The sequence below is a fragment of the bacterium genome, assembly GCA_030018315.1.
Lineage (GTDB): Bacteria > Hydrothermota > UBA3073 > JACQXS01 > JAGMCI01 > JASEGA01.
The window spans coordinates 1-115343 of sequence record JASEGA010000002.1; the positions used below are offsets into that span (position 1 = coordinate 1).

A 115343-nucleotide genomic window follows, 5' to 3' on the forward strand; every position below is an offset into this window, starting at 1 on the left:
TAGAGGACATTTTACCTGAAAAATAAAAGAGGACATTTTTGCTGAAAAGTAACAGAAAAATGTATTGACAAATTCTATAGATTATAATAAAATAAAATTAAAATTATGCAGTTTATAAAAGCACACTGTGGGGGCAACGATTTTGTGATTTTTGATTCAAGATTAAATTCAGTTCCTACTAATTTAACTCCTTTTGTTAAGCATCTCGCTGACAGGCATACAGGTATAGGGGCTGATGGTATTATCTTTATTGAACCTACAAATGGAGCTGATTTTGGTTTACGTTACTTCAATCCTGACGGCTCTGAATACGGCATCTGTGGTAATGGGACTCTCTGTGTATTACTTTACACTGGCAAATCTGAAGCCAGTTTTAAGACAGCCTCTGGAATTCTTAAAGGGTGTGTAATAGATAACAAAGTAAGAGTAAAAATTCCACCTCCCAAAAATGTAATACTTTCTCTACCACTCACTATTAAAAAGAGTAAACTTAATTTCAGTTTTGTTGACATTGGAGTTCCCCACACTATCCTTTTTGTAAAGGATGTAACTTCAATTGATGTATCAAGTTTTGCTCATTCAATAAGATTTCATCCTCACTTTGGTGCAGATGGCACAAATGTAAACTTTGTCCAAATTTTAGGTAAGAATAAAATATCTATAAGAACTTATGAGCGTGGAATAGAAGGCGAGACTCTTTCTTGTGGTTCAGGCACCTGTGCAAGTGCTATAGTTGGCTGGCTAAAAGGTGACTTATTATCACCAATAGAAGTCAATACTCAAGGTGGCACTTTATGGGTTTATATAGCTGGATTAGAAGAAATCTGGCTTCAAGGAATTCCGGAGCTTGTCTATAAAGGTGAACTATTACTTTATAAAGGGGGTATAAGTGAAAGCATATGAGCCAAAAGATATAAGGAATGTAGTTTTAATGTCTCCTTTAGGAGCAGGTAAGACTACTCTTGCCGAAGCCATACTTTTCAATTCAGGTGCAACTTCTCGTCTCGGCCGTGTAGTGGATGGCACCTCTATCTTTGATTATGCACCTGACGAAATTGAGCAAAAGATGTCAATAAATTTAAGTATAGCTTGTTTTGAACTTTCCGGCATTCTTGTAAACCTAATTGATACACCAGGCTGTAGCGATTTTTTTGGTGATGTAATTTCAGGTGTAACTGTAGCTGATTCTGCAATTATAGTAGTTAATGCAAGCACTGGAATCCAGCCCTGGACAGATATGATAAAATTTTTAGCAGATGAGCATAGAATTCCAGTTATTATTTTTGTGAATCAACTGAGTAAAGAAAACGCTAACTTTACCCAAACCTTCAAAGAGATTCAAAACCTATTTGGTAAGAATGCTCACCTTAGCTCAGCGAGGCAGGTTATCCCACTGACCATACCTGATGGTATAGGTGCCCAATTTAACAAAGTCTTAAGTGTTTTTGAAGTAGATAATCCTTATAAGGCATTAGTGTTGGAGTCTATAGCCGAGATGGACGACCAATTGACAGAGAAATATCTAAGCGATGAGCCTTTTACTCCTGACGATATAGCGCGGGGACTCAAAGTTGGTGTAAATAGCAGAAAACTTATTCCTCTATATTGTGGTGATGCTTATAATAATATAGGGGTAAAAGAGCTACTCACCTGTTTACCTTTTTTACCATCTTCACTTGAAAATAAGTTATCAGCTTCTCCAAATTTATCCTGTCTTGCTTTTAAGACAACTGTAGACCCAAAAATAGGTGAACTCACCAACATCCGAGTCTTTTCCGGCACTCTATCCCCTGGGACATATGTATTTAATTCAACAAAAAATATTGAAGAAAAAGTAAATCAGGTATATGTTCTCAAAGGCAAAGACCGTATAGAAGTATCTTCACTTGTTACAGGTAGTATTGGTGCTTTAGTCAAGTTAAAATCAACCCAAACTGGTGATACATTGACAGATAAGACAAATCCTGTAACACTGCCTCCACTCAAATTTCCAGAGCCCCAAGTAAAGGTAGCTATTGTACCAAAATCCAAAAAGGATGAGGAGAAGGTATCAACTGCTCTATCCAAGCTTCATGAAGAAGACCCTACTTTTGCATTTTTTTATGATACAGAGACTAAACAGATGATTGTTTCAGGTTTAGGTGAGTTACATCTTGATATAACCTTAAAGCGGCTAAAGCAAAAATTTGGTGTAGAAGTGGGGACAGAGAGACCCAGAATCCACTACAGGGAGACAGTGACTCGTGTTTCTGAGTGTCAAGGCAAATACAAACGCCAGACCGGTGGGCATGGTCAATATGGTGACTGCTGGATAAGGTTTGAGCCACTTGAAAGGAGTAAGGGATTTGAATTTGTAGATGCCATAGTAGGTGGCAGGATACCTAAGCGCTTTATTCCTTCTGTAGAGAAAGGCCTCTTAGATGCAATTAATAAGGGTGTTCTTGCTGGCTATCCGACTACTGACTTAAGGGCAACTCTCTATGACGGCTCATATCATGAGGTTGACAGTTCTGACATTGCATTTAAGATAGCTGCCTCAATGGCATTTAGGAATGGCATCCCTAAAGCTTCACCCACTTTACTTGAGCCAATTATGCGAATAGAAGTCACTGTTCCTCAAGAATTTATGGGTGATGTCATGGGTGAGCTCTCTTCCAGGCGTGGCAAGATTGAGTCAACTGAGCCATTTGGTAAGTATCAAAAGATATGTGCTCTTGTTCCCGATGCTGAGCTTTACAAATTTTCAAGCACCCTGAGGTCACAAACTCAAGGTATGGGGTCATTTTTGCTAAAATTTTCGCACTATGAAGAGGTGCCAAAAGAAATTCAAAAGCGTATAATTGAAGAGCATAAGAAAGAGGAGAAATAAAAAAATGGATACCAATGAGGTTACAAAATACTGGATTCTTTCAGCCAATGATGACTGGAAAGTAGCTAATCATCTCTTTGATAAAAAAGATTATCATTATGCTCTTTTTTGTGCACCTTTATAAAGTTTCCTGAGAATGAAATAAAGAAAATAAAGGAGTTTGGACTATGGTTAAAGAAGATGTTGTGAGAAAAATAAAGGTTTTTATAAAGATATTAGAGAAAGAAGGAGTCAAGGTAAAAAACTTATCTTTATGGCTCCTATGCACGAGGCAACACTATGTCTCACAGTGACTTTGATATTGCTATTGTCTCAAGCAATTTTACAGGCGACCCAGTGAAAGATGTAAGAACTGCTCTGCCGGCTCTTAAAAAATCCGATTCCCGAATAGAACCAGTTTATTTTCATCCAAAAGACTTTAGGGACGAAAATCCATTGGTCTGGGAGATAAAGAAGAAAGGAATAAGGATACGATAAGATGTAATATCGGGATGCCGTCTACTTTTACAAATGTGTTTTTAATAAGGTTATAATCTGCAGCAAAAGATTTTAGAGAACTCAACTACATATGAGATTATTAGTAGTATCAAATAGGTTACCTATCACTGTAGTAGAAAAAGAAGGTAAGTTAAGAGTTAAAGGGAGTATCGGTGGTCTTGTTTCTGGCCTAAGTGCATATTTAGATTTATTAAAAGGCACCTCTTTTACTAAATCCGAGCATATATGGGTTGGTTGGCCCGGTATAGCAGTAGATGACAAATCTAAAGAGGAGTTAAGGTTAAAATTACTGAACGAATTTCATGCGTATCCTGTTTTTCTCTCAGAAAATGTGATGGAAAAGTTTTACTATGGATTCTGTAATAAAATAATCTGGCCGCTCTTTCACTATTTTCCATCCTATGCTATCTACGACGAAGATTATTGGTTACATTACAAACATGTAAATGAAACTTTTTGTGCTGCGCTTATGGAAATTATGAAAGTAGACGATGTAGTATGGATACATGACTATCATCTTATGCTTCTTCCTAAACTTTTAAGGGATAAGATACCAAGTATTCCGATAGGATTTTTTCTTCACATTCCTTTTCCATCTTTTGAAATATTTCGTCTTCTTCCAAGAAAATGGGGTAGTGAAATATTAAAAGGTCTTTTATGTGCTGATTTAATTGGATTTCATACTCACGATTATACACAGTATTTCTTGAGGTGTGTCCTTCGCATGTTAGGTTACGACCACAACATTGGTAAACTCAGTGTAGACGGTCGTCTTGTGCAAGCAGACACATTTCCAATGGGTATAGATTTTCATAGATTTTATAATGCTATGATAAACTCTGATGTAAAAAAAGAGAAAAATAAACTAGAGAAGACACTATCCGATTTTAAGTTAGTTCTCTCAATTGACCGCTTAGATTATACAAAGGGTATCGTTAACCGCTTGCAAGGTTATGAAATTTTCCTTAACAGGAATCCACATTGGCACAGAAAGGTAATTCTTATCCTAATAGTTGTCCCTTCTCGTGTAGGTGTAGAATATTATCAACAAATGAAGAATAAGATAGACGAACTTGTCGGCAGAATTAATGGTAAATTTGGCAACATTTACTGGACTCCAATCCTATATCAATATAGATTTTTACCATTCCACCAGTTAGCTGCTCTGTATAATATTAGTGATGTTGCTTTAATAACTCCATTAAGAGATGGTATGAACCTCACTGCAAAAGAATACATAGCGACCAGAACCGACAAAACCGGTGTTGTAATCCTAAGTGAAATGGCGGGTGCCTCAAAAGAACTTGGAGAGTCAATTATAATAAATCCAAACAATACAGAAGAAATAGCAGATGCATTGAAGGAAGCATTAGAAATGCCTCAATCTGATCAAATAAGGCGCAACTCCATTATGCAGACTCGTCTACAGCGTTACGATGTAGTACGTTGGGCAGATGATTTCATCCAGAAATTGTTATTTATCAAAGAGGAGCAAAAGCAATTTGATGCTAAATTATTGAGCACTCATAAACAAGCTCAATTAGTAAAAGATTTTAAAAAATCCATTCATAGGCTTATATTTTTAGATTACGATGGCACACTTGTTCCATTTGTTGGGCATCCTCAAATGGCAAAACCGAGTGCTGAGCTTTTAAATATTCTTAATCATCTTTCAAAGGATAAACGGAACGATATTGTTTTAATAAGTGGACGTGATAAAGATACGCTTCAAAGCTGGTTTGGTGCGCTTAACATAGGATTGGTAGCAGAACATGGGGTATGGATTAAGGAGAAGGGCAAAACTTGGAAAATAATAAAACCGTTAACTAACAAGTGGAAGTCTCAAATTCTACCCATACTTGAGATGTATGTAGATCGGCTTCCTGGTTCATTTGTTGAGGACAAAGAATTCTCTATTGTATGGCATTACAGGATGGCTGACCCTGAGCAGAGTTCTATACGCGCAAAAGAACTTATAGATGACATGGTAAATTTAACTGCTAATATAGATGTCCAAGTATTACAAGGAAGTAAGGTAGTAGAAGTAAGAACTGCGGGTGTAGATAAAGGCACTTCTGCTCTGCATTGGATTTCTAAAAATGCCTTTGATTTTATAATGGCAATAGGAGACGATTGCACGGATGAAGATTTGTTCAGAATTCTTCCTGAAACAGCTTACTCAATCCGAGTAGGAATGATTCCATCTTATGCTAAATTCAACTTGCATAATTATATGGAAGTTCGGAAATTTATTGAAGAAATGGTTGAATGAATTGTTGTGAGGTGGTTGGGAAAAGTTGAGAGATAAATTATAGAAGTGATACAAGAAATTAGAAAGAAAGTGGAAAAATTAAGAAAAGAGATAAATTATCATAATTACAGATACTATGTTCTAAATGACCCTGTTATCTCTGATTATGAGTATGATATGTTGGTTAAGGAACTTGAAGAACTTGAATCCCGGTATCCAGAGCTTATAACTCCTGACTCTCCGACTCAGCGTGTAGGTGGCGAGCTCACTGGTGGCTTCGCTCAGGTAGAACACAAAATTCCAATGCTTAGTCTTGAGAACACATATTCTCGTGAGGAGGTGCTTGAATTTGACCGTCGTATGTGTAAAGAGTTAGGCGTCAAGCCTGAGTATGTAGTAGAATTGAAAATAGATGGTGTAGCTGTCTCTTTAGTGTACAGGGATGGCATACTTGTCCGTGGTGCAACACGTGGTGACGGCTTTACTGGGGATGATGTCACTCATAACATAAGAACTATAAAATCTATTCCTTTAAAACTGCTAACCGATAACAAGAATTTAATGAATATTGAGGTAAGGGGTGAAGTTCTGATGCCAAAGTCAAGTTTTGAGCAATCCAATCGTGAGCGTGAATCTTCTGGTGAGCCTTTATTTGCAAACCCAAGGAATGCGGCGGCTGGCACTTTAAAGCACCTTGACCCAAAAGTAGCATCAGCCCGTAGGCTTGACATATTTATTCATACAGTTCCCACTCCTCCAAAGGGCTATGCGAGCCATTACGATATTTTAATGACTTTAAGTGAGATTGGCTTAAAAGTGAATCCAAATATAAAGCTCTGTAAATCTATAGAATCTGTGATTGATTATTGCAATTTCTGGGAGCCGCAGCGTGGTGGACTTCCTTATGAAGTTGATGGTATGGTGATAAAAGTTAACTCCTTTGAACATCAACTAAAGTTAGGGTCAACAACTAAGAATCCTCGTTACGCAATTGCTTACAAATTTCCTGCCCTCCAGGTGACAACAAAGCTTGAGAATATAATCTTACAAGTAGGTAGGACTGGCACTGTCACTCCTGTGGCAGTTCTAACACCTGTCCGTTTAGCTGGTTCCACAATTTCAAGGGCTACCCTTCATAATGCAGATGAGATTGCCCGTAAAGATATAAGAGTAGGTGATACAGTATTTATAAAAAAAGGTGGCGAAGTTATCCCTGAAGTAGTAAAGCCAGTCGTAGAGAAGCGGACTGGTAGAGAGAAGATATTTAAGATGCCTAAAACCTGTCCTGTGTGTGGTAATGAACTTGTGAGATATGAAGGCGAGGTTGCTTGGCTTTGCGAAAATTTACGCTGTTCTGCCCAAGTACAGCGTAGAATAGAGCACTTTGTTCATCGCAATGCTATGGATATAGAAGGATTAGGTGAGAAAGTGATAAAACAACTTATAGATGCTAAACTTATCAGTGATTTTACTGACCTTTATTTTCTTAAAAGGGATGCTTTATTACAACTTGAGCGTATGGCGGATAAGTCTGTAGATAATCTACTCAATGCAATTGAGGGTTCGAAGGGGCGTGAATTCTTTAGAGTCCTCTTTGCTATAGGGATAAGGTATGTTGGGATTTATGCAGCTAAGTTACTAACTGAAAAATTTCATTCAATAGACCAGTTAAAGGAGGCTACATTTGACGAAATTAACTCAATCCCTGGTATAGGGCCTGTAATTGCACAGTCAATAGTAGACTTTTTTAAAGATTCTAATAATTTAAAAGTCATAGAAAGATTAAGAAAAGCAGGGGTGTGTTTAGAATCAAAGGTAAAAAAAGGCGCCCCTAAGCCTTTGGCTGGTAAGATATTTGTCTTAACTGGCACACTTTCAAGTTTTACAAGAGAAGAGGCAACTGAGCTTATAGAGTCATTGGGTGGTAGGGTAAGTTCATCTGTCTCTAAGAATACTGACTATGTAGTAGCTGGCGACTCCCCTGGCTCCAAATATACTAAAGCCAAAGAGTTAGGTGTCAAGATTATTGATGAGGAAAAGTTTAAGGCGCTCGTGCAGCGATAGCCTCTTTTCCCTTGTAATTACCACAATTATAACATCGAGTGTGGGGCAGTATTAAAGTTTTACAGTTAGGGCATGGAATTAGTTGAGGCGGCACAAACTTCCAGTGAGTCCTGCCTTTTCTACTTCTTGACCTTGATACTCTACGTCTCGGTGAACCCATAGGTTAAGTGCTAAATGCTAAATTATGAATGCTAAATTGTAATCCATAATTCAGACTTTAGAATTCGTAATGTTATCTATCGGACAAGCTCCTAACACCAAATTTCGTTTCACTAAAGTCTATTTTTTAATTCCTTTATAAGCTCTCTTGCGTTCCGGCCCTCTGCCTCTATAAGTTCACGGGTATTCTGGCTCTCTGTTTTTATGAGATTACCAATCTCCCTAATAGCTTCCTTAATAGTCCCTATTATCTCCTTTTTGCTCTCAATTATAGCCCTTCCATTCTGTCTAAGCAATCTTGATAAGACTATTGAGAGATAAGCACTTATAAAGGCAAAATATAAACCGAGTAAAATCTGAAATGTATTCATTTTTTCTCCTTTTTAGTATGATGCCTTGTTTGAGAATTCTTTCTAAACTTTTTAATGTAATAGTTAAATTTTTCTAAAATCAAATATAATTGAAATTTTCAAAAAGTCAATTTTTTTATTATAAGAATTATAAACCAATACTGCGACTCTGGAAGAACAAAAATCTTCAAATCCTCTATGAAACTCTAAATAATGACAGGAAATGAGCTTCTCTCCATTATTATGCTTTAAATTATGAATGCTAAATTATTGATTGATAATTCAGCACTCAGAACTTGCAATTTTTAATGTTATATTGTCTATAAGTCTTGCTTTACCAAACCACACTGCAACAGCAATTAGGCATTCACCGTCCAATGTTTCCAAGGGCTTAAGGTTATCCTTTTTAACTATGTCTATGTAATCAATCTTAGCAGTGAGCTTAGTAGATATCATGGCTTCTATCTCTTTTTTTATCTTCTTAGCCTCTCTTTGCCCATTGGTTATTAACTCTTTAGCTCTCATTAGGGCTTGATAAACCACACTTGCATCCTTTCTCTCTTTTGGTGTCAAATACACATTCCTTGAACTCATAGCAAGCCCGTCTGGTTCCCTAACCGTTGGTCCTGTTAAGATTTTAACTCCAAGATTAAGGTCTTCAACCATTTTCTTAATTATGATAACCTGTTGTGCATCTTTTTCACCAAATACTGCAACATCCGGGTTCACAATATTAAATAACTTACATACAACCGTACATACTCCTTTGAAGTGGGTGGGTCTTGTCTTTCCACAAAGTACACTTGATAATCCTGGCACTTCTATATAAGTATCATATCCATCATGATACATCTCTTTAAGTTCTGGTGCGAATAAAATATCTACTCCCCTCTTCTCAAGTAGTTCAGCATCTCTTTTTATGTCCCTTGGATATGCTTTAAAATCTTCTTTTGGTCCAAACTGTAACGGGTTAACAAATATACTTGTAACAATGTGGTCTGTTTTAATTTTAGCTATGTCAACAAGTGACAGTGGCCCTTCATGTAAAGCTCCCATTGTAGGTACAAAACCTATCTTTTTACCCTTATTTCTGACTTCTAAAGAAATAGCTTTCATTTCTTTTATTTTTTTAATAATTTTCATTTTAATAAATATACTCCCAAAATTTCACTTTGTCAACCAAAAGGAACCATCAAAAAGTGGGAGTATACGGTCTCTCTACATTGTAACCATCCTTATCAAGAAAAATTGGACTTGCAAAGTTACTAAACAATTCAAAATCTTTTATATTTAAGCAAGGCTAAAGCCTTACTCTACAATCTTTAGCGTGAGCTGAACTCCCATACTACACTTCTTCACACTTAAGTCCTTGTTTATGATATTTGCGAGCACACTTGTAACAACTAGTACCTCCATTTTTGAACTCAATCTTTTCACCGCATTCACACATCCATCCTATAAGACGTGCAGGAACACCCGCAACTATTGCGTAATCAGGCACATCTTTAGTCACAACAGCTCCTGCTCCTATAAATGCCCATTTCCCTATGTTAATACCACAAATAATTGTAGCATTAGCTCCAATTGATACTCCTTTACATACGTGTGTAGGAATCCATTTTCCACCCTTCGGATACGGAGCTCTGGGGTTGAGGTCATTTGTAAAAACTGCAGATGGTCCAACAAATACATAATCTTCGAGTGTCACAAATGTATACACAGATACATTATTTTCAAGTTTTACTCCATTTCCTAAGACTGCACCTCTGGCTATGAAGCAATTTTGTCCAATAACACAATTCTTACCTATCTTAGCCCCCCCCATTATGTGTGAGAAGTGCCATATCTTTGTCCCCTCCCCTATCTCTGCTCCTTCATCTACAATAGCAGTGGGATGAACGAAATATTTATTCATATCAACCTCCCCATAAGTAAAATCAAAAAATCGTCTGATGACCTCACATGGTATCCATCCTCTATAAAATTGTCAATAAAATTATCTGAAATAATTGTAGGTAAATTGAAAACTTGAGCGGAGACACTACTTCCAGTTTCCTCTCCGATAGGAGTCCAATGGCTCCATCGGAGTCTTCGGACAAGTATTTCTATTGGAGTTTTTCGCCTCCTGTATCTATTTTTTAATAGCTCGCAAAGATTGCGGCGTTAGTCCCATCTTTGGTCTCCCCATAAGTATGCCACTCGCCCCGGTTCTCACATCTCTTGCAGTAAATTCATATCGGGGAAGGCGTAATCTTTTCATTTGGGGCCAATATTTCTCTATATCTCAGAGATCTTTTGTATCTATCTCTATAATTTGAAAAAGATAATTTTAAGGCAGTCCTCGATACCATTTTTAGTATTTTGGGGTCACTTGGGTTTCATACTCGCATAATTTTAACCTCAAATTTCCATCTAAAGCCTCTAAACCTCATAAGAGCTTAAAAAGTCTATACCTCTCCTCTAAATTCAGAAAACTCTATCCCCTTAAAATTAGCTTATGTACAAAATTTAAGCATCTTCAATCTGTTTTCGGCTTCCCAATATTCCCATTGCCATGGATAATCAGTCGACAACCTCAATATCCATCCTCTGCTCCTTTTGACAAGTCTACCTGCAATAAAAAGAAACCTTTGCCTTACCCATTTTGCCATTTTCTTCACTTTCATTAGATTGTACGCCAGCATAACCAAGAAGAAATGAGCAGTATTTGCTCCCCAACAATGTGAAGATGTGACATCTAGCCCATAACCTATTATCCCTTCTTTTATCAAATTTTCTACATTGGCTCTACCATTGTAAAATCTCCATACTTTTTCAGATATCATATCTTCTATGTTAGTTGCTATTACTTGATAATTGTATCGCTTGTATTCAAATAGCAAAATTACCTCCTTCTCCTCACCCATTCTTGTAATCGCACAGCGATAGCATACTTTATCCCTTTCTTATCCATATATCTAAAAAATTCGTGATTGTAAAAACTTGAATCACTCCTGACAAAGATGTGTCTTGTTGTTACTGGAAGTCTCTTTAGACACTCTCGCAAGAACTCCTTTGCACCTTTTCCACTATACACATCACCAGAACGGAACTTACCCTATAGAAAATCTCTTGTTTCCTCTATGAAGCAAAGGATTTGGATGGTAGCTCTTTCTACCCTTTTTCTTCGGGTTAAAACCTTTACTTGCCCTTCGTTGGCTTCCATAAACCGTCCGAACATGCGAATCCAGATCTAAGGTAATTTTGTCCTTGTAGCTCTTACGAACTTCTTTCAGCAACCCTACGTTTACTTCACCTATCTTAAGAGCTTGAGGAACTGTAAATTTTCTTAAGAAGCGGCTTATTGTCGTATCGTAGGGATATTCCTTGAAGCCTAATATCTTCAAAAACACCTTATCCAGGGGGAACAGGATAGTATCTGATAGTCTTGTAAGGTCTAATACCAATGCGTAAATAATAGAAATTAACATTTTCCCAATACTATATTTGCTCTTTCGTCTTTGAATTTCTATGCTTTCATCCAGTTTTCTTTTTAACCATAGATTCACAACAAAGTCATTAAAGAGTTTCATCCCACCAAATGGAGTTATATTTTTCTCTCCGAACTCTACCTTAATTTTTTTCGTTGACTTTTTCTTCTTTTTGTAGTATATGTTCCATGATACCTCCTTTTCTGTTTTGCACTTTTTTAGTGCAAATTTTCGTAGTGCAATTATAACAGGGAGGAGGCATCTTTGCAAGAAATATATTTAGTTTATACAACTTAAGCTAATTTTGAATAAAATATTCACGCATTATTTGGGTTAAATATTACTAAAAAAATTTTGTCTAATTTCTTTATTTTTCCCTCTGGATAATGCATGTAGCTCTACGATATTGTTGAAATTACGACTTTCATAAGTGATAGAAAGATGCATATTTATCAACGTCTCGAAGAATTATTATCTAAAAATTTGCACTTTATTCGATTTCCCTTTACGCTCTGGCTCGTAACCAATTCGCATTTAGCATCTTCGTGGTGACATGACCCCCTTTTATTTCAATATCACTACCCTATTTGTAGCCACTAAGTTGCTTACCTGTTCATACTCTCCTGAGAATGGATAGAACTCAAGTCTCAAGAAATACAGGCCACTTGAAAACCCTTTAGGTGTCCATGCTAATGTATGAGTTCCACAATGGTTTGCATCGTCTACCAGTACTTCAATTAATCGACCAGCTAAATCGTAAACCTTCAGTGAAACACGACCGCTTGATGACACTTGATACCTAATACTTGTAAACTGACTGAATGGATTAGGATAGTTCTGTAATTTCAGTTTATTTAGGTGAGAGTAAACTTTTTCCTCAATTCTTGGCTCCTGCAGATAAAAGTAGCCATCTACTGACTCACATGAGTCAACTACAGCCTCTAAGTCCAATATTGAACTACCATACCCTATAACCTGCCATGTAACATAAGCCATAGTCCCATTGCCACTCACCCCTGGAACACTCCCTTCCAAAGTACAGGATACATGAATAGAGCTATCACTTATATCATACATAAAAAGAGTAATACCTCCCTGACTTAGAAATGGACCTTCATCAACACAAATAGCATGCAGCACAGCAGGGTTGAAGTTGAGCTCAAATTGCCAACAATAGAGACTACAAGCATCAGCAATACAGATTGAATCTGTAAAAGTATCACCAATGTCTGGTGGCGGTCCTATGATAGTATCCGGTTCAACTGAAACTATTACCTTTGGTAGGTCAGGTGTATATTCTTCGTTAGCTTTAAGATAACCAGCCCCATACGGGTCCCAGCCTCCAACAGCATATATCTTGTTATTCACTGTAGCAGCTGTCAAATACCACCGTTTACTTGGCATACTTCCCTTAGTAGCCCAAGTATCAGTTACTGGGTCGTATTCCTCATTAGTAGCAACGCATACACCACCACCAGTACCTCCTCCAATTGCATATATTTTTCCGTATGCTGTAGCAGCTGCAAGTCCATCTCTCCTTGTAGGCATACTTGCTTTGGTAGACCAAGTATCAGTTATCGGGTCGTATTCCTCATTAGTAGCAAGGTGCACACCACCACCAGCAGACCCCCCAACAGCGTATATCTTGTTACCTACTACAGTAACTGCCAAAGCCGACCTCGCTGTCGGCATACTTGTCTTATTAGTCCAGGTATCAGTTGATGGGTCATATTCCTCATTAGTAGCAAGTGGCTCTCTTCCCATTCCCATTCCTCCAATCGCATATATTTTACCATTTACTGCAACAACCCCTAAGTAACCGCGTCTGGTCGGCATAGGAGCTTTGGTAGTCCAAGTATCAGTTGACGGCTCATACTCCTCATTTTTAGTAATATTAACCCCTCCTCCAATAGCGTATATTTTACCGCTCACTGCATCAGCACCTAAGGCAAACCGATTAGTTGGCATACTTGCCTTGGTGGCCCAACTGTTAGTTAACGGGTCATATTCCTCATTAGTAGCAAATACCGTACCACTTGCATGTCCCCCAATAGCATATATCTTACTATCAACTACAGCGGCTGCTAAGTCCTCACGTGCTGTTGGCATACTGGCTTTGGGAGTCCAACTATCAGCAGACACAGAACTTTGTAGCATAAGCTTACTTATCAAAACGAGTATCAAGATAGATAATGACTTTCCTTTCATATTCACCTCCAAAATATTTTAACTCTCAATCATTTAAAATAACTTGCTTTTACACAATGTCAAGGATAAAATGAAAAATGGAGAAGTGAACTATAATATCCTTTTAGGCGAGCACTGTAAAATAATTTTCTAGTATATACAACATGTTCACTATGTTGGGTTATCAAATGGTATCTTTTAAAAATGTGAGAGGGAAGGTACATGGTATACAGGGGATTAGAGGATTAAAGTTTCCGCAGGATCCGTATGGATATGAAAGAAGATTTAGTAAACGAGTTACGCAAAATTGCAAATAAAAAGCTTGAGAAATCTCCAAAATTAACTTATATTCAGGAGGGTGTTTAGAAATAAGCAGTTTTTCTGGTAAAAGTTCTTTGAGGTAAAATTTTAAATCCCGATTCATCGGGATAAAAACTTCGCTCTTTGAAATTTAAATATGTGAAAGAACTACACAGCACATAAATTATGTGCCGGATTGAGTAAAAGTACGTACTCCTATCTGAACCAAACTTCCGTAATTGTCGTTCACTTTACTTAAGCCATTGAGAGCCCTATTCGTAATTTACTTTTGAAAATGAAGTCCTTGGTTCGTTTGATAATTACTGCCATTATGCTTAAAATGTATGAATTGGCGATTCTTCCTTTTTGACTCTCTACCATCTTTCCTAAGAGGGCCATAAGTAGCTGGACAGATGAATCTATCTCCTATTGTGATCAGAGAAGAACCTACCTTGGGAATACTCAGTTCCGTAAAAAGATTAATGTCTTTGCTTTTAGGTTTCTTCCAGCGATTGTTTAAGTCAATGATTGGAATTATGCCGTAGTCCTTGCAAATTTGATAGTTCTCATGTGAATCGGACGCTGCATCCATAGTTGCCAATTTTGGTGAGACAAGCCCTTTTGTCTTCTTAATCAATGGGTTAGCATAAGGGCTATCTGCGGAATTGCCGGGTGTGACTATAACATCTATAGGTAGTTGTGATTTTGTATTGACAACGAGATGGATTTTATATCCAAAGAAGAAATAATCTTCGCCTCTGTCAATGGAGTCAAATATAATCTTGAGAGGGTCACTGGATTTAATCTTTTGAATAATAGGGAGGAGTGCAAAGGAAAGTTGTTTTTTGGTTTTAAATTTCATGTTGACCTCCTTTTGTAACAAATTATATTATACAATAAATAGAGAGGAGGTCAAATGGAAACAGGAGGTGATAGCATTTTTATCGGTGCTTATACCCTGAATCAAGTTCAGGGTTGATAGATGAGCATCTATGGAATGCTAAATAGCCTCGTATTAGTGAGGAGGTGATGGCGGATATAGAAATTGGGATGATAGTCCTGGGTTAATCCACCCCGGCAGAGATAAGGTCGTAAGAAAAAGGAAGGTTATGTTGAATCCTGACCTGTTGTCAGGATAGGTTTACACAAAACTACTGACATAACCTTTTTTGTAAATGTAAGTTCACTGGGAATTAGCATTATCATGCTAATTCTACCTCTGAACCTTAACCGAGGAGGTCAAAGGCAGATTCTTGCTATCAGGCAGCCCTTAATAATGACCCTAATAATCCGACTGCCAACTTTGGTGCAGCTATGTGTAGGATTGTTAAGCTCTATAAAGACCCTGATATTAAAAAAATATTGGAGCTTTTAAAAGGTGATAGTGGAAGATATATTGGGAAAGGTAAGTTCCTTTATAGGTATCCTGTATTTTCACAAACACCCCAACTGTTGTATTCATTCATTACATTTATTACTGATAGCATTCCCACTGTGAGTGAGATTCAGCAAATTATTGAAGTAAAGGTTATTCCTGCTATTGACTACATACTGGCAAGGTTTAGTATAATTGAGAACAATCCCAGTTTCATATTTTATCTCACTCCCGGCATGGGACATGGAGTAGATGCAGAGATGCCAGATACTATTGAAATAGATGTAGGTGATGTTTATATAGGTGATGCTGCTTTAAGGACTGTAGAATCTCCACTTAGGGTTCTCACTGCCTATTATTTTGATGTAGTTTATGATAGTTTGAATGACTCTCTTTACATTCGTAAATTGATAGACACTCCTAATCCATTTGCTACATTAAAACCTGATGGTAGCACAAAAATGAGTACTGCAAGATATGACCTGCTTAACGGGGTTATTAAAGCAAAAAGGGGAATAACTTCTATTTTCAATGAGACCGATGACCAAAGTGATGACTTACTTCCTAATACAGATATGACTCAGGCAGATGTAGATTCAGCTATGGCAACTTTGGATAATATTACCAATGCTCTTAATAATCCTATTCAAATTCAAGTAGAGGATACATCAGGCATGATAGTAGAAATTACACTTGATGCAAAACAGTTCTTTATTAACCCTATCCAGGATTGGAAACAAAAGCTACCTGAGCATCACTGGGAAGGAACTGATTTTATTCCTGATTTTCCAATCACTTTTCCAGACCCCACATTTAACAATATCTTCCCAGGTATGACTAATGAGGATTGGCGTAGGATAATAGGACCTTAAATTTTATGTGCCTTTTTCTCATTTTTTTGTGTAGTTCAATTCCTGAGTTTGAGCTACACTCTATTTATAGGGACTTATTTCGGAATGAAAAGGGAGAGGAAATTTGGAATTATAGTGCTAATTTTAAACTAAAGTTTCAGTTTGGAAATCAAAATGTATTTGAAGTTACAGGTGGATATGCAAAAACAATTTTCGACTTTTTCCTTTTATCTGACGAGTTTAAAATACTTTCTTCTTGGGATATTAAAAAGTTATGTCTCCAATACAAAATGGCTTCATACCCCAATATAACAGGCTCACTTGGCACTACTAATAACACAGGACTACCCGATTATTCATTGGGTGTAGGCTTTCCTCTCCCTTTAAATTCTATTTTGGAAGTAGGACTTGCTCAGGTAATTATTCAAGGGGGAATCAATCTTGAGTCAGAGCTTTCACTCCAATATGAGTTCACCTAATCTAAATCCAAATATTATAAAGTTAGAAGGTCATTTTAAAGAAGCTAAATTTAGTTTCAATTGCGACCGCTGGGTTAATCCTTCTATTTTAGTAATATTTCAAAATAGTAACCCATATATTACTCTGTATAAGAAGTCAACAAAATTCTCCAAATCATCATTTAATTTTTCTCATATCCTATCTACTTTATCAGTAGAAATACCTATAACTAATGAAATAAAAGTCTATCCAACACTGAGTATTCGCAAATTTTTTGCTGAAGCTCACGGCTGGCTATCATTTTGGCCCTTTGCCGAAGATTTAATCTCCACTTTGGGCTCGAAGTGCTATTTTACTGGTGACTGTAACTTTTATGAATACAGCTCCTATTTTAAATTGAACTATAGAGCAATAAAAGCCAATGTAGGTTATAGTAGTATAAAAGGCCGTGGTGAAGTTACATCTTGGAAGCCTCTGTTTATGGGTATAGGTGTAGATGACTTAAGAATGGATTCATTGCCTAAATGTGTTGACTTTTTCAGTTTAGGTTTTTCTTTTTCTCATAATTTAGGAAAACTTGGTATAGGATATGAGATTGCACAAATTATTCCTATACACGTGAATGGTAACAACGCAAATGGAATCAAAGTATCTTCTAAATCTTTGGACCAAACACGAGGAAGGACCTATAGTATTTCATTAAATTATCAACTTAAATAAGCTCTTCCATTTTTAACAAAGAAATTGTTTCTCTGTCCAATCACTTTAATTACTTGACCATTTTAGTTTTATAGATTATATTTTATTCTAATATGAGATTATACGAATATGAAGGTAAGCTTTTGTTTAAGAAATATAAAATACCTATCCCTCAAAGTGCATTAATTGATGATTTATCTGAGCTTGATAAAGTAACCTATCCAGTAGTTTTAAAAGCTCAAGTCTTTATAGGGGGGCGTGGTAAAAAGGGGGTGATTAAAATAGCGAATACTCGTAAGGAAGCTGAGTCGATAATAAAAAATATGCTTGGCAAGAAAGTTGATGGCTATGAAGTCAAGAAAGTATTGGCTGAAGAGAAAGTAGATATTGAGCATGAGTTCTATACAAGTGCAGCTATTGACCGCATTCTTCACCAGCCACTCATTATAGCAGCTAAGGAGGGTGGTATAGAGATAGAAGAAATATCGCGTAAGCACCCTTCATCAATATCAAAGCATTACTTAGAAGTAGGTGAGCGTCCTGCTGATTGGGTTGGCAGGTCAGTGGCACAAAGTATGGGTCTTACTGGTGAGCTACTTGTTCAGGCAGGTAGTATTATAAATAATGTATATAATTTGTTCCTTGACTTTGACTGTAAATTAGTAGAAATCAATCCACTTGTCTTGACTAAAACTGGCACTCTTGTAGCTATTGACTCAAAATTGGATTTGGATGAGGATGCAATGTATCGGCATCCTGCTCTTAAAGAATTAGGTATAGAAGCAAGACATGAGGTCGGCGAGTTAACTTCTCGTGAGCGCCTTGCAAAAGTTGCCGGTATTCCTTATGTAGAGCTTGATGGTGACATTGGTGTATTTCCAGGGGGTGCTGGTTTTGGTATTGCTTCAATTGACTTAATTCATCACTTTGGTGGTAAGGCAGCAAATTTTATGGACTCTGGTGGTGCACCTACTCAGGAGAATCTGAGATTAATGTTAGGTCTATTAATGGATAACCCAAATGTCAAGGTAATTTTTGGTGCCCGTTTTGGTGGTATCTCAAGATGTGACGACTGGGCTAATGCAGTAGTGCAGTATGTTATTGAGAACAAGCCAAAGAAGCCTATGATTATGCGTATGGCTGGCAATATGGAGGAGGAGGGTAGGAAAATATTTGATAAAGCAAATAAGGATTACCCGGCGCTATTTAAAAATATAAAAGTATATAAATTTGATACCCCAATTGAGGAAGTAATTAAAGAAGCAGTAAAGACAGCCAAAAAGGTAGTTAGTAGTTAGCATTTTGTATTAAGTGTGGCGATAATTATTGACGAGAATACCGAGACTATAGTGCAGGGCATAACTGGCAAGAATGCTGAACTACATACCATGTTTATGCTTGAGTATGGGACAAGAGTTGTTGGAGGTGTGACTCCTGGGAAGGGTGGTTATAGTGTTCATGGTGTGCCAGTGTATGATACAGTTAAAGAGTGTCTTTTTGCACATCCTAATGCAACTGTCTCGTCAGTCTGGGTACCTGCAAGATTTGCGAAAGATGCTATACTTGAAGCAATTTATGCTGGTATTAAGACAGTGATAGTCATAACTGAACGGATTCCAATCCATGATATGCTAATAGTAAGGAAAGCTGCAAAAGAAAATAATACACTGGTTATAGGTGGCAATACACCAGGTGTGATATCGCCTGGCAAATCATTAGTAGGTATGTTACCTAAGATTGCATTCTCTCCTGGCAGAATTGGGACTGTAGCCCGTAGCGGTGCTATTACTTACTATATTGCAAATTCACTTAATCTTACAGGCTTAGGTGAGTCCACCTCAGTTGGCTTAGGGGGCGACCCAATTCTTGGGTGTAATTTTGAAGATATACTTAAGATGTTTGATGCAGATACTGAAACTACTGCTGTAGTGCTTGCAGGTGAAATAGGTGGAGTATACGAAGAAATAGCTGCCCCGTTTATAAAGAAAATGAGTAAGCCTTTAGTTGCATTTATAGCAGGTAAGGCAGCTCCTCAAGGGAAGCGGCTTGGTCATGCAGGTGCAATTATAGAGGGCGAGCTTGGGACAGCTGATAGCAAAATTAAGGCTTTAAAAGAGGCGGGGGCATTGATTGCGAATACATTATCAGAAATACCGAAATTGGTTAAAAAGGTAGTAGACATTAGCACTTCCTACATATGAGGAAATCTGAATGACGAATAAAAAATAAGGAGGTAATTATGTGGAAGACAGGTATAACAAAGGTAGAACCTAACCATATCGTGACAAGAGGTTATAGGCAGGAAGACTTGATTGGCAACATTCCGTTTTCCCATATAGTATTTCTTCTATTAAAGGGTAAATTACCAGATGAGCGTGAAGGTAAAATGATAGATGCTATCTTTGTCTCATCAATTGACCATGGGGTGACACCACCTACTACTTTATCTGCTCGAATGGTAGCGTCTGCAGGTGTCCCTTTGCCGACAGCAGTGGCCGCTGGTATACTTGCTGTTGGGGATGTCCATGGAGGTGCAATTGAGAGCTGTGCTAAGATACTACAGAAATGGTCAAATACAGGTGCACCTGAAGCTGTAGCCCCTAAGGTACTTACAGAGTTATCTGAGGTAGGGGAAAGGATGCCAGGAATTGGGCATAGAATACATACAGAGGACCCGCGTACTAAAAGGTTGTTTGAGCTTGCTGATGAGCTGAAGATTGCAGGTCCTAATGTAGCACTGATGAAGACGATAGAGGTAGAAATAAACAAGGATGCAAAGCGTAAGCTACCTATAAATGTAGATGGTGCAATAGGGGCAATAATATCGGATATGGGGTTTGACTGGCGGTTAGGTAAAGCATTCTTTTTATTGGGGAGGGTAGCTGGTTTAGTAGCACATGTCTATGAAGAGCAGACTCGTGAGAAGCCTATGCGAGAAATTTCGCCTAAAGAAGCTGAGTATGATGGACCGTGGGAGCGGAATATTTAGTTTAAGAGTCTAAAAGTATGGAGAGGACAGAGATTAAAGTAAACAAAGTGGTGAGTTGTTTTCTTGAGTCTGGAGGTAAGATATTAATTTTGCGTAGGAGTGAAAAAGTAGGCACCTATCGTGGCAAATGGGCAGGTGTAACAGGCTATATAGAGAACACACAAGATGAGCAGGCATTGAAAGAGATAGAGGAGGAGACTGGTTTGAAAGATACCGATGTTGAACTTGTAAGGAAGGGTAAGCCACTTGAAGCTATAGATAATGAGCTTAAGATTAAGTGGGTAATCTATCCTTATTTATTCCATGTAAATGAGCCAGAAAAGATACGGATTGACTGGGAGCATGTTGAGATGAAATGGATTTTACCTGAAGAGCTGGCTAAGTATAAGACTGTTCCAAGACTAAATGATGCATTGAAAAGAGTGTTACAAAAAGAATGACTAATGACGAAAAGGAAATGATGAAATATGGATTAAAGGAGATAGAAGTATTTTGTTGACTTTTGGATGGAAGGTATTATATTTTTAAAAAAGGGGCCAAGTGAATAGAAAATCAATAACTAAGATAACCAAAATTCTGAGTCTTCGTAAAGACGATTTACAAGAGAGATTCAAGATCAAAGAAATAGCGGTTTTTGGGTCTTATGTCAAAGGAAAACAAAACCAAAAGAGCGACATTGATATTTTGGTTGATTTTGAGCATGGTTATAAAACTTTTGACAATTACATGGAGCTTAAGTTCTTTCTTGAAGAAGTTCTAAATACGAAGGTGGATTTGGTACTAAAAACAGCTATCAAAGAAGAGATAAAGTCGTATATTCTTACAGAGGCTGTTTATGTCTAAAAGGAATTACAAGTTCTTTATCAAAGATATTAAGGAATGCACTGACAAGATTCTAATGTATGTTGGCAATAAATCATTTGAGAATTTCTCAAAAGATCAACTCTTAATAGATGCAATTGTTAGGAATCTTGAAATAATAGGCGAAGCAGTCAAACACGTCCCAAATAAATTAAAACAAGAGAATCCTCATATTGAATGGCATAAAATTGCAGGACTCAGGGACATACTTATCCATGAATATTTTGGCATAGATTATGAGGTTTTATGGGATATAGTTCAAAATAAAATCCCGAATTTAAATGTAGAAATTAAGAAACTGTTAGAGAAGTAAAATATCTGAAGCTGTTGAAAGATACAGGGTATGGATTGATGCTGAAATAAGAGGATAGCGTGAGTACAAAGAAGCATGGATTTTTCTTTTTTGAAAATTAATAGAGAGATGAAAATGTTTGGTTGACTTTTGGGTATAAAGATTATAATATAGAAGAGGACTTGAGATGAAGCATAAAATGAACCTGTCCCCAGTAGGAACCAAAAATTAAAATATTTGCTTTGTTGAATAAATATTTTTGGTACCTTTGATTTTCAACCTCTGACTTGGTTTTAGACAATTTTGACCTTGTCATTCTGAACAAAGTGAAGAATCTCATAAACCGGTGTCAATCAAGGTGTTGCAAGTTTTGTAAAGCGAATTATTCAACAAAGCATAATGCGTGGAAGAGAGTATTACACTGAGACCATAGATTAGTGACATACTTCAAAGGATAAAATAGCTGAGTTATCGCTGGCTATGACTATTGCGGAGAAGATTTTGGCACGTGTTTCGGGTAAAAAAGAAGTAAAAGTAGGTGAGATTGTGAATGCAAAAGTTGATGTTTGTATGTCGCATGAGAATGCGGTGCTTGTATGTAAGCATTTTAAAGAGATTGGAGTCAAAAAAGTTTGGGACCCTGAGCGTATTGTTATAGTCTTTGACCATCGTGTACCGGCTGATTCAGTTAATACTGCTATTGGACATAAAAAAGTGCGTGAGTTTGTTAAGGAGCAGGGGATATCCCATTTTTATGATATGCGTGCCGGGATATGTCATCAGATATTGCCTGAGAAGGGACATGTAAGACCTGGTGAGCTTATTGTGGGCACTGATTCACATACTACGACTCATGGTGCATTTGGTGCATTTGCGGCTGGGATAGGAGCAACTGAGATGGCATGTGTATGGGCGACGGGTGAGTTATGGCTTAGAGTACCTCCAACAATTAAGATTAAAGTTAGTGGAGAGTTTAAGCCATGGGTGAGTGCTAAGGATTTGATACTTTATATTATTGGTAAATTAGGTGCAGATGGTGCTGATTACAGGGCGATTGAGTTTTATGGTGATACAATTAATAATATGAGTATAGCAAGCCGTATGGTTTTATCTAATTTGTCAATGGAGGCAGGTGCTAAGGCAGCAATTGTGCCAGCGGATGATAAGACTATAGAGTATGTAAAAAATAGGAGTAGTAAGCAATTTACACCTATATATGCAGATAAGGATACAATGTATGAGCGAGAGTTAACTTTTGATGTCTCTAATCTTGAGCCACAGCTTGCGTGTCCGCATCAGGTAGATAATGTGCATCCGGTGTCAGAATTTGAAGGTCTTGAGATTCATCAAGCTCTTATAGGGTCGTGTACAAATGGTAGGCTTGAAGACCTTGAGGTAGCGGCTAAAATTATAAATGGGAAAAAGATACCTCTCTCTGTCAGGCTTATTGTTATACCGGCATCGTGGGAGGTATATTTAGAGGCAATGAGGGCTGGGTTACTTGCAACATTTATAAAAGCGGGTGGTGTGGTGTTAAACCCGGGCTGCGGTCCGTGTTTAGGTGCACATCAGGGCTTGTTAGCACCAGGTGAGAGGTGTATATCAACTACAAATCGTAACTTCCAAGGCAGGATGGGGTCACCTGATGCTGAAGTGTATCTGGCGTCACCGGCAACAGTAGCAGCATCGGCAGTGAAAGGAAAAATAACTAATCCAAGATCGTTAATCGTTAAACGGAAATCGGGAAACGGAAATTGGGATGGAAAAATATATTTCAAAAGAGGTATACAACGACTATAGAAAAGATGGGTTAAGGGCTGTTCAAATTATCAATGGCTATATAAGGTATCTACAGAAATGTAAGACGATTAACCATGATTAAAGGACGGGTGTGGAAGTTTGGTGATGATGTGAATACTGATGTTATATATCCAGGTAAGTATTTGCCAATTACTGACCCAAATGAGATGAAACTGCATGCATTTGAGAGTGTATATCCTGATTTTGTAAAAAAGTTTAATAAAGGTGATATAATAGTGGCTGGGAAATACTTTGGTTGCGGCTCATCGCGGGAACAGGCAGTGAGCTGTCTTAAGGCGGTGGGTGTATCGTGTATAATTGCAGAGTCATTTGCTCGTATTTATTATCGGAATGCGATAAATGATGGGTTACCTATATTAACTGCAGAGAGTGTATCAAAGAAGGTAAGAGAGGGTGACGAACTTGAGGTAGAACTTGAAAGTGGTGTAGTAAAGAACCTGACAACTAAAGAGACAATCAAAGCTAATATTTTACCCCCATTTATACTTGAGATTCTATCTTCTGGTGGTCTTATTCCTCATATAAAGTTAAAGCTCAAAAGTCAAAAGTTAAATCTTAAATAATGTCGGTTTTGCAAGCTACAGATGGTGAGTAACCAGTTTTGGGGTTGTGGAAGAATAGATATATAATAAAGTTTGTTGAATCATTGAGGTAAACTGAGGACGGTGGGTTATTGAGGTAAACTGAGGCTTGTCCATCTCGTCTTTTGGCGACTGGGTTTATTGCGTCTCCCCATAATTTGAGTGTCCGCCACGGCTTAAGGTCGGGATACCATTCTTTAGATTCTTTAATTTTCCAATATATAGTTACTATAAATGCGTTATCATCTGGTTTACCGTTCTGTCTAATAATAGGGTCCCAGTGTACCTCAATTTTACCGCTATGTTTGGTGTAAGTGGCTTTGAGTATTTGAGATGTTTCCAGTATTCCACAGCTAATTTGTATTGTTTTGATATCTGGCATATTATTAGGACCGTAGAATTTGTCTTTGTAAGGTATAGATTGGTATAGAGTAGATGCATTAAATTTCACAAACAAGTGGAAAACCAGAAAAGTAGTGCACCCTTTTAGCTTCTTGGTTCCATATAGGAGTTATAATACTATCTCTATATATCCGAGCTATGCAACTTAATGTACTTGTGACTGTGTGTGTCAAATTTATATGAGGTATGAATAGGTCTTGTTTGTCCATCTTTCCCTGTAAGACTTTGAATATAGCTTCGTCTGTTCCCCTTGATTCTGGCTTTTTGTATGCTCTTACAGTCTTTATCCTATTTATTGCTACACTTCCAATTACTTCACCTAATTTTCCGTGGATTTCACCCCATGGTGAGTTTATATACTTAGCCATTGTACCTCCCTGGTGGTAGCCATCTTTTTTTATTGTCCCATTTTAACTCAATAACGGAACCTGGAATTAGCGATTTTGAAACTGAATACGTATTCCCTTCTTTGAAGTATGCAAATACAATTGGTGACTTGATTTCTGGTATCTGTAAGTATATATAGTTCCACACTCCTATTTTTTTAACAATTGGTAATGTTACGGTTGACTCTGGGTCGGCGCTCACTAACCAATGGTATAGATTAAATGTAGTCATTTCTAACACCGCTATTCCAATTTGGTACGAATGTGTATTTTTAATGGCTATCATAATCTTTTTACTATCAGCGTAGAATCTCGCATGGATTTTAGGTGGGTCCAGTATGCCCTGAGAGAGAAGCAGTTGCTTCCATCTTCTCCTACTATCATTCCTTTTGTAATTGCAAATCCTTATGAGATTTACTGACATAAACAAATGCAGAGCACAACAATTTCTAATTTTAGCACTCTCTTGCCATACTGGGTATATTAGGTCTTTTAGGTGTTTACCTGCAAGCTTGCCAAGAATACGAAATACTATTTGCCTGGCTCTTAGCTTTTTTGGAACTGCATATATAGTATATTTCATGAGATTCCTTATTATAGTTTTACCATTCCTTTTTTGTAATATTATACCTTTAGCATCTTTGGCCATATTGAAACCAAACATCTTCTTAGCCTGTTCTGGTGTAAGTGACAGCTTGCCGTGAATTTCACCCCAAGGGGTAGGTTTAGTGAGAATCATAAAGAGTCTAAAAGTTCAAAAGTTAAATCCATATTATAATATATACTCTGACCTTTTCTTTTTCATTCTAAATTTTTCTTAATTTTTTACATCAAGCCACAAGCTGATTTAGGAGCTCCCAATTTTTTGTTAATTTCTAATCTTCATAGAATCCTGATAATACACAGGCTACGATGTGTAAAATTATTATGTATTTTATCAATTTTCTAAAAACTTTTTTATTGTAAACTAATACCTTAAAGTAAAGGTGCTGAAAAACCCATTGTTTGTCATTGCAAACGAGAGCGAAGCAATCTCATTCTCTTACAACCCATATCCGTCATATTAAATTCAGAAAAGAGTAAACAAAATGAAATAAATGTAGTATAAATAAGGGGAAAAAAGAATTTTAAGTGCAGAGGAGTATTGTCTAAAAAGGCTTACATGCCCCGCTCTGACAAGGTTTTTAGCAAACGAAGTTAAAAATGTTCTGAAAAGATGGCTAAAGATGAAGTTTTCTATGAAATTTGGAGATTTTTCTTGACATTTATTCTTTTTTATGAAAAACTGACGTTAGAAATGGTGAAAAAGGCGTACGAAAGTTTTAAAGTGCGACCAAGCAAATGCTCTTGCTGAAATAAGAGAGGTGATGCCTATGCAATAGCTACACACATAATTTACGTGCGAGGGAGGAGGGAAGAGAAAAACGACTCAATTCTTATTCCTTCCTATCTGGGGGCCAGGCTCTATGAAAAATAGCTCAAGTTTAACCTAGAGTGTTGTGAAGTCACAAAGGGGGTAAAGATGTTTGGAATATGTATCTTTTTGACTCTCGTGATAAATATTATAGAAGCAAGAGCGGATAACAGCAACTATTTATTTACTGAGGATATATCGTGGATCAGAGATGAAGATAAATCTGAACTTATGGTTGAACAGAAGGATGGAATTATTATTTCTGCAAAATTATCGTTAGGTGGAAGACGAGCAACAACTTTTGTTACACGAAGTGAGTCTGATTTGTCTGGTCCTTTATTTGGTAGTGATAAACTGGTTGCTACTGTCTGGATGCCAGATTCACTCGGTGGAGTCCTGCCCAGGGCAGTATGCTACAATTCCACTAATAATAAATTTTACTTATTTGGCGGCAGAAGAATAGCGGTAATTGATGGAGCAACCAACTCAAGATTGAAGTCAATTACTGTCGATGAAGTAGCGGATGTCGCTTCTTCTTTTGGTATTACAGTATTCCCATCAGAGCGTCGGCGACTTGCCTATAATCCAATAAACAATAAAATATACTGTGCTACTGATGGTGGAAACTTGGTAGTCATTGATTGCTCTACCGACAGTGTAATAGCCACATTCCACGTGGGACAAGAGATGATGGGTTACTTTGTTGTATATAACCAGAATACTAATAGAGTATATTATATGAAAGGAGGACCTGGCATCATTAAAGTTATTGATGGGGCAGGTGATACTATAATTGGAGAGGCTGAGATTCATGGCATACTTAACGATATAATTTGTAATCCTGCTGGAAACAAGATATATGTCAGTAGACAAGTGACGAGGGCTGTTGTGATACTTGATGCCTCAACTTTTGAGATTATCGCTGAACTCCCTATAGAAGGTTGTCCAAATATTATTGAATATAATCCAAACTCTAATAAGGTTTACTGTGCTACCATTAGCTTCACAGGTACAACTGATACTATAATAGTGATTGATGGAATAGGAGATAGTGTGATTACCTTCGTAGATGTTCCATCTATGCCATTTCAGCTTCTTTGTAATCCAACTGATAACAAGATATATTGTAACGGTTACATTATTGACGGTGAACTGGATACAGTAATCGCAACCTATTCGCTACCAGGAGCATATGCCATTGCCTATAATTCTATAGATGACTATATTTTTTGTGGAGGAAGAGATACAGTTATTGTCATTGATGGGGTAAGCAATGAGATAATAAGAGGTGGGAAGCCTGGGGGGTTCAGTGTTCAGTTTGCTTACAATATAGTTGAGAATACAATTTGCTGTGCCAACCAAGTGGAAGGCAATGCTGGTATCATTGATAGGGAAGCTAATTTAATTGCTATGCCTTATATTGGGATGGATGGATCTAATGGCGGCTGTTATAATAGTAGAGAGAATAAAGTCTACTTTAAATCGATTGGTTTTTCTCATTATAATATTATCTCCGTTATAGATGGTGAAACCAATATAGTAAGAAGTACAATCCCTATCGAAGCTCTATTGCTATCTAATATTGGATACAATCTGTTGAATAACAAACTATATGTAGCAAGCGAAGGTATAGTAAAAGTTATTGATGGGGTAAGTGACACAGTAGTTGCCAATATTCCTGTAGGCAGATATCCGGGCTCTGTTTTCGCACATGATTCAACTAACAAAGTCTACTGTGGCAACTGCGGTAGTGATGATATAAGTATAATTGATGGTGCGACCAATGAAGTAATCACTACTTTAGGGGTAGGTGGCGCTCCTTATGCATTTACATATAATACTATAAATAAAAAAGTATATGCATGTCTCATTGATGTCGGTTCAGTTGCTGTCATTGACGGTGTAACTGATGCACTTATCACAAAGATTACAGTAGGAAGCTACACACGGTCACTTGTTTATAATTCAGTTAGTAACAAAGTGTATTCTATTAACTCTGGAACCAATGATGTAACAGTCATTGATGGTGCAACTGATGAAGTAATTAAGAAAATAAATGTGGCTAACAAACCTCATCAGGTAGTATATAGTCCGATTAATAATAAGGTGTATGTGTTAAGTTTTGATGGAGTAGTTACTGTAATTGATGGTGAAACTGACGAAGTAATTAAACAATTGGAGACACAAGCTAATTCTTTGATATATAATCCTGATAACAATCGGGTTTATCTCCATATCCTATTAGCCTCTATCTCTGACCATCGGATGCTAATGAAAGTAATAGATTGCAACACTGATGCAATTTGTTCAATTGTTTCGCTTGAACAGAGTCAGCCCCTATACGGGTGGACGCTCCATTTCCGTACTGGTGAAGTCTTGGTCTACAACTCTGCAAATAATAAAGTCTATTGTGGCAATTATGGAATGAGCAATGTAAGTGTAATTCAGTGTGCTGAGGCTGGTGTTGATGAATTCACTCGTCCTCAAATGACTAAGCCGACAGTAGAAATCTACCCCAATCCATTTACTCGGTCTACAGTTATTAGTTATGAGCTTCATGCTGTCGGTGAAGTTTTGTTGCAAGTTTATGATATTTCGGGTAGATTACTGAAGACATTGATTCATGGAACTAAAGGAAATGGTATCCATTCAATTAATTGGACTGTTAATGGAATACCCGATGGTATATATTTCTTGAGGTTAGAGAGTCAGGGAGAGGGTATAACTAAAAAGGTAGTTGTGATAAGATAAAGTCACAGCTTAAACAAATAGAATTGGGTAACTATTTAGACATGGTATATTGGGCTCCGCAGTAAACGAGAAAGGTGTCGGTTCTAAAATCATGATGTTACACATCTAAAGTTTGGCTTTGGTTTTCACTAACCTTATAATATCGGATAGGTTTTTTGCACTCTTTTTACCAGCTATTGTAGGCTCAAAATATATACTTATGAAATAACAGACACTAAAATAGAAAGCAAAACAGGAAGTAAAAAATAGCGGAACTGATGCCTCTCTGAACTTCCAATAATTACCTTTAAAGCATACTTTAATAAAAAATTTGAAAAATGTAATAGGAAAGGTCTATATAGGGTAAGCAACTTCGGTCTGAATCAGACCGAAGTGAAAGCTAAGGAGAATATATGAGTACAAATAAATGGATTGCTTCGGCGCTTCGCTCCTATCAATGACGGAAAGGGTAACTTTTTCAGCACACTTAAAGTAAAAACTTGACAATAAAAGGATTAAGGATATAATCAAAACAAATGAGAAATGAGGAAAGAAAGATAGTTCTGTTAGCAAAGTTAATTTGTGGTGTTATTTTAGCACCTGATTGTGAGCTTATTGGAGTGAAAAAAGCACTTGTAGATAAGTTTGGGTTAATAGATTTAGAGAGCGAAGTCATCCCATTTGATTTAACAAGGTATTATGAAAAAGAGTTAGGTGCAGGTCTAAAGCGTCAATGGTTGAGTTTTAAAGAGTTTATACATGAAGAAAATTTGAAATCAATAAAACATACTACAATAGAGATTGAGAGGCAATTTTCTAGGTCTGACGGGACACGGCGAGTTAATTTGGACCCCGGCTATGTTAATCTATCCAGCCTTGTTTTAGCGACAACAAAGAATTACTCTCATCGTGTATATTTAGGTGATGGAATCCATGCAGAGGTCACTCTGATATATAAAGACCATCACTTTGTTCATTTAGACTGGACATATCCTGATTATCGTAATAATACAGAATTCTTTAATAGGGTTCGGAATAAATTCAAAATGACAGTAAGGGGGCTAAATACCTAAATGACGAATAAGAAATAAGGAAATGATGAATTATGATTACACAGTTAAATTGATATGATGTTTTTATTACTATTTCTATTAGGTACTGATTTTATGGTGGTAGATGATGTAAAGCCTGGTATGACTGGATATGGGTTAACAGTGTTTCAGGGTACAAAAATAGACACTTTTCAAGTTAAAATAATAGCTGTTATGAAAAAAGAAGTTATTAAAGGTGATGTAATATTAGCTGAAATCTCAGGTGGTATAATTGATACTGCTGGTATTATATCAGGTATGAGTGGCAGTCCAGTGTATATTGATGGAAAACTTGTTGGTGCATTAGCTTATAGTTATGGTGCATTTGCAAAGAAGCCATTAGCTGGTATAACTCCTATTGATGAGATGCTAAATCCTCCATCTATAGGCTGGATGGCTCCAAAAGGGCGTTTTTGTCAAATGCAAGTCCCTTTTTATTGTTATGGATTAGATGATGAAATACTTCATGAATTAAGCGAATCAATTCCTTGTTTTAATATATTTAGAGTACAAGATTTAGGTAGCGGTCTTTTAAATGATAGCATTCTACCATCTCCTGGTTCTTCTTTAGGTATTCCATTAGTTGTAGGTGATATAAACTGGTTTGCAGTAGGGACATGTACATATAAGGATGGTGATAAGATATTAGGCTTTGGTCATCCAATGGCATCATTAGGTGAGACCGAGTTACCTATGACAGCAGGCTACATCTATTCTATTGTGCCATCCAGTTACAATTCTTACAAACTTGGGGCTTCGACAAAGATAATTGGGACTATAAAAAATGATAATCAGAGGGGGATTGTAGGTGTTATAGGTAAGATTCCGGATATGGTAGAGTTTAGCCTCTTTATAAATGGTAAAAGATTTCATTATCACATCGTAAAAGAGAGGACATTTATTCCACACCTTTTACATGGTTTAGTTCTATACTCTATTTATACTGGGTTTAAAGGTAGTGGTGATATGACAATCTCTGCTAATTTGGAAGTAAATGGAACACATTCTTTTCATTTTGAAAACCTATATACAGGAACAGCTCAAGCTATATCAAAATCAATTTTTGAAATATTTGAATTTATCCAAAATAATCCATTTCATAAAATAGATGTAGCTAATATTTCTCTAAATTTGACTACTTCTGAGCGCATTAAACTTGCAAAAATTGACAAGTTTTGGTCCGATAAGACGCAGGTGAAAACTGGTGATACTCTAAATTTACTCTTATCATTATCAACTTATCAGGAAGGTCTGCACACTGAGCGTATCTCAATTCCAATTCCGAGATGGGCGCAGCCTGGTGAACTCATTGTAAAGGTAGAGAGTGGTTCATCTGTTTGTTCTAATGAGAGAGCTAATCTCACAACTCTTGATGGCCTTATAGTGTGGCTCTCACGGGCTCCTAAAAATAATGAACTTGTGTTAAGGCTGAGCCAAAAAGGTAAAAGTAGCTGGATAATGGGTAGAAAATTTACATCCCTTCCCCCTTCTATGGCTCCTATAGGTAAAGATAAAGAAAGTATGAGTGAAGTCTTTGAGAAAAGAATTGCTACTCAGTGGGTGATAGTGGGAGAGGGGTTGATAAAATTAAATGTAAAATAGAGAAATGACTAATAACGAATGACGAAAAAAGAACGATGCGAAAAAGAGGTAAAGTGAAAACTACAGAAAGTTATCAGTCTAAAAGTCTAAAAGTTATCAGTTTATTTTTGTTTTTATTACCTGCGTTTGTTTTTGGGGTGAGTACATTGAACTGGGAAGTGACAGACTTTGAGGCTTGTAAGCTTAAGAATGTGATGCTTGATAAAGATGGGTTTGCTCGCATTTCATCTGAAGTCAAATGTGTATGGGATAATCCTGAGGTCTATATATGGTCTTTGCTTGAAATTGGTAATACTGTGTATGTAGGGACAGGTGCGAGTGGTAAGATATATAAAATTGAGAGAGGTAAGGATACACTTTTGTTTGATACAAAAGCAACAGGTGTATTTTCACTTAATACACATAAGGGTAAGATTTATGCTGGCACTGCTCCTAATGGAGTAATTTATGTGATAGATAAGACTGGGGTTGGTAAAGTTTTATATGAGACTGGTGAAAAATATGTATGGGACATTGTATTTGATGAGTCTGATAATCTTTATGCAGCTACCGGGACTACTGGCAAGATACTTAGGATTACAAAAGCTGGTATTTTAGACACTTTTTATGTAACAGGTGATATGAATGTGACTTCCCTTGTATACTTCAAGCCGTATCTTTATGCTGGTACAGGGGAGCGTGGTCTTTTATTTAAGATTGATAAGCAAGGTAAAGGCATGTGTATATATGATGCAGATGAATCAGAAATCACATCTATTATTTTAAAGGATAGTTTATTGTTTATATCTGTGACCGAAGATACTTTAGGCTCTGTTTATAAGATTTATCCTGATAATAGAATAGACAGGCTATGGCATACTAATTCAGCAATTCGGGGTCTGCAAGAAGTAGCTAATAAATTCTTTGTAGCGGCTGGCAATCGTGTATATAGAGTGGATACTGCTGGTAATGTGGAGCTCCTATTTGAATTGCCGACAGATATTTCATGTATGTTAAATAACTGGGTTGGTACATCTGAAGTTGGTAAGCTATATAAAATTGATGAAGGTATGTCAAAATCTGGTACAATAGAGTCAGCTTCGTATGATACAAAAGGGGTTTCGGAGTGGGGGAGGCTCGAATTTAAATCTGTTGGCAATATTGAATTTAGGACACGTTCTGGGAATTTAAGTGAGCCAGATAAAACATGGGAAGAGTGGAAGCCTATTAGTAGGGATGGTAAAGTTATGAGCTCCAATGCCAGATTTATTCAATGGGAGGCTGTGTTAAAAGGGCCTGAATCTATGATTAAGGCTGTCAAGTTATCATATTTGCCTCAAAATGAGAAGCCTAAAATTATTAATATTAATATTTTAAAGCCGAAGCCAAAAGAGGATGTTCCTGAGGGTGCGAGGCTTATCTCCTGGTCTGCTACTGACCCAAATGGCGACAGTTTGTGTTTTAACATATACTTTAAATTGACTGACGAAAAGAAATGGCTTTTGTTAAAAGAATCGGTGTTAGACACTTTTTATTATATAGACCCGAAAACATTTATTGATGGTGAATATGAGTTCAAAGTAGAAGCCTCTGATTCACTAAGCAATCCAAAAGCATACGCTATGAAGAGTGATAAGGTGTCAAGTGTGTATTTAATAGATAACACACCACCTGATATTAAAATAGGAAGTGTAGAGCACAGTATGCTTTCATTTAAAGTTACTGATAATCTAAGTTATATAGAATTTTGTGATTATGCCTGTGATGGTGGTAAATGGGAACAGGTCTTTCCTGTAGATAAAATATTTGACTCAAGAGCTGAAGAGTTTATAATTTCAGTAAAAGATGCTCATAAAGTAGTTATAAGGACGGGTGATGTGTGCGGTAATGTAAGTCTAAAAAGTAAAGTAATAAAATGATGAATGACGAATGTCGAATTCTTGAAGTCTATCCTAATACATTCAGCAAAAAGACAGAAATCAGAATACAGAATATAGATTACAGATTAACGATTTATGACTTAACTGGCAGATTAATTCGCACATTTCCACTACTCAATTCTTGCAACTCCTTTCTCAATTCTGTCACTTGGGATGGTAAAGATGCGGGCAGTATTATTATTCGGTTAATTCGTTATCATTAGAGTAATTCGTTTAAGATAAACAATGAGTTATTGGGTAGAAATACTGAAATGGGTAGTTTATGGGATTATGGGGTTATTGGGCCTGCTTGCTATATTCCTGATCCTGAAGACCATATTTCGTATCCTGCTGAAACTAAGACCTCAGCGGCGTGCTGAGTTAGGTCGTATCTGTCTTATATTAGTAGCTGTTCTTATTGGGTTGAGTCTTGTCGCTTTTAATAAGAGAGATTATTACAATTACGAAAACTTAACTCTTTCATCTTTAATATCTCTAAAGCTCTCGGAGCTCGTAGTTCCGAATGTACTTAACAAATGTGGGATTGTAGGTGCTATAGTAAGTTTATGGCTTTATAAGGTATTGGGTATATCAGGTTATTTTATACCTATCATTCTATTACTTTGGGGCATTTTACCGAGTAGATATTATGGTAAGCTCTCTTTACAGAGTGTATTTTTGATTGGTATAGCTGTTTTTATATGTTTTTTGTTATCAAGTCTGCCCCAAATAGGAATAAGAGGTATCACCTCGAGCGGTGGTATTGTGGGGGACAAGTTATCAATTTTACTAACCCGTTACTTTGGGATTGGCAAATGGCTGATTGCATTAGCGTTTGTATTTGGTTTACTTTTGACATTTGATAGGTTTAGGAAGTTTATGTTTAGGAAGCCAAAAATGAGAACTCGTGTTAAATTAGAGAAGCCTGTTGCAGTTTCATTAGAAGAAAAAATATCCCCTGTTGTAAAAAAAGTAATAGTAACAAAGCCATTTGAGCCTCGTCGTCCAGTTTTGGATGTTTCAATGTTTAATGAGCTATATCTTTCAAAATTACATGAGCCTGAACCTCCATCTGAGTCTGAGAGTGAAAAAGAGCTACAAAATAAAGCAAAAGTTATTGAACAGAAATTTCAAGAGTTTGAAGTTTTTGGTAAGGTAACTAAGATAGCACCCGGTCCTGTTATTACCCGGTATGAGTATGAGCCAGCTCCCGGAATAAAGGTTTCTAAAATTGAATCACTTGCCGACGACATTGCTTTGTCAATGAAGGCGCCTCGAATAAGGATTGTCGCCCCTGTCCCTGGAAAAGCGGTGATTGGGATAGAGGTGCCAAATCGTAAGCGTGACAATGTTTATTTAAAAGAGATTTTGGCTTCCTCTGCTTTTACTTCCATAGAGTCAAAACTTGGTTTTGCCTTAGGTAAGAATATAGCTGGTGAGCCAGTTTGTGCTGATATTGCCAGTTTTCCTCATCTCTTAATAGCAGGAGCAACTGGGTCTGGCAAGAGTGTGTGTATAAATGCGATGGTAGCAAGTATATTGTATAGAGTACAACCCAGTGAGCTCAGATTTTTAATGATTGACCCCAAACGTTTGGAACTACCTGTGTACAACGGTATTCCTCATCTTGTAAGACCTGTAATCTCTGATGCTAAAGAGGCTCTGTCTGCATTAAAAGAGATTATAGAGTGGATGGAGTTTCGTTACAGAGAGTTTGCAAAGGCTGGTGTGAGAGATATAGATGGCTATAATCAGAAGGCGCTTATTCCTAAGCCCTATATTTTAATAATTGTAGACGAACTTGCCGACCTGATGATAACTGCGCCAAGAGATATTGAAGCCACTCTAACCCGCTTAGCACAGATGTCGCGTGCTGTAGGTATCCACCTTGTATTAGCAACACAGCGACCAAGTGTAGATGTAATCACAGGCTTGATAAAGGCAAACTTTCCAGCTCGTATTGCGTTTCAGGTAGCATCAAAGACTGATTCACGAACTATTTTAGATATGAATGGGGCTGAAAAGTTACTTGGTAGAGGTGATATGCTATTTATACCGCCTGGTAAGGGAATACCTGAGCGTTTACATGGTGCATATATATCCACTCAAGAAGCTAAGGAGATAGCTAATTTATGGACAGAGAGCTGGCTATCTGAGCTACTGCATGGCAAAATTGAGCATTCACGTGAGTTATCAAGAGATATAACAGAACAGGACTTGGTAGAGTCACTTATCTTTAAGGATGTGTTTCCGGGTGCAAAGGAGCGTATTGAATTATTTGCAAAAGAGAGTGAGTCAAGATATGGGATAGTGAGTGATAAGATTCGTGACTTACTTTTAGAGCTCGAGTATTACCCGAAACTTGAAGAAGAAACCTTGGTTTTTGAGGCTGAAGAAAAAATAGAGGAAGCCGAAGTTGCTGAAGGACCTGATGAATTATTTGATGAAGCCAAGCGACTTGTAGTCCGTCGTCAGGTGGCTTCAGTCTCTCTATTACAGCGTCATTTCAAGATAGGTTATGCACGTGCTGGTAGGATAATAGACCAGTTGGAGAAAGCTGGTGTTATTGGTCCATATGTGGGTAGTAAATCAAGGGAAGTGCTGATACCGAGGGATGAAGGCTAAGATAGAAATGACGAATGACGAAATCGGGATGGGAAATACGGTTAAGGAAAAGTGAAGAATAAGATTTATATTTACGAGGATGATGGGTATAGTAATTTTTTACCTCTTGTGTACCTAAAACCTGTATTTGACCTTTATTGTGGACTGTATACATTTAGGGAGAGGGTATCTAAAATATATGGTAAAGTCCCTATCCCTATCTCAAGATTTGATACCCCTGTAATCTCGGATGGTCTTTTCATTAATGGGAGGGCAATTTTGCATAAAGAGCTGCCAGGTGGAGATGGGGATGAAGTATTTGTAGCCGATAATGAGGTAGTGGGATTCAGATTACAAGAGGTGAGACATCAAATTACAAATTACAAATTGCAAAATTTAAAACCTCCAATAAAAGGTGAATTTTTGGCTACTTTAATGAAAAAACTTAAGCCTGTAAAAGTGGATGCGCAACTGATTAAGTATCCGTGGAATATTATCTCATATAATAAAGAGTTAATTAGTAAGGACTTCAAGTTAATGGGTATTGGGCAATCGAGCAATATAGGAGTTGAGCAATCAATAAATTTAATAGGGAAGCCAGCTAATTTATATACTGGAAAGGATGTAAAGATTGAGCCTGGGGTATTTTTGAATACAGAGTGTGGTCCAATATATATTGATGATGGTGCCATTCTACGACCACCAAGCATCATTGATGGTCCTTGTTATATAGGTAAAAATAGTATTATTGATGGTGCAAAAATACGGCCTGGAACCACAATTGGTAAAGTATGTAGGATTGGGGGTGAGGTTGATTGTAGTATTTTCTCAGATTATTCTAATAAACATCACGAAGGTTTTGTCGGTCATTCATTTGTAGGTGAATGGGTAAATCTTGGTGCTCTGACTACAACCTCAGACCTAAAGAATACTTATGGGACGATAAAATTACAAATTACAAATTGCAAATCTAAAATTGATACAGGTCTAATAAAAGTGGGTGCATTTATTGGTGACCACACGAAAACTGGGATAGGGACCTTATTAGATACAGGCTGTATTATTGGTTGTTTTGCAAATATCTACGGGGGAGGCGCTTTTGAAAAATACATACCACCATTTAGCTGGGGTACTAAAGACAAACTTGTAACATATGAGCTAAAAAAGGCATTAGAAGTGGCAAAGATAGTGATGGCACGGCGTGGAGTAAATTTGAGTAAAGAATATGTGGAAAGGATAAAAGCAGCATTTGAGCTAACTGAAAAAGAAAGAAGATAATAAGGGATGACGAATGACGGAAATGGGTAAGTTTGATAATGTAAAGTATGAGTCTCATGGAATATAAGGTGAAGTGGTTTTTACCTCTTTCATTTACACGTAGATATCGAATGTTTGCCAGCTCCTTAGAACTTTTTAAAGAATTACAAAGAAGACTTAATAGAAACGAAAAAGTATACAGATAGGCAAAGGGATAAAGAGGATATAGAAATACTTGATAAGATTATGCAAGGTGAGATATGAAAGTAGCGATTATCGGGACAGGGCATGTAGGTTTAATAACAGGTGTATGTTTTGCAGATATAGGGAATGATGTTATCTGTGTAGACAATGATGATAATAAAATTGCTATGCTCAAAAAAGGTGAGCTTCCAATATATGAACCTGGCCTAAAGGAGCTTTTAAATAAGAACAAGAGAAGGATAACATTTACCACATCGATAAAGACTGGAATACAAGATACACCTGTAATATTTATCTGTGTCGGCACTCCTACCAGAGCTTCTGGTGATGCTGACCTCTCTTCAGTTGAGAATGTGATAACCCAAATTGCAGAGTCTATGAAAGAGTATAAGCTTGTAGTAGAGAAGAGTACTGTGCCTGTACAAACTGGAATAAGAATAAAACAGCTAATGAACTCAAAGGTCAAAAAAGGAATTAAGTTTGATGTAGCCTCTAATCCTGAGTTCCTGAGGGAAGGTAATGCAATTTATGACTTTATGCATCCTGATAGAATTGTGATAGGAGTGGAGAGTGATACTGCAAAGAAGCTATTGTTTGACCTTTATGAGCCAATAAAGGCACCTATTTTAGTAACAGATATTGAATCTGCTGAGTTGATAAAGCATGCCTCCAATTCTTTTCTTGCAATGAAGGTATCATTTATAAATGCAGTATCAAGAATTTGTGAGCTTTCAGGTGCTGATATTGACAAAGTTGCCAAAGGTATAGGGCTTGACCATAGGATTGGACACGAATTTCTAAATGCAGGTGTAGGGTTTGGTGGTTTTTGTTTTCCAAAAGACTTGAAGGCATTTAGAAGAATATCACAAAAGTTGGGCTACGAATTTGAGCTACTTGATATAGTAGAAAAAATAAATGAATTGGCGAAAGCTAACTTTGTATCCAAAGTAGAAGACATACTCTGGAATTTAGCAGGTAAGACAATTGGAATCTTAGGGCTTGCTTTTAAACCAAATACAGAAGATATGAGGTATGCTCCATCTATTGACATAATCCATATGTTCCAAAATGGAGGTGCTAAAATAAAAGTGTATGACCCGCAAGCAATGCCAGTAGCCAAAAAACTACTTAAAGATGTAGTTTATTGCAAAGACCCATATGAGGTAGCTGAGGGTGCTGATTGTCTTTGCATTATTACTGAGTGGAATGAATTTAAAAAATTAGATTTAACTCGTATAAAGTCGTTACTTAAGTCTCCTATTATAATAGATGGCAGAAATATCTTTGACCGGAAGTCAATTGAAGCACTTGGTTTTGTTTATAAAGGAATAGGTAGGTAATATAAAAATTAAATATCAAATATCAAAATGTAAGACGAATGACGAAATCCGAATGACGAATGGATAAGAGTCTAAAAGTGTAAGAGTATAAAAGTGTAAGAAATGATAATTGTTGTAACAGGTGGGGCTGGCTTTCTTGGCTCACATTTATGCGAGTTTTTGCTAAAACTTGGTCATAGGGTTATCTGTATAGATAATTTTATAACAGGAACACGTGAAAATATATCACATCTTTTGACCAATACAGACTTTAAATTGATTGAACAGGATGTGAGCAAATATATAGATATTGATGGTAAACTGGACTGGGTATTACATTTTGCATCTCCTGCTTCTCCTATTGATTATCAACGCTACCCTATCCAGACCCTGAAGGCAGGTGCTCTTGGTACTCATAATACTTTAGGACTGGCAAAATCTAAGGGGGCTAAGTTTTTACTTGCATCAACTTCTGAAGTTTATGGTGACCCATCTTGTAATCCACAACCCGAAACTTATTGGGGTAGTGTGAATCCAATTGGACCAAGGGGTGTATATGATGAGGCAAAAAGGTTTGCTGAAGCTATAACTATGGCATACCATAGGTATCATGGTGTAAATTGTCGTATTGCGAGGATATTTAATACCTATGGGGAGAGGATGCGATTAAATGATGGTAGGGTAATTCCTAATTTTATATCGCAGTCCTTAAAAGGTGATAATTTAACTATCTACGGGGATGGGACTCAGACGCGGAGCTTTTGCTATGTAGCTGATATGATTGATGGGATATGGAGGCTAATGAATACTGAAATCCATGAGCCAGTAAATCTTGGCAATCCAGTAGAATTTACTGTCATTGAGTTAGCAAAACTGTTTATCAAAATCACCGGCTCAAAGAGTAAAATAGTATATCTGCCTCTACCAGAAGATGACCCCAAAGTCAGGTGTCCTGATATAAGGTTGGCAAAAGCTAAGCTTGGCTGGTTGCCAAAAGTATCGTTAGAAGAAGGCTTAAAAAAGGCTATCAATTACTTTAAACAGAGCCCTTACTAATGTGAAAAAATTAAGACTTGGTGTATTTGGTGGTGCATTTGACCCACCCCATACTGCTCATCTGATAGCAGCAGAAATGGCAAGAGATAAATTTGAGTTCAATAAAATAATATTTATTCCGAGCTATATGCCACCACATAAAGATGCTCCGGTAGCATCAGCAGGAGATAGACTTGAAATGCTAAAACTTGCTACTAAAGATAACCCTTATTTTGAAGTCTCAGATATTGAGATAAGAAGAAAAGAGACATCCTATACAGTGGATACAGTGAAAGAATTAACTCGTATTTATCATGGGGCTGAACTGTTTTTGATAATAGGTATGGATGAAGCAAAAGATTTTATGACCTGGAAAGCACCAGCTAAAATTTTAACTCTTTGTAAATTCGTAGTAATAAATCGTCCGGGATTTAAAAAAGAAGAAGTCCCAGATGTGCTCAGAGAGAAAGTTCAATTCCTTATGCTTAACATTGACATTTCATCTACTAAATTAAGGGAATTTATAAAAAATGGTAAATCGATTAAATATCTCGTTCCTAAAGAAGTTGAACTCTACATAAAGAGAAGGGAACTTTATAAATGACTGAGGACGAAATCAGAATGACAACCGATTCCAATATTAATGGGGAGCTTTAGTGAGATGCATCATCAAAAACGACCTTATCTCACAGTGGATATCATTATAGAGTATCAAAATGGTATAATTTTAATTGAAAGAAAGAATCCACCCTATGGCTGGTCAATTCCTGGTGGCTTTGTAGATTATGGCGAGACTGTAGAGGAAGCAGCTATGAGGGAGGCAAAGGAAGAGACTTCGTTAGAATTAGATAATCTTAACCAATTTCATGTCTATTCCGACCCCTCTCGTGACCCACGCGGGCACACAGTCTCAGTTGTCTTTACTGCAAAAGGTAAAGGAATCCTGAAGGCAAGCTCTGATGCCAAAGGGGTTGGAGTATTTACAAAAGACAACCTGCCAGATAATATAGCTTTTGACCACTTTAAAATTCTACATGACTATTTTAAAACAAAAGTATCCATTAAGTAAGGAATGAAAAATGAACTTATCCCTATTACGCGAGAAAAAATGAACCATAAATATAGGCTCTGTCCCCTTGGGCCTTGTCCCCTTTGGGCATCCCCTTGGGCATTGAGGAAAGTAAAAATGGTAGTCTGTCACCTATTTTTTTCTATTCTAATAAATACATTATCAATGTATAGTAAAAAATGCGAGGTAAGAATATAGTATTTTAGAAAGCAGGGGGTGGCTATGTTATACTTAAAGAGGTTAATGGCATTGCTTCCATTATTTTGCTTTACTAGTTTAATGAGCAGTAAAGCAAATGCTTTCTTAATACCGAAAGAGGAAGCAATAAAGTTTGTAATAGACTCAATTGTTGAAGGTGATACTTTGAGATGGGTATATATGATCCCGGATTCTATCCCTCAGGATACAGTTATTAGAGATTGGTGGGGACTTGGTGAGCATAAATATTCAAATCCTTATCCATGGAGTTGGTTCTTCTTTATCGATGATCATCCTCCTGCCAATTTTGCACACGAGTGTAGATATGTTTTTATTGAATACCCTCACATTGACAACACACAGAGTTATACAGTGATATATGAAATGATGCCTCCTTGTGTTCCTGACTCATTAGAGAAGATTTACCCACATGGAATTGAAGAAAATTCAAATTCCTCAGGTTCATCTAAAATGATTAAAGTTTTCTCAAACCCATTTACTGAGTACATTTATATTGAGTACCAATTGCCACACAAATCGGATGTCTCATTAAGAATATATGATATTTTGGGTGGATTGGTGAAAAAGCTTATGGATGGTCAGCAGGAATTGGGTTACCACCGTATTTGTTGGGATAGGACTAATGATGAAGGAATAAAAGTGGCACCTGGAACTTACTTTTTTAAACTTACCTTCAATCACATAGAAATAGTTAAATTGGTAGTATTACATTAAAGAGTTTTATACACGTAGATTTATTGCCCTATAGGGGACAGAGCCCGTTTTTTCCAAGCTCACAACCAAGCCTGGGGTTACAGTATATTTTGCACCAAATCAGGATGACCAGAGTAGTGGAGTGGATACTGCAAGATGTGAGATTATAGTAAATGGTGCACTTTTGGCAGTAGGGATTGAGAGTGATTCAATCACCTTTAGTTCAGCTTCTGATGTTCCTTATCCCGAAGATTGGTATGGGATAAAAGGGTTGATTTTTTATTTGACTTCTTGAAAGATTTTTTATATAATATTAAATATAAAGCAAGATGAGGAAAGTAAAAATTCAAGGGTTGACTCAAAAAAGGATAGATAATAGGGTATCTGTCCTATATTGTCTATATTGTCCTACTTTATGAAACATTTGGTAAAGATTCGGACGTCAGACATAAAAGGTATTGTAAATTTGTGAGCAAAGGTCTCCGTGATGAAGTTCTATCAAAAATTCGTGGCTCACTATCACGAGGCGATGTTCTTGGTACAACAGATTTTGTTGAAAAATTTAGAGAGAAATTAGGTCTCTCAGTGAAAAGGAGACCCCGTGGTCATCCAAGAAAACAAAAATGAGACCTGACACCAATTACACTAGCTTTTGACCATTCCAAGATTTTACATGACTATTTCAAGACAAAATCATAAGAAATCTTGCTTTGTTGAATAAATATTTTTGGCACCTTTGATTTTCAACCTCTGACTTGGTTTTAGACAATTTTGACCTTGTCATTCTGAACGAAGTGAAGAATCTCATAAATTGGTGTCAATCAAGGTGTTGCAAGTTTTGTAAAGAGAATTATTCAACAAAGTAAAGAAATCTTGACAATCCCCAAAATAATGCTATTTTAGTAAAAATGGTTTCAAAAAGGTCAACTATTGTACCTGCTTCTCCTATAAGGAGACTGGTTCCTTACGCAGATGAGGCTAAGCGCAAGGGGATTAAGGTGTACTATCTAAACATTGGGCAACCAGATATACCGACTCCTGAGCCTTTTTGGGATGCTATTCGGTATTATAAAGAAAAAGTGCTTGCATACGGACCCTCTGACGGGTTACTATCCTTTAGAGAAACGGTGGCAGAATATTATCATAGTTTTGGTACTATGATTTCACGCGATAATGTGTTTGTGACTACAGGTGGCTCAGAGGCTATTTTATTTATTTACTTGATATTAGGTGATGTAGGCGACGAATTCTTAATCCCTGAGCCCTCTTACGCAAACTATATATCATTGGCAGCAGTAGCACAAGTAAACCTAATTCCTATACCTACAAGTATAGAGCAAGGCTTTCATTTACCAGCAGCTGATGAGATTGATAAACTTGTGACTCCGAGCACGTGTGGCATTATAATTTGTACACCAAATAATCCTACAGGTACAGTATATACAAAGGATGAACTCTTACAAGTTGTAAGAGTGGCTAATCGGCACAATATATTTATAATATCTGATGAGGTTTATCGTGAATTTCTGTTTAATGACGTAAAATGTACGAGTATCCTTAATATTCCTGAAGTAGATGAGCGTGCCATTGTTATAGACTCTATCTCAAAAAGGTTTAGTGCCTGTGGTGCAAGGATTGGTTGGGTAGTCACTAAGAATGAGGCTATCTTAAAATCTCTTATGCCTTATGGTATGTCACGTCTTTGTCCACCAACAATTGAGCAAATAGCAGCTATTCAATCGTTTAAAAAGATGCACGAATTTATACCTAATATGATTAATGAATACAAAAAGAGGCGTGATATTGTCTATGAAGAACTACAAAAGACCCAAGGTGTGACTGCAACTCTTCCAGAAGGTGCATTTTATATCACTTGTCGTCTCCCTGTAGATGATACAGAAGAATTCACTCGCTGGCTGCTAACTGAATTCAATGTGGATGGCAAGACAACAATGATTGCACCAGCAGATGGCTTTTATGTGACGCCGGGTAAAGGTAAAAATGAAGCCAGAATAGCTTATGTTCTTGAGGAGAAAGAGTTAAGAGACGCTCTATTCATTTTAAGGGAAGGACTTAAAACATATTGCAAAATTAAAAAATAAATAGATTTTATTGAGATGGGATTAAAGGTTTATAATACATTGACTCGTAAAAAAGTAGAGTTTATTCCTCTCTATCCTGGTCGTGTTAGAATATATGTATGCGGACCAACTGTTTACGACCATCCCCATATTGGACATGCAAAAAGTTACATATCATTTGATGTTATAGTTCGTTACTTGAGATGGCTTGGCTATAATGTGAAATATGTACAAAATATAACTGATGTCGGTCACTTACTTGATACTGGAGAAGACAGAATTATTGCTGGTGCTAAAAGAGAAAAACTTGACCCAATGGAGCTTGTAGAAAAATACACTCGCAGCTATTTTGAAGATATGGATGCATTAAATGTAGTGCGTCCAAATATTTCACCTCATGCTACTGCTCACATATCGGAACAAATTGAGCTTGTTGCCACTCTGATAAAAAAAGGTTATGCGTATGAGACGGGTGGCTCAGTATATTTTGACATAACAAAGTTTTCTGATTATGGTAAGTTATCCCGTCGTAAAATTGAGGACCAGGTTGCTGGTGCAAGAGTTGAAGTAAAAGCCGAAAAGAGGCATCCTTATGATTTTGCATTATGGATTCGTGCTACTCCGACTCACCTTATGCACTGGCAATCACCGTGGGGGATAGGCTACCCTGGCTGGCATATTGAGTGTTCTGCAATGGCAATGAAATATATTGGCGAGACTGTGGATATCCACGGTGGTGGGATAGAAAACATTTTTCCACATCATGAATGCGAGATTGCACAGTCAGAGGCAGCTACTGGTAAGCAATTTGTAAGGTACTGGCTACATAATAATATGGTGCTTGTCAATGGTGTAAAAATGAGTAAATCGCTTGGTAACTTTATTACAATTAAAGAAACACTTAAGAGATACTCGCCCGAGCAATTAAGATTCTTTATCTTAACTACTCATTATCGGTCTACATTAGATTTTAGTGAAACTGCTATTGAAGGGGCTGGCGAAGGATTGAAGAGTATTCATACCACTTTTAAGAGAGTAAATGAATTAGCTAAAACTGCACCGATTGGAAAACTTACTCCTGAAATAAATAAAACTCTCAAAGATTACAAGCAAAAGTTCATTGATGCAATGGATGACGATTTTAACACTCCACTTGCTATTTCGTCATTGTTTGACCTTTCCCGTGATATAAACAAGTACTTAGACCGTGAGACAGGTGTCAATAAGCAGTCACTTAATGCAATTTATGAAGTCTATAAGGAATTAGGAGATGAAATTCTTGGTATCCTGCCTTTTTCATTACAACCTGTAATTGAGGGTACCCCATTTATTGAACTACTTATTGAGATAAGAGAAAAACTACGCTCTATAAAACAGTGGGAATTAGCAGATGAAATTCGGTCTAAACTAAAGAAATTAGGTATCTCACTTGAAGATAAATTAGATAAAACAGATTGGAAGTTTGAATAATAAGGATAGGGCAACCACAAGGGTTGCCCCCTACATTTAATGGGGTAATGGATTACTTTATTTCTGCTGAACAGCGTGAGCTGAAAGAACTGGCAGCTAAAATTGCTAAAGAAAAGATACTACCTAAAAGAAAAGAGCTTGATGATAATGGTGAATTTCCTCGTTCTATTATGGAAGAACTTGCTAAATCTGATATGTTTAAGATATTTATTCCTAAAGAATATAACGGATTTGGTATGGGCACATTTGAGCTATGCCTTGTAGTTGAGGAGCTCTCCAAGGTATGTGCATCAGTAGCTACATCTTATGCAGCTACTGCACTTGCATCAACTCCAATAATACTTTTTGGTAATGAAGAGCAAAAGTCAAAATATCTGCCAAGAATAGCTCAAGGGACTCTTGCCTCCTTTGGGTTGACAGAATCAGGAGCTGGCTCAGATGCTGGTGCAGTGCAGACAAGAGCAGTAAAGGAACACGATGTGTATTCTATCAATGGGACAAAACAATGGATAACAAATGGGGGGGAGGCAGAGTTATATGTCATTTTTGCATCCACTAATCCGGAGCGTGGAGCAAGAGGATTATCTGCTTTTATTGTAGAAAAAGGTACACAGGGATTTTCGTTTGGCAAGCTTGAAGATAAGCTTGGTATAAAAGCATCTTGTACACGTGAGCTCATTTTTGAGGATTGTAAAATATCGAGTTCTAACCTTCTTGGTAAAGAGGGCCTTGGTTTTATAGTCGCAATGCGTACATTTGACCGTACTAGACCTGGAGTAGGTGCACTATCAGTTGGGATTGCACAAGGAGCAATTGATGAAGTTACAAACTATGTAAAAACTGCTAAGCAATTTAATAAACCAATAATAGCTTTTAAAGAAATCCAATTTATACTTGCTGAACTATCAACAAAAGTTGAAGCTGCAAGGTCACTTGTTTACTCCGTGGCAAGATATATAGATTCGGGAGCAAAAGATATTTCTAAATGGGCTGCAATGTCAAAACTATTTGCATCAGATGTAGCTGTTGAGGTGACTACAAATGTATTACAGATTTTTGGTAATTATGGCTGTACAAAGAGATACCCAATTGAAAAGATATTTCGTGATGCAAAAATAACACAAATCTATGAAGGTACAAATGAGATACAGAAACTTGTTATAGCATCAGCACTTGCAAAATAGTAGTATTTTATGTTTACAGAAAGCAATGTAGATTTTGAAGCTTCAAAGGTTGTTGTCCTGCCCATTCCTTACGAAAAAACAGTGACAGGTAGACGGGGTACACGATACGGCCCTCAAGCAATCTTGCAGGCATCGCAATGGCTTGAGCTATGGGATGAGGAGTTAAATTTTGAGCCATCTGAAATTGGTATTCATACACTCCCTGAGATTAAGCCTACAATAAATAATCCAGAGAAGATTGTGGAAGTGGTTTATAAAAAAGTTAACTCTTTGCTTGTCAAAAATAAATTCCCTGTTATACTTGGGGGTGAGCATTCTATATCTATAGGGGCTGTTAAAGCACTTAGTGAACATTACACAGAACTCTCCGTTGTTGCACTTGACGCACACGCCGACTTACGTGATGAATATGAGAACTCCAAATATTCTCACGCCTGTGTGGTAAGGAGGATTCAAGAAATAGCACAAACCATAGTCTCTGGTGTAAGAAGTTTATCAAAGGAGGAGGCAAAATATATTTCGGAATGTACCTCAGATATGCAGGCTGATGTTACTTCAAATAGAAGTAGAATAAGAGTTTTTAAAGACTTAAATACTGATAGTATTTCAGAACTTTCAACAAATGTTTATCTTAACATAGATCTTGATGTTCTTGATCCTGGAATTATGCCAAGTGTAGGGACTCCAGAACCTGGCGGATTTGGCTGGTATGAGATATTGGAATTTCTCAAGACTTTGATTAAATCAAAAAAGGTTATAGGTTTTGATGTAGTTGAACTATGTCCAATTCGTAATAACCAAGCACCAGACTATCTAGCTGCCAAGCTTGTTTATAAGATTTTAGGGTATACATTTCGTCCTTAGTCATTTGTTATTCATAACGAGTCTAAAGCCTCGAAATACATTTCTCATTAGTCAGTGGATTAGTTTTTCTTAATAGTTCTTTTATTTCTTTCTCATCTTTTTTAAGCTGATTTTTTAAGGCTTCAAGACTTTCAAAAGCACGATTCTCTCTTATATAGTTTATAAACTCAACTTTAACCTCTTGATGTAGCAAATTTTTATTAAAATTAAATATATGAACTTCAAGTCCAAGTTCAGATGAGTCATGAAATGTTGGCTTCTTCCCTATATTCATCATGCCGGATAGTCTATTCCCTTTATACCATACCCGTACAGCATATACTCCTTCTTTAGGGATAAGCTTTTTCATAGGAACTTTCAAATTAGCAGTAGGATAAGAAATAGACATCCCTATTTTCTTGCCAGGAATAACTTGCGATGAGATTGAATAAGGTCTCCCAAGTAATTCGTTTGCCTTACTCACTTCTCCATTTACAAGTGTATCCCTAACTCTTGTACTTGATATAGGAAAACCATCAACATATACAGGGGGAACTCGCTCAACCTCAAATCCAAATTTTGCCCCTATATGGACAAGAAGCTCAAAATCACCCTCTGCTCTATATCCAAAATGATGGTTATAACCTACCACAACTCTTTCTGGCTTTATATGGTCCACTATAAGCCAATGGACAAACTCTTTGGCACTCATGTTGGCGAGTCGCTTATCAAATTTTAAAATAAATAAATTATCTACCCCAAGTTCTCTTAAAATGGCTATTTTCTCACTTGTAGTTGTAAGAGTAAATAGGAGATTCCTATTCGAAATCACTTCCCTTGGATGAGGCTCAAATGTTACTATAAGGGAATGCCCATTTTTAATGACCTCTTTGACAACAGCTTGGTGACCAAGATGCAATCCATCAAAAGTGCCTATAGATACGGAATCAATTAGTATTTTTTTTAATTCTTTAATATTCTTAATTGTCTTCATCCTTCGTAAGAAATTAATAAACTCTCAAGCTCACTCCGGTTATGTATAGATTTGGGAGATACTGCCTGTGAGAGATTAAATTCACCTATTCTTGTGCGAGTGAGTGATTCAATACATGCACCACACCCAAGCTTATCTCCTAAATCTCTTGCAAGTGCCCTTATGTAAGTCCCTTTACCACACATAACTCTGACTTTTAACAATGGATAGGAGTAAGAAAGAAGCTCTATTTGGTTTATCCGTACTTTTCTTGGAGGTCTTTTTACTGTTTTTCCTTCTCTTGCCATTTTATATAATGGTTTACCATCCAATTTTAATGCAGAATACATTGGAGGTACCTGTAATATTTCGCCTACAAATTCTTGAAGCATTTTTCTTATTCTAATTTCTGAAATGTTTGATATGTAACTCTTACAAATAAGCTTGCCGCTTACATCGTCTGTAGTCCTTGTCTCACCAAGCTTAATAATGGCTTCATATTCTTTCTCCATATCCATTAGATAAGGAACAAGCTTAGTACTTTTCCCAAGACAAAGGATGAGGAGTCCACTTGCTGAAGGGTCAAGTGTACCTGTGTGACCGACTCTACGGAGGCCTAATATCTTTCTTATATATTTTACTACATCAAACGATGTCCAGTGAATTGGCTTATTAATAAGGAGTAGCCCATGCATCAGAAAGAGTAATCAAGTGAGAAGCGGTAATTGCTGGTAGGGAAGTCATAAAGTGCGGAGTCAACCCCTATATCAAAGCGTAGCCCTCTTATCTTCACTCCACCGCCATATGTTAGTCCCTCTCTTCTGCCTATTATGTCTGAAAAATGCCCTCCTCTCAAAGAGAATAAATTAGCCCATGTATACTCAATGCCAATCCCTTTCCATGTATCCTGATAGATATAGGTAAACCCTTTCTTAGGACTTTTTTGTGCTTCCCTTAAATCGTCTAAAATGCCAACAACAATCTTTGTCAGTTCTCCTGAGAGGGTTAATTTATTTGTAGATGTGTAGAGAGGGTGCCAAGCGAGTCCAAATCTTAGTGTCCATGGAAGTGGGTCTGATTTGCCTGTTTCCGTATACTTTATATTTGGACCCATATTTTGGAGAGATAAACCAAGTTGCAGATTTTTATTTGGTATATAAAGGGTAGAACCATCAAATGCCCATGAAGTGCCTGTTCCACCACCTCTTTGGTGCAAGACTATCCAAACTATATCAGCAGGTGCAAGGAAGCTATAGATAAATTTTGCCCCTATCCCTGCACTCAATTTTTCGTTCAATTTAGTCCCATAAGAAATTTTTATTGATGCATCCCATGTCGTCCAACGTCCCACTTCTTGGCCAGTCTCATCCATTCCGACAGTTTCCCCAGTAGTCAAATATATAATATGTCCACCGAGTACACCTGTTCCAGGAACTGGACGTGTAAATGTGATAAATTCGTAATACATCCCGGGATATAGACCTGGCAGCCAGTTTGCATGCATAAGAGCGATATCATTTTTATTTTGAAACCCCAATCCTGCATCATTATAATAAGTAGCTAATGCATCATCAGAGATAGCAGTAAATGCAGCTCCCATCCCATTAGGTCTAGCACCCGGATATATTATAAGAAAGATTGCACCTGCCTCAGAGGCTCCACCGTAAAGTTTTACAGTTAAAAGTAAGGTGAACAACATTAATAAGTATTTTTTCATTTCGTTTATATTATACGCTATAATTATTTTTTGTCAAGTCCTAAAATATTTTGTGAGAGGGAAGGTACATGGTATACAGGGGATTAGAGGATTAAAGTTTCCACAGGATCCGTATGGATATGAAAGAAGATTTAGTAAACGAGTTACACAAAATCGCAAATAAAAAGCTTGAGAAATCTCCAAAATTAACTTATATTTAGCTAAAGAAGATTTTTTAAGATGGTTTATTATGACATGATAAAAGGGGTATCAAAGTTTGATATAAGATTAAAGAAGAAGGTATGAAAAACAGGGATTGAGAGGTCTTGAGGAGCATTACAGGGCTCCGAAACACATTCAAATTATAGAGATATATAGAGAAATATTGGCCCCAAATGAAAAGATTACACCTTCCCAGATATGAATTTACTGCAAGAGATGTGAGAACCGGGGTGAGTGCCATACTTATGGGGAGACCAAAGATGGGACTAACGCCGCAATCTTTGCAAGCTATGAAAAAATAGAGACAGGAGACGAAAAACTCCAATAGAAATACTTGAGGAAACTGGAAGTAGGGTCTCCCCCAAGTTTTCAATTTACCTACAATTATTTTAGATAATTTTATTGACAATTTTATAGAGGATGGATACCATGTGGGGTCATCACACACCAATTGCATGCATGCCTAATTCATTTGCCGAGAGAATATCATTGAGAAGCCCAATCACTGGCTTGTTTTAAATTAATTAGTTTTTCATCTTTTCCTTGGAGTATCTCAAAGATTTGCTGTTTCCCTATTTTTTGGTTTTTCTCTAAATATGGAGTGCAACAACACCGCCGTTGTTCGCAGAATCCTGTGGACATGCAAAAACATAGTTTTTGCACAGATTATGAAATTTATACCATAAATTTTGGGGAAACTCCAGAAATTATGTCCTAAGTATAGGATTGAGATAGTGTATTAGGAGTATAAGACAACGGAATACGAGTTTTATATTGACAACCTTAGAAGAACATAATAAAATTATTCTTAAATGTTCGCAGAATCCTGTGGAGAAGTGTTAAGATTTAAAGAAAATGAAAGAAAGAAGTGGGAAGAGTTTGTTGAAACTTCAGAGAATGGAACTATCTTTCACTTGAGAAAATTCATTGATTACCACCCAAAAGGAAAATTTGTAGACCATAGTCTAATCTTTTCAAAAAAGGGTAATCCAATAGCTTTATTTCCAGCAGTTATTAAGGGAGATAAACTTATATCACACCCAGGGGCTTCTTATGGTGGATTTGTTATGAAAGAGGGAATTGGAATCAGAGAAAGCTCACAAATTGTTGAAACACTATTAAATTACAGCAAAAAACAAGGAATAAAAAGGATTGAAATTACACAGACACCGCTCATTTATTATAAATTACCATGTAATTATATAGATTTTGCACTTATGAAACAAGGCTTCAAATATAAGAAGAGAGAACTTACTGCAGTAGTTACCATAGAACACGAAAATACAATAATTTCTACTTTTAAACCTGAAGCCAGAACTGCAGTGAGAAAGGCAGAAAAATTAGAGGTGAAAGTGCATGAATCAACTGATTTTGTGACCTTTTATAAAATATTGAAAAAAAATCTGTCAATGAGACACGGAGTTACACCTACACATACTGTTTCAGAACTCAAACTTTTACATTCTATTTTTACGAAGCGTATAAAGCTGTTTAGCGCATTCATTGGACAAAAAATGATAGCAGGGATTGTGATTTTTATCGCTAATCAAAGAGTTATGCTTGCTTTTTACATCAGCCATATTGAAGATTGCCAACAATATAGACCAGTTAATATTTTGATTTATAAGTTGTTAGAATGGGGTAAAACAAATAAATATAAATACTTAGACCTCGGAACCTTTACATTAAATATGGAACCAGACTGGGGACTGGGAAAGTTTAAAGAAAATTTCAGAGCCAGAGGCATTTTCAGAGATACATTTTATATAAATTTATAGTAAAATGAGAAATTCTAAATCCGAAATCCTAAATTCTAAACAAATTCCCAAAATACAAGGTGCGAAACAATACAATTTAGAGGAAAGGACTTTAAAATTTGCCAAGAGAGTGATTGCATTTATTGCAGATGTTCCAAGAACTATAGCTAATACAGAAATAATAAAACAACTTGTTAGAGCTTCCAGTTCTGTTGGTGCAAATTATATTGAGGCAAACGAGTCTTTGAGTAAAAAAGATTTTGTGATGAGAATCAAGATTTGTCGTAAAGAATCTAAAGAAAGTATTTACTGGCTAAAACTTATTGAGATACGAGGACAAGAGATAGAAATGGAAAAGGAATTACTGATCCGGGAGGGAATTGAACTTATGAAGATATTCGGCTCAATAGTTGAGAAGACAAAATAAGTTTTGAATATTTGAATTTAGAATTTGTTTAGGATTTAGTACTTAGAATTTAGGATTTTTATAAGCATGGGACTTCGTATCTTGCACATAGCACCGTTTAACTTCTCAGGCGTCCCTATCGAACTTGTAAAAGCAGAGAGAAAATTAGGGCATTACTCAAGACTTATTACATTAGGAAAGGATACAAGAAACTATGAAGAAGATATTTGCTTGAACCTGCCATGGCTTGATAATCCTATACTTAGGAAAATAAAGGAAATAGTACAACCTAAAGAAAGAAGAGAAGAGCGTAACATTATAAAAATACCAAAGGAGTTACCACCTAAATGGAAACCAGGAAATGTTGAGATATTTCTATTTAACTTACGAGATTTATTGTGGAAGAAAAAAGTAAATAAAGTCATAAAAAAGAGTGATTTTTGGGGATTCGATATTTACCAACTTGATGGCGGAATTGAATTCTCACGAAATGGTAAATTTATGAAAAAAGCCAAAGCACTTGGCAAGAAAATAGTATGCTGTTACCTTGGGATTGACATGAGAATTACTGGGGTGATACCTGAGATAGACAAGTTGAGCGACCTAAATGTAACATTTGAATTTGACCACCTTAAACTTTATCCGGGAATACATTTTCTACTATACCCGTTTGATGCAAGTGAATTTAGACAAAGAGAAAAGGAGAATGAGATTTTGAGAATTTGTCATGCCCCTACTGTGCGAAAAACGAAAGGAACAGATAAAATTATAAAATGTATAAAAGGACTGGAAAAATTATATCCGTGTGAATTAGTGCTTATTGAAGGAGTGACACATGAAGAAGCTGTAAAAATAAAGTATACTTGTGATATATTAGTTGACCAGCTCGGTGAACTGGGGTATGGGATAAATTCATTAGAAAGCTTGGCTATGGGAATACCTACTTGTGTTGAACTTACACCAGAGCTTGAAAATGAGATTGGGGAACATCCTTTTATAAAAGTAAATGAAGAAAATCTTGGAGAGAAGCTAATACAACTGATTAACAATAAAGAATTAAGACAAGAAAAGGCTAAAAAAGGAAGAGAGTGGGTAGTAAAGCACCATAATCCTATAAAAATTGTAAAAGAGATTCATAATCTATTAGGAATTTGAAAGCAAGCATTATAATTCCTACCCATAATAGGGTTAATTCATTAAAAAAACTACTCTATGCTTTATCCAAACAAAATTATCCAAAAGAAGAGTTTGAAGTCATTGTGATTGATAACGGCTCAACTGATGAGACATATGAGTTTTTGTCCCAATTTATCGGGATTAATCCAGAGTTAAATCTTAAAATCATAAGATACTCAGTAAACCAGGGAGCCGCTAAAGCACACAATGATGGAATTAAAATAGCAAAAGGTGAAATAATTATATTGTTAGACGATGACTTATTACCTATACCATCTTTCCTTAGAGCACATATTGAATGCCATACACAAGAACACTATGTCGGTATAGGGAATAGAAAATATATAGAATCAAAACAACAGAAGTGGCTGGCAAGATACTTGTCAACTAGGGGTGTGCATAAACTTATAAATAAAGAAAATATACCATTCAAATGCTTATGGACAGGTAATACTTCTTTTAGAAAGGAAGACATTATGAAAGTCGGATTATTTGATGAACAATTTAAAGGTATTATGGGAGGAGAGGACTTGGAATTAGGGTATAGATTGGAAAAGGAGAGGATGAAATTTAGATATGTCAAAGAAGCAATCACTTATCATCCACTGTGTGAATTAGATGAAATTTTAGAAAAACAGAGAAGATTCGGTAAAGACGTTGTTCCGCTCCTATTAAATAAGGACCCTATATTTTATAAGCTTTTAAAAATAAATGTCGTAGAGAACCCAAATTTATTAGTAAAAATAGCTATATCACAAATTTTTTATAAGATTATAAGAAACACAATTTACTTTCTAAATAAGATTTATATACCTCCAATTATTTTCGATTACCTCATTTATTACAATAGAATCTACGGATTTAAAGAATCAAAGTTTGACGATGCCCCAAAGCTTCGTGATGAAATCCCGATTTATCGGAAATTAGGTCAGTTCTCCTGAACTGACAAATAGGATTTGGTCGGAACTGATAAACAAGATGGGTTTAACATCACCACGAAAGTTTGGGACAAACTCCAAAGTTCACATCCTTACCGATAGAGGAATAGAGTCACTTTTTAAAGGTAATCACCCACCATTTGAGAAAACAAAGCCAGGTCAAAAAACCAAAAAGGAGTGTCATACTAAATAATGATTTGAATGCAATATCTGATAATGCAATTGGTTTAACAAAGGGAACTCCATAATGGCCTCTAAAACGGATGTCCCAAACATTAGTATGAAGACTACCAATAAGCACAAATAATATAGAAAACCACCAGAGAGACTTGACTTCTCTGTATTTTCTCATTGCCAAAAATGGAAAAAGCCATATCATATAATAAGGAGCTACTTTTACTTGTGTTACATAAAAAGTAACATAAGAAAAAATAATTGAAAAGGAAAGATTTGATTTGGTAAACACTCGATGCCAAACGAAAGGTATCGCAATAATTAGAAAATATTTACTATATAGAAAAAAGAAGGTCATTACTTTCTTTAACCATAAAGGATTACCAAAGATATTCTTGAGCACAGTTAAAACAGCGTAATAGCCCCACCAGTGAAAATAGCCTGAGTAAGAAAAGATGAACCTAATATTTATAGGATATTTTATTCTATAAATAAAGATGGAAATTATGGTCGGCAATACTGTTAACACAGTAAAGCTTAGCCAATGTTTCTTCTTTATTTTTGACAAGAAAGCTGGAATTAATATAAGAGGATAAATTTTAAGAGCAATCCCTATTCCCAGACATAATCCTGAGAGCCACACATTGCAAAACCTGTTAGTGAAATAAACCAAATACCAAGATAGAAAAACGAAAAGTATAATTACAGAATCCAGTTGACCCCATATAGTAGATGTGATTATAAGAATTGGATTCAATACTACTCCACAGAGTGCGATTTTCATAGCTTTTTTGCCTAGCCTTGACATTGCATCATATACCGCTAAAGAGAGCAATACATCAGAGATTATTCCGGGAAGCTTAACCATAACAAAATGAGGAACTCTTATCAGTGAGCTAAGTTTACACATAAAGTAGCAAATATAAGCCCAGAGAGGAGTAAAGTGATAGAATTCCTCAGTATAAATATTAATGTTGCTTCCAATATCCTTTGCCAGAGTTAGCCAGTCTCTGATGTCTTCAGTCCCATAGATAAATGAAGCAGGTATAATTCTTACGAGAAAGCAAGTAACTACTAAAAATAATAGCGTTTTTACACGCTTATTACTCATTTTGTTCAGTCTATCTCAATGATTTATTGCCTGAAACGCTTTTTATAAAATAGTATTACTATTCCTAAGGAGACAGACTCAGATAAAAATGTAGCTATACTTGCACCTTCAAGACTGAACTTTGGAATTAACAGAAAGTTTAACCCCATATTTAAGATTGCTACACATGCTGTATTAATAAGGATGTCTTTTTCAAACTTAGTTGCTAGTAATGGAGTGCTAAAAACATTGTTTATAAGAATTATGCCCAATGTTATTACAAGTATTCTGAACACAAATACTGCTCTCAAATACTCAGTCCCAAACAAAAGCAAAATAATATGCTTAGCAAAGATTGTACCTACTGCTATCACAAGACACACCAGAATGACCTGATTACGGCAATAATGGCTACAGACAGATTCAAATCTATCTTTATCATTATATGTATCAGATAACACTGGAAAAGTCGCATAAGTGAGCCAAAGTGATAACCCAAGTACACCAAGCACGACTTGATAAGCAGCGTTATACCAGCCAACTACAGCAGACCCTTTCATAAAGCCAAGCATTAATGTATCCATATTATAATATACTTGGCTCAACATATTAGAAGCTCCTATCGGGATAGCAGAGTGCAGGAACTTTCTCAAAAAAGCCACTCCTACACATAATTTTGGGACTCCAAATTGTGAATTAAAGATTAGCATTAGGAAAATAGTAGCTGCTATCCCTCCTATAACCCAGAACCATGGAATGAGTGAGAAATTCAGCCCCTTTTTTATTATAGATATTACAAGTATAAAATAAATTATATGGCTCAAAATTCGTGATACAGCTATGTATTTCATATCCTCTATCCCTTGGAAAACCCATTCTAACAACAGTGAAAAAGGAAATAGATAGAAGCCGTAAGAAATGATGAGTATTTTTATCTCATAAGTTTTAGGGATAAATATAGATAGTAAAACAAGCAAAAAAAATGATAAACAAGAGAGAACAAATCTTAAGCCTAAAATATTATTTACATAGTGTTGAAGATTGTTTTTATTCTTTGCTAACTCACGAGCACCTGCTGTTGTAACTCCTAAATCAGCAAGTAAAAGGAAGTAAGCTAAAATAGCTTGAGCAAATGACAGTTTGCCAAAGTTAATTGCTCCAAGTACTCTTGCCAGATATATAAGTACAACGAAACTTAAACCCTTACCTACAATATCTGCACCCAAAAGAACTATAAAGTTTTTCTCTATTTTATACTTTATCATTCAAGCAGTTGTTTATATAGCTTAACAAGTTTATCCTCACAGATAGACCAGTTATATTTCTTTTCAATCATAGACCTGCCATTTTTACCGTCTATACTTATTCTTTCAGGATTTTTGAAATAAAATTCTATTGCTTTAGCTATAGCTTCTACATCTGTCGGGTCTACACAGATACCACAGGTAGCAGATTCTACAATAGACTGAATTAGCTCAAAATTACTTGCAATTACAGGCTTGCCACTAGCCATATACTCATAAAGCTTTATAGGAATAGCCTGGGTATACATGATATGCACAGGCTGCCATAACACAAAACATATATCTACATCTTTTAGCCTGCTTGAGACCTCAGGATGAGGAACAAAGCCCGGTAGCTGTAAATCTATAAACTCTCTATTATTTTCACAGAATTTCTTAAGTTTTTTTCTTTCTCTTTTTGAACTAAAATTACCAAGAAGAAGCAAGGTAGATTTCACACTATTCCTCTTTGAGAAAATAACTGCAGATTCAGCTAACTTATTAATCCCCCTTGCAAAGGATAAACCACCAGCGTACCCAAGTACAAAGTTTGAAGGAACAAATCTTTTATGAGAAATTGTAAAAAGGGCTAATGGAGGATATTCTGGTATCAGTGCAGTCTTGTTATAACCAGCGTATTCTACATACCTCTCTCTTTTACCTTCATGGGTTATAATTAAGTCGGCTCGCTGATTTAATTTTTTATCCAAATACTTACGAAGCTTCATCTCTAATGGAGTCAATATAGGATAATTCTTGCATAGATAAGTTTCAGGATACCAGTCAAAAACTTCGTTTACCAAAATAGGTTTAGTTTGGCGAATTAATTTTAATATCCAGCAGATAAAAAGAACATTGAAGGTACAACAGTGATATATATTTGCTTGTTCTTTTAAACAGAGCCAAAATAAACGAAAATATTCGAGAGGTTTACATATCTTTAATCTGAGGAGTAAATCGTGAATTTTGAATCCCTTTATATTTATTCCTTCTACTTGGCTATTATAATTCAGTGTTGAACATATTATTGTTACATCATAACCTGCATTTTTAAGACTCCTTGCCTCTTTATAAAATACTCTGTCATCAAAAGGAGAATGAGACGAAGTGACCAAACATACTTTCATTATAGAATTACAAACAATGTAGACTAATCTCTATAGTTGGTAATCTATGATATGCCACTTTTTACCATCTTCTAAATATTCAAATATATAAGTCTTTCTATGTGGATATAGAATTTTTAATTTGTAATTCTTTTTATTTCCCAAGTCTTTTGCATATATAATGTCACCATCTTCAATATTTACTGTATTCCTGAAACTTACTGAGTTATAATTGTGCATGTTAATAATACCTATCCTATCGTCGTCTGTCACTATATCTCTGATAAATATTATTGCATTATGGATGTTATGCTTACGTACCTCGTTATAGCAACGATTGTTTGAGCCCCATAATTCAAAGACTTTTGTGGCTTGTGGCAGATAGGCAAATACAGAGATTAGAAATAATAAAGTAATAAGTGGCCTAATATTATGATTCATAGAGTCTATTTTACTTGCCGTGATTATCACAAGTAGGGGGACGATTTCGTGATAATAATGCGTCCCTATTGGTGAAGCTCCATGAAACCAGTACAGACTCATAAATATTACAGCACACCCAATTATACCTAATATAAGCTTGTCAAAATGAAGCCTCGGACGCCATAAGAATACAAAAATAAGTGAGAGTAGTGGCCAGCCAAATAGGTGTTGCGATAATACGAAGCAATTATAAAGTAAATTTATTAGCGCTTTCAGTGGTGTATGGCCAGGTATATTAAAAGTGGGTTCACCAATACCAATTCCAAAACCTACTGCATTTAGGGTTGGTATTTCTGCTAGAGAATAGCCATAATGTAATACATTACCTGTTAATATTAGATTATCGTATAATTGCAAAATCAACAGAGGGATAAAGCCAATGATAAATAAAATAGTAGTACCACTGTGTAAATTACCTTTATGCTTGGTTATTGTTAAGAATAAGAATATAATTATTGATAAGAAAAATGCAAGCGGAAGGGCTGGTCTTGATAAAAAAGCTACCCCTAAACTTAAGCCCCCAAATAGTGAAAACAATGAATTATGCGTCTTTATTAGCTTTACGATTAGAAATAGTGTAAGTAACGAGAAGAAAGTACTGGAATTTTGACTTAAATGGGAAGCTGAAAAAAACAAAAAAATAGGTGAAAGCATCATAAATATAGCTCCTGTACGAGCAGTAAGTGGACTAAACAAATCTTTAAGTAAAAAATATAAAATTATGAGCAACCCACTGCCCATCAAAGGACAAATTAGCCAAGTCGCATGAATAAGAAAGCCTATAAGTAATATTATTGAGTGACCCGGAGCCGTCATACTGAATCTTCTGCCCTGATTATTCACCATGCCATCATCAAAGAACTCGGGATAAGGAGGAGAAGGTGCCCACCTTTTTCCTGTTAGGAAAATTTTTGCTTGATTATATGCGGCAACATCGTCGGTTTGTGGGATATGGTCATAGTATTTATACGAGATGAAACTTGTAGCACATAGTGACAGTAGCCAAAGAGATAAGAGAAAATGGGGTTCTTTTAATCTGGTGATGTAGCTCGCATAGTCCAATAGATTTCGTAGCGGAACAATAAAGTAAAGAAAAGTAACTATGGGTAATAAGAGGATAGTGTGCCGAAGCTGACCAATGTAATGGCTGATTACTATGTGATTAAGAAATGAGAATCTATTTAACAAAAAAGGGATAATAGAGTATATGATAATAGAAATACAGGCTACAGATATTATAATTGGTATACCCTTTTTATCTAACAACTGCAATTTTACCTACCTTCTTAACACCGTCTTTTGTATAAGCTACAAATATATAAATACCACTTGCTACAAACTCATTATCAAGATTCCTGCCATCCCAAGTTGCAAAGGAACTTTTAATGTTTTCTATACTTTTTACAAACCTGCCTGAGAGAGTGTATATGTTTATCTTGCCACCCTTAATATCAAGAGCAGAAAACTCTATCTCTCTATACTTAGATAGCACAAATGGATTTGGATAAGCAATAAGATGTGAAAATGGAGGAGGAGTTATTCCTGTAGCAAACCGTGAAAGACCGTAATCTGTACTGACCCATAAAATGCCATAATATTTGTCAAATTCTACAGATTTACAGTTCTCGCTCACAAGCCCATGTTCTTTACCGTATTCATCAAATGTGCCAGCAGAATTTAATTTCTTAATACCTGCACCATCTATAGGAAACCAGATTCCACCCCTACTCTCTATTGTCATATCCCATACTACCCCACCCATATCAGCTGATGTATAGGAGCTAATAATTTTCTTATCCTTAATTCTGTAAACTCCACCTACTGTGCCTACCCAGATTTCACCTTTCTTATCAATGTTAATAAATGTAACACTTTCTATTGGAAGGCCAGGAATACGATAAAAGCCACCATCTTTTAGGAATATTGTTAGACCACTCTTATCAGTGCCTACCCATAAGTTTTTATCCAAATCAAATGATAAGGCTGTGATTTCAGAGGTATATTCGTTAGAGATAGTGATATCTACTGAATCATTTCTTATCCTCCGTATATATCCATCCCAGCACCCTACCCATAAATTATCAGCCCAATCTATACAAGCTCCACCAATGACATTTGCATATCCGCCACCATCAAGCCTGAATTTGACTATGGAATCGTTGGGTAATACTTTTACTATACCAAGTGTATTAGTCCAGTCCCAAGTTAATATCCACTTGTTGTTCTTACCATCTACTATTACTTTATATGGACCACCATCACCAAATCCCCAATCATTATTCTTATTGTATATCTTCCAACGCCAATTACTCCCAGCATAATAAAGTCTACTAATCTTATGGTCTGGATGATGAGTGCACCATATATTTGCATCTAAGTCTAATGCTATTCCAGAAAAATAATTTGATGCCGGACCATCTGGAATATAGCTATGTAAATCACCATCATATTTTGCTATCCCCTCCCCCCATGTCCCAACCCAGAGTGACGAATCAAACACAATAGACCTTGAATCAATAGATAATATATTTATCCACTCTACTCCACTCCACTTAAATACACCATAAGAAGTTGCAGCCCATAAACTCGTATCAGTTGAACAAAACTCGTAGACATGAAGAGTTGTGTCAACTACTTCCCAGCCTATAGGGGTGAGCTTTGCTATCCCTTTTGGTGTGCCAGCCCAATAACAGTCGCCCCAAGAAGTAATTGCTGTGACCGTATCGTTTGGTAATCCGTTGCTTGTATTATAAACTGTCCAGATTGTATCTCTTTTGCTTACTACTCCAATCCCTTTATTAGTGGCAAACCAGATTGAGTCACCTATTACTTCTATATCGTTAACTTCATTTGTAGGTTTAATTTCTTTTAGAGTAGATTTGCCTTCCTCAAATGGATCTCCCATTGTATCATATATCCAGACTTTTTTATCGTCGCTTGTCCCAACCCAAACTGTGTCACCATCTATAAATATAGACGAAAAACTATAACTCGATAAGCCATCAAGATAAATAAATTTTCTTACTCTCGTCATATCAGGAGACATCAAAGTAATACCACCATCTACACAGAGGAACCAGAGGTTTCCATGTAAATCTAACGAGACACGAGCTACATTATTGCTTAAAAGACCGGCTACATTCGTAATGTGAGTGAAACTGGCGTCTTCTTTATCAAAGATTAAACCACCACCTGTAGTAGCAGCATAGATTTTATCACCATTAGAGACTATATCATTGACTTCACTTGAATTCAGAAAACTTGTCCATTGGGATATGATAAATAGAATGATTAACATTGCCCAAATTGTAGCCTGTACCACATTAAAAGTCAAATATTTTTAATTGACAACCTTTAAATATATGATATCTTAATAATATAATGAACATATTGCTAATTTTTACTATTTTGGCAGGAACAAGTCTTAATTATCAAACTCTTAAGAAACAAATGGTAGAAGAACAAATCGTTGCCCGTGGAATTGAAGATACGCTTGTCTTAAAAGCTATGTTACATGTAGAAAGACATAAGTTTGTGCCAGAAAAATACAAAAAGCTTGCTTACACAGATAGACCGTTACCAATTGGATATGAACAGACTATATCTCAGCCCTATATTGTTGCGTTGATGACTTCGCTGTTAAATTTAAGTGGTAATGAAAAAGTGTTAGAAATAGGAACTGGAAGCGGCTACCAAGCTGCAATACTTGCAGAGATTGTATCTAAAGTCTATACAATAGAGATACTTAAACCTTTAGCAGAGAGTGCAGAGGTGCGATTGAATGGGATGGGATACAAGAACATATATGTTAAATGCGGCGACGGCTACAAAGGATGGCCAGAATATGCACCATTTGATGCTATAATAGTTACTTGCGCACCTGAACAGATTCCTCAACCTCTGATAGAGCAACTAAAAATTGGCGGTAAAATGGTAATCCCGGTAGGCAAACTTTATCAGGAACTCATCCTTATAACACGAACAGAAGACGGAATAAAGAAAGAACCTATCATCCCTGTCAGATTTGTCCCAATGCAAAGAGAAGCACAACAGGAGTGACTCAATAGCTCAACGGCTCAACAACTTTTTATAGGACAGTTGTTACATTGCTCAACACTACAATAGTGCTTGAAAATGTGAATCATGCCCTGAGAATAAACTTCCTTATCTAACTTCCGCTTTAGTAATAACTTCTTACTCATTAACTTTGTAATATTATTTTCTGGTAAAGGTCTGTACTCTCTATAGATTTGGAGAATTTCATCCCTATTTTCTTTATTTAGAACGGATATTACAGGAAGACATACATTTAGAATTATTATTCGGGCACAAGATTTACTAATCCTACTATTTTGGGAAAGTTTAGCTTCAATCTTTAATAAATTAGGAAAAGCGCTTATTAAGAAATTACATATACCCTCTTGAAGCACAGCGGCTAAAAAATAGCTTATCCCTTCTATTCTTCTTATAGGAAAATTAGGTGGCCTAACCTTGAAAAACTGCCACTCATCATCTATCATAGTTTCTATGAAATTATGTTTAATTTTATCCCACGCATCTCGGAACTTGTAGGGAAGTAAACCAGCTACTCCAAGTAAACTAACTTTTAATATTTTGACACGCTCTTTTTTCGGCTTTCCAGTTACTAAAGATATCAATTTCTCTATTGGTGCAAGTTTAGCAAGCCTTACGAAAGGTGGCTCATTCTTTACATAACCTAATGACTCCATTATCCCTATGTAAGTAGATTGATCAGGACCATAAGCTTTTATCAATTCATTAAATCTACATTCCCTTTCACTAAACCTCTTAATACCCCCCATTTCAAGAATATTTACCAGCATCTTAAATTTAGGTCTATAATTGCAAACAGCTTTTCTTTTACTTCCCATTTCTTTATTATACCTCTTTAGAAACCCAGAAAAATTAGTTCTAGTCAATTTTGAGATGTCCAGAGTTTCAACTGTAACCCCATCTTTGGTAATAGTTTTTTGTGTATTAGCATGAGCTACTACATGAAGTATTACATTATTATACTTTGGGTCAGTGTCATGTCCATGGTCAAACCAGTTGCTACTTGAAAGATGTAATTCAACATCGCCTGTCATCACTTTATTATTAAATTTGATAATAGCATGCTTAAAATCCGGACCATCTTCTTGATTTAAAGTGCCAACCGAAATAATCTTGATTGGTTTTTTACTTTCAGTTTTGAGCCCACTTTTTAACAACTGATGCTGCCAGAGCCAGCGAATAAAGGATTCAGTCAGCTCTTTCCTTTTTGCCATTCGGCATACCTGATTACACAGAAATAGGTGAAACTCCCAGCCTCACAGCAAGACTCTGGGTAATCAGCGTTCATTATTTCTTTTTTAATAGCCATGCTCTTACAAAATCATCAAGATTTCCATCCATTACTTCCTGAACACGGGTAGTCTCAACCTCAGTGCGATGGTCTTTTACAAGAGTATAAGGACAAAAGATATAGGAACGAATTTCTCTTGCCCAGCCTATTTCTTGTTTCTCTTTTGTAAATTTTTCAAGCTTTTTCTTTTCATTTTCAAGCTTTAACTGGTAAATTCTTGACCTCAGCACTTTAAGTGCATTTTGCTTGTTCTGGTATTGAGAACGCTCGGATTGACAAGTTACAACTATTCCAGTAGGTAAATGAGATATCCTGACAGCACTTGATACCTTGTTTACATGTTGCCCTCCATGACCTGACGCCCGAAATGTGTCAATTTTTAAGTCTTTTTCATTTAGTTCTACACTTATTTCATCCTCTATAAGGGGGCAAACAAAACAAGATGCAAAAGAGGTATGCCTGCGATGTGAGGCATCAAATGGAGAAATGCGAACTAAGCGGTGAACACCAGACTCACTCTTTAGCCAGCCGTAAGCATATTTGCCACTGACTTCAATTGTGGCATCCTTTAAACCGGCAACATCACCCGGTTCATATTGAAGGATATTTAACTTGAATTTCTTACTTTCAAGCCATCTCATATACATTCTAAACAACATTAATGCCCAATCACAAGATTCAGTGCCACCTGCACCAGGATGAATTGAAAGAAGAGCGTCACGATTGTCATCTTCAGAGGTGAAAACAAATTTTAGCTCAGTCGACGTGATTTTCTCTTCTAATTTATTGACCTCATGAACTACATCCTCACCAAGTTCAGCAAGTTCTTTTAAATCTTGGAACTCTTTTTGAATTTGGTCAAACTCTTTTACAAGCTCACGATGAGATGAAAGTTCCTCAGTTAGCTTTTTAGCTCTATGTTTATCAGACCAGAAACCAGGGGTGGTGAGTTCAGCATTTATTTTATCTATCTCTTTTCTATGTTTCTCTATTTCAAGAAAACTGTGTAATTCTGAAATCCTTTCAGTAAGCTCTTTCATTTCCATAATCATTACCCTGTCATTCTGAACGAAGCAAAGAATCTATCCATAACTAAACATCACAGATACAAGGAAGTTTGCCACACTTTGGACAGCTATTAGCGTAACGCTTAACTGCCTGTTCCATGTCAATTCCCTTTATATTTGCAAGAGAGAACAACCAAGCACAGACATCGGCAAACTCTTCTTGTAAACACTTATTTGTCCGCATAGCACGAGAAAGCTCACCAACCTCCTCTATAAACCAAGTAAATGTATCACGTAAACCACGACCGGCATCCTTCTCATAATATATATCATAGATAAGATTTTGAAACTCTTTTATCTCCATCCATCCTCCTTTAGTCTTCTAGTTAACTTTGGAACTATCTCAAACAGGTCGCCTACAATGCCAAGGTCTGCTACCTTAAATATTGGAGCAGATGGGTCTTTATTTATTGCTATTATACGCTCAGAAGAAATCATACCAGCTAAATGCTGGATAGCACCTGAGATTCCACAAGCTATATAGATTTTAGGCCTCACTGTCTTACCAGTTTGACCAATCTGATGTGAATACGAAATCCAGCCAGCATCTACAGGTAACCTTGACGACCCAACTGCTGCCCCCAGTACAGCAGCTAAATCTTCAATTAGCTTGAAATTTTCAGGAGCTTTTAGTCCCCTGCCACCGGATACTATAATATCAGCTTCTTGAAGATTTACATACTGAGTTACATCTTCAATAAATTTAAGCACCCTCGTCCTTGACACAAACTCTGTATTAGGTAAAATTTCTTCCACTATTTTACCATTTCTACCAGCTTTTCTATCAGCTTCTTTCATAACTTTATACCTTACTGTCGCCATCTGCGGTCTACTGGTTCTACATAATATAGTAGCCATTATATTGCCACCAAAGGCAGGACGCGTCTGAGTCAATAGACCAGTTTTTTTATCTATATCGAGCTCAGTGCAGTCAGCAGTCAAACCTGTCTTAAGACGAGCAGATACACTCGGAAATAAAGTCCTGCCTATAGAGGTTGCACCAGCTAAAAATATTTCAGGTTTATACTTTAGCACTAATCTTGTAATTGCTCGAGTATAAGACTCAACATTGAAACTATCAAGCTTTTCATTCTCTACTACATAAACCTTATCTGCACCCCTGGATATAAGCTCGGTCCCGATAAAATCGGAATTAACATTATGCCCTAAAAGGACACAAGAAAGTTCTACTCGAGGTCGCACCTCTCGAGATCGCACCTCTCCTAATTTATCAGCAAGTTCTCTGCCTTTGCTAAGGAGTTCAAAAACTACCCTATGAACCTTACCATTCGTTTGCTCCGCAAATATCCATACACCTTGATAATCTTGCTCTCTCTCTTTTTTCTTATCTACTTTTTCCATTTTTATAGCACCAAACTCACATACAGGAACACAAGCGCCACAAAGGTTGCAATTGTCTTTAATAAAAGCTAACCCATCTTTTATCTCTATAGCCTCATAAGGACAAGCAGAAACACATAAACCACACCCATTACACTTATCTTTTATGATTTTTATCACTTTGAGAGAAATATCACAAGATGCTTTACAGCCTCATCTACAGAGCCATTAAATACTTTGCCACCCCTATTTTGGTCAGGAGTAAATATACGGACTACACAGGTCGGAGACCCAATTAGACCTACTTCATCAGCTTTTACATCTATCTCTTTAACTCCCCAAACAGGAATCTCAGTCTTTTTTGCTCTCAATTTGCCACTTAAACTTGGAAGCCGCGGCTCATTTATCTCTTTTACAACTGTGAATAATGCAGGTAGGGAAGTTTCAACAAGCTCAACCCCTCGCTCAACTAACCTTTCTACTATTGCATACTTTTGCGTTATTTCTGCAATTTTCCTGACAAAAGTAACTACAGGAATACCCAAAAATTCGGCTACCTCCGGTCCTACTTGGCCAGTATCACCATCTACTGCTTGCTTGCCACATAGGATAAGGTCAAAGTTGCCAATCTTCATTATTGCTGTTGCAAGAGTATAAGAAGTAGCTAAAGTATCTGAGCCAGCAAATTTAGGGTCAGAGATAAGAAATGCAGCATCTACACCCATTGAAATAGCCTCTTTAAGTGCTTCTTTTGCCTGAAGAGGACCCATTGAGATTGCAGTTACATTACCACCTAATTTCTCTTTTATTCTTATTCCTTCCTCTATAGCATACATATCAAATGGGTTTACAATTGATGGCACCCCCTCTCTCATAATAGTGTTCGTTTCGGGATTGATTTTAATTTCTACAGATTGCGATATATCCGGAACTTGCTTGATACAGACTATTATGTTCATTAGGCACCAAATTTCTTAAGCTTTAGTGCATAGGCAAGCATTAAAGTGAGTGCATGGATTGCATTAAATCGGCCTAACCCACCACTCATACACTCTCTTTCTGTAAACCTCTTAGCTGAATCCGGAATTACCCACTTTGAATAAAGTAAAAAAGGATTCGGATGCCAAGAATGTGCCTTCAAAAGGGCAGGCGTTGAGTGGTCACCAGTGACAACAAATACAGCTGGACTGAGATCAAGAAACTCAGGAATACGCCTATCTATCTCCTCAATTAGTTTTACCTTAGCATCAAAATTGCCATCTTCACCTAAACTATCTGTCCTTTTTATATGTAGATAAAAGAAATCGTAATCTTTAAAATGCTTCTTTAAAGTAGAAATCTCATCATCAATACTCGGCCCAGTATCTAACACAGCCATACCCACAAGCCTTGCAAGCCCACAATACATAGGATAACTTGCAATTGCAGCGGGTGTCAACTTAAACCTATCTTGCATTGAAGGGATAACAGGAGGCTTGGCAAAACCACGAAGAAGTACCATATTTGCGGGTGGAGAGAGAACTTTTCTTACTATATTTACAAAACTATTAACGACACGCGCAGTCTTCTCAGCATCAGGCACTATAGCTTCACATATATTTGGAGGAGTACCAACTTTTTGAGGGTCAGTCTCTGTTACCCTATCATCAAGTCTATCCCCACTGAGCACAAGGACAAACCTGTGTTCCTTACCAGGTGTTATCTCAACCTTTACATCTTCAATTTGTTTTATATTCGCCTTTAACCTATCACATATTTTCTTATTTTCTTCAGTAGATATCCTACCAGCCCGCCTATCCGTAATTATTCCATTTTTATCAACTGTAGCAAAGTTGCCACGAGCCGCAACAGTAGAAGAGTCAAGACTTATTCCAACACCTAAAGCCTCAAGCACTCCTCTACCTATCTGATATTTAACTGGATCATATCCAAAAAGGGAGAGATGAGCAGGCCCAGAGCCAGGTGTTATCCCAGGAGCTACAGGGTCTGTTACCCCAGTAACAGATATTTGGGTAAGTTTATCTAAATTTGGAGTGGACGCAGTCTCAAGCTCAGTAAAGCCAGCTTTCGGAACTCCACCAACACCATCCAAAACAAGTAACAAAATTTTAGATTCCGTCTTTACAGCCAACTCTTCTATCATATAAAAATTATATCCCTAAACCATTGAACTGTCAAGTAAAATAGTAGCTAACATGTAACTCAAGGCTTTAGCCTTGACACCCCATTCTCAGTACACATCAATGATTTCTCAGTGTAAATCAATCTACAAATTACTTGACTTTTAGTGAATTAAATATTATTTTAAAATAGATGAAATCACGAGGAAGACAACTTAGTCCTTGGATAAATATTAAAAAACGAGTAAGAAGGTTTGAAATTCTTGTTAAAACTGGAAGTAGTGTCATGATATTTTTGGCAAGTTTTGGAGGTGGACTATTCTTATATCTTGTTTTAGACTACATATTCTTTTTACCATCATGGATTAGATTATTATCACTTATTCTTGTATCTATAGTTAGTATCAGTTTTGTAGCAAAAGCCATTCTATCTAAATTTGACCCCATTAATGAACTTGAAAAAAATTTTCCAAAATTTAATGGACAACTGCTTGCTTCTATCTCATATTATCCAGAAATACTCGGATATTCTGATGAGCTCATATATGAAGTAAGGAGACAGACAGAGAGGATGCTGAAATCTATAAATATTAGAAGCGAAGTTAAAAGAAAATTGAAACCATTGGTCAAATTACCTATCATTAGTTGCGCACTCACTGTTGCTTTTATCTTATTTCTACCATCTCCTAAATCTATATGGGTGAAAAGATTTTTTAGCCCAAATCATAAGTTCATATCACTTACTGTATATCCGGGTGATAAAATAGTAACTTATGGTGACTCTTTAGAGATAAGGGTTACAGCCAAGGAAATAGTGCCAAGAAAGTTAGCTATTGTAGTAGATGGAAACTATATTACTCTTTACAAAAAATTTGGCTTCAAAACTACTATGCAACAAATAACGCAAGATATTATATATTATGCAAGAGTTAGTGATGTATCAAGTGATACACATAAAATTTTGGTCACTATTAGACCGTGGGTCAAGGATTTAAATCTCGTGTATAACTATCCAGAGTATACAAAAATTGCACAAGTCAAAACTACGAGTCCTATTATAGAAGCCCTATATGGAACAAGAATAGAAATTGAAGGCGAAGCAAACATAAATTTGAAGAAGGCAAGCCTACAGTTTAATAAAACACCTGATATACCATTAGAAGTGGAAGGCAAAAGATTTAAAGCAAGCTTTAATGCGACACATAATGATAGTTACCGAATATTTCTATCAGCAGCTAACGGGTTAGAAAATTTAAACCCTGAATCATATCCAATTAGGGTATGGAATGATGAGCCACCAAAGGTTGATATACTATTTCCAGCTACTGATATTGAAATGCCAGCAACTATGAAAATTCCGATAATCTTCCATACTATAGATGATTATGGAATATCTAAGTCAAAGCTTGTTACTGACAAAGGTGAACAGCTTATAACAAATGAAATTGGTCCGGATACAGTGATTAGTTATAATTGGGATGTCTCTGGATTTGAATTGCTTCCAGCTGATATATTAAAATATTGGATTGAAGTTTACGATAATGATGCTTTCAAAGGCCCTAAATGCGCAAAATCTGAGACTTATAAAATTTATTTCCCTACTGTTGAGGACATATATAAACAAGTGACTGGCGAACAAGCAAAGACAATGGATGAACTACAGAAAGTGATTGAAGACTTGAAAGCAGTCAGCGAACGATTGGAGACAATAACACCACAGACTGGGATACAGGAACTTAGCTGGGAGGAGAAGGAAAAGATAAAAGAGGTAATTGAGAAAGGAAAAGAAATTGAGAAAAAAATAGAAGGGCTTAAGAGTGACTTAAATGAACTTTATAAAAGAATGGAAAATACGATGTGGGTTGATAAGGATTTAATGGATAAAGTTAAAGAACTGCAAACACTATTCGCTGAACTTAACCTACCGGAACTAAATGAAGCTATCCGGAAACTTGAGGAAGCAGTGCAGAAAAATCCAGAAATGTTAGCTGATGCAATTAAGAACTTAAACTTGACACAAGATGAACTTAGAAAAAGGATTGAAAACACTATTGAGTTACTTAAAAAATTTAAACAAGAGCAGATGCTTAAATCTTTGGCAGAAGAGGCTTCAAAACTACAGGAATGGCAACAAAGTATAAATGAGAAGACTGAGAGGGGGGAGGAGGCTTTAACTGAGCTTGCCAAAGAGGAACAAGCGTTAAGCGAAGAGTTAGCTAAACTTGCACAGGAGTTAGATAAACTATCAAAAGAGTCAACATCATTAAAAGAAAATTTAGAACAAGAGGAGAGACGAGCCAGTGAAATTCGGTCTCAACTTAACCAAGCCGCAAATGAACTTGCAAAATCAAGTAGACCAATAAAACTACAGCAAAGAATATTAGAACAGCTGTCAAGGCTGACATCAAACCTTAACTCTCTGTATCAACAAATGATACAACAGGGAAAGGAACAGGTTGCACAACAGATAAAGAGACTTGAAAATGAGCTGCTGTTTTTGTCGGTTGAGGAAGAAGGATTAGGAAAAGTAAAGACCTTTCAGAGTGGGGTAGGTTTGGGTCTCCCGACCCAAACTGAAGGTGACTTACTTGATATGGCGTTTAGACAAGAAGCATTAATCAAAGGGACTAAAAATGTAAGTGATGAACTAAAATCATTAATGACCATTACCCCATTTATATCCTCATCTGCAATGCAACATATATCAAACTCTTTAAGCTCAATGGAATCTGCTAAACGAGGGTTTGAAGAACGTAATCTGGCAAAAGCACAGATGTCGCAGAAAATAGCAATGGCTGAACTTAACAAAGCAGTTACTGAACTTATGAAGGCTGAAGACGCTTTACAATCTGCATCATCTGCTTATGGGATGCAAGAACTGATGCAACAATTGGCACAATTGACACAGAAACAACAAGGATTGAATCAGATGATACAATCACTTCTGCCAATGAGCTTGGCACCAAGTGAACAGATGCAAGCTCTCGCTGACCTCATAGGACAACAGCAAGCAATATCAGAGGAGCTTAAGCAAATAGCAGAAGGCTTGAAAGGGAAAGTGCTCGGTGACCTCGGTGGGGTAGCGCAAGAGATGGAGAAGCTCGCAAAAGATTTACAAAAAGGAATTACAGATGAAATTGTAAAAAGACAAGAGGATATTTTAAAGCACTTGTTGGATGCACAAAAATCTATCTATACAAAGAAATACTCAAGACGAAGAATATCAGAACCAGGTGAAAACTTTACTAACCTACCATCGCCTCCACAACCAAAACTTGTCACCAAGAGAGGTATATCACAAAAGGATATTATAAAGGCTTTAAAAGAGAAGTATCCAAAAGAATACGAATCACTCATCCGTGCTTACTTCCGAATACTATCTACAGAATAAGAAGCAATTTTAAAGTTGTAAGACTTGGCTATTCTTATCTTAAATCTTTTAAAATAAAAATTAGTAGCCCGTCACCATTATTTCATATAAATTTTCTCTTTTTTACACAATGATCCTACCCCCTATTACCCAAAATGCTTCCGAGTCCAATACCAACACATGATTTGAAAAAAGAACATTCCTGCTTAAGTAATTTCCCTGTTACCCAGACACAAGAACTCCCTAACAGTATATTTCCTATCGTACAATACTTTATAAACACAATTGCACATTCTCGAGATTGATAAGGATAACGTTCACTCATATAGGCATTAAGTATTGCAAAAGTTGAACCTATACTTGTCCCTATCCCTGCTGCTCCAAATTCTACCCCATAAATTCCAGCTTGCTTCCACACAGATATATTGTTATTCTCACTCACTTTTGGACCTTGCAGAGATAAATTACTGAAATAAAGATAATCACTCGCGTGCAAACATCACGAGTCTACTCTGTAAGGAGAAACAGGGAAAGCAAAAGTATTTGTACCGATGAAGAAGAATATTTTCCGAACACATTCCAGCTATAAGAAGCTTCTATTTTGAACGCTTATCCACATAATATAACAATATTTACGGCTAATATTGTTAAAAATCCTTTTTTATACATGCTTCATCCTATTTTTCTTAAATATGATATTTATATTAATCCATTTTCTCACAGGAATCTGTATCTCTGTCAGTAATTCAGGTTCAGGAGTGTTCTTTGGACAGCTGATATAAACTTCTCTACACGGACCAATACATTTATAGCCTTCTTTGTTAATCCATTGATAGATTTCTACCCAGCTTTTACCTATTGTAGCATAAGACCCTTTTTGTAGAATAAGACCCTTTGTGAGTTATGACAGCAACTTCAACTGCTAGGAACTCCTTTACTTTTTTAATTTTTATGTCTGTTATTTCGCTTCCTCTTCTTTTACTTTTTCCTCTTTTTCTGCCGTTACTTCTTCTACTACTTTCTCAGGTGGCTTTTCTTCAAATACTCTTGGCATAAGGACTGTAGCTACCACGGAATCAAGACTTATGGTGAACTTGCCTTTTATTGGAGGTAAATCCTTTAGATGAATAGAATCGCCTATCTTTAGGTTGCTCACATCTACTTTAATTTCCTCTTGTATATCCTCAGGGAGACATTCAACTTCAACCTCAGATAATATATGCTCCAATATACCACCCTGCTCTTTTACTCCAATTGGAATGCCTTCAAATACTATCGGAATCCTAACTTTTACTTTCTCACCTTTACGTAAGTGTTGAAAATCAACATGGATTATTTTTGAGGTTACCGGGTCCCATTGCACATCTTTGACTATCACATCCAGCTTTTTGCCAAAATCAAGAGTGAAATGCTCAGTCTCACCTATCAGTTTAAGTTCATTTTCATCAACTTGAAGAAGAACTGGCTCTTCTCCATGCCCATAGACGATAACGGGTATCTTGTTCTTGTTCCTAAGCCTTTTTACTTCCCTTTTACCTTTTTTTGTCCTGATCTCTGCTTTTAACTTCATGGTTTACCTCTAGCTATTAGATAAAAAGGGAACTCACTGATGTCTCTTTATGAATTCTTAATATTGCTTCGCCCAATAAGTTAGCTATCGAAAGGACTTCAATTTTAGGTGAGTTATTCTTGAGCGGAAGGGTATCTGTGACAAATAATTTTTTAAGCTCTGATTCTTCTATTTTTTGGGTCGCAGTTCCTGAAAGTACTGGATGTGTACAATAACAGTAAATATTATTTGCTCCCTCTCGTTTTAAAGCGTAAGCAGCATTTACAATTGTGCCTCCTGTAGATATTATATCATCTACAAGAAGAACATCCTTATCACTCACATCACCTACAACATTTGTCACATAAGCCTCATCAGGGGCAGGTCTGCGCTTGTTGATAATAGCAAGCGGTAAATTACCCATACGCTTTGCAAGTCCCTCAGCTCGCTTGGCACCACCTACATCAGGAGCTACAATTATAAGGTTTTTTAATTCCATCTTCTTGAACCGCTCTAAAATGACAGGTGTAGCGTATAAATGGTCTACAGGGATGTCAAAGAAGCCTTGAATTTGGGCTGCATGCAAATCTACAGTTAGTATTCTATCTGCTCTGGCTGTCCTTATAAGGTTTGCAATTAGTTTTGACGAGATTGGGACCCTGGGTTCATCTTTTTTATCTTGACGTGCATATCCAAAATAAGGAATTACTGCGGTTATCCTTTTTGCTGATGCCCTACATGCAGCATCTATCATTAGAAGGAGCTCAAGCAGATTTTCTGCTGGTGGATGAGTAGATTGGACTATAAATACATCTACTCCTCTCACATTTTCACCAATCTTTACCTCAATCTCACCATCTGAAAACCTATCTACTACAGCATCAGCTAACGGTAAGCCTAAATATTTACATATCCCTTTTGCTAAATCAGGATTTGAACTCCCGGTTAAAACTTTTAATTCATTCATTTAACCCCCATTTTAACTCGAGGGGATGGATTCGAACCACCATTAATGGCTCCAAAGGCCACTGTCCTGCCATTAGACGACCCTCGAAATTACAGTGGATAGTGGAAAGTGGGCAGTGTTATTCTTTGGTCGCTGTGGACTTCAATGCCTTTTTATACTCATCAATAACTGCCTTCTCTATCTCCTCACGTGTCTCATTGTTAAGAGGATGTGCAATATCCTTGAAACTGCCATTCCCAAGCTTTCTTGAAGGCATTGCAACAAAAAGACCTTTTGTCCCCTCTATTACTCTTAAATCAGTTACAACAAAGCAATCGTCAATTGTGATTGAGGCAAATGCTTTAAGCTTGGGCTCGTCACGCAGAGTTATCTTTACTCCGGTAATCTCCATCTTGTCCTCCTATAGCACAGTGATTAGTGCCAATCTGATGGGTACACTTACCACTACTCACTTGCCACTGCTATTAACTGCATTTACAAGTTTAACATCAAGACCTATAAATTTCTTATTAAGTTTTATATCTCTTTCCTGTAAAATTCCGTAAACACAAGAACCACTGCCAGAGAGTGAAGCCCCTAAGGCACCTAATTTAAGTATATTCTCTTTTATTTCTTGCAATTTGGGATAAGTCTGAAATACCAATTGCTCAAAGTCATTATAAAGATTTTGGCTCAACTCCTTAATATTCCCGTTTAAAATAGCATTTTTTGAAATCTTAAAGTTACATCGCTCTTTTGTCAAGTAATTTTTTACCTCCTTATAAGCCCATGCAGTAGAAATAGAAAATTTGGGGTAAACTAAAATAAACCAGAGAGGTGCTTCTAAATGGGGGAGAGGCGTTATAATATCACCTCTTCCTTTTATAAATGCTATACCACCTTTAAGAAAGAATGGAACATCAGAACCTAGTTCTAATGCAAGCTTAAAAAGAGCATCGTAACTCAAAAGATTGCCAAAAAGATTGTTTAATCCAACAAGCGTCTTAGCTGCACAGGAACTACCACCACCTAAACCGGCACCAATCCAGATTTGCTTTGTGAGGTTGATTTTGACGCCAGTTTTAATACGCATTCGTGTTAGAAAGAGATTAGCGGCTTTAAAACACATATTCTCTTTACCATATGGAGGACAATTAGATGAAAAATCAATTCCATGGCTATTCTTAGAAATCTCAAGTTCGTCAAAAAAATTAATAGTCTGCATAATAGTCTCAATATTATGATACCCATCAGGTCTCTCACCTACAATTTTAAGCCCCAAATTTACTTTAGCATAAGCTTTAAGTAACATTATTATTTATAGGAATGTTGAATTTGTACTGTTATTTTAAGATAGCCAATTTTCAAGCTTTAGCCCTTGAATTCTATGAAAATCAGCGTCATCTGAAACAAGGATCAAGTTACTGGTTTTTGTTGTGGAAGCAATTAAAATATCCGCATCTTCAATAAGTTTTCCTCTCTGTTGCAAATTTGCGTAAATTTCCGCAGCTTCGTCAAAAACAGACTGAGTATCTAATAAAATCAAACCAAATTTTTTACAAAGTATATGAAATTTCTCTAACTGTGATGTAGCTTTAGCAGCCAAAAGACCTCTTTTTATTTCATAGTAACTTATTCCATTTATATAAATTTCCTCCCCTTCTATCACAACTCTTTGGACTTTTCTTTTGACTTTTTCATCTCCTTTTAATATTGCTGTAATGATATTTGTATCAAGCACATATGTCATTTAAAAAGAGACCTACGTTTCACTGCTTCCTCAAAAGTTTCCCTTTGTTTGGGAGATAACTCATCTAACATACCAAAAACAGTCTCTAATACATCGAGCTTTTCGAATAGAGAAACAAGGTTGCTAACTACCTTTGTATTTTCAAAGATATGTGGAATAGTATTATTCCATTCCTTCAACATTTGTTTTTCGAAACTACTAAACTCCTTTATCTCTTTTTTATTATAGATTTTTCCTACCTGTGCTATTGGCATTTCAATCCTTTTTCAAAGAATAAAGGAATAATAAAATTAGTCCACCAACCAAAAATCCTGTAAGAAGATCCTGAGTTTTTTTATCTTGTATTAACCGTTGAATCCTCTGGGATACTTCTGATATTGTACTCAAAGGATTACTACGATTTATTACAATTTTTTTACAAGAAGAATTAATTGGAACCTTAGCATCAGCCACTAAAAGAAGAGGTTTACGAGGCGTTAAATTTTGACCATAAACAACTTCTGTATTAACCCATTGAGAATGATGTCCTTCTTGGCTGGCTATGGCAATTATATAGTTTGCCTTTTTTATTTCCTTTTTAATATCTTCGGGAACGACATTATCTGGCTTCCAATCTCTGCGGGGGATAAAAGGAACTGCCCCCCGCCGGGCTACTTCTTCAGCCATTGCATCTACTAAAGCAAGCTCCCTTGGTGCTACACTATGACTGATAAAAATCCTAATTGACATTCTGATACTTTTGCCTCTATCAACTTATCTCTTCTTTCTGTTTTGGTTTTTTAAACACAGCTATAGGAATACCGATAGCTATAAATATACATCCTATAAAACCTATTATCAATCCCTTTGTTTTTGCTCTCTCAAACTTAATAAGTTGCTCAAAACCTTCTATTATCTCGAGTACATCGTGTGGAGTTAACCTCTTTCATTCCTCAAATCCATATTCCTCAAATCTGCTTTTGTAACTGCTATGGCTTCATTTATATCACAACCCAACACATTTTTTACCATTAATCTCTCTAGGTAGTTTAAAATACCCAAATAAACTCCACTGACTATCAGTATCAGTACTCCTATTTTTATCAAATTTAATCCTCTTTTTCTCCCTTTTTCCTAAAAATTGTACAGTATAAATCCAAAATGTCAATCTTTTTCTCTCGTTATCTCTGTTTCAACTATTTCACATATTATGTGTCCGATAAGAATATGAGCTTCCTGAATCCGTTGTGTATTAGAAGAAGGGACTTTTATTCCAATATCTACGAGCTTCACAAGTTTATCACCTTTCTCACCTGTTAGTCCAATTGTATAAATACCTATAGATTTAGATACTTCTACTGCTTTAATTATATTTGGTGATTCACCTGAAGTTGAGATTGCAATTAGGACATCGCCTTTTTTGCCAAGTGATTCAATTTGTCGCGCAAAGACAATGTCAAATGAAGTATCATTCGGGATAGCTGTTAAAAGCGAGGTGTTTGTTGTAAGTGCAATAGCTGGAAAACTTTGCCTTTCTTTTTGTAATTTTGCAACAAATTCGCAAGCAAGATGCTGAGAATCTGCTGCTGACCCTCCATTACCACAGAGAAGAATTTTTTTGCCCTGCCTTAAAGCCTTAAGCACAATGTTTGTTGCCATTCCAATTTCAACTGTTTTTTTCTTTAATAGTTCTTTTGTACGAATACTTTCATCTATTATTCTTAAAACTTCACGCTTATAATTTTGCATTTTCTTTGATGTATTCATTTAACGCCTCCTCCCACGGCCTTAAAGGTTTGCCAAAAACTCTGTCCCACACAAAATTTAGTAGTCTCCAATTATATGGCCTTTTTGCTGGCTTTTTAAGTTTTTGAGAACTTATTGGTAGAACCTCACAACTGATTTTAGAAATTTTAATTATAGCCTGCGCAAATTCATACCAAGAACAACAGTCAGAATTTGTGATATGATAAATTCCAAAATATTTGGTTTTGATTAATTTCTGAATTGCATGTGCAATGTCTTTAGTATAAGTCGGTGCCCCAATCTGGTCGTCAACTACTTCAATTTTATGCGTCTCCTTACCTTTTTTAACAACCGTATCAACAAAATTTTTACCCCATTTCCCATAAAGACCGGATGTCCTAATAATCCAAAATTTTTCTAAAAGCTTCTTAACCCATAACTCACCGTCAAGTTTTGTCTTACCATAAATATTTATAGGATTTGGTGAATCCCATTCCAAATAAGGGGTAGGTTTCTTACCATCAAAAATATAATCAGTTGAAATATAAAGAATTGGAACCCTAAGCTCCTGACAGGCAAGACATACATTCTTTGTCCCTATAGAATTAACTTTACAGGCTCGTTTGGGATTGAGTTCACAGCCATCTACATCAGTATAGGCAGCAAGATGAATTACAAGAGATGGATTTAGATTAACAATACTTTGAATACTTTTAGTAAGAGTAATGTCTAAGTTATGTATGTCAGTAGGAATAAGTATATAATCCTTAAGGAGTGGTATCAGGTCTCTTCCAAGCATCCCTGATGCACCAGTAATTAGGATTTCCTTTTTTACGGTTGGCGACATAATTATTTATCTCAAGCAAAGCATCTACTGATACACCGGCATCACCCCACCAGCCATCAAATATTTCATAAGTTAGCTTTCCACATTTTGCATACCAATCGTTTACATCGCTGATTTCAAGTTCACCACGAGCTGATGGCTTAAGACTACGAATTATATCAAATACCTGTGAGCCATACATATATACGCCTATAACAGCGTAATTTGAGAGCAGTGCTGATGGCTTTTCAATTACTTTTCTAATTGTTTTACCTTCAATAATAGGTACTCCATAATCACTTGGGTTCGGTACTTCTTTTAAAAGAACTTTTGCACCATCCTCAACTTCAAATTGCTTTACTGCATGAGCTATACTACCGTCCAGAATATTATCTCCAAGTATAACAACAAATTTATCATCCCCTATGAATTCTGATGTCAAAAGAATTGCATGAGCAATCCCTTTCTCTTCTTCTTGATATGTGTAACCGAGCCTTTTTAGCCCCAATTGCCTACCATCGCCAAGTAACCGTAAGAAGTCGCCTGCTGAGTTACCGCCGGTCACAAGTATCACTTCCTTAATTCCTGCATCCACAAGTGTAAAAATTGGGTAACATATCATTGGCATATCATACACAGGGAGTAGGTGCTTGTTAGTTATTTTTGTCAGTGGATAAAGCCTTGTACCAAGACCACCTGCAAGAACTACACCTTTCATATATTCAGGTCTCTTTGATTCTATATCCTTTTTCTTTTAAATATTTAATAGATTGTTTTAGAAATCCTTGTGCATTTTTAACATGGTTTGCTGTCTCTTTCTTAGATATTTCTTTAATAACTTCATAATCCTCCTATTTGCCTGTCTTTAAAAGCATCAAGAAGATAGGAATGAAGATTTAATGATAACAACTTTGTCTTAGTAAAGTGTTTTCCAAAAACTGCTATTACTGCAGAGTGTTTAGAAAAACTTAAATTTTTTGTAAGAAGAAGTGCTTCAGCACAATAAAACATAGAGTAGTAAGCTCTTGAAATAGAAAAATCGTAATCTTTTCTTTTATATAGCACTTCCGCTACTTCAAGACTCCGCTGGGCTTTGTGAATTAGTCTTTTGACTTCCTCTTCATTCATACAGAAACTACCTTTTTCTTGATGTTTATGAGAAACGGTGTTCTATACTTTTGATATTCTTCTTGTGAGAACAAAAATTCTGAAATTACAACATCGTATTTCAGAGATAAATTATTTGAGACATTTCTTATTCCCATTTTTTCTTTAAAACACGGTTCACTTTTAAGAACAATAGCTATATCTATATCAGACCCTGCTTTTGCTTCATTTCTTCCGTGAGACCCAAATAATAATATCCTTTCCAAATTATCGCTGCTAATTTTTCTAATAGCTTCCTTAAATTCGCTCAGAATAAGCTTAATTTTACTATTCATTTTATTTTATGAATTGCAGCCGCAAAATCTTTGGCTAATTGAGGCTCCTTTTGCAATACATCTCCTATCACAACTCCTTGCGCACCGGCAGCAACTTTTGACTTGGCATCAGCTGGAGTCCTAATTCCACCGCCTACAATAATTGGTATAGTTATATAATCCCTGACCTCGCGTATCATTTGATTTGGAACAGAGTTGCTGGCACCACTACCTGCGTCAAGATATACAAGTTTCATTCCCAAATATTCAGTTGCAAGTGCATGATATTTTGCAATGTCAGGTTTATCTCTTGGAATTGGTAGCGTATGACTCATAAACAAGACACTGGTCAGATTACCTGATTCTATAAGTAAATATCCTGTAGGTATAACTTCAAGCCCAAATTCCTTAATAATTGGTGAAGCCTTTACATGTTCACCTATTAGATATTCTGGATTCCTGCCAGAGATTAACGATAAAAATAAGATGGCATCTGCATGCTTTGAGAGCTGAGTTGAATTTCCGGGAAAGATAATAACAGGTACAGTTGAATGAGATTTGACTAGTTTTGTGAACTCGTCAAAATTAGGCTTCTCTATTGTACTTCCACCAACTAATATTGCATCCGCCCCATTAGCACATATGTTTTTAATTTTGGATTCTATACCCTGTAAATTTATGTCAGGGTCAAGTGGGACTAAAAAGGCTGCTCCTTTTTGCTTAAAAATACGAGTTAGATACGAATAAACCACTTATCTTTTGGAGTGCAAAATCGGTGATTTTGCGCAATCCTTAACTTTTTAGTTTTTTAAAACAACCCCGGCAGCACCTACTCTCCCATACCGCTTCCAGTATAGTACCATCGGCCTCTGGGGCTTAACTGCCGTGTTCGGAATGGGAACGGGTGTGGCCCCCAAAGTATAGCCGCCGGGAACAGTTTACATTTTAAAATATCACTTTTAAAGCTTTTGTCAAGTAAAAAGAAACCAAAGATGACACAGATTTTCACAAGATAAAGATAAATTATAAGAACAAATCTGGTGCTAATCTTGTGTAATCTTGTGATTTATACTTTCATAGTATATTAAGTTTTATAGTTTATTTATTACAAGTCCAGTGATAAGTTTAGGATAAAAGTCGGTTGATTTCTGAGGCATTACTTCACGACATGCTGAAATTTTACGCACCTCTTCTATACGGGTTGGATTTAAGATAAAAAATAAATCATATTTGCCAGCCTTTACACCTTCTATACCTTCGTCTATATCCCTCAAATAGTCTATATTTTCCTTCCTTGCTATCTTTTCCTTTGAAATCATTAGCACATGCTCAATGATTACAGAGTGCAGAACAGTTACATCTAAAGTCTTATACTCATAGGTTCTGTCCTTGCTGACAAATTTGTCCATTAAGTTAGCATTTTTTAATTTTAGAACCCAAAACTTACCATTATATAAGCCAAATACATGCTTTTTACCTGAAAGTGCAGTTAAAACTGATTCTTTGGAATTGTGTTCTTTGACAGCAAAAAATTTAGTAACTTTATCTATAAATCCCTCAGTTGATATGCCATAAATTGCTCTGTGGGTGGGTAAAATTAAAAGACCAGGGTCCTCCATTGATACAAAGGTTACCATCCTATGGGTTGCGGTTGGGTTTTCTTTTGAATAATTAAGTGCTGTCTCATATCTATGATGCCCATCTGCAATGAGTAATGTTTTTGTTGCCATTAATCGCTGAATACTTGAAATTGTCTCTTCATCCCATATTCTCCATAGCTTATGGGAGACTCTTTTTTCATAAGATTCGGAGATATCAATTAATGGAGGAGTAGCAGAGATTTTGGCGTCAATTAAATTTGATATTTTATTTTCTATATCCGAATAAAGCATAAATATTTGACCAAAGTTGGCGCGTGTTGCACGGAGCAATTTTAATCTATCTTCTTTAGGAGCAGATAGAGTACGTTCATGGGGTAAGACTACGCCTGTAGAAAAATCTTCAAGCTTTAATATTGCAACAAACCCTTTACGGAGTTTAGACTCACCTTGTGGAGTAATATATTCTTGAAAATAAGGATAAATTGACGGCTCTTTATCTTGAATTAATATACCTTCATCCTGCCATTGTTCAAAAAATGTATTCGCTCCAGTATACGGGTCTTTCTCTTTATTAAGCTCAATCCTAATAATATTATACTCACTTTTTTTATAATATGCTTCCTGCATACTGGGTGTGATTTTATCATAAGGTTGAGTGACTACATCAGATAAATTAACTTTCTCTTGATTATATCTTATCCCTTTAAACGGCTTAATCTCTGCCATTTTTGCTCCCCCTTATCTTAACTTTTTTAATTTTTTAAATCTTTCTTTAAAGTCTGAGGCATACTCATTTCTTAAAGTATCTGCTAAGCATTCCATTCTTTTCCAATCAAGGTTATCACTTTGAGCTTCTATAAGTTCTTTTATATCTTGTTCGTCAAATCTTGTTAGCTTCCTTCTACCCAATTTATAAAGAATTAACTCCTCTGGTCGAGCTACTCTCCATTTCTTGCCAAATATCTTAACTTCTACAGCTCTTTCCAATGCCACACGGTCAATAGTTATAGCTTGCAATCCTGAGATCGATTGAATGACTGGTCTTCTCATCTCTAAACTTAACTGGCAATCCTTTTAATAGTCTTTCTGCAAGATCCATTTTATACTCGCCTTCATCCTTCCTGCTACGCATTTCCTTTATAAACTCGATGAGCCACTTGAGTATCTTAGTCTTTTTCTCTTTTGGTAATTTCTTCCACTCCTCTGCTTGCTCCTCACTTATCTCCTCGTAAGCCTTGTCAATTTCGGCTTGGTTAATAGGTTTAATGCATTCCATACTGTTCTTGCCAGTAATACAACTATCCTTATTCCTGATGAGTTTCTTGAATTTTACACATTCCCAGCCTCTTTCTGTCAAAATTAGGTGCTCACATTTCGGTATCTCGTCTCCTTTTTAACATTCCTTGAAAGCTATTAACGGATTAATAAAATAGGATATAAATTTTCCTTTATGCGGTCATATTCATGACCAATCTCCTCTGCAAGCTTATACTTTGATTTCTTAATCACTATCATCTATCTCCTTGCAAGGAAAAAAGAACCATCCCCATAGCCTTTGGAGAAAACAAAGCTAACTGCAAACATGCTGTTAGGTAGAGCTCATTCAGATTAATCCCATGCGATCTTTCTGGGCTTGCCCTCAAGATATTCCTTGATTAAGTCTTGTATTAAATGACACCTCTCAATTAATTCTTCGCACATTACAGCGTAAGCTTTGAATGGTTCAGGTAACTGCTCGGATGCCTTAACCTCGATGAGCTCTCTGAATATATTCTCTAGGAATTTATCAACAACTTTTATACTTCCATATATTACGTTAAGACTTCCACGTTCATCTTCGCTTAATCGAGGGCCGACATCACCAATATAGAGATCATAAAGATATGTTATACAGGAAACATTTTGGCTTGGTAAAAGTCTCTGTTTATTTAAGGCTTCTTTCAAATTATTCAGATGATCAATTTTTGAGGTATCAATCCCCAATTACTACGTAGTTCGCTATCGATGGCTTTTCTTTTTTTCTGATGGATAATTTATCTTTAATAATTTCCCATATGACTGATAGTAGGAACCCTACTACAACCCCAACCACTACCCAAAATCCACTACACTCATAAAGTTTCAACAAATCAGCCTCCTGACTATGAGTTTCGCATAACTCATTTATCTCTGAAGTTTGGATATCCTTCCATTTGGGCAAAATTTATACACATTTCTTACCTCAACTTTACAACCTTTACTGGTTTATAGTCCTTAACTTTTAGAAAATAAATGCCCGCCCTAAGATTCTCGCCAATTGTATTACTCTTTGTTGTTTCTACCAGTCTTCCACTCAAATCGTAAATCTGTAACCTAATTTTTGTTTTTCGCTAATCCTTAAACATTTAACACTAATCACTGTGGTAAATGGATTAGGATAAGTTTCGAACAATTCAAATTTTGAGGGCAAAGTTTCAAGGAATTCTTCGATAGAATGCTCGTCAGTAAGAAAAGGAATAAAATGTATCTCACCATACTCATGATTATCCCAATGGTCATAAATTCTATTGTCTATTTCACCTGCATCAGTAGTATACCAATAATTGTATTGGGCATCAATATCATGTGGAGTGAGATTCTTAAAAGCATAGAATCCAGAAGGATGCTCAAAAGTTGTATCACCTGCTATGTTGTTACTACAGGCAAGTGCAATAGAACTTTGAGCTATAATTAACCCTGGATTTAGAGTATTAAATTTTATTTCTCTAATTACGGAAGCTCCATAATAATTAATAATTTTCCCGGTTATAGTATTATTACAGATAGTATCAAGAGATGCACCCGGACAATTCTTGATTGCTTCATTGTAGCCTTTTATCTCATTCCCTCGTATTGTCTCAATTGAACCTTCATTTAAAATGCCTGCAGATTTCCAGCCTCCGGATCCTTGCATGATATTTTTTGCTATACTCCCAATTGAATTCTTGTTCGTGATCCCGCGGGTATTATTAATTAATGTATTTTCCCTTACAGTCTGGATTTGACCATAATTTAAAATTCCATCATAACTGTTAGAGAAAGTATTTTCTTTTACCATATTTATCATTCCGCTGTTAGAAATACCATACTCAGAATTTTCTAATATATTATTGTGTGCTATAGTACCTATCGAGCCGGAACCCGAAATTCCAATCCCGCCCCAATTTCTTGATATATTGCAATGTGTTATACTATCAAAAGGAGCCATTATCTTACAACCACGATCTCCATAGCTGATTCTTACATATCTTAAATTTCCTGAACTTCCGGAACAAAATTCTAATTTTTTCCAACGATGGAGGATATTATCTGTATCTATAATAATTGAATCCACCTCAGTGCCTTTAGCAATGAGTATTCCATATATTGTGAAACTTCGATTTTCTAAAATTATCACTTTAACCCCTGGCTCAATTGTGAGAGTAATAAGGCTATCTACAATTATATCTCCATATATAACATATGGACTTCCTGCTACATTCCAAATTGTATTGGCCGAGATATGTCCACTCACATAAGTAGTGTCTGCTCTAACCAATACTCCAGCAAATACTCCAAATACCAAGCTCGCCACCCCAAAAGGTGAATCTGAAACTTCTCATAGTACACCTCTCACAACATTGGGGACAAGTTCATTTTCTATATAAAGCCTTCGTTAGTTCTTTATATTTTTTCTCTATTTGCTACCGCAATCTTTAGCTTATTTACCGAACTCGCGTATAATGTTGACAACCTCTTTACCAATCCTTTCCTGCGCCTCTTTAGTTGAAGCTCCTATATGAGGAGTAAAAGTGACATTTGGTAGCCCCATGAGTTCACTCTTAGCAGGTGGTTCAGTCTCAAATACATCAAGCCCAGCACCTGCTAATTTACCACTCTTTAAAGCGTCAAGTAATGCAGATTCATCAATTACGCCACCTCTTGCACAGTTTACAATAACTACACCTGGCTTCATTTTTTCAAATCCAGCCTTCCCAATAATGTGTTTGGTCTCAGAAGTTAGTGGAATATGGAGAGATATATAATCTGAGGTTCTAATTAATGTATCAAGGTCTACAAGTTTTATTCCCTCTACAGCTTTGACATAAGGGTCGTAGCCGATAACATTCATACCAAGAGCAGTTGCCCGCTTGGCAAGCTCTTTACCAACCCTGCCTACTCCTATTATACCGAGTGTCTTACCTGATAACTCAATACCTGTAAGTGCCTTTTTCTCCCATTGCCCTTCCTTTATAGACTGCGTCCCCCTTGCAATATGTCTTGATATTGCAAACATGTGGGCAAGTGCAAGCTCAGCTACAGAAGCAGAGGAGGCACCGGGAGTGTTAACAACTTTTATGCCTTTGGATTTAGCATAATCTGCATCTATGTTATCAAGTCCGACTCCACCTCTTATAATAAGTTTCATTTGCTGCATCTTGTCTATCATTTCCTTTCTTACCTTAGTCGCACTCCTCACCACCATAACATCAAAATCACCTACCCTGTTTGGTAGCTCCTCTTTTGGGATTCCGGATAAGTCTTCAACATCAACCCTTAACTTTCGCAGCTCTTCAATTGAGCCGGGGTCAAGTGGGTCTGCCACAAGTACTTTCATTTTGCCCCCTTTCTTAAGACTTCTTCAGCTGCCTTTACACCTTTGCCAATTTCTACTGGATAGTTAAGGTCATTCAGAGACATCTCAATTGCAGAAATGGCAGTTATAATATCAAATGGGCCCATATAGCCGAGGTGGGCAATCCTAATTATTTTACCCTTTAGATGATTCTGCCCACCTGCAACATTGACTCCGTAACGCTTCCAAAGTAAGCTCTTGAGTTCTGCACCATCTACACCATCAGGAGCATAAACGCCGGTGACTGCGTTTGCAGAGTATTTAGAAATTAACTTAAGCCCAAGTGCTGTCACTCCTGCTCTTGTCGCCTCCGCAAGTAATGCATGACGCTGTAAGAGTCCATCTATGCCTTCTTTATTTATCAACTCAAGTGATTTATCCAGTGCCACAATTAACGAGACTGCCGGTGTATACGGGGTATCTGCCTTTTCTAACGACTTCCTTGCTTTCGTAAAATTAAAATAAAACTTAGGGAGTGTAGATTTTTCTATAAATCCCCACGCCTTATCACTGACTGAAGCAAATGCAAGTCCTGGTGGTAGCATAAGTGCCTTCTGAGAACCGGCTACACAAACATCTACACCCCAGTTATCGACTTGGATGTCACAGGCACCAAGGCCAGAGATGGCATCAACTACAAATATAGTATTAGGTTTGCTTTTTATAATTTCGCCATATTCTTTTATTGGATATAAAGTAGCTGTACTTGTCTCACACAGTGTAGCAAATACTGCCTTAATATTTGGGTCTTTATCCAGATGACTCTTAATTACATCAGGTTTTGCTATATCGCCCCATTCTACATCTATAGGAATCGCGTTAACTCCATACGCTTTACAGATATCAAACCACCGCTCACCAAATTTACCGCCCCTTATTGCTAATGCCTTATCACCAGCTGATAAGGTATTGGCTACTGCACCCTCCATAGCACCAGTCCCAGAGGCAGCAAAGGTAAGCACAGGATTCTTTGTCTTGAAAATTGGTTTCAAGTTTTCTGATACCCTGCCAAATATTTCCATATGCTCCTTTGTCCTGTGGTGAATAATTGGTTGGGACTCAGCTTGCCTGACTGCATCTGGAACCGGAGTAGGACCAGGTGTTAAGAGATACTCTTTTCTCATAATTCCCCCTTTTTAAATTTTATATACCACATAATGTTCTCTATGTCAAGAAAAAAGAAAAAAGTAATTGTCGTCTTTTTGGTAATTTAAATTTTTGTTGATTTTTACTTTTTTTGGAGTATATTTTTATAAACTTAGAATTTGTGATTCGGTTGGGATTTGAGATTTGTTTGTAATTTGGTGATTGTGATTTGAAACTTATTAAGAGGAGGTATTATGGATGTAAGTGATGCCATAAAAGAAAGAAGGAGTGTGAGAGCGTACAAGGATAAAGAAATACCTGACGATAGTTTAAATAAGATACTTGAGGCTGCCCGGCTTGCACCTTCTGCATCCAACAGACAGCAGTGGAAGTTTATAGTCATACGCGACACAGTTCGCAGGAAAGCAATTGCCCGTGCAGCAGCTAACCAGGAATTTGTTGGTGAAGCTCCAGTTGTTATTGCAGCAGTCTCTCTTGACCCTGTGCATGTAATGAGGTGTGGGGTCCCAGAATACGCTGTAGACCTCGCTATTGCTGTTGACCATATGACATTGCAAGCAGTGGAACTTGGGCTTGGTAGCTGTTGGATATGTGCATTCGCACAGGAAGAAGTTAAACGAATACTTAATATACCGGCTAAATATAAAGTAGTAGCTCTACTTCCAATTGGCTACCCAAGTGATGCTCCAGGTCCAAAGATACGTAAATCTATTGAAGAGATAGTATGTTATGAGGCATTTCCGAAGGATCCTGTGGATAAATAGGAGATACTATGTTTAAAAAAACTCCTTTCTATGGGAAGCATGTAGAAGCTGGTGGCAAAATTGTACCATTTGCTGGATTTGAAATGCCTATACAGTTTAAAGGAATACTACATGAAGTTAAACGAGTGCGGTCTACAGTTGGGATATTTGATGTATCTCATATGGGGAGGGTTGAGATTCACGGTCCTAATGCTATGAGATTTGTTAGTGAGCTGACAACAAATGACCCTTATGCACTCAATATTTTTCAAGCCCAGTATTCCTGTATGTGTTATCCAAATGGTGGTATAGTTGACGACCTTATTGTTTATCGTCTTCCTGATAAATTCTTGCTTGTCATAAATGCAGCTAATAGAGAGAAGGATTATCAATGGATGATTGAACACAAGTTAGAGGGTATAGAAATAGTGGATGTAAGTGATGAGATTGCACAACTTGCAGTTCAAGGTCCGATGGCAGAGCCTACAATGCAACCTTTGGTAGATATTGATTTATCTAAAATGAAATATTATTGGGGAGCTAATGGTAAAGTTGCTGGAGTACACGCATTTATTTCAAGAACCGGCTACACAGGGGAAGATGGGTTTGAAATCTATTTTTCTGTAAAATATGCGAGTGAAGTTTGGGATAAAATTGTTGAAGCAGGGCGTAGTTTTGATATTGAATCTATTGGACTTGGGGCAAGAGATACGCTGAGACTGGAGATGAAGTACTGTTTGTATGGAAACGATATAGATGAGACAACTAACCCACTTGAAGCTGGACTTGGCTGGATAACGAAACTTAATAAACCAAATTTTGTTGGTAAGGAAGCAATCGTTAGACAAAAGGAGGAAGGGTTAAAGAGAAAACTTGTAGGATTTGTAATGAAAAGTAAAGCTATTCCAAGACAGCACTATAAGATATTTAAACAAGGTAGACAGATAGGTGAGGTCACAAGTGGTAACTTTTCACCCTCAATAAATCAACCTATTGGATTAGGGTATGTAAAAATTCCATACGATGAAGTAAATACAGAAATTGAGATAGATTGTAGGGAAAAACTTGAACCCGCAAAGATTATAAAACCGCCTTTCTATACACAGAGAACACATAAATAAGAAGGGCAAAGGAGTGAGAAAAAAGAGATAAATTTAGTAGATATACTCGTAAACCCTCGACTTTATTCTGCACTTGTAGCTGAAATAAATCAGTTTAGTACAGACCTTGTTGATGCAGGTTATTCGGTGCAGGTAGATACAGTTTCGGGTATGGACCACCAAGCACTGCGAGCATGGCTTGCAGCATTACCTAATTTAGTAGGTGCTATATTTATTGGTGAGATCCCTGTAGCTTGGTATGAGTCTAACGGGTTTTGGTCTTGGGAAGAGTTTCCAATTGACTTGTATTTTATGGATTTGAATGGAGACTGGCTTGATTCCGACGGTGACGGTATTTATGATGAACACACAGGAGATGTTAGACCAGAAATTTGGGTCAGTAGACTCTACGCTCGCCCTTTGCTTTGGGATAATGAAGTAAGGCTTCTTAAGCGATACTTTGAGAAAAACCACCTATACAGGACAGAAGGTTTAGGGGTGCCACAAAGGGCATTATCATTTGTGGATGATGATTGGGTTGGATTTGGAGACTGTGGATTAAGTTCAGTCTATACAGATGTGGGAGTGGTAGAAAATGAGACAGCAACTACAGCAAATGGGTACAGAAGTAAATTAGGTGAGGGATACGAATGGATACAGTTGTGTGCCCACTCTTCACCATGGACACATACATTTAGAGTTCCAACCGGATTCCGGGGCACTGTCTTTAATTACGAAATATTTGTGTTAAAGCCCTACGCTTTGTTTTATAATCTATTTGCATGTTCAGGGACAAGATTTGTAGAAGAGAATTATTTAGCAGGTTGGTATATATTTAATGATTTATATGGGCTATTGACAGTGGGAAGTACAAAAACCGGGTCTATGCTTTATTTTAAAGATTTTTATACCCCTATTGGTAATGGAAATAGTGTTGGGGAAGCATTTAAAGAATGGTTTATACAACATGGAGAAGAATCTATAGATTGGTTCTATGGGTTAAATATACTTGGTGACCCTACTTTAAAACCACTGGGACAAAAGAAATGCAATATATCTCAATTAAGAGTCCAACAGTGCCCATCAAATGGATGGTCAACTCCAGAAGTTGTAGCATCACATCCTGAGTCTGATGGTAATCCAGACATAATTTCGGGTGTTGATGGAAAGATTTGGGTAGTGTGGGAGTCGGGACGCTCAGCTAACAATGGCAGGTCTGATATATACTGTGCTTACAGGGATATGAGTGGTTGGTCGAGTGTAATGAATATTGGAGCTGATGAGTATTGGGATTTTAATCCAACAATTGGAATCTATAATTCACAGCCTATTGCAATATGGGCAAATATGGGTAGGAATGCTCTCCACTACAACCTGTATTACAGCCAATACAATGGCAACAACTGGTCTTATCCTATGCTTGTATCATCTGACCCAAGCTGTGACTTACATCCTAATCTTGCAAATAGTAGAGATGGAAAACTTTGGCTCACTTGGCAAACGAGGAGAGATGTAAACTCTAATATCTACACAGCTTACTTTCAAGATGGAACATGGGCACCTGCTCAAAGAGTTACTCAAACTAATGATGATGAAGTATCACCAGTAATAGTCATTGACGGGACTAATTTACCTTGGATATTTTATTGCAGATACAACCCAAAAAGTTCTGAAATTTGGGGTAGTCACTATGATGGCTCAAATTGGATAGAAATAGGTCCTATTTCTGGTATCCAGGTGAGTGCTTATAGACCTGCGGCTACAGCTGACAGCAGTGGTCGAGTATGGGTTGGATGGCAAGCATTTGATGAGGGTGTGGGTAATATATACACAAGCTACTATAACGGTTCAGATTGGAGTCTTCCTAAGAAAATAACTTTAAATACTCAAAATAGCTTATTTCCGGATATGACCACAGACTGGAATGGGACGTGTTGGGTTGTCTGGCAGGGTAAAGTAGATGGAGAATGGGATATTTATGCAAGCCGTTTAGATGATACACTTTGGACAAGCCCTGAAGTGATAGGATTGTCAGGTCCTGATATTAATCCAAAAATAACAGCTGATTCGTCAGGAGTATGGGTTGTATGGCAAAATTGCCAATCAGGTAACTGGAATATATATGTTTCAAATAATAACTTGCAAGAAATTTATGAAATTTTTCTAAAGACTACAAAAGTGTTTACTGTTTTCCAAAGTTATCCTAACCCGTTTACAGAGGAGACTCAAATCTTATATTGGTTACCTTATACGGCATTTATAAGAATTTCTATATATAATTTATTAGGACAAAAAATCCTGACTCTATCAGATGGAACCCAGGGACCAGGATATCATAAGGTAAGATGGACTGGCTGCGATTCTCATAAGAAGAAAGTAGCATCTGGTATCTACTTTTACAAAATAGAAATAGATAATTTTAAGACAGCAAATAAACTTATCGTATTGCAGTAGTTTTATATTTCATTAATGTAGTTCTACGCTAAAAGTTATTTTTATTCTTGTGTTAAATCTAAAAATAATGCTCCGGAAGATGGAAATTAAAGACCTCAAAATGGTTGAACAAATAGAGAACGAATGTTTCAAAATTCCATGGCCAATGAGTGCATTCTTACAGGTGCTTACAATGAAGGATACCCTATCCGTCGTGTGGGATGAAAGCGGAGATATTATAGGGTATGGAATGGTTATTCAACTTAAATCATCGGTTCATATAGTGAACCTTGCTGTAAAACCAAGTTATAGAAGGAAAGGAATTGGAAGTAGGATACTTTTAAATTTCATCAGGTATGGGGAAGAACTGGGTAAAAAGGTTGCAACACTTGAAGTTAGAACCAGTAACCTTCCAGCGATAAATTTATATAGAAAATTTGGATTTAAAAAAGTGGAAGTAAAGAAGTCGTATTACCCTGATGGCGAAGATGCCATTGTTATGAGAAAAGAACTAAATTTTGGAGTGCAAAATCGGTGATTTTGCTTTAAGTTTATGTTTAATTTTGCATTTTTAGTTCTTAATTTTGAGTTTCTTAGTTATAACCCTACTACCCTTGTACAACCTCCATTTGGGCATACAATGGGTTATAGTCGTGTTACATCATATGAGGTGAAACTAATTTTTGGTAAGTCACTATCTTTTCAAGAACCTCAAGGAATTGCGTGCTGTAAATTAAAAGCTCTTGATAACCCAAATGATGGAGAGGATGATGATGAACTTACAGTTTATTGCACAAATTCGTGGGCAAATCAGATTATATACAATAAATCACTCACCGAGATAGGGATTTATGGCAGATTTGGCTCCAATGTGGGTGAATTCTGGTGGCCCCAGGGGATTGATGCAAATCCAGAGGGAGATGTATATGTGGCAGACATTGGTAATAACCGAATAGTTAAGCTAAAAAATGAGATCGATTCATTGAAGTGGATGGCATCAATTGGGTCATTTGGGTGCGATACTGTTGAATTTGATGAACCATGGGATGTGACAATTGACTCAGAAGGTAGGATATGGGTAGCTGACAAAGGGAACGATAGGATACAGGTTCTATCTAAGGATGGAGGTTTTGTACAGGAGATAAGAGGATTAAATAAACCAACTGCAATCGCTGTTGCAGATAAAGGAGAATACTGGTCATACTATAAAGATGATTTCATCGTAGTAATTGATGAACTCGGTAAGAGAATTCAGAAATTTAGTTTAGATGGAAAATTACTTGTATGTAGAGAGTTACAGGACTTGAAACTTACTGACGCCAATTTCTCAGATTGTGCAATTGATTATTACGAAAATGTGTGGGTAGTAGACAGGTTAAATTGTTGTATTCATAAATTTGATAGATTTTTAAGGCTCATTACAAGTTTTGGTAGACGAGGGGTACGGGATAAAGAATTTGTGTCCCCCAGAGGAATAACAATTTGGAGAAGGTTTGGCCAGGTTTTCATTGTAGAACAGGAGGCGATAGATTACTACTGGATTGGTGTAGATGGATATATAGAAGGATGTTATCCACCAATTTTCGACCCAAAGGAAAAAGGGACAACAATAGTTATATATTTAACTGAACCAGCTTATATAACTTCAAAGATATACGACTATCAAAGAAACCTAATAAGGGATTTTATTCCATTTTATAAACAAGAAGCTTTTGGCCACAATATTGTATGGAATGGAAGAGACAACAAGGGTGAAGTAGCCAAGTCTGGTGAGTATCTGATTGAAATAACTATTGAGCCAACATACTCATCAAGAGGATATTTCAAGAAAAAACTTGAAACTAAAGTCACGTGCAAGTAATTTTGCTTGTCATTGCAAGCGAGAGTGAGGCAATCTTATTCAATTGTGGAAGTGGAGAGGATGCCAGATACTCTATTATTAATTTACTTGATTTTTTTCTTTAAACGTGTTAAAATGCTTTCACTTATAAAAATTTATAGTTAAATCTTGAAAAGAGAGAGGGAGGTAAAATGCTTTTACAGGAATTGATAGATGAGGAACTCATAAATTGTAACCTTACAGGTAAAAACAGAGATGCAGTTATTGAAGAACTTGTAGAACTTTTTATAAAGAAAGAAATAATTAAGGATAAAGGTGAATTTATTACTGGTATTAAGAAGAGAGAAGAGATAGAATCGACAGCCATCGGAGACGGTATTGCTATCCCACATGGAAGGTCGGATTCGGTTAAGAAACTAATGATAGCATTTGGAAGGACGGCTCAGGGGGTTAATTTTAACGCTGTTGATAAGAACCCTGTACACTTAATCTTTATGATTGCCGCCCCAGTTGAGATGCGTAAAGAATATTTGCAAGCAGTTGCTAAGGTTGCAAGACTTTTGAAGTCAAAGATTATGAGAGATGCGTTACTTAAATCAGAAAATCCGAAAGACGTAATGAAAGTGATAAGAGATTTTGACGGTGTGGTGCCAGAGAAGTTAAAAGTGAAAATAAAGAAAGGAAGGATAATTCATAGAAAATAATTATGTATTTACTTATCATAATTCTATATAATGAAGAAGATTTGGATAGCGTCCTCTCCTGTCTTATTGAACTTGGTATAGAGGATGCAATTACAATTGATTCTGAATCAATGGAGCGTACACTTGCTTACAAAGTCCCAATATTTGCAGGAATTAGGTTTAGCTTGAGAGGGAGAGTATATTCTAAAATGATTATCGCAATAGCTGAAAATGCAGGAACAGGAAAGGAAATAGTAAAGCTTTTAAAAGGAGTTGGGATTGATTTTGAAAAAGAGGGTGTTGGTAGAATTATTACATTAAAAATTGAATCTATACTTGGTGCTCCAAAAGAGATAGAGGAAATCTAATCCACATTTATAAAAAAATAAAAAAGTAGGAATAAAGGAACGTTTTTATTTCTTTGATACGGACGGATATGTATATAACTGGGGATGTAGGGGTGGATTGGGGTGTAACTTTGACGATAAAGCCAAGGTTACAGTTTATTTTGCACCTAATCAAGATGACCGGAGGAGTGCAACAAAAATATTTGACTTCTTGAGAATTTAGAATAAGATGATAAGAGTGAAAATTCAAGCGGCGTCTTTATTCACTTTATTATTCTTTTTATCGGGGTCTAAAATATTTTCTGACAGTTTATATCCCTATTCTATTGGGTTCTCAATGAGACCCCTTAGTGCACAAGTAATTGGTATAGGAGAGTTAATTGAAATAAGTGTTTTAGGTTCTAAGAATATCTTCCATAGCACAGAATCTGAAGAAGTCAACAAGATAAGACAACTTGTTGGTGTAAGAACACATTGCTTCATTTACCGTCCGTTTATAGAAGAATTTAGGGGAAAAATGGACACCATCTCACTTTATTGGGTTGCAATGTATGGTGGTGATATATTTTATAAAATCAAACCACATTGGCAACTTGCATTAACTATAAGTCATCTTTTTGGATATCGTATGGACTGGTATAATATGGCAGAACTTTCTCGAGGTATCAAAGATTTAATGTTTATTGGCGGTGACGTAAGCTATGATATACTGGAAAAACGAAGTATTGCATCCATAGGAGGAGGAGGTATTTGTAGAGGGGGGTATGGCATGGGACCGATCGAAAGGATCCAATTACAAAATTCATTAGAGGTCCACCTCTTTGGACGTGTTGAATCACAAATTGCCCAAAATATAGCACTGTTTATGAGCATGCGGTATATTAGAACTGACCTAAAAGGGAGGTGCACCGTGACAAATATGAGACTGGATGGTATGGCTCTTCAATTAGGGGTGAGCTTCTATATTTATTAATAGTAGAAAAATTAAAAGGGAGGTAAAATGAAGAGAAGCGCTTTCTTTATATTATTTTATTTAAAAATAATGGTGTCAAGTCTGATTTTTTCTCTCGGGAATTTAGAGCTAAAATTAAAATGAAGAAATAAAATATTGTGGTTGATAGAAAAAATATAGGAGTCAAGGAGAGAGGCAAAACCATAAATGTGGGCTCTGTCCCCTTCACGCTCTAAGGGGTGAGGGTGTGACACTTACAATCAATCCATGAGTGAGAATCTGGGTAGAGCCTTGGAGTGATGACCAGGGAGGGGGAGTAGAAAATATTTGATTTCTTAAGAAATTAGAGTATAGTATAAAATAAGATGAGCAGAGTAAAAATTCAAAGTTATATTTCAGTTTTTGGTCTAACCTCATCGATGCTTATTATGGCTATCCCTCAGGTAGTTAGAGCACAGCCAGATACATTATGGACACGTACCTATGGCGGAAGTAGCGAGGACATTGGCTACTCTGTGGAGCAGACTTCAGATGGAGGGTATATCATAACTGGATATACTCACTCTTTTGGTGCAGGTTGGTGTGATGTATGGCTCATAAAGACAAATTCAGTTGGTGATACAGTATGGACGAAGACCTTTGGTAAAAGTTATGATGATAAAGGCTACTCTGTGCAGCAAACCAAAGATGATGGATATATCATCACTGGATCTACCGTCTATTTCTCCGGTGAGGGTGCATGGCTTATAAAGACAAATGCAAATGGAGACACAATTTGGACAAAAATATTTGACGGATATGGTTCGGATGTAGGCGTATCGGTGCAACAGACCTCTGACGGTGGCTATATTATAACTGGATATACCATATCTTACGGGGCGGGTGAGTCTGATATCTGGCTTATAAAGACAGATTCACTTGGCAATAAGCTTTGGGATAAGACCTATGGTGGAACTTACGGTGATCATGGCTATTCAGTGCAACAGACTTTAGATGGAGGGTATATCATAGCTGGATGTACTGAGTCTTTTGGTATGGGTAATAATGATGTATGGCTTATAAAGGTAGGACCTGACATAGGAATAGAAGAGAGCGTAAAGTGCAAAATGCAAAATGTAAAATTGGATTTACAAAATTACCCAAATCCGCTTACCAAGTCTACTATTATCAGTTACAGTGTACTAATTTCATCTTTGGTGACCCTGAAGATTTACGATTTATCAGGGAGGGAAGTAATAACGCTTATTAATGAAAAGCAAAAAGAAGGACATTATAGTGTAATATGGGACAGGAAGGATAAATATGGAAAGAATCTAAGCGGTGGCATATATTTTTGCTACCTACTTGAGGAAGAGTTTAGAATTATGGGAAAAATGGTAGTTTTCTAAAATAGGAGGTAAATATGTCAAGATTCTTTTGCATAGAAAATCAAAAATTAAAAATCAAATATCAAATATAGAGCCAAAGATTACATAGATGGAGCTGCTGATTATGACAGTGGGTAGTATGGAGAATACAGGGATAGAATTGTTTAAACCTATTGATGATAGTAAAACTCCAAATGAGAAGATAATGAACTGTGAGATTGAATATGCGTATCGTGGAATATCTGTGTTAGATAAGGATAGAAAACTTGAGCTCCAGAAATGTAGGATAAGTGACTGTTTGGATACAGGTGTGTATTCACTTGCCGACCAGTTGAGTATTAAGCAAAATACTATTACACATAATAATAGAGGGGTATGGGTAGATAAGGGCAATACAGAGGTTAAGAATTCAATTATCATGAACTCGTGGGATGCAGGCGTATATGCAACAAATACTGCTGTTGTAGATGTAAAGAATGATACTTTACTTGGTAATGCAACGGGGGTGTAGTATACAGATGTGTCAAGTGGTGAGGTTAAGAATAGCACAATTATGAATAATGAGACTGGAATCTTTACCTCTGGTAGTTCAGCTCCGACTGTTAAGCTCACTAATATAGTGAATAACACAAACTATGGTGTGTATATAGATGGTAAGTCTACTCCTAATCTTGGTGATAAGAATGCGAATAAGGAGTCAAGAAATGTAATCTATGGTAATAGTAAATACGATGTCTATAATAATACTGCTAATACTATTTGGGCACAGAGAAATTATTGGGGAACAATGGATTTGGATACAATAAGGGCGCATATCTACGACTATTACGATAATCCGGCTCTGGGTAAAGTGATATTTGAGCCTATTTGGTCAGGTCCAACAGTTGGAACGAGTGGTCCAATGTGTGCAGGTGGATTACAAATTACAGATTACAAATTTTCCCAAATCCATTTGGTTCAGAAGCTAAAATTAGATTTGCCCTACCTAAAAAGGGAATAGTAAATTTGAAGATTTACGATGCAAGTGGTAGGTTAGTGGAGACACTGGTTAATGGAGAGACTGAGCCTGGCTATTATACATTAAAGTGGAACGCTAAAGGTTTTCCGACTGGCATTTATTTTGCAAAGTTTGTAGCAAAAGATTACATAAAGAAAGAAAAGCTTATTTTGCTGCGGTAAGCACATACTTATTTATCTGAGAGTGCTATGTGTATTGCTTCGTCTATTCTTTTTATAAATTTAAATTTAAGCCCACGCTTTACATAGAATGGAATTTCTTCAAGGTCTTTGCGATTCCAATCAGGAAGAATTATAGTATGTATCCCTGCACGCTTAGCTGCTATTACTTTCTCCCTTATACCACCTACAGGTAGGACTTTACCACGAAGAGTAATCTCACCCGTCATTGCTATACCCGGATTGACTGGTATATTTTTAAATAATGAGACAAGAGCAGTAGCTATAGCAATACCTGCTGAAGGTCCATCTTTTGGAATAGCGCCTTCAGGAACATGAATGTGTATATCATATTTATCAAAGAAGTTTTCGGGAATTTTAAATTTCGTTGCCTCTGACCGTACATAAGACAAAGCAGTTTGAGCTGATTCTTTCATTATATCACCAAGTTTACCAGTTAAGTTAAGTCCTTTTTTACCTTTCATCTTTGTAGCTTCAATAAACATAATTGTACCACCTTCAGGAGTATATGCAAGCCCTGTAACCACACCAACTTCACCTTCTCTGTCTCGTAACTCTGAGAAGAACTTTGGTGGCCCAAGGAATGAAAGTAAGTTCTTGGTAGTTATCACAGTTTTACGCTTCTTCTTGCCACTCGCTACTTGTTTTGCAACTTTCCTTATACAATTTGCAAGCTCACGCTCAATATTTCTTACTCCTGCCTCACGAGTATAACCTTGAATAATCTCACGAATGGCACCATCTGTAAATTCTATAAGCTCTGGAGTTAATCCATTTTCCTTTATCTGTCTTGGAATTAAAAAATTATTTGCTATCTTCATTTTCTCCTCAAGAATGTACCCGGGTAGGTGGATTATTTCCATACGGTCCTTTAGAGCAGGTAGGATTGGGTCTACTATATTTGCTGTTGTGATAAACATAACATGAGAAAGGTTGAATGGAATCTCAAGGTAGTGGTCTGAAAAGCTCTTATTCTGCTCTGGGTCAAGTGCTTCGAGCAAAGCGGCAGCCGGGTCTCCTCTGAAGTCAGCGCCTACCTTATCAATTTCATCAAGCATAAATACAGGATTCCTTGACATAGCTCGATTTATCCCTTGAATTATTCTACCTGGAAGAGCGCCGACATAAGTCCTTCTATGTCCCCTTATTTCAGCTTCATCCCTTACTCCACCAAGTGAGAATCTAACAAACTTCCTACCAAGAGCACGTGCAATTGACATACCAAGCGAAGTCTTACCTACACCCGGTGGACCAACAAAGCATAAAATTGGTCCCTTTGTATCGGCTTTTAATTTTCGGACAGCTAAATACTCAATAATTCTTTCTTTTACATCTTTAAGATTGTAATGGTCTTCATCTAATACTTTTTGGGCACGTACTATATCAAGATTATCATCAGTCTCCTTTTCCCAGGGCAAAGAAGTAAGCCAGTCAAGATAAGTTCTGCAAACTGTATACTCAGCAGATGCGGGTGGCATACGCTCAAGGCGGTCAAGTTCCTTATACGCCGCTTCCATTGCTTCTTTTGGTAATTTAGCTTCTTCTATCTTTTTTTTAAATTCTTCAACCTCTACTGTGCGTTCATCTTTCTCACCGAGTTCCTTTTTGATTGCTTTAAGCTGTTCCCTTAAGAAATATTCTCGCTGTGTCTTACTAACCTCTGTTCTCACATCTGATTTTATCTTCTCACCAAGCTCAAGAATACTCTCCTCCTTTGCAAGAATTGGAAGAAGGTAAGTCAACCTTTCTTTTGGGTCACGAATCTCAAGTAGCGCTTGTTTTTCTTTCACTGTAAGAGTAAGATTAGAAGCAACAAAGTCTGCAAGCTTTGATGGAGACGAAATGTTCATTGCATAAACTTGTAGGTCATCTGATAAATAAGGGGCGAGTTTTATAATTTTCTGAAATGTAGTTGAGACATCGCGCATAAGGGCTTCAAGTTCTAAATCTTTCTTTATTTTTACCTTTTCTATTAGTTCAATCTCTACCTCCATAAATGGGTCTCGCTGAACAATTCTTTTAATTTGTACTCTTTCTAACCCTTGAACAATTATTCTTACAGAACCATCAGGAAATCTAAGCATCTTTAGAATAATAGATACAGACCCTATTTGGTAAAAATTATGCTCATCTCGCTCATCAAGATGAGGTGCTTTAAGTGTGAAAGTGCCAACAATTTTATTCTGTGAAGCAAGGACATGCTCTACCAATCTTGTAGACCTATCATCTTTTACGATAAGAGGGACAACCATATTAGGAAAAATAACTAAATCCTCTACAGTCAGTACTGAGACTCTTTTTGGTATTCTACTACGCATTGAGATTGCTTTGCCTACGCTCACAATGACATTTTTAAAATTCGTTTATCGTAGAATTTCTTCAATCTTAAACTCTCGTGTAATAGAGAATTCATCTATAGGGATATAGGTAGTTCCTTTAACAATAAGCTCTGCCATACACTTACCAAGTGCAGGTGCAAGCATAAAACCGTGACCGCAACAGCCACCAAGTATCCAAAACCCTTTTACTTCAGTTTCTCCAATGATTGGGTTACCATCCGGGGTCATAGTATACCAGCCAGCCCATTGACGAATAACTTTTAGCTCAGCCAACTTAGGCATTAGTCTCAATATACGCTTCGGAAATTCATATGTGAACTCAAATGATGAGTCCCTCATTATACCTTTGACTGGAGATTCTGGAGTGTAACACCCTATAATTTGACCAGTAGCCCATAGTTGTTGAAAGTAACAGCTTGGCCTATAATCTACTATCATTGGCTCAAATAATCTAAATGGGATTTCTTCAGTAACTATGGCTTCATGGCGCTCAGGCTCTAATAGAAGAGCGACTCCTACAAGTTTACCAACTTCTTTAGCCCAAGCACCTGCTGCATTTATGATAACAGGAGCCGAGTACTTATCTCCTTTATGGGTACAAACTGAAGTGACACGTCTATCTTTTGTATTGATTTTTGTCACTTCTGTGTAAGGTAGGATTTCGCCACCGAGTCTCTTTATTCCGGCAGCGTATCCTTTGACTACAAGAAATGGATTAGCTTGCCCATCTGATGGACAATATGCTCCACCAGTGAGGTCAGATACCTCAAGTTGTGGTGCTATTTTCAAAACATCTTCTGCAGAAATAAATTCAACATCAAGACCAAGTTTTTTCTGAATTTTTATAAGTTTTAGATAGCTCTCTTTTTCAAAATCTGAATGTGCAAGAAATAAATAACCACCCTGATGCCAGTCAACTGCGATTCCAAACTCATCTTCTATTTGGTTAAAAATACGCACGCTCTCCATTGCAGCTCTTATGGTTCCCGGAGTTGAGAACTGTTGTCTTATTCCTCCTATGCATCTTCCAGTTGACCCTGATGCCAAGTATTCTTTCTCAATTAATAGTACCTTATATCCAAGTTTTGCAAGCTCATATCCAGTGGCACAACCAAAAATTCCGCCCCCAATTATTATAGAGTCGTAAACTTTCATATTAATAAAATACTCCAAAATTCTATTTTTGTCAACCAAAAAGGTAAATTCCTATTTATTCTTGACAACTAATGAAAACAGGCTATATTTTTATTTAAAGATGAGAGTGATTATACTTAGTTTTTTATGCCTTACAGTTGCTGTCTCTTTATTTCCTTTCTCAGGGTTTCAATCAATTGAAGACAAGATAGTAGAGTATAAACTTGATAATGGGCTAACCCTACTTATTCTACCAAGACACGAAGCTCCTGTAGCTTCTTTTGTTACATTTGCAAAAGTAGGAAGTAGTGATGAATATGAAGGTATTACAGGGATGGCACATATACTTGAGCATATGGCATTTAAAGGCACTAAAGAGATTGGGACAAAAGATTTTGAACTGGAGCAAAAAGCAATAGCAGCTGAAGATAGTATTTTTGAGTTGATACTTAAAGAAAGAGCAAAAGGAGATAAGCTCGATTCTATAAACCTAAAAATGTTAGAGACCGCATTTAGGGCTGCTCAAAAGAGTTCTAAAGAGTTTAGTATTTCTGGTCAATTTAGTGAAATTATGAAAATAGAAGGTGGGCGCATAAATGCAGGGACTTCCAATGACTACACAGCATATTATTGTAGACTACCATCTAACAAACTTGAACTCTGGATGTGTATGGAATCGGAAAGGTTTCTATCACCAGTTTTGAGAGAATTCTATATTGAAACCCAAGGTCCAATTGCTGAAGAGAGGAGGATAGGATATGAAGATAGCCCACAAGGCAAATTATGGGAGCAATTCTTTCTCACTGCATTCCCTCAAGGTCATCCATATAGACACCCAGTAATTGGGTTTATGGGAGATATACTCACAGCTACAAGGGAAAAAGCAAGAGAATTCTTTAATAAGTATTATATTCCATCTAACCTAATTGTAGCTATTGTAGGCGATGTAGAGCCAAACGAAGTAATAAGATTGGCAAAGATTTACTGGGGCAGGCTACCTAAGAAAGAGCCCCCCTTACCTTTAGAAATTCCGGAGATTACTCAAAAAGAGGAAAAAAGAATAGAACTTAAGTTACAGGCTCAACCGATACTTTATATTGGTTACCATTGTCCGAGTGGAAAAGCCCCTTATAATATTATCTACGAGACTATAGCCGATTACTTAGGTAGGGGACGCACTTCTCTTTTATATAAGAGCTTAGTAAAAAATAAAAGAATAGCTACTAATGTAGGTTGTAATGCTTTTGTCCCAAGCCCAAAATATCCATCCCTCTTTTTATCCTGGGCTACCCCAGCCGCCAACCATACAGCAAAAGAGTGTGAAACCGCTATCTATGAACAGATTGAACTCTTGAAAAGGGAGCTAATTCCAAAGAAAAAGTTGGAAAAGATAATTTCAAGGAAAAAAGCAGAACTCGTCAGATATCTTGATAGTAACTTACATACAGCTTTAGAATTAGCTTGGTATGAAGGAATTTATGGGGACTGGCATGAATTATTCACTATATTAGATAAACTGGAAAAAATTACCCCTGAAGATATACAAAAGGTAGCAGAAAAAGCATTTGTTAAAACCAACTGTGTTGTTGGAAGTATTGTGACTTCAGAGTAAAAGTGAGGAGTATAAAATTTGTTACGATTCTCGTAGTGTTATTTACAAGTCTTTTGTTTGCACAAAAGTCTTACAAGAAATTGACATTCCCTGCTTTACACGAGATTAAGATTCCTAAAATTAAGGAAGAAAAGTTATTAAATGGTATGGCTCTATATATGGTTGAGGACCATTCTTTACCTATTATAAAAATTTATGCAATGGTTGGAGTTCGCTCTCTGTTCGACCCATCCAATAAAGTAGGACTTGCTCGCCTAACTGGATTAGTAATGAGAACAGGGGGGACAAAGAATTTTTTATCAGATGAGATTGACGAAAAATTAGAATCTGTAGGTGCTACTATTGAAAGCTCAATAGGTACCGATTATGGTGAAGTAGAGCTTTGGGTCTTAAAAGAACACTTTGATGAGATACTACCTATATTTGTTGATATTATAAGGTATCCAACATTTACTGAAGATAAGATTGAGTTAGCTAAAGTTATATTAAAGACAGAAATAGCGAGGTGTAATGATGACCCGTTTAATATTGCAATAAGAGAATATAGAAAACTTATATATGGAAAAGATAGCCCCTATGCAAGGACTATTGAGGACTCTACCATAAACAATATAAGTAGAGATGATATTATAGCTTTTTACAAGAAATATTTCTACCCTAATAACATAAAATTAGGAATTATTGGCGATTTCAATTCAAAGAAGATGAGAAAAAAGCTTAAAGAAGCTTTTGGAAATTGGGATAAAAAAGAGATAGAATCCTACACTATTCCAGAAGTGACCTATCATTACCACTCTTCTGTAAACCTGGTTGACAAAGCCGGCCTTAAACAAACAACAATCCTTATGGGTCATATTGGTGGGATTATGAGTAATCCCGATATCCCTGCTCTTACAGTGATGAATGAAATCTTAGGTGGCGGTTTTACTGGCCGTTTGTACAAGAATATACGCGAAGCCAAAGGGCTAGCCTACCTTATCTTTGGAAGGTATAACTCTGAGTATGACCATCCTGGCATTTTTTATTTAGGAGTGCAAACTGAGGCAAAAAATACTGTTGAAGTTGTGGAAGATATCAAGAATGAAGTAAAGAAGATAAGTGAAGAAAAAGTAACTGATGAAGAATTAAGGCAGGCTAAGAATAGCTACCTTAACTCATTTGTGTTTAACTTTGATACAAAAGAAAGAATTTTACAGAGAATAATGACTTACGACTATTACGGTTATCCAAGAGATTTCATTAATCAACTAAAAGAGCAAATTGAATCTGTGACTAAAGACAATATTTTGAGAGTCGTAAACGAGTATATTCATCCAGAAGATATGATAATTCTTGTTGTAGGAGATGCGGATAAAATTAGAGATTTACTTACTTCCTTAGGCAAAGTTAATGAAATAGAGGTGCACTAATTTGGCTTGACAAATTTTGTAAATAGCTTATAATAATTAAATTATGGATGATATTGAAGCCATAGAAAAGCTTAAAGAGGCAAAAGATAGGTTATTAAAAGAAATAAGGAAGGTAATTGTAGGTCAGGATGATGTATTAAACCAGCTTCTAATTGCATTGCTTGCTCAGGGGCATTGTATTCTGATAGGTGTGCCAGGGCTTGCTAAGACTTTGATTGTAAATACACTCGCAAATGCACTCTCTCTGTCTTTTAATCGCATCCAGTTTACACCCGACCTTATGCCATCAGATATTACAGGAACAGATATAATTGAGGAAGATATATCTACTGGGAGGAGGAAATTTAGATTTATAAATGGTCCAATATTTGCAAATGTAATTCTTGCTGATGAGATAAACCGTACCCCACCAAAGACGCAATCAGCCCTTCTTCAAGCAATGCAAGAATACAAAGTTACAGCTTCTGGAGTAACCTATGAACTTGAGCGTCCATTCTTTGTACTTGCTACACAGAACCCAATTGAGCAGGAAGGAACTTATCCGCTACCTGAGGCACAGCTTGATAGATTTATGCTTGAGGTAGGAATCTACTATCCATCACAAGAAGAGGAGGAAAAGATTGTAGAAACTACCACTTCTGCTTATGTTCCAGAAATAAATAGGGTGCTCACAGTCAAAGAAATACTAGAACTACAATCGTTGGTCAGAAGAGTCCCTGTAGCACAGAATTTAATTCGTGATGTAGTAAGGTTTGCGAGCCTTACAAGACCGAGTAAGGATTCAAGTTCACCAAAATATATAAATGACTGGGTAGCTTGGGGTGCAAGTCCAAGAGCATCTCAGTATCTAATTCTTGGTGCAAAAGCAAAGGCAATTCTTGAAGGTAGGTACACGCCATCAATAGATGATGTACGATATGTTGTAACACCAGTCCTTAGGCATCGTATTATCACCAACTTTAATGCTGAAGCTGAAGGAGTGACACCACTTGATATAATACAAAAACTTTTAAAAGAGATTTGAGCCATAGAAGATATTATACCCGTCTATAATAGGTAAGTATTTCTAAAATGGAGAACAAAAACTATATTATCACGAAAATCGTATCTTGCCTGTCAGCAGACAGGAAAACACAAAAACACGAAGGGAACATAAGATTAAAAGAGTTGTAAATTAAGTTGGATGAAGTATTCGTTTGGAGTTAACAGAGATTGGAAGAGAGTTTAAGAGATAAAAATGATGACTCTCTTTCAATCTCTTAAAATCACTGTTAATATTTTGTGTCTTTCGTAATAAAATGGGAGGTTTTAGAAAAACTCTAAGCCATTACACCCATCTTTTGTAAAGGTTTATAAGTCCAGTAAATATTCTATTATATAGAGGGCTTCTTTCTGTAGTTAGTATGTTTCCATTTCCATTAAGAAGAGCTGACTTAATATTATAGTCATTAAAACTCATTTTAGTCAATCCAATCTCTCTTAAAAAGTGGGCATCAGAGCCTACAATTACAGGTTTATTGTATTCTTTGGCAAGTGCCATTGCCATTCGGTTTTCGCCATTAGTACATCTTGAATTATAAACCTCTATTATATCTACGGCTTCAATTAGTTCATTATCCAATTTATGTTCCCTGTAAGGATGAGGTAAAACTACAAGGCCACCCTGATTTTTAATTTCTTGTATTACTTTTTTGCTACTCTTTGAAATAACTTCATTTTTTAAAAATAGCCCTATAATGTCACCCTCATCAGTATAGTATTCAGCACCTACTATTATGTTTACCTTACCAATTTTATTTGCCTCCAGTGCCCCTTTTATAGTCCCATGGTCGGTAATAGCAGCAAAATCAAGCCCCAGTTTTTGGATGTGTCCTACTATTCTGGCCGGAGGGATATTGGCATCAAAAGAATAGGAAGTATGAATATGGAAAGTACCTATCATTGTAATATCAAAAATTAAAAATCAAATATCAAAATTACATATTAAAATGTAAAAATTCTAAATCCTAAACAAATTCCAAATTCTAAATTTCAGTGTTCCAAACAAGTTTAAGATTTGGGAAATTGTGATTTAGATATTGTTTAGAATTTAGGATTTCGGATTTAGGGTTTCTCATATCTATCTATATTCATCTGCGGTTAAAAACTTTTTATTTGAGAGGTAGGTAAGCAAGTTTTGTATATCCTCGGGTAAATCTGCTTCAAATTCCACCTCTCTTTTATATATAGGATGCTCAAACCTCAAATATATAGCATGCAGGGCTTGGCGTGACATTACTTGCATAATATCATTGAACTCATCAATTGGGACTTCAGGTAATCTCTTTCTACCACCATAAGTTGGGTCACCCACAATCGGATGATTTAGATGAGCTAAATGCACTCTTATCTGATGCGTCCTACCAGTCTCTAATTCAACTTCAATCTCAGTTATGTATGTAAATCTTTTAATAACCTTAAAATGTGTAACTGCACTCCTTGATGCTAGTGGTGTCACTGCCATTCTCTTACGTTCTATAGTATGTCTCCCTATGGGAGCATCAATTGTCCCCTCATTACGCTCAATTTTACCCCATACAAAAGCAAGATATTTACGCTTAAGTCTGTGAGTCTCCACTTGGCGGGTAAGTTTAAGTAAAGCAGAGTCAGACTTTGCAAAAACAAGTAAACCTGATGTATCTTTATCAAGCCGATGTAATACACCTGGTCTTGTACGGTCAGTTTGCCATGAAAGTTGACAGTGATAAAGTAATGCGTTTACAAGTGTACCACGCAAATTACCGGGTGCCGGATGTGTTACCATACCGGGTGGTTTGTTAACAACAATTAAGTGCTGGTCCTCGTATATAATATCAATAGGTATGTTTTCGGGCTCAACTATGAATCTTTCAGGTTTTTCATAACTTACAATAACCTTATCTCCTGCTTTAAGTGGAGTATGCGATTTGGCTGGTTTATCATTTATAAGCACTTTGCCGTCTTCAATCAGTCTCTGAATTTGTGACCTTGATATACCAAGACCAGCCTTGTATAAGTATTTATCAAGCCTTATTTTTTCCTTCGGTTTTACTACCCTTGAAAATAAAGTCATAAATTTAAATATACTTTAAAAATTAATTAAGTTGCAATTACTTTTATTCTGGAACGTGATAAGAAATAGTCATAATTTTATAGTATAGGATAAAGAACTACAAGCCTCATTATAGTTTTAAGAAGAGTGCTTTCTTCTGTGCTTCTATTAACTGTTTTATTCCATGTTCCGCAAGCTTAATTAAATTTTCAAGTTCTCCCATTGTGAACGGCCTCTTTTCACCGGTTCCCTGGATTTCAATACACTTTAAGCTCTCCGACATAGCAATATTCATGTCTACTTCAGCAATATAATCTTCATCATAAGTTAGGTCAAGTATTGGAGTTCCATCAACTATACCAACTGATACTGCAGCTACTGCTTCACGGATTGGTGAATGCTCAATTAAGCCATGTTCTAACATATATTGGATTGCATCATAAAGGGCAATATAGTCACCAGTTATGCTTGCAGTGCGTGTCCCACCATCTGCTTGTATGACATCACAGTCTACTGTGATTGTAAAACCAGCTATGTCATCAAGGTTTGATACACTCCGAAATACCCTCCCTATAAGCCGTTGAATCTCGTAAATCCTACCAGATGCTTTATCTCTTGGAATACGCTCTTTAGAACTCCTTGGAAGCATCCCATATTCAGCGGTGAGCCAGCCTGTTTTTTTATCCTTTAAAAAATGAGGAACCCTTTCTTCTACTGTAGCTGAGCATACAATTTTAGTTCCACCAAGCTCAATGAGGCAAGAACCTTCAGGCTCTTTTAAGTAATCTTTCTCTATTTTAACTGTTCTTAATTCGTTAGGTTTTCTGCCGTCTTTTCTTTTAACCATGGTATTATTATATTTTAAAGTTAACAAGAGTGCAAGTAATTTTCTTGACTTTTAGTAATTCTACAGTATATTTGTTTAAATGATTAGACTTTATATTGATATTGAGACAATTCCTGGACCTGAGAGATTAAAAGAAGAAATAGTACAAAATATTGTACCACCTAAAGATCTCGTAACTATGTGGGAGATAAGTAGATGGAAAGAAAATGAGGTAAAAAAGTTATATCGTGATACCGCTCTAAATGGCAATTTTGGTAGTATTCTTTGTATCGGATATATAAAAGAACAACCAGTTAGTGAGGATAAAGCTGTTATCAAGGGTGATGAGCGTGATATTTTACAAAAATTTTGGGAAGTTGCTAAAAATGCTGATAAACTCATTGGTCATAATATACTTGATTTTGACCTCAAATTTATATGGAAAAGGTCTATAATTCATAAGATTAAGCCAAGTATTGACATAAGTTTTGCAAGGTATCGGAGTGACTTTGTTTACGATACAATGCAAGAGTGGGAGAAGTGGCACGGCTATATAAAGCTTGACCAACTTGCAAGAATACTTGGACTACAATCATCAAAGAGTGTTCTCAATGGGAGTAAGGTTTACGATTATTATAAAGCAGGTAAACTTCAAGCTATATATGACTACTGTATAGCTGATGTCGAACTCGTCCGTAAAGTATATAAACGGATGAATTTTATAGAGTGAAGGGGGTGATGGTATGGACATTCTGGAAGACTTAAAATATACCAAAACACACGAATGGGTTAAAATTGAAGGTGATATTGTGACTTGTGGGATAACAGATTATGCACAATCAGAACTATCTGATGTTGTCTTTGTTAATCTTTATAAAATAGGTACTTTTGTTGACAAAGGTAGACCAATAGGAACCATAGAGGCAGTTAAAGCTGTTTCTGACATCTATGCACCTGTATCAGGTGAGATTATAGATGTAAACGAGGGACTTGCTAAATCGCCTAATCTTGTAAATCAGGACCCTTATGGTGAGGGTTGGATGGTGAAGATAAAAATCTCTAACCCAAGTGAGTTAGATACCCTTTTAACAGCTGAAGCTTATAAGAAAACTTTACTCTGAACGAAGTGAAGAGTCTCTCACGAGATTCTTTGCTATCGCTCAGAAAGAATGACAAAAAGGTGTACAGGAGTTAAGAATGCCCTTCATTCCTAATACAGATGAAGATAGGAAGAAAATGCTTCATAAAATAGGGGTGAAAAACTTTGATGAACTACTCTCTCCTATTCCTGAACACTTAAGACTTAAAGAGCCTCTAAATCTCCCACCCTCTTTATCAGAGTTTGAAATCAATAAGTTAATGCAAAGAATTTCAAAAATGAATCTTACAACTGAAGATTGTATTTCATTTTTAGGTGCTGGGTGCTACGACCACTATATACCTGCGGCTGTTGATTATGTCATCTCAAGACCCGAATTTTATACTGCCTATACACCATACCAAGCTGAAGCCTCACAAGGGACACTTCAGATAATTTATGAGTATCAGTCAATGATTTGTGAACTCACGGGGATGGATGTTGCAAATGCATCAATGTACGACGGTGGCTCTGCTCTTGCTGAAGCTTGCCATATGGCGAGTTCAATAAAAGGGAGAGAAAAAGTATTAATCTCAGATTCTGTCAACCCATCCTATATACAGTGTGTTAAGACCTATCTCGGTAGTAATAGGGTAATACATATCCCACTTAATAATGGTAGAACTGATGTATCTATTCTCAAAAATATGCTATCCGACAGTATAGCTTGTGTTGTAATTCAGCATCCAAATTTCTTTGGAATACTTGAGCCAGTGAATGAGATAGGGCATTTAGTTCATTTAAGAAACTCACTTTACATAGGAATACCACTTCCAATTTCACTTGGAGTACTATCGCTACCAGGGGATTGGGGTGCAGACATTGTTGTAGCTGAGGGTCAGTCTCTTGGAATTCGTCAATCTTTAGGTGGTCCTGGGCTTGGAATTCTTGCCGCACGTAAAGAATTTATAAGACAAATGCCGGGTAGGATAATCGGAAGAACACAGGATATAGAAGGAAGGCAAGGTTTTGTGATGACACTACAGACACGTGAGCAACACATAAGACGAGAGAAAGCAACATCAAATATATGTACAAATGAAGGACTATGTGCTATTGCTGCCTGTGTTTATCTTACAATTATGGGACCGCAAGGAATGAAGGAAGTTGGTGAACTTTGTTATGCGAAAGCACATTATTTAGCAGAAAGAATAAAGAAAATTACAGGGTTTAGTTTAGTTTATGATGCACCATTCTTCAATGAATTTTTGGTTCAAACACCGGTTTCAGCAGAGGAGATTGTTCAAGCATTAATCAAGGACCATATTTTTGCTGGATTCCCAATTTCAAGGCTTTTCAAACAGCATACACATGAACTTCTTGTAGCAGTGACAGAGAAAAGAACACGCGATGAACTTGATTATTTTATAGAAAAATTGAAAGAGATTAGACCTCAAGAGGTAGCACCTCAAGCTGATTAGGTGGAGACAGATTTCTTAGTTATAGGGAGTGGTATAGCAGGGCTTACGTTTGCAATTAAGGTTTCGGCTTACGGAGATACAGCTGTTATCACAAAGAAAGAAAGTACTGAGACAAACACAAATTATGCACAGGGTGGGATAGCAGCCGCTCTCTCATCTCATGATTCTATTGAGCTACATATCCGAGATACATTGAATGCAGGAAATGGACTTTGTAAAAAAGAAGCTGTCCGTATAATGGCAAATGAGGGACCTAGATTAGTTGTGGAACTTTCAGAATTAGGAGTAGAATTTACAAAAGATAAGGATGATAATTTTGACCTCGGAATGGAGGGTGGTCATTCGGAGCGTAGGATTGTACATGCAAAAGATGCGACAGGGGCAGCAATTGAGACTACTCTTGTCAGGGTAGCAAAAGATAAGGGAATAAAATTGTTTGATAATTGGCTTGCCATTGACTTAATATTAAAAAATAATAGATGCATAGGTGTATGGGTTTTTGATGTTGAGAAAGGGGATGTTTTTCCATTTTTTTCAAAGGCTACTCTTATTGCAACTGGTGGGATAGGTGCAATTTACTTACATACAACTAATCCAAGTATAGCTACTGGCGATGGTATAGCGATGGCTTATAGAGCTGGGGCAAAGATTGCAAATATGGAATTTGTACAGTTTCATCCTACTTCATTTTATGGTAAACGAATTGGAGACCGTGCATTATTACTTTCTGAAGCTATAAGAGGGGAGGGTGGAATATTAAAAACTAAAGATGGGCACTCATTTATGGAGAAATACAATTCAAGGAAGGAACTTGCTCCAAGGGATATAGTTGCAAGGGCAATCCATAAAGAACTTAAGGAAAGTGGCGATGAATATGTGTTACTTGATATCACACATATACCAGAAAAAAGAATAAAGGAGAGATTTCCGACCATTTATGAGGTATGTCTTTCTTTTGGTATAGACATATCAAAGGAGCCAATCCCAGTTGTCCCTGCTGCTCATTATGAATGTGGTGGTATTCTCATAGATATTAGCGGGCTAACTAATATTCCTTGCCTATATGCAGCTGGTGAGTCAGCGTGTGTCGGAGTCCATGGTGCAAATAGGCTGGCATCAAACTCATTATTGGAGTCGCTCGTTTTTGCTCATAGGGCAGCTAATGCGGCATGTAAATCACTTGAAAATGTAGAGTATCCAAAATTACATAAGTTTGCTCAACCAGAAAAGCTATGCGAGTCGAGTATAATTTTAGATTATTTACTCCAAATAAAGAGGATAATGTGGAGCCATGTTGGAATAGTTAGGGATGATAATGGATTGAAATTAGCGAGAAGTGAAGTTCTAAAATATAAACTTGAAATAGAAAACCTTTATAATACTCATAAGCTAACTCTTCCATTAGTTGAGCTCCGTAATGTAGCAACAGTCGCTTCAATAGTTATAGAATGTGCTTTGTGGAGGAAGGAGTCAAGGGGACTTCACTTTAACATTAACTGGCCAGAAAAAGATGATATTCATTATAGGAAAGATACAATTGTAGAAAAAAAAGGTAATTTTAACTAGGAGGATTTATGATTTGCGTATTATTAGGTCTCATTTTAAGCATGGGGGAGCTAACAAAAGATATATATTTCAAGGAAAGTGATATCTTATTTGATAGGGTGAGAGGATACGACGTCATAAGGTTAGAAGGGTGCGACTTTACCAACACACCTAGTGAACCACAACTTCCTGTTAAAACTGTCTATTTTTTACTACCAAATGATTCTAAAGTAAAAGAAGTTAAAGTTAAGTCAGCTGATTTTAAGTGGCTCCCAGGCGAATACAATATATTGCCAGCACAATTACCTCAAATACTTTCAAAGCGAGCCCCTATTAACTTTATTGAACCTAAATTGTCCGTATATAAATCAGTGGATGAGTATCCGGATAAGTTGGTAGAATTTAAAGGAGAAGGCTCAATTCGTGGGTATAGGATTGCTGAACTTCTTGTTTATCCAGTTCAGTGGATTCCTAAAGAGAAGAAGCTTAAACTTTATAGAAGGATTGATATTAGTATTAAACTTGATCCAATAAGTCAACCAACTGTAAAAAATAGACCCAAAGAGATAGAGACTCTTATTAAGTCAGTTGTGGTAAATTCTGATGACTTAACAAATCTAACTCATACAAAGCTAATAGATGAGTTTACCCAATCTATTTACGAGTATTTAATTATAACCTCAGATGCATTAAAATCAGCATTTGAGCCTCTAAGAGACTGGAAGGCAGAAAAAGGTGTTCCTGCTACAATAAGAACTACAGAATGGATAAGTGCCAATTATAATGGTAGGGACCTTGCTGAAAAGATAAGAAATTTCATTATTACAGCACAGGACTCGGGGCTTGTATGGGTTTTACTTGGGGGTGATGTAGATATAGTTCCAGCAAGAATAGCTTATGCAATGACATGTGGGGCAGGATTTATGCCAAATGAGGATAGTCTCTATGCTGACCTATATTACTCGGACCTTGATGGTGATTGGGATGCCAATGGAAATGGGGTGTTTGGTGAAGTAGCTGATAATATTGACTTATATCCAGATGTTTTTGTAGGAAGAGCTCCTGTAAGGAATGCTACGCAAGTTCAAGTATTTGTTAACAAAGTTTTAAATTATGAAAGAAATCCACCCGCTGATTATCTAAAAAATGCCCTATTTTTTGCTGAGATTCTGTGGCACGACCCATACACAGATGGAGGGATTGGTAAAAATATGATTGGCGAATTATTTCCATCAGAGTTTAATATACAAAAGCTTTACCAATCGTTAGGGAATGAGAACCCAAATTCTGTCATTACTGCAATGAATGAAGGCAAAAATCTACTAAATCATGCTGGACATGGCTGGATTTATTTGATGGGAGTGGGTAACGGATATTTAACGGACTCAGATATAGATGGTTTAACAAATGGAAATAAGCAAGGAATATTGTATTCTATAGGGTGCTGGGTAGGTGCATTTGACTATGATTGTATCGCTGAACATTGGGTAAGGAATCCGAATGGCGGAGGGGTTGCCTGTATTGTAAACTCAAGATATGGGTGGGGCTCACCAGGTAATCCCGGATATGGATACTCAGATATATTTGACAAAGGTTTTTATCGTAATATATTCAAGGAGAACATAACTCATATCGGGCAGATACTTGCTAAAACAAAACTTGACTATATCGCATTCTCTCGCGAACCCGATGTATATAGATGGCACCAGTATCAGCTAAATCTACTTGGTGAGCCAGAACTTAATATTTGGACTGATTCCCCATGTAGCTTAGAAGTTGCTCATCCAGAGAGTATATCTATTGGTGAAAGTCTTTTTAGGATAGCAGTCAAAAATGGGAGCACTCCAATACGCGGTGCTCTTGTGTGTTGCATGAAGCCAAATGAAGTTTATGACCGTATTTATACAAATGAGATTGGGGAGGCAAGTTTTTATATAAATCCAAGCTCAATAGGCAGTTTAAAAGTGACCGTGACTTGTCATAATTATTACCCTTATCAAGGGATAGCACAGGTATTTTCAGCTGGTCCTTATCCTGGATATTGGGCACATCGAATTAGTGATTCAGGAGGTAATGGTGAAATAAATCCTGGTGACACTATCACCTTACAAGTTACATTCAAAAACTTTGGTACTGAACAAGCAGATGCGGTAACTGCAATTCTGAAGACCAATGACCCTTACATAACTATTTCAGACTCAGTTGCTAATTTTGGTAATATTGCTCCAGGGGATACGGCTATAGATGATTTTGTTTTCCAAGTCAACCCCTTATGTATACTCACACATATAATTCAATTTACTTTAGATATTATAAATTTTGGCTCTCATACTCTAAATCTCATGATTCAGACACCAGTGTTAACCTACAAATATTATTTAGTAGATACAATTCCTGAACCAGGTGATACTTTTAACCTATTGATTAGTATAAAAAATAGTGGAACTGGAGAAGCAATAAATATAGATGGCATACTTTACTCCCA

General features: G+C 36.6%; 117 protein-coding genes, 1 tRNA gene and 1 rRNA gene (1 of these 119 running past the window's edge). 62 read left to right on the forward strand and 57 right to left on the reverse strand.

All coding sequences use genetic code 11. From position 1 onward, the window contains the following. Nucleotides 1-105 precede the first annotated feature (105 nt). From dapF to ligA, 6 genes are all read left to right on the forward strand, one after another. The gene (dapF, locus tag QMD71_01245; GenBank protein MDI6839474.1) at nt 106-903 is read left to right on the forward strand and encodes a diaminopimelate epimerase; all 798 of its coding nucleotides are present in this window, start codon (nt 106-108) and stop codon (nt 901-903) included. Next, the gene (locus QMD71_01250) at nt 890-2869 is read left to right on the forward strand and encodes an elongation factor G (protein ID MDI6839475.1); all 1980 of its coding nucleotides are present in this window, start codon (nt 890-892) and stop codon (nt 2867-2869) included. The genes dapF and QMD71_01250 overlap by 14 nt, the downstream gene beginning before the upstream one ends. A 167-nt stretch (nt 2870-3036) precedes the next feature. Beyond that, nucleotides 3037-3162 carry a hypothetical protein gene (locus QMD71_01255; protein MDI6839476.1) on the forward strand — a complete coding sequence of 42 codons (126 nt, stop codon included), beginning with the start codon at nt 3037-3039 and terminating at the stop codon, nt 3160-3162. Next, on the forward strand, nt 3149-3346 hold the full coding sequence (locus QMD71_01260) for a hypothetical protein (protein MDI6839477.1): 198 nt from the start codon (nt 3149-3151) through the stop codon (nt 3344-3346). Before QMD71_01255 ends, QMD71_01260 begins: the two co-directional genes overlap by 14 nt. Before the next feature lie 91 nt (nt 3347-3437). After that, nucleotides 3438-5639, forward strand: a complete 2202-nt coding sequence (locus QMD71_01265) for a bifunctional alpha,alpha-trehalose-phosphate synthase (UDP-forming)/trehalose-phosphatase (protein MDI6839478.1) — start codon at nt 3438-3440, stop codon at nt 5637-5639. A gap of 36 nt (nt 5640-5675) precedes the next feature. Beyond that, nucleotides 5676-7682 carry an NAD-dependent DNA ligase LigA gene (ligA, locus tag QMD71_01270; protein MDI6839479.1) on the forward strand — a complete coding sequence of 669 codons (2007 nt, stop codon included), beginning with the start codon at nt 5676-5678 and terminating at the stop codon, nt 7680-7682. On the opposite strand, the gene rpmF is transcribed toward ligA, so the two are convergent. The 10 genes from rpmF to QMD71_01320 form a co-directional block, all read right to left on the reverse strand. Beyond that, complete coding sequence (rpmF, locus tag QMD71_01275; protein MDI6839480.1) at nt 7660-7842, reverse strand: 50S ribosomal protein L32; 183 nt, start codon at nt 7840-7842, stop codon at nt 7660-7662. The two genes, ligA and rpmF, sit on opposite strands and share 23 nt — an antisense overlap. Nucleotides 7843-7954: 112 nt before the next feature. After that, nucleotides 7955-8212, reverse strand: coding sequence for a hypothetical protein (locus QMD71_01280; protein MDI6839481.1), 258 nt, complete (start codon nt 8210-8212; stop codon nt 7955-7957). A gap of 261 nt (nt 8213-8473) precedes the next feature. After that, nucleotides 8474-9334 (reverse strand): pantoate--beta-alanine ligase, encoded by an 861-nt coding sequence (gene panC, locus QMD71_01285; protein MDI6839482.1) that lies wholly within the window; start codon nt 9332-9334, stop codon nt 8474-8476. A 202-nt stretch (nt 9335-9536) separates the two neighbouring features. Beyond that, nucleotides 9537-10106 (reverse strand): DapH/DapD/GlmU-related protein, encoded by a 570-nt coding sequence (locus QMD71_01290; GenBank protein MDI6839483.1) that lies wholly within the window; start codon nt 10104-10106, stop codon nt 9537-9539. 216 nt (nt 10107-10322) lie between these two features. Next, nucleotides 10323-10451 (reverse strand): hypothetical protein, encoded by a 129-nt coding sequence (locus QMD71_01295; GenBank protein MDI6839484.1) that lies wholly within the window; start codon nt 10449-10451, stop codon nt 10323-10325. A 235-nt stretch (nt 10452-10686) separates the two neighbouring features. Beyond that, nucleotides 10687-11097 (reverse strand): transposase, encoded by a 411-nt coding sequence (locus tag QMD71_01300; protein MDI6839485.1) that lies wholly within the window; start codon nt 11095-11097, stop codon nt 10687-10689. Beyond that, a complete protein-coding gene (locus QMD71_01305; GenBank protein MDI6839486.1) occupies nt 11076-11267 on the reverse strand; it encodes a hypothetical protein in 192 nt (63 codons plus the stop codon). Before QMD71_01305 ends, QMD71_01300 begins: the two co-directional genes overlap by 22 nt. A gap of 16 nt (nt 11268-11283) precedes the next feature. Continuing rightward, nucleotides 11284-11931, reverse strand: a complete 648-nt coding sequence (locus QMD71_01310; GenBank protein MDI6839487.1) for a transposase — start codon at nt 11929-11931, stop codon at nt 11284-11286. 294 nt (nt 11932-12225) lie between these two features. Next, a complete protein-coding gene (locus QMD71_01315; GenBank protein MDI6839488.1) occupies nt 12226-13869 on the reverse strand; it encodes a T9SS type A sorting domain-containing protein in 1644 nt (547 codons plus the stop codon). Nucleotides 13870-14431: 562 nt separating this feature from the next. Further along, nucleotides 14432-15010: a transposase gene (locus QMD71_01320; GenBank protein MDI6839489.1), complete on the reverse strand. Its 579-nt coding sequence runs from the start codon at nt 15008-15010 to the stop codon at nt 14432-14434. Between the two features lie 452 nt (nt 15011-15462). On the opposite strand from QMD71_01320, the gene QMD71_01325 reads away from it, so the two are divergent. The 11 genes from QMD71_01325 to QMD71_01375 all read left to right on the forward strand — a co-directional run bounded on the left by QMD71_01325 (nt 15463) and on the right by QMD71_01375 (nt 24058). Then, nucleotides 15463-16395, forward strand: coding sequence for a hypothetical protein (locus QMD71_01325; GenBank protein ID MDI6839490.1), 933 nt, complete (start codon nt 15463-15465; stop codon nt 16393-16395). A 26-nt stretch (nt 16396-16421) separates the two neighbouring features. Beyond that, nucleotides 16422-16853, forward strand: coding sequence for a hypothetical protein (locus QMD71_01330; protein MDI6839491.1), 432 nt, complete (start codon nt 16422-16424; stop codon nt 16851-16853). Then, a complete protein-coding gene (locus QMD71_01335; protein ID MDI6839492.1) occupies nt 16840-17553 on the forward strand; it encodes a hypothetical protein in 714 nt (237 codons plus the stop codon). Before QMD71_01330 ends, QMD71_01335 begins: the two co-directional genes overlap by 14 nt. A gap of 92 nt (nt 17554-17645) precedes the next feature. Further along, nucleotides 17646-18830, forward strand: a complete 1185-nt coding sequence (locus QMD71_01340) for a succinate--CoA ligase subunit beta (protein MDI6839493.1) — start codon at nt 17646-17648, stop codon at nt 18828-18830. Between the two features lie 15 nt (nt 18831-18845). Beyond that, entirely contained in the window at nt 18846-19733 is an 888-nt protein-coding gene (sucD, locus tag QMD71_01345; protein ID MDI6839494.1) for a succinate--CoA ligase subunit alpha, read from the forward strand. A gap of 38 nt (nt 19734-19771) precedes the next feature. Then, nucleotides 19772-20521 (forward strand): citryl-CoA lyase, encoded by a 750-nt coding sequence (locus tag QMD71_01350; GenBank protein MDI6839495.1) that lies wholly within the window; start codon nt 19772-19774, stop codon nt 20519-20521. Between the two features lie 17 nt (nt 20522-20538). Beyond that, entirely contained in the window at nt 20539-20961 is a 423-nt protein-coding gene (locus QMD71_01355; protein MDI6839496.1) for an NUDIX pyrophosphatase, read from the forward strand. A 100-nt stretch (nt 20962-21061) separates the two neighbouring features. After that, complete coding sequence (locus QMD71_01360; protein MDI6839497.1) at nt 21062-21364, forward strand: nucleotidyltransferase family protein; 303 nt, start codon at nt 21062-21064, stop codon at nt 21362-21364. Beyond that, nucleotides 21357-21695 carry a DUF86 domain-containing protein gene (locus QMD71_01365; protein MDI6839498.1) on the forward strand — a complete coding sequence of 113 codons (339 nt, stop codon included), beginning with the start codon at nt 21357-21359 and terminating at the stop codon, nt 21693-21695. Before QMD71_01360 ends, QMD71_01365 begins: the two co-directional genes overlap by 8 nt. Before the next feature lie 453 nt (nt 21696-22148). Further along, nucleotides 22149-23474: a 3-isopropylmalate dehydratase large subunit gene (locus QMD71_01370; protein ID MDI6839499.1), complete on the forward strand. Its 1326-nt coding sequence runs from the start codon at nt 22149-22151 to the stop codon at nt 23472-23474. A gap of 74 nt (nt 23475-23548) precedes the next feature. Then, entirely contained in the window at nt 23549-24058 is a 510-nt protein-coding gene (locus QMD71_01375) for a 3-isopropylmalate dehydratase small subunit (GenBank protein MDI6839500.1), read from the forward strand. Here the strand turns inward: QMD71_01375 and QMD71_01380 are convergent. Genes QMD71_01380 through QMD71_01390 form a run of 3 tightly spaced genes read right to left on the reverse strand, consistent with a single transcriptional unit; the run spans nt 24051 to nt 25603 of the window. Beyond that, nucleotides 24051-24527 (reverse strand): hypothetical protein, encoded by a 477-nt coding sequence (locus QMD71_01380; protein ID MDI6839501.1) that lies wholly within the window; start codon nt 24525-24527, stop codon nt 24051-24053. The two genes, QMD71_01375 and QMD71_01380, sit on opposite strands and share 8 nt — an antisense overlap. Beyond that, complete coding sequence (locus tag QMD71_01385; GenBank protein MDI6839502.1) at nt 24517-24846, reverse strand: hypothetical protein; 330 nt, start codon at nt 24844-24846, stop codon at nt 24517-24519. The genes QMD71_01380 and QMD71_01385 overlap by 11 nt, the downstream gene beginning before the upstream one ends. Next, on the reverse strand, nt 24839-25603 hold the full coding sequence (locus tag QMD71_01390) for a hypothetical protein (protein MDI6839503.1): 765 nt from the start codon (nt 25601-25603) through the stop codon (nt 24839-24841). Before QMD71_01390 ends, QMD71_01385 begins: the two co-directional genes overlap by 8 nt. Nucleotides 25604-26386: 783 nt before the next feature. On the opposite strand from QMD71_01390, the gene QMD71_01395 reads away from it, so the two are divergent. The 18 genes from QMD71_01395 to speB all read left to right on the forward strand — a co-directional run bounded on the left by QMD71_01395 (nt 26387) and on the right by speB (nt 47598). Then, nucleotides 26387-29029 carry a T9SS type A sorting domain-containing protein gene (locus QMD71_01395; protein ID MDI6839504.1) on the forward strand — a complete coding sequence of 881 codons (2643 nt, stop codon included), beginning with the start codon at nt 26387-26389 and terminating at the stop codon, nt 29027-29029. Between the two features lie 515 nt (nt 29030-29544). Further along, the gene (locus QMD71_01400) at nt 29545-30081 is read left to right on the forward strand and encodes a DUF4416 family protein (protein MDI6839505.1); all 537 of its coding nucleotides are present in this window, start codon (nt 29545-29547) and stop codon (nt 30079-30081) included. A gap of 54 nt (nt 30082-30135) precedes the next feature. After that, entirely contained in the window at nt 30136-31701 is a 1566-nt protein-coding gene (locus QMD71_01405; protein MDI6839506.1) for a SpoIVB peptidase S55 domain-containing protein, read from the forward strand. A gap of 53 nt (nt 31702-31754) precedes the next feature. After that, complete coding sequence (locus tag QMD71_01410) at nt 31755-33599, forward strand: hypothetical protein (GenBank protein MDI6839507.1); 1845 nt, start codon at nt 31755-31757, stop codon at nt 33597-33599. After that, complete coding sequence (locus QMD71_01415; protein ID MDI6839508.1) at nt 33596-33823, forward strand: hypothetical protein; 228 nt, start codon at nt 33596-33598, stop codon at nt 33821-33823. The genes QMD71_01410 and QMD71_01415 overlap by 4 nt, the downstream gene beginning before the upstream one ends. Nucleotides 33824-33845: 22 nt before the next feature. Then, nucleotides 33846-36224, forward strand: a complete 2379-nt coding sequence (locus QMD71_01420; GenBank protein MDI6839509.1) for a DNA translocase FtsK 4TM domain-containing protein — start codon at nt 33846-33848, stop codon at nt 36222-36224. A 51-nt stretch (nt 36225-36275) separates the two neighbouring features. Beyond that, a complete protein-coding gene (locus QMD71_01425; GenBank protein ID MDI6839510.1) occupies nt 36276-37481 on the forward strand; it encodes a putative sugar nucleotidyl transferase in 1206 nt (401 codons plus the stop codon). A 239-nt stretch (nt 37482-37720) separates the two neighbouring features. Then, complete coding sequence (locus tag QMD71_01430; GenBank protein MDI6839511.1) at nt 37721-39004, forward strand: UDP-glucose/GDP-mannose dehydrogenase family protein; 1284 nt, start codon at nt 37721-37723, stop codon at nt 39002-39004. Nucleotides 39005-39106: 102 nt separating this feature from the next. After that, on the forward strand, nt 39107-40039 hold the full coding sequence (locus tag QMD71_01435) for an SDR family oxidoreductase (GenBank protein ID MDI6839512.1): 933 nt from the start codon (nt 39107-39109) through the stop codon (nt 40037-40039). Between the two features lies 1 nt (nt 40040). Continuing rightward, nucleotides 40041-40622: a nicotinate-nucleotide adenylyltransferase gene (gene nadD, locus QMD71_01440; protein MDI6839513.1), complete on the forward strand. Its 582-nt coding sequence runs from the start codon at nt 40041-40043 to the stop codon at nt 40620-40622. A gap of 39 nt (nt 40623-40661) precedes the next feature. After that, a complete protein-coding gene (locus QMD71_01445; GenBank protein ID MDI6839514.1) occupies nt 40662-41087 on the forward strand; it encodes an NUDIX hydrolase in 426 nt (141 codons plus the stop codon). A gap of 222 nt (nt 41088-41309) precedes the next feature. After that, nucleotides 41310-42020: a FlgD immunoglobulin-like domain containing protein gene (locus QMD71_01450; GenBank protein ID MDI6839515.1), complete on the forward strand. Its 711-nt coding sequence runs from the start codon at nt 41310-41312 to the stop codon at nt 42018-42020. Nucleotides 42021-42141: 121 nt separating this feature from the next. Further along, complete coding sequence (locus QMD71_01455) at nt 42142-42294, forward strand: hypothetical protein (protein MDI6839516.1); 153 nt, start codon at nt 42142-42144, stop codon at nt 42292-42294. A 173-nt stretch (nt 42295-42467) separates the two neighbouring features. Beyond that, nucleotides 42468-42626, forward strand: coding sequence for a hypothetical protein (locus QMD71_01460; protein MDI6839517.1), 159 nt, complete (start codon nt 42468-42470; stop codon nt 42624-42626). 281 nt (nt 42627-42907) lie between these two features. Continuing rightward, nucleotides 42908-44101, forward strand: coding sequence for a pyridoxal phosphate-dependent aminotransferase (locus QMD71_01465; GenBank protein MDI6839518.1), 1194 nt, complete (start codon nt 42908-42910; stop codon nt 44099-44101). Nucleotides 44102-44116: 15 nt separating this feature from the next. Further along, a complete protein-coding gene (gene cysS, locus QMD71_01470) occupies nt 44117-45550 on the forward strand; it encodes a cysteine--tRNA ligase (GenBank protein MDI6839519.1) in 1434 nt (477 codons plus the stop codon). A 47-nt stretch (nt 45551-45597) separates the two neighbouring features. Beyond that, complete coding sequence (locus tag QMD71_01475; GenBank protein ID MDI6839520.1) at nt 45598-46734, forward strand: acyl-CoA dehydrogenase family protein; 1137 nt, start codon at nt 45598-45600, stop codon at nt 46732-46734. A gap of 9 nt (nt 46735-46743) precedes the next feature. Next, complete coding sequence (gene speB, locus QMD71_01480) at nt 46744-47598, forward strand: agmatinase (protein MDI6839521.1); 855 nt, start codon at nt 46744-46746, stop codon at nt 47596-47598. A 22-nt stretch (nt 47599-47620) separates the two neighbouring features. Here speB and QMD71_01485 read toward each other — a convergent pair whose 3' ends face one another. From QMD71_01485 to QMD71_01495, 3 genes are read right to left on the reverse strand one after another with little or no spacing between them, the layout of a single operon-like run. Further along, nucleotides 47621-48571, reverse strand: coding sequence for a bifunctional riboflavin kinase/FAD synthetase (locus QMD71_01485; GenBank protein MDI6839522.1), 951 nt, complete (start codon nt 48569-48571; stop codon nt 47621-47623). Continuing rightward, nucleotides 48568-49245, reverse strand: coding sequence for a tRNA pseudouridine(55) synthase TruB (gene truB / locus QMD71_01490; GenBank protein MDI6839523.1), 678 nt, complete (start codon nt 49243-49245; stop codon nt 48568-48570). Before truB ends, QMD71_01485 begins: the two co-directional genes overlap by 4 nt. Continuing rightward, complete coding sequence (locus tag QMD71_01495; protein ID MDI6839524.1) at nt 49245-50267, reverse strand: PorV/PorQ family protein; 1023 nt, start codon at nt 50265-50267, stop codon at nt 49245-49247. The genes truB and QMD71_01495 overlap by 1 nt, the downstream gene beginning before the upstream one ends. Before the next feature lie 374 nt (nt 50268-50641). Between QMD71_01495 and QMD71_01500 the strand changes: the two genes are divergently transcribed. The 5 genes from QMD71_01500 to QMD71_01520 all read left to right on the forward strand — a co-directional run bounded on the left by QMD71_01500 (nt 50642) and on the right by QMD71_01520 (nt 54748). Beyond that, nucleotides 50642-50770 carry a hypothetical protein gene (locus tag QMD71_01500; GenBank protein ID MDI6839525.1) on the forward strand — a complete coding sequence of 43 codons (129 nt, stop codon included), beginning with the start codon at nt 50642-50644 and terminating at the stop codon, nt 50768-50770. A gap of 510 nt (nt 50771-51280) precedes the next feature. Beyond that, nucleotides 51281-52246 carry a GNAT family N-acetyltransferase gene (locus tag QMD71_01505; GenBank protein ID MDI6839526.1) on the forward strand — a complete coding sequence of 322 codons (966 nt, stop codon included), beginning with the start codon at nt 51281-51283 and terminating at the stop codon, nt 52244-52246. A 4-nt stretch (nt 52247-52250) separates the two neighbouring features. Continuing rightward, entirely contained in the window at nt 52251-52652 is a 402-nt protein-coding gene (locus QMD71_01510) for a four helix bundle protein (GenBank protein ID MDI6839527.1), read from the forward strand. Nucleotides 52653-52718: 66 nt separating this feature from the next. After that, nucleotides 52719-53786, forward strand: coding sequence for a glycosyltransferase (locus tag QMD71_01515; protein ID MDI6839528.1), 1068 nt, complete (start codon nt 52719-52721; stop codon nt 53784-53786). Continuing rightward, nucleotides 53783-54748 carry a glycosyltransferase gene (locus tag QMD71_01520; protein ID MDI6839529.1) on the forward strand — a complete coding sequence of 322 codons (966 nt, stop codon included), beginning with the start codon at nt 53783-53785 and terminating at the stop codon, nt 54746-54748. The genes QMD71_01515 and QMD71_01520 overlap by 4 nt, the downstream gene beginning before the upstream one ends. 109 nt (nt 54749-54857) lie before the next feature. Here QMD71_01520 and QMD71_01525 read toward each other — a convergent pair whose 3' ends face one another. The 5 genes from QMD71_01525 to QMD71_01545 are packed head-to-tail and all read right to left on the reverse strand — an operon-like array spanning nt 54858 to nt 62179. Further along, entirely contained in the window at nt 54858-56030 is a 1173-nt protein-coding gene (locus QMD71_01525) for a glycosyltransferase family 87 protein (protein MDI6839530.1), read from the reverse strand. A gap of 23 nt (nt 56031-56053) precedes the next feature. Next, on the reverse strand, nt 56054-57274 hold the full coding sequence (locus QMD71_01530) for a flippase (protein ID MDI6839531.1): 1221 nt from the start codon (nt 57272-57274) through the stop codon (nt 56054-56056). Next, entirely contained in the window at nt 57271-58419 is a 1149-nt protein-coding gene (locus QMD71_01535; protein ID MDI6839532.1) for a glycosyltransferase family 4 protein, read from the reverse strand. Before QMD71_01535 ends, QMD71_01530 begins: the two co-directional genes overlap by 4 nt. Nucleotides 58420-58449: 30 nt before the next feature. Further along, nucleotides 58450-60147, reverse strand: coding sequence for a glycosyltransferase family 39 protein (locus QMD71_01540; GenBank protein MDI6839533.1), 1698 nt, complete (start codon nt 60145-60147; stop codon nt 58450-58452). After that, nucleotides 60137-62179: a T9SS type A sorting domain-containing protein gene (locus QMD71_01545; GenBank protein ID MDI6839534.1), complete on the reverse strand. Its 2043-nt coding sequence runs from the start codon at nt 62177-62179 to the stop codon at nt 60137-60139. The genes QMD71_01540 and QMD71_01545 overlap by 11 nt, the downstream gene beginning before the upstream one ends. Nucleotides 62180-62262: 83 nt before the next feature. Between QMD71_01545 and QMD71_01550 the strand changes: the two genes are divergently transcribed. Continuing rightward, entirely contained in the window at nt 62263-62940 is a 678-nt protein-coding gene (locus tag QMD71_01550) for a protein-L-isoaspartate(D-aspartate) O-methyltransferase (protein MDI6839535.1), read from the forward strand. 17 nt (nt 62941-62957) lie between these two features. Here QMD71_01550 and QMD71_01555 read toward each other — a convergent pair whose 3' ends face one another. The 6 genes from QMD71_01555 to QMD71_01580 all read right to left on the reverse strand — a co-directional run bounded on the left by QMD71_01555 (nt 62958) and on the right by QMD71_01580 (nt 68797). After that, nucleotides 62958-64169: a DUF2851 family protein gene (locus QMD71_01555; protein MDI6839536.1), complete on the reverse strand. Its 1212-nt coding sequence runs from the start codon at nt 64167-64169 to the stop codon at nt 62958-62960. A gap of 73 nt (nt 64170-64242) precedes the next feature. Beyond that, nucleotides 64243-65298 carry a peptide chain release factor 2 gene (gene prfB, locus QMD71_01560; protein MDI6839537.1) on the reverse strand — a complete coding sequence of 352 codons (1056 nt, stop codon included), beginning with the start codon at nt 65296-65298 and terminating at the stop codon, nt 64243-64245. Between the two features lie 40 nt (nt 65299-65338). Next, nucleotides 65339-65617, reverse strand: a complete 279-nt coding sequence (locus QMD71_01565; protein ID MDI6839538.1) for a MazG nucleotide pyrophosphohydrolase domain-containing protein — start codon at nt 65615-65617, stop codon at nt 65339-65341. Continuing rightward, on the reverse strand, nt 65608-66834 hold the full coding sequence (locus tag QMD71_01570; protein MDI6839539.1) for an electron transfer flavoprotein subunit alpha: 1227 nt from the start codon (nt 66832-66834) through the stop codon (nt 65608-65610). The genes QMD71_01565 and QMD71_01570 overlap by 10 nt, the downstream gene beginning before the upstream one ends. After that, nucleotides 66831-67613, reverse strand: coding sequence for an electron transfer flavoprotein subunit beta/FixA family protein (locus QMD71_01575; GenBank protein ID MDI6839540.1), 783 nt, complete (start codon nt 67611-67613; stop codon nt 66831-66833). Before QMD71_01575 ends, QMD71_01570 begins: the two co-directional genes overlap by 4 nt. Then, entirely contained in the window at nt 67613-68797 is a 1185-nt protein-coding gene (locus QMD71_01580) for a 2,3-bisphosphoglycerate-independent phosphoglycerate mutase (protein ID MDI6839541.1), read from the reverse strand. Before QMD71_01580 ends, QMD71_01575 begins: the two co-directional genes overlap by 1 nt. Nucleotides 68798-68967: 170 nt before the next feature. Between QMD71_01580 and QMD71_01585 the strand changes: the two genes are divergently transcribed. Continuing rightward, nucleotides 68968-72165, forward strand: a complete 3198-nt coding sequence (locus QMD71_01585; protein MDI6839542.1) for a hypothetical protein — start codon at nt 68968-68970, stop codon at nt 72163-72165. Nucleotides 72166-72280: 115 nt separating this feature from the next. On the opposite strand, the gene QMD71_01590 is transcribed toward QMD71_01585, so the two are convergent. From QMD71_01590 to QMD71_01710, 25 genes are all read right to left on the reverse strand, one after another. Further along, a complete protein-coding gene (locus QMD71_01590) occupies nt 72281-72586 on the reverse strand; it encodes a hypothetical protein (GenBank protein ID MDI6839543.1) in 306 nt (101 codons plus the stop codon). A gap of 516 nt (nt 72587-73102) precedes the next feature. Continuing rightward, nucleotides 73103-73714 (reverse strand): 50S ribosomal protein L25, encoded by a 612-nt coding sequence (locus QMD71_01595; GenBank protein ID MDI6839544.1) that lies wholly within the window; start codon nt 73712-73714, stop codon nt 73103-73105. Nucleotides 73715-73730: 16 nt separating this feature from the next. Next, nucleotides 73731-74660 (reverse strand): ribose-phosphate pyrophosphokinase, encoded by a 930-nt coding sequence (locus QMD71_01600; protein ID MDI6839545.1) that lies wholly within the window; start codon nt 74658-74660, stop codon nt 73731-73733. Nucleotides 74661-74676: 16 nt separating this feature from the next. Then, nucleotides 74677-74747: transfer RNA gene (locus QMD71_01605), tRNA-Gln, on the reverse strand. 31 nt (nt 74748-74778) lie between these two features. Next, nucleotides 74779-75051 (reverse strand): septation regulator SpoVG, encoded by a 273-nt coding sequence (gene spoVG, locus QMD71_01610; protein ID MDI6839546.1) that lies wholly within the window; start codon nt 75049-75051, stop codon nt 74779-74781. A gap of 57 nt (nt 75052-75108) precedes the next feature. Further along, nucleotides 75109-75951 carry a 4-(cytidine 5'-diphospho)-2-C-methyl-D-erythritol kinase gene (ispE, locus tag QMD71_01615; protein ID MDI6839547.1) on the reverse strand — a complete coding sequence of 281 codons (843 nt, stop codon included), beginning with the start codon at nt 75949-75951 and terminating at the stop codon, nt 75109-75111. Nucleotides 75952-75987: 36 nt separating this feature from the next. Next, nucleotides 75988-76389: a type II toxin-antitoxin system VapC family toxin gene (locus QMD71_01620; GenBank protein MDI6839548.1), complete on the reverse strand. Its 402-nt coding sequence runs from the start codon at nt 76387-76389 to the stop codon at nt 75988-75990. After that, nucleotides 76386-76643 carry a hypothetical protein gene (locus QMD71_01625; GenBank protein ID MDI6839549.1) on the reverse strand — a complete coding sequence of 86 codons (258 nt, stop codon included), beginning with the start codon at nt 76641-76643 and terminating at the stop codon, nt 76386-76388. The genes QMD71_01620 and QMD71_01625 overlap by 4 nt, the downstream gene beginning before the upstream one ends. 1 nt (nt 76644) lies before the next feature. After that, nucleotides 76645-77118 carry a toll/interleukin-1 receptor domain-containing protein gene (locus tag QMD71_01630; GenBank protein ID MDI6839550.1) on the reverse strand — a complete coding sequence of 158 codons (474 nt, stop codon included), beginning with the start codon at nt 77116-77118 and terminating at the stop codon, nt 76645-76647. A 186-nt stretch (nt 77119-77304) separates the two neighbouring features. After that, nucleotides 77305-77475, reverse strand: a complete 171-nt coding sequence (locus QMD71_01635; GenBank protein MDI6839551.1) for a hypothetical protein — start codon at nt 77473-77475, stop codon at nt 77305-77307. Nucleotides 77476-77532: 57 nt separating this feature from the next. Next, on the reverse strand, nt 77533-78135 hold the full coding sequence (locus QMD71_01640) for an SIS domain-containing protein (protein MDI6839552.1): 603 nt from the start codon (nt 78133-78135) through the stop codon (nt 77533-77535). Then, nucleotides 78104-78961 carry a dTDP-4-dehydrorhamnose reductase gene (rfbD, locus tag QMD71_01645; protein MDI6839553.1) on the reverse strand — a complete coding sequence of 286 codons (858 nt, stop codon included), beginning with the start codon at nt 78959-78961 and terminating at the stop codon, nt 78104-78106. Before rfbD ends, QMD71_01640 begins: the two co-directional genes overlap by 32 nt. Next, complete coding sequence (locus QMD71_01650; protein MDI6839554.1) at nt 78882-79658, reverse strand: sugar phosphate nucleotidyltransferase; 777 nt, start codon at nt 79656-79658, stop codon at nt 78882-78884. Before QMD71_01650 ends, rfbD begins: the two co-directional genes overlap by 80 nt. Nucleotides 79659-79780: 122 nt before the next feature. Then, entirely contained in the window at nt 79781-80068 is a 288-nt protein-coding gene (locus QMD71_01655; protein ID MDI6839555.1) for a HEPN domain-containing protein, read from the reverse strand. Beyond that, entirely contained in the window at nt 80065-80382 is a 318-nt protein-coding gene (locus QMD71_01660) for a nucleotidyltransferase domain-containing protein (GenBank protein MDI6839556.1), read from the reverse strand. Before QMD71_01660 ends, QMD71_01655 begins: the two co-directional genes overlap by 4 nt. Then, nucleotides 80379-81113 (reverse strand): geranylgeranylglyceryl/heptaprenylglyceryl phosphate synthase, encoded by a 735-nt coding sequence (locus tag QMD71_01665; protein MDI6839557.1) that lies wholly within the window; start codon nt 81111-81113, stop codon nt 80379-80381. The genes QMD71_01660 and QMD71_01665 overlap by 4 nt, the downstream gene beginning before the upstream one ends. Nucleotides 81114-81178: 65 nt before the next feature. Continuing rightward, nucleotides 81179-81293, reverse strand: a 5S ribosomal RNA gene (rrf, locus tag QMD71_01670). 159 nt (nt 81294-81452) lie between these two features. After that, nucleotides 81453-82688 (reverse strand): DUF1015 domain-containing protein, encoded by a 1236-nt coding sequence (locus QMD71_01675; GenBank protein ID MDI6839558.1) that lies wholly within the window; start codon nt 82686-82688, stop codon nt 81453-81455. 12 nt (nt 82689-82700) lie between these two features. Next, nucleotides 82701-82979 carry a nucleotidyltransferase gene (locus QMD71_01680; protein MDI6839559.1) on the reverse strand — a complete coding sequence of 93 codons (279 nt, stop codon included), beginning with the start codon at nt 82977-82979 and terminating at the stop codon, nt 82701-82703. Continuing rightward, nucleotides 82960-83238 carry a hypothetical protein gene (locus QMD71_01685; GenBank protein ID MDI6839560.1) on the reverse strand — a complete coding sequence of 93 codons (279 nt, stop codon included), beginning with the start codon at nt 83236-83238 and terminating at the stop codon, nt 82960-82962. Before QMD71_01685 ends, QMD71_01680 begins: the two co-directional genes overlap by 20 nt. Nucleotides 83239-83570: 332 nt before the next feature. After that, nucleotides 83571-83906 carry a hypothetical protein gene (locus tag QMD71_01690; GenBank protein MDI6839561.1) on the reverse strand — a complete coding sequence of 112 codons (336 nt, stop codon included), beginning with the start codon at nt 83904-83906 and terminating at the stop codon, nt 83571-83573. 28 nt (nt 83907-83934) lie between these two features. Then, nucleotides 83935-84162 (reverse strand): hypothetical protein, encoded by a 228-nt coding sequence (locus QMD71_01695; GenBank protein MDI6839562.1) that lies wholly within the window; start codon nt 84160-84162, stop codon nt 83935-83937. 132 nt (nt 84163-84294) lie between these two features. Beyond that, complete coding sequence (locus tag QMD71_01700; GenBank protein ID MDI6839563.1) at nt 84295-85554, reverse strand: hypothetical protein; 1260 nt, start codon at nt 85552-85554, stop codon at nt 84295-84297. A gap of 126 nt (nt 85555-85680) precedes the next feature. Beyond that, nucleotides 85681-86577, reverse strand: coding sequence for a D-2-hydroxyacid dehydrogenase (locus QMD71_01705; protein ID MDI6839564.1), 897 nt, complete (start codon nt 86575-86577; stop codon nt 85681-85683). Further along, complete coding sequence (locus tag QMD71_01710) at nt 86574-87719, reverse strand: alanine--glyoxylate aminotransferase family protein (GenBank protein MDI6839565.1); 1146 nt, start codon at nt 87717-87719, stop codon at nt 86574-86576. The genes QMD71_01705 and QMD71_01710 overlap by 4 nt, the downstream gene beginning before the upstream one ends. A gap of 216 nt (nt 87720-87935) precedes the next feature. Between QMD71_01710 and QMD71_01715 the strand changes: the two genes are divergently transcribed. The 12 genes from QMD71_01715 to QMD71_01770 all read left to right on the forward strand — a co-directional run bounded on the left by QMD71_01715 (nt 87936) and on the right by QMD71_01770 (nt 98346). After that, a complete protein-coding gene (locus QMD71_01715; GenBank protein MDI6839566.1) occupies nt 87936-88466 on the forward strand; it encodes a nitroreductase family protein in 531 nt (176 codons plus the stop codon). An 8-nt stretch (nt 88467-88474) separates the two neighbouring features. Next, nucleotides 88475-89566 carry a glycine cleavage system aminomethyltransferase GcvT gene (gene gcvT / locus QMD71_01720; protein MDI6839567.1) on the forward strand — a complete coding sequence of 364 codons (1092 nt, stop codon included), beginning with the start codon at nt 88475-88477 and terminating at the stop codon, nt 89564-89566. A gap of 126 nt (nt 89567-89692) precedes the next feature. Continuing rightward, nucleotides 89693-91999, forward strand: coding sequence for a T9SS type A sorting domain-containing protein (locus tag QMD71_01725; GenBank protein ID MDI6839568.1), 2307 nt, complete (start codon nt 89693-89695; stop codon nt 91997-91999). A 79-nt stretch (nt 92000-92078) separates the two neighbouring features. Continuing rightward, nucleotides 92079-92516, forward strand: coding sequence for a ribosomal protein S18-alanine N-acetyltransferase (rimI, locus tag QMD71_01730; GenBank protein MDI6839569.1), 438 nt, complete (start codon nt 92079-92081; stop codon nt 92514-92516). 15 nt (nt 92517-92531) lie between these two features. Beyond that, complete coding sequence (locus tag QMD71_01735) at nt 92532-93839, forward strand: hypothetical protein (GenBank protein ID MDI6839570.1); 1308 nt, start codon at nt 92532-92534, stop codon at nt 93837-93839. A 170-nt stretch (nt 93840-94009) separates the two neighbouring features. Continuing rightward, nucleotides 94010-94522 carry a PTS sugar transporter subunit IIA gene (locus QMD71_01740; GenBank protein MDI6839571.1) on the forward strand — a complete coding sequence of 171 codons (513 nt, stop codon included), beginning with the start codon at nt 94010-94012 and terminating at the stop codon, nt 94520-94522. Nucleotides 94523-94524: 2 nt separating this feature from the next. After that, nucleotides 94525-94869: a hypothetical protein gene (locus QMD71_01745; GenBank protein ID MDI6839572.1), complete on the forward strand. Its 345-nt coding sequence runs from the start codon at nt 94525-94527 to the stop codon at nt 94867-94869. Nucleotides 94870-95185: 316 nt separating this feature from the next. Beyond that, nucleotides 95186-95821, forward strand: a complete 636-nt coding sequence (locus QMD71_01750) for a hypothetical protein (protein ID MDI6839573.1) — start codon at nt 95186-95188, stop codon at nt 95819-95821. Nucleotides 95822-96165: 344 nt separating this feature from the next. After that, nucleotides 96166-97188, forward strand: a complete 1023-nt coding sequence (locus QMD71_01755) for a T9SS type A sorting domain-containing protein (GenBank protein MDI6839574.1) — start codon at nt 96166-96168, stop codon at nt 97186-97188. 103 nt (nt 97189-97291) lie between these two features. Continuing rightward, a complete protein-coding gene (locus tag QMD71_01760) occupies nt 97292-97678 on the forward strand; it encodes a right-handed parallel beta-helix repeat-containing protein (GenBank protein MDI6839575.1) in 387 nt (128 codons plus the stop codon). A gap of 9 nt (nt 97679-97687) precedes the next feature. Continuing rightward, nucleotides 97688-98167 carry a DUF1565 domain-containing protein gene (locus QMD71_01765; protein MDI6839576.1) on the forward strand — a complete coding sequence of 160 codons (480 nt, stop codon included), beginning with the start codon at nt 97688-97690 and terminating at the stop codon, nt 98165-98167. Next, nucleotides 98071-98346, forward strand: coding sequence for a T9SS type A sorting domain-containing protein (locus tag QMD71_01770; protein MDI6839577.1), 276 nt, complete (start codon nt 98071-98073; stop codon nt 98344-98346). Before QMD71_01765 ends, QMD71_01770 begins: the two co-directional genes overlap by 97 nt. Nucleotides 98347-98354: 8 nt before the next feature. Here the strand turns inward: QMD71_01770 and lon are convergent, their stop codons facing one another. Next, nucleotides 98355-100682, reverse strand: a complete 2328-nt coding sequence (gene lon / locus QMD71_01775; protein ID MDI6839578.1) for an endopeptidase La — start codon at nt 100680-100682, stop codon at nt 98355-98357. Between the two features lie 45 nt (nt 100683-100727). Then, nucleotides 100728-101858 carry an FAD-dependent oxidoreductase gene (locus tag QMD71_01780; protein MDI6839579.1) on the reverse strand — a complete coding sequence of 377 codons (1131 nt, stop codon included), beginning with the start codon at nt 101856-101858 and terminating at the stop codon, nt 100728-100730. Between the two features lie 100 nt (nt 101859-101958). On the opposite strand from QMD71_01780, the gene QMD71_01785 reads away from it, so the two are divergent. From QMD71_01785 to QMD71_01795, 3 genes are read left to right on the forward strand one after another with little or no spacing between them, the layout of a single operon-like run. Further along, complete coding sequence (locus QMD71_01785) at nt 101959-103449, forward strand: pitrilysin family protein (GenBank protein MDI6839580.1); 1491 nt, start codon at nt 101959-101961, stop codon at nt 103447-103449. A gap of 2 nt (nt 103450-103451) precedes the next feature. Beyond that, nucleotides 103452-104858, forward strand: a complete 1407-nt coding sequence (locus QMD71_01790) for a pitrilysin family protein (protein MDI6839581.1) — start codon at nt 103452-103454, stop codon at nt 104856-104858. 43 nt (nt 104859-104901) lie between these two features. Beyond that, complete coding sequence (locus tag QMD71_01795; protein MDI6839582.1) at nt 104902-105882, forward strand: MoxR family ATPase; 981 nt, start codon at nt 104902-104904, stop codon at nt 105880-105882. Between the two features lie 303 nt (nt 105883-106185). Here QMD71_01795 and QMD71_01800 read toward each other — a convergent pair whose 3' ends face one another. The 3 genes from QMD71_01800 to rph all read right to left on the reverse strand — a co-directional run bounded on the left by QMD71_01800 (nt 106186) and on the right by rph (nt 108775). Next, nucleotides 106186-106800 carry a PHP domain-containing protein gene (locus QMD71_01800; protein ID MDI6839583.1) on the reverse strand — a complete coding sequence of 205 codons (615 nt, stop codon included), beginning with the start codon at nt 106798-106800 and terminating at the stop codon, nt 106186-106188. Between the two features lie 177 nt (nt 106801-106977). Further along, complete coding sequence (locus tag QMD71_01805; protein MDI6839584.1) at nt 106978-107949, reverse strand: RluA family pseudouridine synthase; 972 nt, start codon at nt 107947-107949, stop codon at nt 106978-106980. 109 nt (nt 107950-108058) lie between these two features. Beyond that, nucleotides 108059-108775 (reverse strand): ribonuclease PH, encoded by a 717-nt coding sequence (rph, locus tag QMD71_01810; GenBank protein MDI6839585.1) that lies wholly within the window; start codon nt 108773-108775, stop codon nt 108059-108061. Nucleotides 108776-108854: 79 nt separating this feature from the next. Between rph and QMD71_01815 the strand changes: the two genes are divergently transcribed. The 5 genes from QMD71_01815 to QMD71_01835 form a co-directional block, all read left to right on the forward strand. After that, nucleotides 108855-109484, forward strand: a complete 630-nt coding sequence (locus QMD71_01815) for a ribonuclease H-like domain-containing protein (GenBank protein ID MDI6839586.1) — start codon at nt 108855-108857, stop codon at nt 109482-109484. Between the two features lie 13 nt (nt 109485-109497). After that, entirely contained in the window at nt 109498-109875 is a 378-nt protein-coding gene (gcvH, locus tag QMD71_01820; protein ID MDI6839587.1) for a glycine cleavage system protein GcvH, read from the forward strand. A 76-nt stretch (nt 109876-109951) separates the two neighbouring features. Further along, nucleotides 109952-111313, forward strand: a complete 1362-nt coding sequence (gcvPA, locus tag QMD71_01825; protein MDI6839588.1) for an aminomethyl-transferring glycine dehydrogenase subunit GcvPA — start codon at nt 109952-109954, stop codon at nt 111311-111313. Continuing rightward, the gene (nadB, locus tag QMD71_01830) at nt 111314-112879 is read left to right on the forward strand and encodes an L-aspartate oxidase (GenBank protein MDI6839589.1); all 1566 of its coding nucleotides are present in this window, start codon (nt 111314-111316) and stop codon (nt 112877-112879) included. It abuts the gene before it with no gap. An 8-nt stretch (nt 112880-112887) separates the two neighbouring features. Next, on the forward strand, nt 112888-115343 hold the 5' portion of the coding sequence (locus tag QMD71_01835) for a C25 family cysteine peptidase (GenBank protein MDI6839590.1). It continues 1303 nt past the right edge of the window; 2456 of the gene's 3759 nt are visible here — the first part of the coding sequence; the start codon lies at nt 112888-112890; its stop codon lies beyond the right edge, outside the window.

Excerpts from the sequence above, each read along its gene's own strand:
- QMD71_01545 (MDI6839534.1), bottom strand. The coding sequence starts at position 62,179 with ATGTTAATCATTCTATTTATCATATCCCAATGGACAAGTTTTCTGAAT.
- QMD71_01400 (MDI6839505.1), top strand. The coding sequence starts at position 29,545 with ATGAGAAATGAGGAAAGAAAGATAGTTCTGTTAGCAAAGTTAATTTGT.
- QMD71_01430 (MDI6839511.1), top strand. The coding sequence starts at position 37,721 with ATGAAAGTAGCGATTATCGGGACAGGGCATGTAGGTTTAATAACAGGT.
- QMD71_01515 (MDI6839528.1), top strand. The coding sequence starts at position 52,719 with ATGGGACTTCGTATCTTGCACATAGCACCGTTTAACTTCTCAGGCGTC.
- QMD71_01710 (MDI6839565.1), bottom strand. The coding sequence starts at position 87,719 with ATGAGAAAAGAGTATCTCTTAACACCTGGTCCTACTCCGGTTCCAGAT.
- rfbD (MDI6839553.1), bottom strand. The coding sequence starts at position 78,961 with ATGTCGCCAACCGTAAAAAAGGAAATCCTAATTACTGGTGCATCAGGG.
- QMD71_01795 (MDI6839582.1), top strand. The coding sequence starts at position 104,902 with ATGGATGATATTGAAGCCATAGAAAAGCTTAAAGAGGCAAAAGATAGG.
- QMD71_01280 (MDI6839481.1), bottom strand. The coding sequence starts at position 8,212 with ATGAATACATTTCAGATTTTACTCGGTTTATATTTTGCCTTTATAAGT.
- gcvPA (MDI6839588.1), top strand. The coding sequence starts at position 109,952 with ATGCCCTTCATTCCTAATACAGATGAAGATAGGAAGAAAATGCTTCAT.
- QMD71_01585 (MDI6839542.1), top strand. The coding sequence starts at position 68,968 with ATGAAATCACGAGGAAGACAACTTAGTCCTTGGATAAATATTAAAAAA.
- QMD71_01255 (MDI6839476.1), top strand. The coding sequence starts at position 3,037 with ATGGTTAAAGAAGATGTTGTGAGAAAAATAAAGGTTTTTATAAAGATA.
- QMD71_01290 (MDI6839483.1), bottom strand. The coding sequence starts at position 10,106 with ATGAATAAATATTTCGTTCATCCCACTGCTATTGTAGATGAAGGAGCA.
- QMD71_01295 (MDI6839484.1), bottom strand. The coding sequence starts at position 10,451 with ATGAAAAGATTACGCCTTCCCCGATATGAATTTACTGCAAGAGATGTG.
- rpmF (MDI6839480.1), bottom strand. The coding sequence starts at position 7,842 with ATGGGTTCACCGAGACGTAGAGTATCAAGGTCAAGAAGTAGAAAAGGC.
- QMD71_01815 (MDI6839586.1), top strand. The coding sequence starts at position 108,855 with ATGATTAGACTTTATATTGATATTGAGACAATTCCTGGACCTGAGAGA.
- QMD71_01620 (MDI6839548.1), bottom strand. The coding sequence starts at position 76,389 with ATGACATATGTGCTTGATACAAATATCATTACAGCAATATTAAAAGGA.
- QMD71_01530 (MDI6839531.1), bottom strand. The coding sequence starts at position 57,274 with ATGATAAAGTATAAAATAGAGAAAAACTTTATAGTTCTTTTGGGTGCA.
- QMD71_01465 (MDI6839518.1), top strand. The coding sequence starts at position 42,908 with ATGGTTTCAAAAAGGTCAACTATTGTACCTGCTTCTCCTATAAGGAGA.
- QMD71_01550 (MDI6839535.1), top strand. The coding sequence starts at position 62,263 with ATGAACATATTGCTAATTTTTACTATTTTGGCAGGAACAAGTCTTAAT.
- QMD71_01435 (MDI6839512.1), top strand. The coding sequence starts at position 39,107 with ATGATAATTGTTGTAACAGGTGGGGCTGGCTTTCTTGGCTCACATTTA.
- QMD71_01500 (MDI6839525.1), top strand. The coding sequence starts at position 50,642 with ATGAAAAGATTACACCTTCCCAGATATGAATTTACTGCAAGAGATGTG.
- QMD71_01555 (MDI6839536.1), bottom strand. The coding sequence starts at position 64,169 with ATGGCAAAAAGGAAAGAGCTGACTGAATCCTTTATTCGCTGGCTCTGG.
- QMD71_01375 (MDI6839500.1), top strand. The coding sequence starts at position 23,549 with ATGATTAAAGGACGGGTGTGGAAGTTTGGTGATGATGTGAATACTGAT.
- QMD71_01675 (MDI6839558.1), bottom strand. The coding sequence starts at position 82,688 with ATGGCAGAGATTAAGCCGTTTAAAGGGATAAGATATAATCAAGAGAAA.
- lon (MDI6839578.1), bottom strand. The coding sequence starts at position 100,682 with ATGCGTAGTAGAATACCAAAAAGAGTCTCAGTACTGACTGTAGAGGAT.
- QMD71_01505 (MDI6839526.1), top strand. The coding sequence starts at position 51,281 with ATGTTCGCAGAATCCTGTGGAGAAGTGTTAAGATTTAAAGAAAATGAA.
- ispE (MDI6839547.1), bottom strand. The coding sequence starts at position 75,951 with ATGTTACTTAAAGCTTATGCTAAAGTAAATTTGGGGCTTAAAATTGTA.
- QMD71_01335 (MDI6839492.1), top strand. The coding sequence starts at position 16,840 with ATGAGTTCACCTAATCTAAATCCAAATATTATAAAGTTAGAAGGTCAT.
- rph (MDI6839585.1), bottom strand. The coding sequence starts at position 108,775 with ATGGTTAAAAGAAAAGACGGCAGAAAACCTAACGAATTAAGAACAGTT.
- QMD71_01745 (MDI6839572.1), top strand. The coding sequence starts at position 94,525 with ATGTATTTACTTATCATAATTCTATATAATGAAGAAGATTTGGATAGC.
- QMD71_01750 (MDI6839573.1), top strand. The coding sequence starts at position 95,186 with ATGAGACCCCTTAGTGCACAAGTAATTGGTATAGGAGAGTTAATTGAA.
- QMD71_01740 (MDI6839571.1), top strand. The coding sequence starts at position 94,010 with ATGCTTTTACAGGAATTGATAGATGAGGAACTCATAAATTGTAACCTT.
- QMD71_01760 (MDI6839575.1), top strand. The coding sequence starts at position 97,292 with ATGACAGTGGGTAGTATGGAGAATACAGGGATAGAATTGTTTAAACCT.
- panC (MDI6839482.1), bottom strand. The coding sequence starts at position 9,334 with ATGAAAATTATTAAAAAAATAAAAGAAATGAAAGCTATTTCTTTAGAA.
- QMD71_01785 (MDI6839580.1), top strand. The coding sequence starts at position 101,959 with ATGAGAGTGATTATACTTAGTTTTTTATGCCTTACAGTTGCTGTCTCT.
- QMD71_01300 (MDI6839485.1), bottom strand. The coding sequence starts at position 11,097 with ATGGGTGAGGAGAAGGAGGTAATTTTGCTATTTGAATACAAGCGATAC.
- speB (MDI6839521.1), top strand. The coding sequence starts at position 46,744 with ATGTTTACAGAAAGCAATGTAGATTTTGAAGCTTCAAAGGTTGTTGTC.
- QMD71_01755 (MDI6839574.1), top strand. The coding sequence starts at position 96,166 with ATGAGCAGAGTAAAAATTCAAAGTTATATTTCAGTTTTTGGTCTAACC.
- QMD71_01405 (MDI6839506.1), top strand. The coding sequence starts at position 30,136 with ATGATGTTTTTATTACTATTTCTATTAGGTACTGATTTTATGGTGGTA.
- QMD71_01385 (MDI6839502.1), bottom strand. The coding sequence starts at position 24,846 with ATGGCTAAGTATATAAACTCACCATGGGGTGAAATCCACGGAAAATTA.
- prfB (MDI6839537.1), bottom strand. The coding sequence starts at position 65,298 with ATGATTATGGAAATGAAAGAGCTTACTGAAAGGATTTCAGAATTACAC.
- truB (MDI6839523.1), bottom strand. The coding sequence starts at position 49,245 with ATGCATGGGCTACTCCTTATTAATAAGCCAATTCACTGGACATCGTTT.
- QMD71_01350 (MDI6839495.1), top strand. The coding sequence starts at position 19,772 with ATGTGGAAGACAGGTATAACAAAGGTAGAACCTAACCATATCGTGACA.
- QMD71_01595 (MDI6839544.1), bottom strand. The coding sequence starts at position 73,714 with ATGAAGTTAAAAGCAGAGATCAGGACAAAAAAAGGTAAAAGGGAAGTA.
- QMD71_01650 (MDI6839554.1), bottom strand. The coding sequence starts at position 79,658 with ATGAAAGGTGTAGTTCTTGCAGGTGGTCTTGGTACAAGGCTTTATCCA.
- QMD71_01525 (MDI6839530.1), bottom strand. The coding sequence starts at position 56,030 with ATGAGTAATAAGCGTGTAAAAACGCTATTATTTTTAGTAGTTACTTGC.
- QMD71_01510 (MDI6839527.1), top strand. The coding sequence starts at position 52,251 with ATGAGAAATTCTAAATCCGAAATCCTAAATTCTAAACAAATTCCCAAA.
- QMD71_01705 (MDI6839564.1), bottom strand. The coding sequence starts at position 86,577 with ATGAAAGTACTTGTGGCAGACCCACTTGACCCCGGCTCAATTGAAGAG.
- QMD71_01600 (MDI6839545.1), bottom strand. The coding sequence starts at position 74,660 with ATGAATGAATTAAAAGTTTTAACCGGGAGTTCAAATCCTGATTTAGCA.
- cysS (MDI6839519.1), top strand. The coding sequence starts at position 44,117 with ATGGGATTAAAGGTTTATAATACATTGACTCGTAAAAAAGTAGAGTTT.
- QMD71_01355 (MDI6839496.1), top strand. The coding sequence starts at position 20,539 with ATGGAGAGGACAGAGATTAAAGTAAACAAAGTGGTGAGTTGTTTTCTT.
- QMD71_01535 (MDI6839532.1), bottom strand. The coding sequence starts at position 58,419 with ATGAAAGTATGTTTGGTCACTTCGTCTCATTCTCCTTTTGATGACAGA.
- spoVG (MDI6839546.1), bottom strand. The coding sequence starts at position 75,051 with ATGGAGATTACCGGAGTAAAGATAACTCTGCGTGACGAGCCCAAGCTT.
- QMD71_01475 (MDI6839520.1), top strand. The coding sequence starts at position 45,598 with ATGGATTACTTTATTTCTGCTGAACAGCGTGAGCTGAAAGAACTGGCA.
- QMD71_01260 (MDI6839477.1), top strand. The coding sequence starts at position 3,149 with ATGTCTCACAGTGACTTTGATATTGCTATTGTCTCAAGCAATTTTACA.
- QMD71_01715 (MDI6839566.1), top strand. The coding sequence starts at position 87,936 with ATGGATGTAAGTGATGCCATAAAAGAAAGAAGGAGTGTGAGAGCGTAC.
- QMD71_01390 (MDI6839503.1), bottom strand. The coding sequence starts at position 25,603 with ATGATTCTCACTAAACCTACCCCTTGGGGTGAAATTCACGGCAAGCTG.
- QMD71_01495 (MDI6839524.1), bottom strand. The coding sequence starts at position 50,267 with ATGAAAAAATACTTATTAATGTTGTTCACCTTACTTTTAACTGTAAAA.
- QMD71_01395 (MDI6839504.1), top strand. The coding sequence starts at position 26,387 with ATGTTTGGAATATGTATCTTTTTGACTCTCGTGATAAATATTATAGAA.
- QMD71_01800 (MDI6839583.1), bottom strand. The coding sequence starts at position 106,800 with ATGATAGGTACTTTCCATATTCATACTTCCTATTCTTTTGATGCCAAT.
- QMD71_01565 (MDI6839538.1), bottom strand. The coding sequence starts at position 65,617 with ATGGAGATAAAAGAGTTTCAAAATCTTATCTATGATATATATTATGAG.
- QMD71_01315 (MDI6839488.1), bottom strand. The coding sequence starts at position 13,869 with ATGAAAGGAAAGTCATTATCTATCTTGATACTCGTTTTGATAAGTAAG.
- QMD71_01575 (MDI6839540.1), bottom strand. The coding sequence starts at position 67,613 with ATGAACATAATAGTCTGTATCAAGCAAGTTCCGGATATATCGCAATCT.
- QMD71_01655 (MDI6839555.1), bottom strand. The coding sequence starts at position 80,068 with ATGAATGAAGAGGAAGTCAAAAGACTAATTCACAAAGCCCAGCGGAGT.
- QMD71_01640 (MDI6839552.1), bottom strand. The coding sequence starts at position 78,135 with ATGAATACATCAAAGAAAATGCAAAATTATAAGCGTGAAGTTTTAAGA.
- QMD71_01625 (MDI6839549.1), bottom strand. The coding sequence starts at position 76,643 with ATGCCAATAGCACAGGTAGGAAAAATCTATAATAAAAAAGAGATAAAG.
- QMD71_01415 (MDI6839508.1), top strand. The coding sequence starts at position 33,596 with ATGATGAATGACGAATGTCGAATTCTTGAAGTCTATCCTAATACATTC.
- QMD71_01660 (MDI6839556.1), bottom strand. The coding sequence starts at position 80,382 with ATGAATAGTAAAATTAAGCTTATTCTGAGCGAATTTAAGGAAGCTATT.
- QMD71_01735 (MDI6839570.1), top strand. The coding sequence starts at position 92,532 with ATGTTTAATTTTGCATTTTTAGTTCTTAATTTTGAGTTTCTTAGTTAT.
- QMD71_01485 (MDI6839522.1), bottom strand. The coding sequence starts at position 48,571 with ATGAAGACAATTAAGAATATTAAAGAATTAAAAAAAATACTAATTGAT.
- QMD71_01630 (MDI6839550.1), bottom strand. The coding sequence starts at position 77,118 with ATGTCAATTAGGATTTTTATCAGTCATAGTGTAGCACCAAGGGAGCTT.
- QMD71_01265 (MDI6839478.1), top strand. The coding sequence starts at position 3,438 with ATGAGATTATTAGTAGTATCAAATAGGTTACCTATCACTGTAGTAGAA.
- QMD71_01325 (MDI6839490.1), top strand. The coding sequence starts at position 15,463 with ATGTGTAGGATTGTTAAGCTCTATAAAGACCCTGATATTAAAAAAATA.
- gcvH (MDI6839587.1), top strand. The coding sequence starts at position 109,498 with ATGGACATTCTGGAAGACTTAAAATATACCAAAACACACGAATGGGTT.
- QMD71_01685 (MDI6839560.1), bottom strand. The coding sequence starts at position 83,238 with ATGGAATGCATTAAACCTATTAACCAAGCCGAAATTGACAAGGCTTAC.
- dapF (MDI6839474.1), top strand. The coding sequence starts at position 106 with ATGCAGTTTATAAAAGCACACTGTGGGGGCAACGATTTTGTGATTTTT.
- QMD71_01365 (MDI6839498.1), top strand. The coding sequence starts at position 21,357 with ATGTCTAAAAGGAATTACAAGTTCTTTATCAAAGATATTAAGGAATGC.
- QMD71_01340 (MDI6839493.1), top strand. The coding sequence starts at position 17,646 with ATGAGATTATACGAATATGAAGGTAAGCTTTTGTTTAAGAAATATAAA.
- QMD71_01445 (MDI6839514.1), top strand. The coding sequence starts at position 40,662 with ATGGGGAGCTTTAGTGAGATGCATCATCAAAAACGACCTTATCTCACA.
- QMD71_01580 (MDI6839541.1), bottom strand. The coding sequence starts at position 68,797 with ATGATAGAAGAGTTGGCTGTAAAGACGGAATCTAAAATTTTGTTACTT.
- QMD71_01320 (MDI6839489.1), bottom strand. The coding sequence starts at position 15,010 with ATGAAATTTAAAACCAAAAAACAACTTTCCTTTGCACTCCTCCCTATT.
- QMD71_01420 (MDI6839509.1), top strand. The coding sequence starts at position 33,846 with ATGAGTTATTGGGTAGAAATACTGAAATGGGTAGTTTATGGGATTATG.
- QMD71_01805 (MDI6839584.1), bottom strand. The coding sequence starts at position 107,949 with ATGACTTTATTTTCAAGGGTAGTAAAACCGAAGGAAAAAATAAGGCTT.
- gcvT (MDI6839567.1), top strand. The coding sequence starts at position 88,475 with ATGTTTAAAAAAACTCCTTTCTATGGGAAGCATGTAGAAGCTGGTGGC.
- rimI (MDI6839569.1), top strand. The coding sequence starts at position 92,079 with ATGGAAATTAAAGACCTCAAAATGGTTGAACAAATAGAGAACGAATGT.
- QMD71_01780 (MDI6839579.1), bottom strand. The coding sequence starts at position 101,858 with ATGAAAGTTTACGACTCTATAATAATTGGGGGCGGAATTTTTGGTTGT.
- QMD71_01450 (MDI6839515.1), top strand. The coding sequence starts at position 41,310 with ATGTTATACTTAAAGAGGTTAATGGCATTGCTTCCATTATTTTGCTTT.